Annotated in this window: 98 protein-coding genes and 1 riboswitch (2 of these 99 running past the window's edge); of the genes, 41 read left to right on the top strand and 57 right to left on the bottom strand. The window is 34.3% G+C overall.

Annotated features, from left to right (window positions below; translation table 11 throughout):
• Nucleotides 1-59, bottom strand: the 5' end (the start) of a protein-coding gene (locus J3U18_RS05245; protein WP_220225870.1) for a hypothetical protein. The gene continues 562 nt to the left of window position 1, outside the view; the window shows 59 of its 621 coding nt (coding positions 1-59); its start codon is at nt 57-59; the stop codon falls past the left edge of the window.
• A 227-nt stretch (nt 60-286) separates the two neighbouring features.
• Here J3U18_RS05245 and leuS point away from each other — a divergent pair, with 227 nt between their 5' ends.
• From leuS to infA, 5 genes are all read left to right on the top strand, one after another.
• Complete coding sequence (leuS, locus tag J3U18_RS05240) at nt 287-2,869, top strand: leucine--tRNA ligase (RefSeq protein ID WP_267353137.1); 2,583 nt, start codon at nt 287-289, stop codon at nt 2,867-2,869.
• A 36-nt stretch (nt 2,870-2,905) separates the two neighbouring features.
• Nucleotides 2,906-3,400: an LPS assembly lipoprotein LptE gene (gene lptE, locus J3U18_RS05235; protein ID WP_065562599.1), complete on the top strand. Its 495-nt coding sequence runs from the start codon at nt 2,906-2,908 to the stop codon at nt 3,398-3,400.
• A 2-nt stretch (nt 3,401-3,402) separates the two neighbouring features.
• Nucleotides 3,403-4,407 carry a DNA polymerase III subunit delta gene (gene holA / locus J3U18_RS05230; RefSeq protein ID WP_267353136.1) on the top strand — a complete coding sequence of 335 codons (1,005 nt, stop codon included), beginning with the start codon at nt 3,403-3,405 and terminating at the stop codon, nt 4,405-4,407.
• On the top strand, nt 4,401-5,051 hold the full coding sequence (gene nadD, locus J3U18_RS05225; protein WP_267353135.1) for a nicotinate-nucleotide adenylyltransferase: 651 nt from the start codon (nt 4,401-4,403) through the stop codon (nt 5,049-5,051). The genes holA and nadD overlap by 7 nt, the downstream gene beginning before the upstream one ends.
• Before the next feature lie 217 nt (nt 5,052-5,268).
• Nucleotides 5,269-5,487, top strand: a complete 219-nt coding sequence (gene infA / locus J3U18_RS05220; protein ID WP_034911311.1) for a translation initiation factor IF-1 — start codon at nt 5,269-5,271, stop codon at nt 5,485-5,487.
• A gap of 122 nt (nt 5,488-5,609) precedes the next feature.
• Here infA and J3U18_RS05215 read toward each other — a convergent pair whose 3' ends face one another.
• On the bottom strand, nt 5,610-7,073 hold the full coding sequence (locus tag J3U18_RS05215) for an amino acid permease (RefSeq protein WP_267353155.1): 1,464 nt from the start codon (nt 7,071-7,073) through the stop codon (nt 5,610-5,612).
• Nucleotides 7,074-7,249: 176 nt separating this feature from the next.
• On the bottom strand, nt 7,250-7,516 hold the full coding sequence (locus J3U18_RS05210; RefSeq protein WP_267353134.1) for a YkgJ family cysteine cluster protein: 267 nt from the start codon (nt 7,514-7,516) through the stop codon (nt 7,250-7,252).
• Nucleotides 7,517-7,619: 103 nt separating this feature from the next.
• Here J3U18_RS05210 and yeiP point away from each other — a divergent pair, with 103 nt between their 5' ends.
• The 4 genes from yeiP to J3U18_RS05190 all read left to right on the top strand — a co-directional run bounded on the left by yeiP (nt 7,620) and on the right by J3U18_RS05190 (nt 11,400).
• Nucleotides 7,620-8,192: an elongation factor P-like protein YeiP gene (yeiP, locus tag J3U18_RS05205; RefSeq protein ID WP_065562605.1), complete on the top strand. Its 573-nt coding sequence runs from the start codon at nt 7,620-7,622 to the stop codon at nt 8,190-8,192.
• A 14-nt stretch (nt 8,193-8,206) separates the two neighbouring features.
• Nucleotides 8,207-9,103, top strand: coding sequence for a tRNA 2-thiocytidine(32) synthetase TtcA (ttcA, locus tag J3U18_RS05200; protein ID WP_267353133.1), 897 nt, complete (start codon nt 8,207-8,209; stop codon nt 9,101-9,103).
• 229 nt (nt 9,104-9,332) lie between these two features.
• Complete coding sequence (locus J3U18_RS05195) at nt 9,333-10,160, top strand: MBL fold metallo-hydrolase (RefSeq protein WP_267353132.1); 828 nt, start codon at nt 9,333-9,335, stop codon at nt 10,158-10,160.
• A gap of 13 nt (nt 10,161-10,173) precedes the next feature.
• The gene (locus tag J3U18_RS05190; RefSeq protein ID WP_267353131.1) at nt 10,174-11,400 is read left to right on the top strand and encodes an MFS transporter; all 1,227 of its coding nucleotides are present in this window, start codon (nt 10,174-10,176) and stop codon (nt 11,398-11,400) included.
• A gap of 31 nt (nt 11,401-11,431) precedes the next feature.
• Here J3U18_RS05190 and J3U18_RS05185 read toward each other — a convergent pair whose 3' ends face one another.
• From J3U18_RS05185 to rplM, 8 genes are all read right to left on the bottom strand, one after another.
• Complete coding sequence (locus tag J3U18_RS05185) at nt 11,432-13,600, bottom strand: extracellular solute-binding protein (RefSeq protein ID WP_267353130.1); 2,169 nt, start codon at nt 13,598-13,600, stop codon at nt 11,432-11,434.
• Nucleotides 13,601-13,675: 75 nt separating this feature from the next.
• The gene (glnE, locus tag J3U18_RS05180; RefSeq protein ID WP_267353129.1) at nt 13,676-16,516 is read right to left on the bottom strand and encodes a bifunctional [glutamate--ammonia ligase]-adenylyl-L-tyrosine phosphorylase/[glutamate--ammonia-ligase] adenylyltransferase; all 2,841 of its coding nucleotides are present in this window, start codon (nt 16,514-16,516) and stop codon (nt 13,676-13,678) included.
• Between the two features lie 254 nt (nt 16,517-16,770).
• Nucleotides 16,771-19,227: an autotransporter outer membrane beta-barrel domain-containing protein gene (locus tag J3U18_RS05175; RefSeq protein ID WP_267353128.1), complete on the bottom strand. Its 2,457-nt coding sequence runs from the start codon at nt 19,225-19,227 to the stop codon at nt 16,771-16,773.
• Nucleotides 19,228-20,597: 1,370 nt separating this feature from the next.
• Nucleotides 20,598-21,515 (bottom strand): inorganic triphosphatase, encoded by a 918-nt coding sequence (locus J3U18_RS05170; protein ID WP_267353127.1) that lies wholly within the window; start codon nt 21,513-21,515, stop codon nt 20,598-20,600.
• A 371-nt stretch (nt 21,516-21,886) separates the two neighbouring features.
• Nucleotides 21,887-22,291 carry a ClpXP protease specificity-enhancing factor gene (locus tag J3U18_RS05165; protein WP_081299489.1) on the bottom strand — a complete coding sequence of 135 codons (405 nt, stop codon included), beginning with the start codon at nt 22,289-22,291 and terminating at the stop codon, nt 21,887-21,889.
• Between the two features lie 48 nt (nt 22,292-22,339).
• Nucleotides 22,340-22,972: a glutathione S-transferase N-terminal domain-containing protein gene (locus tag J3U18_RS05160; protein ID WP_065562614.1), complete on the bottom strand. Its 633-nt coding sequence runs from the start codon at nt 22,970-22,972 to the stop codon at nt 22,340-22,342.
• Between the two features lie 300 nt (nt 22,973-23,272).
• The gene (gene rpsI, locus J3U18_RS05155) at nt 23,273-23,665 is read right to left on the bottom strand and encodes a 30S ribosomal protein S9 (RefSeq protein WP_267353126.1); all 393 of its coding nucleotides are present in this window, start codon (nt 23,663-23,665) and stop codon (nt 23,273-23,275) included.
• Between the two features lie 11 nt (nt 23,666-23,676).
• Nucleotides 23,677-24,105 carry a 50S ribosomal protein L13 gene (gene rplM, locus J3U18_RS05150; protein WP_034901369.1) on the bottom strand — a complete coding sequence of 143 codons (429 nt, stop codon included), beginning with the start codon at nt 24,103-24,105 and terminating at the stop codon, nt 23,677-23,679.
• Nucleotides 24,106-24,380: 275 nt separating this feature from the next.
• Between rplM and J3U18_RS05145 the strand changes: the two genes are divergently transcribed.
• Nucleotides 24,381-25,001: a YrbL family protein gene (locus J3U18_RS05145; protein ID WP_267331660.1), complete on the top strand. Its 621-nt coding sequence runs from the start codon at nt 24,381-24,383 to the stop codon at nt 24,999-25,001.
• Here J3U18_RS05145 and pmrB read toward each other — a convergent pair.
• From pmrB to J3U18_RS05115, 6 genes are all read right to left on the bottom strand, one after another.
• Complete coding sequence (pmrB, locus tag J3U18_RS05140; protein WP_267353125.1) at nt 24,973-26,070, bottom strand: two-component system sensor histidine kinase PmrB; 1,098 nt, start codon at nt 26,068-26,070, stop codon at nt 24,973-24,975. The genes J3U18_RS05145 and pmrB overlap by 29 nt on opposite strands.
• A 33-nt stretch (nt 26,071-26,103) precedes the next feature.
• The gene (gene pmrA / locus J3U18_RS05135; protein WP_267353124.1) at nt 26,104-26,766 is read right to left on the bottom strand and encodes a two-component system response regulator PmrA; all 663 of its coding nucleotides are present in this window, start codon (nt 26,764-26,766) and stop codon (nt 26,104-26,106) included.
• A gap of 122 nt (nt 26,767-26,888) precedes the next feature.
• On the bottom strand, nt 26,889-27,413 hold the full coding sequence (locus tag J3U18_RS05130; protein WP_176701500.1) for a phosphatase PAP2 family protein: 525 nt from the start codon (nt 27,411-27,413) through the stop codon (nt 26,889-26,891).
• Between the two features lie 105 nt (nt 27,414-27,518).
• Complete coding sequence (locus J3U18_RS05125) at nt 27,519-28,211, bottom strand: amino acid ABC transporter permease (RefSeq protein ID WP_267353123.1); 693 nt, start codon at nt 28,209-28,211, stop codon at nt 27,519-27,521.
• 6 nt (nt 28,212-28,217) lie between these two features.
• Nucleotides 28,218-28,937, bottom strand: a complete 720-nt coding sequence (locus J3U18_RS05120) for an amino acid ABC transporter permease (RefSeq protein ID WP_267353122.1) — start codon at nt 28,935-28,937, stop codon at nt 28,218-28,220.
• A 3-nt stretch (nt 28,938-28,940) separates the two neighbouring features.
• Nucleotides 28,941-29,768, bottom strand: coding sequence for an ABC transporter substrate-binding protein (locus J3U18_RS05115; protein ID WP_267353121.1), 828 nt, complete (start codon nt 29,766-29,768; stop codon nt 28,941-28,943).
• A gap of 532 nt (nt 29,769-30,300) precedes the next feature.
• On the opposite strand from J3U18_RS05115, the gene J3U18_RS05110 reads away from it, so the two are divergent.
• Complete coding sequence (locus J3U18_RS05110; RefSeq protein ID WP_220225852.1) at nt 30,301-30,897, top strand: imm11 family protein; 597 nt, start codon at nt 30,301-30,303, stop codon at nt 30,895-30,897.
• 302 nt (nt 30,898-31,199) lie between these two features.
• A complete protein-coding gene (locus J3U18_RS05105) occupies nt 31,200-31,745 on the top strand; it encodes an imm11 family protein (RefSeq protein ID WP_220216831.1) in 546 nt (181 codons plus the stop codon).
• Nucleotides 31,746-32,123: 378 nt separating this feature from the next.
• Here J3U18_RS05105 and pbpC read toward each other — a convergent pair whose 3' ends face one another.
• The 8 genes from pbpC to coaA form a co-directional block, all read right to left on the bottom strand.
• Nucleotides 32,124-34,421 carry a penicillin-binding protein 1C gene (gene pbpC / locus J3U18_RS05100; RefSeq protein ID WP_416380379.1) on the bottom strand — a complete coding sequence of 766 codons (2,298 nt, stop codon included), beginning with the start codon at nt 34,419-34,421 and terminating at the stop codon, nt 32,124-32,126.
• An 89-nt stretch (nt 34,422-34,510) separates the two neighbouring features.
• Entirely contained in the window at nt 34,511-39,601 is a 5,091-nt protein-coding gene (locus J3U18_RS05095; protein ID WP_267353119.1) for an alpha-2-macroglobulin family protein, read from the bottom strand.
• 261 nt (nt 39,602-39,862) lie between these two features.
• Complete coding sequence (locus J3U18_RS05090; RefSeq protein ID WP_267353118.1) at nt 39,863-40,537, bottom strand: 7-cyano-7-deazaguanine/7-aminomethyl-7-deazaguanine transporter; 675 nt, start codon at nt 40,535-40,537, stop codon at nt 39,863-39,865.
• A gap of 117 nt (nt 40,538-40,654) precedes the next feature.
• Nucleotides 40,655-41,815 carry an acyltransferase family protein gene (locus J3U18_RS05085; RefSeq protein ID WP_267353117.1) on the bottom strand — a complete coding sequence of 387 codons (1,161 nt, stop codon included), beginning with the start codon at nt 41,813-41,815 and terminating at the stop codon, nt 40,655-40,657.
• A 21-nt stretch (nt 41,816-41,836) separates the two neighbouring features.
• Nucleotides 41,837-42,496 carry a 7-cyano-7-deazaguanine synthase QueC gene (queC, locus tag J3U18_RS05080; RefSeq protein WP_267353116.1) on the bottom strand — a complete coding sequence of 220 codons (660 nt, stop codon included), beginning with the start codon at nt 42,494-42,496 and terminating at the stop codon, nt 41,837-41,839.
• 27 nt (nt 42,497-42,523) lie between these two features.
• Nucleotides 42,524-42,997 carry a preQ(1) synthase gene (queF, locus tag J3U18_RS05075; protein WP_267353115.1) on the bottom strand — a complete coding sequence of 158 codons (474 nt, stop codon included), beginning with the start codon at nt 42,995-42,997 and terminating at the stop codon, nt 42,524-42,526.
• Nucleotides 42,998-43,001: 4 nt separating this feature from the next.
• Nucleotides 43,002-43,046, bottom strand: a riboswitch (PreQ1 riboswitch).
• A 146-nt stretch (nt 43,047-43,192) separates the two neighbouring features.
• Entirely contained in the window at nt 43,193-43,648 is a 456-nt protein-coding gene (locus J3U18_RS05070) for a DUF1090 family protein (RefSeq protein WP_065563119.1), read from the bottom strand.
• A 16-nt stretch (nt 43,649-43,664) separates the two neighbouring features.
• A complete protein-coding gene (coaA, locus tag J3U18_RS05065; protein WP_065563120.1) occupies nt 43,665-44,600 on the bottom strand; it encodes a type I pantothenate kinase in 936 nt (311 codons plus the stop codon).
• Between the two features lie 162 nt (nt 44,601-44,762).
• On the opposite strand from coaA, the gene yihI reads away from it, so the two are divergent.
• Together yihI and hemN are read left to right on the top strand one after the other, a co-directional pair.
• Nucleotides 44,763-45,227, top strand: a complete 465-nt coding sequence (gene yihI / locus J3U18_RS05060; RefSeq protein WP_065733847.1) for a Der GTPase-activating protein YihI — start codon at nt 44,763-44,765, stop codon at nt 45,225-45,227.
• Nucleotides 45,228-45,467: 240 nt separating this feature from the next.
• Complete coding sequence (gene hemN / locus J3U18_RS05055) at nt 45,468-46,838, top strand: oxygen-independent coproporphyrinogen III oxidase (RefSeq protein WP_416380386.1); 1,371 nt, start codon at nt 45,468-45,470, stop codon at nt 46,836-46,838.
• A 41-nt stretch (nt 46,839-46,879) separates the two neighbouring features.
• Here hemN and rsmC read toward each other — a convergent pair whose 3' ends face one another.
• Nucleotides 46,880-47,914, bottom strand: a complete 1,035-nt coding sequence (rsmC, locus tag J3U18_RS05050; RefSeq protein WP_416379886.1) for a 16S rRNA (guanine(1207)-N(2))-methyltransferase RsmC — start codon at nt 47,912-47,914, stop codon at nt 46,880-46,882.
• A 93-nt stretch (nt 47,915-48,007) separates the two neighbouring features.
• Here rsmC and J3U18_RS05045 point away from each other — a divergent pair, with 93 nt between their 5' ends.
• The 6 genes from J3U18_RS05045 to cyaY all read left to right on the top strand — a co-directional run bounded on the left by J3U18_RS05045 (nt 48,008) and on the right by cyaY (nt 51,244).
• Entirely contained in the window at nt 48,008-48,409 is a 402-nt protein-coding gene (locus tag J3U18_RS05045; RefSeq protein WP_267353113.1) for a DNA polymerase III subunit psi, read from the top strand.
• Nucleotides 48,384-48,839 (top strand): ribosomal protein S18-alanine N-acetyltransferase, encoded by a 456-nt coding sequence (gene rimI / locus J3U18_RS05040; protein WP_267353112.1) that lies wholly within the window; start codon nt 48,384-48,386, stop codon nt 48,837-48,839. The genes J3U18_RS05045 and rimI overlap by 26 nt, the downstream gene beginning before the upstream one ends.
• A 21-nt stretch (nt 48,840-48,860) precedes the next feature.
• Entirely contained in the window at nt 48,861-49,475 is a 615-nt protein-coding gene (locus tag J3U18_RS05035) for a thiamine diphosphokinase (protein WP_267353111.1), read from the top strand.
• A 79-nt stretch (nt 49,476-49,554) separates the two neighbouring features.
• The gene (locus tag J3U18_RS05030) at nt 49,555-50,325 is read left to right on the top strand and encodes a hypothetical protein (protein WP_267353110.1); all 771 of its coding nucleotides are present in this window, start codon (nt 49,555-49,557) and stop codon (nt 50,323-50,325) included.
• The gene (locus J3U18_RS05025; protein ID WP_065563126.1) at nt 50,326-50,844 is read left to right on the top strand and encodes a surface-adhesin E family protein; all 519 of its coding nucleotides are present in this window, start codon (nt 50,326-50,328) and stop codon (nt 50,842-50,844) included.
• A gap of 91 nt (nt 50,845-50,935) precedes the next feature.
• Nucleotides 50,936-51,244 (top strand): iron donor protein CyaY, encoded by a 309-nt coding sequence (cyaY, locus tag J3U18_RS05020; protein WP_065563127.1) that lies wholly within the window; start codon nt 50,936-50,938, stop codon nt 51,242-51,244.
• Nucleotides 51,245-51,304: 60 nt separating this feature from the next.
• Here cyaY and uvrD read toward each other — a convergent pair whose 3' ends face one another.
• The 12 genes from uvrD to J3U18_RS04965 form a co-directional block, all read right to left on the bottom strand.
• On the bottom strand, nt 51,305-53,533 hold the full coding sequence (gene uvrD / locus J3U18_RS05015) for a DNA helicase II (protein WP_065563128.1): 2,229 nt from the start codon (nt 53,531-53,533) through the stop codon (nt 51,305-51,307).
• 181 nt (nt 53,534-53,714) lie between these two features.
• Complete coding sequence (gene yigB, locus J3U18_RS05010) at nt 53,715-54,428, bottom strand: 5-amino-6-(5-phospho-D-ribitylamino)uracil phosphatase YigB (protein WP_267353109.1); 714 nt, start codon at nt 54,426-54,428, stop codon at nt 53,715-53,717.
• Nucleotides 54,428-55,351, bottom strand: coding sequence for a tyrosine recombinase XerC (gene xerC, locus J3U18_RS05005; RefSeq protein WP_267353108.1), 924 nt, complete (start codon nt 55,349-55,351; stop codon nt 54,428-54,430). The genes yigB and xerC overlap by 1 nt, the downstream gene beginning before the upstream one ends.
• Nucleotides 55,352-55,360: 9 nt before the next feature.
• Nucleotides 55,361-56,095 (bottom strand): DUF484 family protein, encoded by a 735-nt coding sequence (locus J3U18_RS05000; protein WP_267353107.1) that lies wholly within the window; start codon nt 56,093-56,095, stop codon nt 55,361-55,363.
• 48 nt (nt 56,096-56,143) lie between these two features.
• Nucleotides 56,144-56,968 (bottom strand): diaminopimelate epimerase, encoded by an 825-nt coding sequence (dapF, locus tag J3U18_RS04995; RefSeq protein WP_065563132.1) that lies wholly within the window; start codon nt 56,966-56,968, stop codon nt 56,144-56,146.
• A 106-nt stretch (nt 56,969-57,074) separates the two neighbouring features.
• Nucleotides 57,075-58,328 (bottom strand): diaminopimelate decarboxylase, encoded by a 1,254-nt coding sequence (gene lysA, locus J3U18_RS04990; protein WP_267331685.1) that lies wholly within the window; start codon nt 58,326-58,328, stop codon nt 57,075-57,077.
• A gap of 12 nt (nt 58,329-58,340) precedes the next feature.
• Complete coding sequence (lptM, locus tag J3U18_RS11900) at nt 58,341-58,472, bottom strand: LPS translocon maturation chaperone LptM (protein ID WP_370632603.1); 132 nt, start codon at nt 58,470-58,472, stop codon at nt 58,341-58,343.
• A gap of 258 nt (nt 58,473-58,730) precedes the next feature.
• Complete coding sequence (locus J3U18_RS04985) at nt 58,731-59,621, bottom strand: L-ribulose-5-phosphate 3-epimerase (protein ID WP_267353106.1); 891 nt, start codon at nt 59,619-59,621, stop codon at nt 58,731-58,733.
• Between the two features lie 65 nt (nt 59,622-59,686).
• Nucleotides 59,687-60,331 carry a 3-keto-L-gulonate-6-phosphate decarboxylase UlaD gene (locus J3U18_RS04980; RefSeq protein WP_065563135.1) on the bottom strand — a complete coding sequence of 215 codons (645 nt, stop codon included), beginning with the start codon at nt 60,329-60,331 and terminating at the stop codon, nt 59,687-59,689.
• A gap of 20 nt (nt 60,332-60,351) precedes the next feature.
• On the bottom strand, nt 60,352-61,044 hold the full coding sequence (locus J3U18_RS04975) for an L-ribulose-5-phosphate 4-epimerase (RefSeq protein WP_065563136.1): 693 nt from the start codon (nt 61,042-61,044) through the stop codon (nt 60,352-60,354).
• 3 nt (nt 61,045-61,047) lie between these two features.
• A complete protein-coding gene (locus J3U18_RS04970) occupies nt 61,048-61,521 on the bottom strand; it encodes a PTS sugar transporter subunit IIA (protein ID WP_065563137.1) in 474 nt (157 codons plus the stop codon).
• A gap of 35 nt (nt 61,522-61,556) precedes the next feature.
• Nucleotides 61,557-63,323, bottom strand: a complete 1,767-nt coding sequence (locus tag J3U18_RS04965) for a PTS ascorbate-specific subunit IIBC (protein ID WP_065733832.1) — start codon at nt 63,321-63,323, stop codon at nt 61,557-61,559.
• A gap of 440 nt (nt 63,324-63,763) precedes the next feature.
• Here J3U18_RS04965 and ulaR point away from each other — a divergent pair, with 440 nt between their 5' ends.
• Together ulaR and ulaG are read left to right on the top strand one after the other, a co-directional pair.
• Nucleotides 63,764-64,525: an HTH-type transcriptional regulator UlaR gene (gene ulaR / locus J3U18_RS04960; RefSeq protein ID WP_065563139.1), complete on the top strand. Its 762-nt coding sequence runs from the start codon at nt 63,764-63,766 to the stop codon at nt 64,523-64,525.
• 27 nt (nt 64,526-64,552) lie between these two features.
• Complete coding sequence (ulaG, locus tag J3U18_RS04955) at nt 64,553-65,620, top strand: L-ascorbate 6-phosphate lactonase (RefSeq protein ID WP_065733831.1); 1,068 nt, start codon at nt 64,553-64,555, stop codon at nt 65,618-65,620.
• Nucleotides 65,621-65,746: 126 nt separating this feature from the next.
• Here the strand turns inward: ulaG and recG are convergent, their stop codons facing one another.
• The 6 genes from recG to pmbA all read right to left on the bottom strand — a co-directional run bounded on the left by recG (nt 65,747) and on the right by pmbA (nt 74,783).
• Complete coding sequence (recG, locus tag J3U18_RS04950; RefSeq protein WP_267353105.1) at nt 65,747-67,840, bottom strand: ATP-dependent DNA helicase RecG; 2,094 nt, start codon at nt 67,838-67,840, stop codon at nt 65,747-65,749.
• Nucleotides 67,841-67,845: 5 nt separating this feature from the next.
• Nucleotides 67,846-69,954, bottom strand: coding sequence for a bifunctional GTP diphosphokinase/guanosine-3',5'-bis pyrophosphate 3'-pyrophosphohydrolase (spoT, locus tag J3U18_RS04945; protein WP_267353104.1), 2,109 nt, complete (start codon nt 69,952-69,954; stop codon nt 67,846-67,848).
• A gap of 19 nt (nt 69,955-69,973) precedes the next feature.
• Nucleotides 69,974-70,264 carry a DNA-directed RNA polymerase subunit omega gene (rpoZ, locus tag J3U18_RS04940; protein ID WP_065563143.1) on the bottom strand — a complete coding sequence of 97 codons (291 nt, stop codon included), beginning with the start codon at nt 70,262-70,264 and terminating at the stop codon, nt 69,974-69,976.
• A gap of 173 nt (nt 70,265-70,437) precedes the next feature.
• Nucleotides 70,438-71,652 carry a CinA family nicotinamide mononucleotide deamidase-related protein gene (locus J3U18_RS04935; RefSeq protein WP_267353103.1) on the bottom strand — a complete coding sequence of 405 codons (1,215 nt, stop codon included), beginning with the start codon at nt 71,650-71,652 and terminating at the stop codon, nt 70,438-70,440.
• A gap of 35 nt (nt 71,653-71,687) precedes the next feature.
• Complete coding sequence (locus tag J3U18_RS04930) at nt 71,688-73,424, bottom strand: SulP family inorganic anion transporter (protein ID WP_267330638.1); 1,737 nt, start codon at nt 73,422-73,424, stop codon at nt 71,688-71,690.
• A 6-nt stretch (nt 73,425-73,430) separates the two neighbouring features.
• Nucleotides 73,431-74,783 carry a metalloprotease PmbA gene (pmbA, locus tag J3U18_RS04925; RefSeq protein WP_267353102.1) on the bottom strand — a complete coding sequence of 451 codons (1,353 nt, stop codon included), beginning with the start codon at nt 74,781-74,783 and terminating at the stop codon, nt 73,431-73,433.
• Between the two features lie 77 nt (nt 74,784-74,860).
• Between pmbA and yjgA the strand changes: the two genes are divergently transcribed.
• From yjgA to J3U18_RS04910, 3 genes are all read left to right on the top strand, one after another.
• Nucleotides 74,861-75,397, top strand: coding sequence for a ribosome biogenesis factor YjgA (gene yjgA / locus J3U18_RS04920; protein ID WP_065563146.1), 537 nt, complete (start codon nt 74,861-74,863; stop codon nt 75,395-75,397).
• Between the two features lie 69 nt (nt 75,398-75,466).
• The gene (ppa, locus tag J3U18_RS04915) at nt 75,467-75,991 is read left to right on the top strand and encodes an inorganic diphosphatase (protein WP_065563147.1); all 525 of its coding nucleotides are present in this window, start codon (nt 75,467-75,469) and stop codon (nt 75,989-75,991) included.
• A 391-nt stretch (nt 75,992-76,382) separates the two neighbouring features.
• Nucleotides 76,383-76,592: a cold shock domain-containing protein gene (locus J3U18_RS04910; protein ID WP_025315032.1), complete on the top strand. Its 210-nt coding sequence runs from the start codon at nt 76,383-76,385 to the stop codon at nt 76,590-76,592.
• 133 nt (nt 76,593-76,725) lie between these two features.
• On the opposite strand, the gene gapA is transcribed toward J3U18_RS04910, so the two are convergent.
• Nucleotides 76,726-77,724 (bottom strand): glyceraldehyde-3-phosphate dehydrogenase, encoded by a 999-nt coding sequence (gapA, locus tag J3U18_RS04905; RefSeq protein ID WP_065563148.1) that lies wholly within the window; start codon nt 77,722-77,724, stop codon nt 76,726-76,728.
• Nucleotides 77,725-78,291: 567 nt separating this feature from the next.
• Between gapA and mutS the strand changes: the two genes are divergently transcribed.
• Nucleotides 78,292-80,844, top strand: coding sequence for a DNA mismatch repair protein MutS (gene mutS, locus J3U18_RS04900; RefSeq protein ID WP_267353101.1), 2,553 nt, complete (start codon nt 78,292-78,294; stop codon nt 80,842-80,844).
• A 59-nt stretch (nt 80,845-80,903) separates the two neighbouring features.
• On the opposite strand, the gene dld is transcribed toward mutS, so the two are convergent.
• The gene (gene dld, locus J3U18_RS04895) at nt 80,904-82,610 is read right to left on the bottom strand and encodes a D-lactate dehydrogenase (protein ID WP_267353100.1); all 1,707 of its coding nucleotides are present in this window, start codon (nt 82,608-82,610) and stop codon (nt 80,904-80,906) included.
• Nucleotides 82,611-83,397: 787 nt separating this feature from the next.
• Nucleotides 83,398-84,876: a glycine betaine/L-proline transporter ProP gene (gene proP / locus J3U18_RS04890; protein WP_267353099.1), complete on the bottom strand. Its 1,479-nt coding sequence runs from the start codon at nt 84,874-84,876 to the stop codon at nt 83,398-83,400.
• A 272-nt stretch (nt 84,877-85,148) separates the two neighbouring features.
• On the opposite strand from proP, the gene J3U18_RS04885 reads away from it, so the two are divergent.
• Complete coding sequence (locus J3U18_RS04885; RefSeq protein ID WP_267353098.1) at nt 85,149-85,997, top strand: neutral zinc metallopeptidase; 849 nt, start codon at nt 85,149-85,151, stop codon at nt 85,995-85,997.
• A gap of 24 nt (nt 85,998-86,021) precedes the next feature.
• Nucleotides 86,022-86,798 carry a 5'/3'-nucleotidase SurE gene (gene surE / locus J3U18_RS04880; RefSeq protein ID WP_267353097.1) on the top strand — a complete coding sequence of 259 codons (777 nt, stop codon included), beginning with the start codon at nt 86,022-86,024 and terminating at the stop codon, nt 86,796-86,798.
• Between the two features lie 54 nt (nt 86,799-86,852).
• Here the strand turns inward: surE and J3U18_RS04875 are convergent, their stop codons facing one another.
• From J3U18_RS04875 to J3U18_RS04865, 3 genes are all read right to left on the bottom strand, one after another.
• Nucleotides 86,853-88,034, bottom strand: a complete 1,182-nt coding sequence (locus J3U18_RS04875) for an MFS transporter (RefSeq protein WP_267353096.1) — start codon at nt 88,032-88,034, stop codon at nt 86,853-86,855.
• Nucleotides 88,035-88,347: 313 nt separating this feature from the next.
• Nucleotides 88,348-89,496: a hypothetical protein gene (locus J3U18_RS04870; RefSeq protein ID WP_267353095.1), complete on the bottom strand. Its 1,149-nt coding sequence runs from the start codon at nt 89,494-89,496 to the stop codon at nt 88,348-88,350.
• A gap of 1,046 nt (nt 89,497-90,542) precedes the next feature.
• A complete protein-coding gene (locus J3U18_RS04865; protein ID WP_267353094.1) occupies nt 90,543-91,913 on the bottom strand; it encodes a hypothetical protein in 1,371 nt (456 codons plus the stop codon).
• Between the two features lie 642 nt (nt 91,914-92,555).
• On the opposite strand from J3U18_RS04865, the gene J3U18_RS04860 reads away from it, so the two are divergent.
• Nucleotides 92,556-94,850 carry a zinc/cadmium/mercury/lead-transporting ATPase gene (locus J3U18_RS04860; RefSeq protein WP_267353093.1) on the top strand — a complete coding sequence of 765 codons (2,295 nt, stop codon included), beginning with the start codon at nt 92,556-92,558 and terminating at the stop codon, nt 94,848-94,850.
• A gap of 757 nt (nt 94,851-95,607) precedes the next feature.
• A complete protein-coding gene (locus tag J3U18_RS04855) occupies nt 95,608-95,949 on the top strand; it encodes a helix-turn-helix domain-containing protein (RefSeq protein ID WP_267353092.1) in 342 nt (113 codons plus the stop codon).
• 97 nt (nt 95,950-96,046) lie between these two features.
• On the opposite strand, the gene J3U18_RS04850 is transcribed toward J3U18_RS04855, so the two are convergent.
• The 4 genes from J3U18_RS04850 to J3U18_RS04835 all read right to left on the bottom strand — a co-directional run bounded on the left by J3U18_RS04850 (nt 96,047) and on the right by J3U18_RS04835 (nt 97,817).
• Nucleotides 96,047-96,523 (bottom strand): hypothetical protein, encoded by a 477-nt coding sequence (locus tag J3U18_RS04850; RefSeq protein ID WP_267353091.1) that lies wholly within the window; start codon nt 96,521-96,523, stop codon nt 96,047-96,049.
• A gap of 113 nt (nt 96,524-96,636) precedes the next feature.
• A complete protein-coding gene (locus tag J3U18_RS04845) occupies nt 96,637-97,047 on the bottom strand; it encodes a J517_1871 family lipoprotein (RefSeq protein ID WP_267337435.1) in 411 nt (136 codons plus the stop codon).
• A 100-nt stretch (nt 97,048-97,147) separates the two neighbouring features.
• Nucleotides 97,148-97,327: a hypothetical protein gene (locus tag J3U18_RS04840; RefSeq protein ID WP_267353090.1), complete on the bottom strand. Its 180-nt coding sequence runs from the start codon at nt 97,325-97,327 to the stop codon at nt 97,148-97,150.
• A 208-nt stretch (nt 97,328-97,535) separates the two neighbouring features.
• Entirely contained in the window at nt 97,536-97,817 is a 282-nt protein-coding gene (locus J3U18_RS04835; protein ID WP_267353089.1) for a hypothetical protein, read from the bottom strand.
• A 609-nt stretch (nt 97,818-98,426) separates the two neighbouring features.
• On the opposite strand from J3U18_RS04835, the gene J3U18_RS04830 reads away from it, so the two are divergent.
• Nucleotides 98,427-98,642, top strand: a complete 216-nt coding sequence (locus tag J3U18_RS04830) for an EexN family lipoprotein (protein WP_267353088.1) — start codon at nt 98,427-98,429, stop codon at nt 98,640-98,642.
• Between the two features lie 644 nt (nt 98,643-99,286).
• Here J3U18_RS04830 and birA read toward each other — a convergent pair.
• The 3 genes from birA to murB are packed head-to-tail and all read right to left on the bottom strand — an operon-like array spanning nt 99,287 to nt 102,420.
• Nucleotides 99,287-100,240, bottom strand: coding sequence for a bifunctional biotin--[acetyl-CoA-carboxylase] ligase/biotin operon repressor BirA (gene birA, locus J3U18_RS04825; RefSeq protein ID WP_267353087.1), 954 nt, complete (start codon nt 100,238-100,240; stop codon nt 99,287-99,289).
• A gap of 7 nt (nt 100,241-100,247) precedes the next feature.
• Nucleotides 100,248-101,360, bottom strand: coding sequence for an MFS transporter (locus tag J3U18_RS04820; RefSeq protein WP_065563160.1), 1,113 nt, complete (start codon nt 101,358-101,360; stop codon nt 100,248-100,250).
• 49 nt (nt 101,361-101,409) lie between these two features.
• Nucleotides 101,410-102,420, bottom strand: a complete 1,011-nt coding sequence (murB, locus tag J3U18_RS04815; protein WP_267353086.1) for a UDP-N-acetylmuramate dehydrogenase — start codon at nt 102,418-102,420, stop codon at nt 101,410-101,412.
• 481 nt (nt 102,421-102,901) lie between these two features.
• Here murB and J3U18_RS04810 point away from each other — a divergent pair, with 481 nt between their 5' ends.
• The 10 genes from J3U18_RS04810 to J3U18_RS04765 form a co-directional block, all read left to right on the top strand.
• The gene (locus J3U18_RS04810; protein ID WP_065563162.1) at nt 102,902-104,131 is read left to right on the top strand and encodes a phosphopentomutase; all 1,230 of its coding nucleotides are present in this window, start codon (nt 102,902-102,904) and stop codon (nt 104,129-104,131) included.
• Between the two features lie 43 nt (nt 104,132-104,174).
• A complete protein-coding gene (gene deoD, locus J3U18_RS04805) occupies nt 104,175-104,891 on the top strand; it encodes a purine-nucleoside phosphorylase (RefSeq protein ID WP_267353085.1) in 717 nt (238 codons plus the stop codon).
• Between the two features lie 189 nt (nt 104,892-105,080).
• A complete protein-coding gene (locus tag J3U18_RS04800) occupies nt 105,081-106,319 on the top strand; it encodes a nucleoside permease (protein WP_267353084.1) in 1,239 nt (412 codons plus the stop codon).
• A gap of 259 nt (nt 106,320-106,578) precedes the next feature.
• Nucleotides 106,579-107,742 (top strand): adenosine deaminase, encoded by a 1,164-nt coding sequence (gene add, locus J3U18_RS04795; RefSeq protein WP_267353083.1) that lies wholly within the window; start codon nt 106,579-106,581, stop codon nt 107,740-107,742.
• 26 nt (nt 107,743-107,768) lie between these two features.
• Nucleotides 107,769-109,730 carry a bifunctional 2',3'-cyclic-nucleotide 2'-phosphodiesterase/3'-nucleotidase gene (locus J3U18_RS04790; RefSeq protein WP_267353082.1) on the top strand — a complete coding sequence of 654 codons (1,962 nt, stop codon included), beginning with the start codon at nt 107,769-107,771 and terminating at the stop codon, nt 109,728-109,730.
• Between the two features lie 25 nt (nt 109,731-109,755).
• Complete coding sequence (locus J3U18_RS04785) at nt 109,756-110,157, top strand: cytidine deaminase (RefSeq protein WP_176713943.1); 402 nt, start codon at nt 109,756-109,758, stop codon at nt 110,155-110,157.
• Between the two features lie 156 nt (nt 110,158-110,313).
• The gene (locus J3U18_RS04780; protein WP_267353081.1) at nt 110,314-111,615 is read left to right on the top strand and encodes a pyrimidine-nucleoside phosphorylase; all 1,302 of its coding nucleotides are present in this window, start codon (nt 110,314-110,316) and stop codon (nt 111,613-111,615) included.
• Between the two features lie 25 nt (nt 111,616-111,640).
• A complete protein-coding gene (ushA, locus tag J3U18_RS04775; RefSeq protein WP_267353080.1) occupies nt 111,641-113,314 on the top strand; it encodes a bifunctional UDP-sugar hydrolase/5'-nucleotidase UshA in 1,674 nt (557 codons plus the stop codon).
• Nucleotides 113,315-113,426: 112 nt separating this feature from the next.
• Nucleotides 113,427-114,974 (top strand): YjjI family glycine radical enzyme, encoded by a 1,548-nt coding sequence (locus tag J3U18_RS04770; protein WP_416380378.1) that lies wholly within the window; start codon nt 113,427-113,429, stop codon nt 114,972-114,974.
• A protein-coding gene (locus J3U18_RS04765; protein ID WP_065563171.1) for a YjjW family glycine radical enzyme activase crosses the window boundary here: on the top strand, nt 114,949-115,343 show its 5' portion. 475 nt of this gene lie beyond the right edge of the window; only the first 395 of its 870 coding nucleotides appear in the window; it begins with the start codon at nt 114,949-114,951; the stop codon falls past the right edge of the window. Before J3U18_RS04770 ends, J3U18_RS04765 begins: the two co-directional genes overlap by 26 nt.

Raw genomic sequence — 115,343 nt, 5'->3', positions numbered from 1 at the left:
ATTAAACTTATAAATGAGCGACGAGTGAAACAACGAAATTCAAATGTACGATTTTCCATAAGCTATTCCTTATATTTTTTATAAATATATCTTAAGTTTTTTTAATATATTGAGAAGCAAAGATTTATTTCTTTTTATTTTGTTAAGTTTATTGATTTTAATTCATATAAATATTGGTATCAAATCATCCTCCTTGTTTCATATATCGTTTGTAAAACGTGCCAATAACCAATACAATTAGCAAATTATTTTTTATTAGCAATAATAGATAGGACATTAATTCGTCATGCAAGAACAATATCGCCCAGATGAAATTGAAGCCAAAGTACAAAAACATTGGCAAGAAGAGAAAACTTTCCACGTTACTGAAGATCCATCTAAAGAGAAGTATTACTGTTTGTCGATGCTTCCTTATCCTTCAGGTCGTTTGCATCTTGGTCATGTCCGTAATTATACAATCGGTGATACGATCTCACGTTATCAACGCTTAAACGGCAAGAATGTTTTACAGCCAATCGGTTGGGATGCATTTGGATTGCCAGCAGAAGGCGCAGCCGTTAAAAATAATACAGCACCAGCTAAATGGACTTATGAAAATATTGCTTATATGAAAAAGCAGTTGCAATTACTGGGTTTTGGTTATGATTGGGACCGCGAAGTTACGACTTGTCGTCCTGAGTATTACAAATGGGAGCAATGGTTTTTTACTAAATTATTTGAGAAAGGTTTAGTTTATAAAAAGACTTCAGCTGTTAACTGGTGCCCTAACGATCAAACTGTTCTAGCTAATGAGCAAGTAGTTGAAGGTTGTTGTTGGCGTTGTAATACTCCGGTTGAGCGTAAAGAGATTCCACAATGGTTTATTAAAATCACTGATTATGCTGATGAGTTATTGAATGATTTAGATAGGCTTGAGAGTTGGCCAGAACAAGTTAAGACCATGCAACGTAACTGGATTGGTCGTTCTGAAGGGGTGGAATTTGACTTTGCTGTTGAAAATTATAGCGATAAGTTACGCGTTTATACTACTCGCCCTGATACGTTAATGGGTGTGAGTTTTGTATCTGTGGCGGCTGAGCATCCTCTTGCTCAATTAGCTGCGCAAAACAATCCTAAAATTGCTGAGTTTATTGCTGAATGTAAAACCACGAAAACCGCTGAAGCTGATATGGCTACAATGGAAAAGAAAGGTATGGCGACTGGATTTTTTGCCATCCATCCATTAACCGGTAATAAGGTTCCAGTTTGGATCGCTAATTTTGTATTAATTGAATATGGTACTGGTGCTGTGATGGCTGTACCGGGTCACGATGAACGCGATTATGAATTTGCATCAAAATATAATTTACCAATTAAAGCAGTTATCTTGAATCAAGATGGGCAAGCTCCTGACCTTTCTGAACAAGCTTATACTGAGCACGGTAAATTATTTAATTCAGGTGAGTTTGATGGTCTTGATTTTGATCAAGCTTTCAATGCTATCGCTGATAAACTTATTGCGTTAGGCATTGGTAACCGTAAGGTGAATTACCGTTTACGCGATTGGGGTGTTTCTCGCCAACGTTATTGGGGAGCGCCGATTCCAATGGTAACGCTTGAAGATGGCACAACGATCCCAACACCTGAAGATCAACTTCCCGTCATTTTACCTGAAAATGTTGAAATGAATGGGATAACCAGTCCTATTAAAGCCGATCCCGAGTGGGCAAAAACAACTGTTAATGGTCAACCAGCCTTTCGAGAAACAGATACTTTTGATACCTTTATGGAGTCATCTTGGTATTATGCTCGCTATACTTGCCCGCATTATGACAAAGGTATTTTAGATGAAAACGCAGCTAATTATTGGTTACCTGTTGATCAGTATGTTGGTGGTATCGAACATGCGATTATGCATTTACTTTATTTCCGATTCTTCCATAAATTGATGCGTGATTTCGGTTTGGTTAAATCAGATGAGCCTGCTAAACGTTTACTTTGCCAAGGTATGGTTTTAGCTGATGCTTTTTATTATACCAGCCCAACTAACGAGCGTATTTGGGTTTCACCAACCGAGGTGACCATTGAACGTGATGATAAAGGCCGTATTGCTAAAGCAATAGATAGTAAAGGCAATGAACTTGTTCATGCTGGTATGACTAAGATGTCAAAATCGAAAAACAACGGTATTGATCCACAAGAGATGGTAGAGAAATACGGAGCTGATACTGTTCGTTTATTTATGATGTTCGCATCCCCAGCTGATATGACGCTTGAATGGCAAGAATCCGGTGTTGAGGGCGCTAATCGATTTATTAAACGTGTTTGGCGTTTAGTTTTTGAGCATTCTCAACTTGGTAAAACTGCTGCGCTCGATATCGCTAAATTGAATGCTGATCAGAAAGCTTTACGTCGTGAATTACATAAAACAATTGCTAAAGTGAGTGATGATATTGGTCGTCGTCAAACTTTCAATACAGCTATTGCTGCGGTGATGGAGTTTATGAATCGCTTACAAAAAGCACCACAAGGCACTGATCAAGATCGCGCATTGATGGATGAGTCTTTAAATGCAGTAGTTCGATTACTTTATCCTATGATGCCACACGCTTGTTTCGTTATGTGGCAAGCATTAGGTCATAGTGAAACAATTGATAATGCTTCATGGCCAGTTGCTGATGAGTCAGCTATGGTTGAAGACGAAAAATTAATTGTTGTGCAAATCAATGGTAAAGTGCGTGGTAAATTTACTGTACCTGCTGATGCTCAGCAAGATTATGTTGTAGAGCAAGCTAAACAAGAGCCAAATATTGAAAAATACTTAGCTGATGCCACAATTCGCAAAGTGATTTATGTACCAGGTAAATTATTGAATCTGGTTGTAAGTTAATATTGTTGGATAACTTGGATATAGGTGGTAATACCAATGAAAAAATATTTAGCTTTACTGATGTTATTGGCGATATCGCTAACGGGATGTGGATTTCATTTGCAGTATGAAACTGAAGTCCCTGCTCGATTTAAAACGCTTTCATATGTTAGTGGTGATCCTTATGGTCGTTTATCGAGAAATATTAAAGAGTTGCTACGCGATAATAAAGTAACTTTGGCTAATATTAATGATCCGGCCAATTACCCATCACTCAGAATAGTGGGTGATTCATTGAGTAAAAGCACCATATCCATTTATCAAGATGGTAAAGCAGCAGAATATCAATTAGTACTAACGATTCAAGCTCAAGTAGTAATTGCGGGTGAACAAATTCATCCAATTAATGTTCGTGTTTTCCGTACGTTCTTTGATAATCCTGCCGCAGCTCTTGCGAAAACAGTCGAGCAAAATCTAATTGAAGACGAAATGTATAAGCAGGCTGCAAAACAGATCATCCGTAAATTAAAATCGGTTGATACACCTAATTAACGATGAAAAAAATTAGTGCAGAAAAAATCATCCATCAGTTAGGATCACCCTATTATTTAATTTTAGGTAGTGATCCTTACTTGCAACATTATGCGCAAACTGAGTTACGTAAAGCTTTTAAACAAGCTGAATATGACGAGCAACTTTCTTTCACGATAAACGCTCAAACTGATTGGCCGGCAATGTATGATAGTTGTCAGGCGATGAATTTGTTTTCTAGTAAAACCTTGCTATGTTTAGACATTGGTGAAGGTGTGCTTAATGTTTCAGTTGCTACAAAATTAAATACGTTATGTGAAATGTTAACCCCTGATATCGGGTTGATAATCAGTTTAGTTAAGATTACCAAGACTCAAGAAAATTCAGCATGGTATAAGGCTTTGTCTGATAATTTAGTGGTTGTGAATTGTTCAACGCCAGAAGTAGCACAATTACCATCATGGATAAAAACCTATCTGCAACAAATGCAGATGACAATTGAGAAACCTGGTATTGAATTGCTTAGTTATTATTATGAAGGTAATTTGTTGGCTTTAACACAAATTATTGAGCAATTAAAGTTACTTTACCCAAATCAGACGATTACTTATGATCAAGTAGAATCAAATATTAATGATTCAGCAATATTCTCGCCTTTTCATTGGGTCGATGCGATGGTTTACAATAAATCTAAGCGGGCTATGCATGTGTTACACCAGCTTAAAATGAATGATTTTGAGCCATTGATATTATTGCGTATTATTCAACGTGAGTTGATTTTGTTGATCAATATAAAATTGGCTTTAGCAGAAAAATCTCCTCGACAAGTTTTTGATGAGTATCGAATCTGGCAAAATAAAAGAGCGATGTATAGTGCTTATTTAAATCGATTCGATATCAAGCATCTATTTGCTGTATTGGCCACTTTAACTGAAATCGAGATTAGCTTAAAACATAATAATGATTTACCTATTTGGGATGCTCTGTTGAATTTAACTATGCAGTTTATGGGATTAGATAATTGTTAACAGCACTCTTTGGTGGTACATTTGATCCAATCCATTATGGGCATTTGCGCCCTGCTTTAGCCTTAGCCAAAGAGGTTGGATTGAATAATATTAGTTTATTGCCAAATCGAATCCCTGCTCATAAACCACAGCCAGAAGCCACAGCAGAACAACGTTTAGCGATGTTAAAATTAGCAATATCTGATTATTCGCTTTTTTCCATCGATACACGAGAATTAGAACCACAGCTAATCAATCAACCCTCTTTTACTGTTGATACACTTAGGGCATGGCGTGATCAAAATGGTCCCCAATCAGGCTTGGCTTTTATTATAGGGCAAGACTCTTTGCTTAATTTACCCACTTGGAAAGAGTGGCAAAAGTTGCTCGATTATTGTCATTTGCTTATTTGTCAAAGGCCTGGTTATCCCCAAACCACCGATGATTTGCAATCATGGATTAATCAACATCAAACAAAAGATAGCCAAGCGTTACATCATTATCCAAACGGTTATATCTATTTTGCTAATACACCACTTGAATCGATTTCAGCGACAGAAATAAGGTTAAATATCGATAATCAACAATGCTGTGAAAAGTTGTTACCGAGCAAAGTTTGGCACTACATACATGAACATGGAATTTATAATTCAAAGAAAAGTTAGAAATGACTTTACATCTGTGAGTTTTTTCGGCATTATTTTGCCGCTATATTTAGATAATCTGATTATAGCTGTTCTGTGTCTATGCTCATATCAATGAATTTGCATACGCCAAAAATTGGTGATTTAGTAGATAAATTCGCTTTTCTAATTAGTTTTAAAGAAAATCGAAAAATTGATTTGAGTATATTTAATTTGTATTTAATATTAAGAGGCCCCAATGGCAAAAGAAGATAACATTGAAATGCAAGGTACTATCCTTGATACTCTTCCGAATACGATGTTCCGTGTTGAACTTGAAAACGGTCATATTGTTACTGCACATATTTCTGGAAAGATGAGAAAAAATTATATTCGTATTCTTACTGGCGATAAAGTAACAGTTGAAATGACACCATACGATCTTTCAAAAGCACGTATCATATTCCGTAGCCGCTAATACCGTTATCGCACTTGTTGTTTTTGTATTATTAACCAGTTTATTGGTTATTTTCTCTTTTTTAATACAATCCCGTCGACACATGTCGACGGAAGCACTTTTCTAATCTATATGTGACTTGATTAGTCTATTTGAGAAAAATCCATCTGATCGTATTTTATCCATTTTGTCTTTTTAACAATTTTATAACCAAAGTAGATTGAAAAAAATAGTGGAATACCGATGTAAGTTGCAATAACACCATTCCAATCAATGGTATCTTGTAGAAATGCTTTATAATTTTGACCTAGTGTAATAGCCAAACAAAGTACAAAAGCAAAAATAGGACCAAATGGAAAGCAGCTTGAACGATAAGGTAGTTTATTGAGATCTCGTCCTTGTAAAATGTAGCCTTTTCTAAAACGATAATGGCTAATTGCAATACCAAGCCATGCTATCAGTCCTGTCATACCAGACATATTAAGTAGCCAAAAATACACAACTTGATCTTTATATAACGAAGTTAAAAAACAAAGCATAGCCACTAATGTTGTCGCAAATAACGCCATATCAGGCACACCTGTTGAAGATAATCGACTGAAAATCTTGGGTGCTTTACCTTCTTTGGCTAACGCATATAGCATACGTGTTGAAGCATATAAACCAGAATTACCGGCAGAAAGAACTGATGTTAAAATTACCGCATTCATGATAGCTGCTGCGGATAATAGTCCTGCATGTTGAAAAACTAAGGTAAATGGGCTAACACTAATATCTGTTTCATCATTACGAAGTAAGCTTTTATCAGTGTATGGAATAATTAAACTAATTACAAAGATGGCAAAAATATAGAATAGTAGTATTCGCCAAAAAACTTGCTTCATTGCTTTTGGAATATTTTTTTCAGGATCTTTAGATTCTCCTGCCGCAATGCCAATTAATTCGGTACCTTGGAATGAGAATCCAACAACCATTGCGATACCAATCATCGATGAAAACCCACCAGCAAATGGTGCTTCCTTTATTTTCCAATTTTGCCAACCAGCATTTTCAACACCTTTTAAAATGCCAATTATCATCAATAAGCCAACAACAATAAATAAAATAACTGTGACCACTTTGATTAATGAAAACCAAAATTCTGCTTCACCAAATCCTTTTACAGAAATATAGTTCAAGCAGAAGATAATACTTAGGAACAATAAACTCCATAACCAACTATAGGCACCTGCATCAAACCAATAGGAAATAACCAATTGTGCTGCAACTAAGTCAACAGCAACAGTAATTGCCCAGTTATACCAATAGTTCCAACCAATGGCAAAACCAAAGGCTTCATCAATATAACGCGCTCCATAAGTTGCAAAGGTTCCCGAAACGGGAAGATAAGCAGCAAGCTCTCCAAGACTAGTCATTAAAAAATAAACCATTATCCCGATAATAGCATAAGAAAGTAATGCGCCGCCTGGACCTGCTTTTGCAACTGCTGCTCCAGAAGCAACAAACAACCCTGTACCAATTGAGCCACCAATAGCGATCATTGCTAAATGGCGAGCTTTCAAATCACGCTTTAATTTTTTCGTCATATCAATTTTCTTCTTGTTAATTAAATTTACTAATTATTTTAACTACACTTAACATGATGTAGCTTAGTAACTGATTTAAGCTAATTTATTTAAATATTTAACATTAGCTAATAAAGTGCCTGAAGTGTATCAAAAAAATTTATGTGCGAGATAAATAATTCTAATAATACAGCCGATATGTTAAATATTAGCAATAGTTAGTTGCTAGAAAGCTGTTCTAATTGAGTTAAATAATCTAGTGCCTGATTACGATTTGTTCCACACATTTCATAACATGGTCTTAGGTGACTACAAACTTGAGGTCTGGTTGATTTGCCAAATAATTTGCATAATAAATTTTCATCCAAATGAATACATGCAACACCTGCCGGTTTTCCCTTAGGCATACCAGGCATAGCAGATGAGATCAACGGTGCAATACAACATGCCCCACAGTTTCTTCGACATTGGAATGATTCTGTCATGAGATTAGATGAGATTGTTTTATAAATTTTATTGGTGACAATAGCAAGTTAAGGGTAAAATAGCGAACTAATTTTTAACTTTATTTAATATGAAGAATCTATTATGGCTAAAGCTAATGAAATTAAACGTGGTGATGCTGTCACCTATAACGGTAAGTTGTTACTTGTAAAAGAAATTGATGTACAAAGCCCTAGTGCTCGTGGCGCAAGTACACTTTATAAAATGCGTTTTACCGATGTTAAATCTGGAGGTAAAGTTGAAGAACGTTTTAAGGGTGATGATGTTTTAGACACTATCGAACTATTTCGACGTCCTGTAAGCTTTTCTTATATTGATGGGGATGAATATGTATTCATGGATAATGAAGACTATACCCCGTTTATTTTTAAGAAAGATCAAATTGAAGAAGAACTTCTTTTCATCCCAGAAGGCGGTATGGATGGAATTCAAGTTTTGATGGCTGAAAATGAAGTTGTCGCTCTAGAATTACCACAAACAGTTGAACTTGAAATTATTGAAACCTCGCCAAGTATAAAAGGTGCTTCGGCAAGCGCACGTACTAAACCTGCAACATTGTCTACTGGCCTTGTTATTCAAGTACCTGAATATATTGATAACCACGAAAAAGTTAAAATTCATATTGCTGAACGCCGATATATGAGCCGAGCGGAATAATCTATTAAATCGTGATGAATACATACAATCAAAATAAATTACATAAACGATTGCGTCGTCTCACTGGCGAGGCAATCGCTGATTTTAATATGATTGAAGAAGGCGATCGTATAATGGTCTGTCTATCTGGCGGTAAAGATAGTTATACATTGCTAGATATTTTAATTAATTTAAAAATCAGTGCACCAGTGCAATTTGAATTAGTTGCAGTCAATTTAGATCAAAAGCAGCCAGGATTTCCTGAACATGTTTTACCTGATTACCTCGAATCTTTAGGTATTGAGTATAAAATTGTTCAAGAAAATACTTATGGTATTGTTAAAGAAAAGATCCCTGAAGGCAAGACCACGTGTTCACTCTGTTCTAGGCTTCGACGAGGTATTTTATATCGCACAGCAACTGAGCTCGGTGCGACAAAAATTGCGCTTGGCCATCATCGTGATGATATTTTAGAAACATTATTTTTAAATATGTTTTATGGCGGAAAACTTAAAGCGATGCCTCCAAAATTAATGAATGATTCAGGTGAACATATTATTATTCGACCACTTGCGTACTGCAAAGAAAAGGATATTGCAAAATATGCTGAAATTAAGCAATTCCCTATCATTCCATGTAATCTTTGTGGTTCACAACCTAATTTACAACGTCAAGTGATCAAAGAGATGTTAAATGATTGGGATAAGAAGTTTCCTGGTCGTATAGAAACTATGTTCAGAGCCACGCAGAATATTACCCTTTCTCATTTATGTGATACCAATTTATATGATTTCAAAGGTATTAAGAAAGGTGATATTGATGTTAATGGTGGTGATTTAGCATTTGATCATGAAGAGTTACCAGCTATGGTCGGATTTGATACATCGGAACTAGATGATAAAAATCTGATTCTTTGGAAAGAGGCCAACTAAAAAACCCTTCAATTTAATTTCTTTTTTTATCGGCGATAATCTATATCGTCGATAATCCTTTCTGATATTAAAACAATAATCGATTGTATATAAACTTTGATCTAGCTCACGAATTGACAAAAAAAAATCCATTTTTATTGTGGTTCTAATGACATTAAAATAAAATTGAAACGTTCCAATTTTCATAAAATAACGATGTATGAAAAATAAATAAACATAGGAGAACAATGTGAAAATACATTTTTTGGGTACTGCTGCATCAGAAGGTATCCCAAATCCTTTTTGTAAATGTCAGATTTGTGAAAAATCTCGTATTCAGAAAGGTAAAAATATAAGAACTCGAAGTTCGATTCTTATTGATGATATTGTGCAAATCGATTTTGCTCCGGAATTTAGCTATCAAGCAATGAGAGAAAACATTGATGTGACTAAAATAAAGGACTTATTATTTACGCATACTCATCCTGACCATTTTAATGTGGGCGATCTATTTAGCCGTATGGTGGATTATGGTTTTAATATCGACCACCCTCTTTACGTTTATGGAAATGATATTGCCATAAATGGTTGTTTGAATGTAGTACCTGGTTATAGTTCTGAACGTTTTGTATTTAATTTATTAGTTCCATTTCAAACTGTTGTAACCTCAGCTGGTTATACCGTTACAGCTTTGTTAGCTAATCATGCTAAATGGGAATTTTGCTTCATTTACTTGATTGAGAAAGATGGGAAAACGTTTCTACACGGACATGACTCTGGCTATTTTCCTGAACTCACTTGGCAATGGCTAAAAGATAGTGGCAAAAAAATTGATATGGCTATTTTTGAGTGTACTTATGGATATAAACAAAATGATAAGACCAATAATCATATGAGTATTGAAACTGTTATCGCTACTCAAAAACGCATGTTGGATGATGGTATTTTTAGTTCAAACACTCAACTTATCACGTCTCACCACTCTCATAGCAGTGGTTTTATGCATGATGAATTAGTTGAAATATTCAAACCTTACAATATTGAAGTAGCCTATGATGGCTTGACGAAGACGATTTAATACGGAGCTTTATATGTTTAAAATACCACGTTTATTGGTAATGATGTTTTTACAATATTTTGTGCAAGGTGCATGGAATATGGTTATTGGGGCAGTACTTGCTGCTTATGGATTGAAAGAAATTGTTGGTTCGACTTATTCAGTTTTAGGAATCGCAACGATTATCTCTCCACTTTTCATTGGAATGATCGCTGATAGGTTCATTGCATCACAAAAAGTGATGGGCATATTACATATTCTCAATGCAGTTGTTTTATTTATCATTCCTAATTTTGTTGAAAGTGGCAATATTGCTGGCTTTTTAATCATGATTTTTATCGTTGGTTTATTATTTTATCCAACAACAGCATTAGCTAATAGCGTTAGTTTTAGGCATATAGATGGTGTACGCTGGTTCCCAATTATTCGTGTATTTGGCACCATTGGTTTTATGATTGTAGGATTAATTCTTGGTTATACTGGTTTTTCTAGCTCAATCAACTCATTTTTACTTGCTTCTGGTGCATCTGTGGTTTATGGGATTTATTGTTTTACTTTACCTAACACACCACCTACAAGTCGAAATAAGAAATTCTCAATCCGTGATGCAATGTGTTTAGATGCATTATCACTTTTCAAAGATAAGTATTTCACTATTTTTATGCTGTCTACTTTTATCTTAATGATAACTAAAACTGCATATAGTGCTTATTTACCGGTGTATTTACCTGTATTAGGTTTAGAGCCTGCCTCTATGATGCAAATTGCTATCGCTACAGAAGTGTTATTTATGTTCCTTCTATCTTTCTTATTAGGTCGTTTTGGTTTCAAAAAAATCATTTTATTCGGCGCAATTTGTTGGGTAATTCGTAGCATGATGTTATCACTGGCCGCAACATCAGAAGGTAATATGTTCTTCTATATTATTGGTACGCTATTGTTACAAGGTATTTGTTGGGACTTCTTCTTTACTGCTGGTGATATCTATGTTGATAAGAAAGCTGGTCCAGAAATTAAAGCGCAAGCTCAAGGGTTACGTTTTATTGTTTCTAATGGCTTTGGTGTATTTATGGCTGCATCAGTATGTGGCTTTATCAATAACCGCGTTGTTACAGAGAAGACATTACCTAATGCTGGTCCACAATGGCAAGAGTTCTGGATCTATCCTGCGGTAGTTGCTGCAATTGTTGCTGTAGGTTTCTGGTATTTCTTTAAAGATAAAGATGTCATCATGGCACCTAAAAAAGTAGAATCAGATTAATTTCTTACTCTTACTTTAATATGGCTAATAATTATTTATTAGCCATACTTTTTTCTATCTCACTATTAATCATCTCTATGATTTGTTTTGAACTATATTGGTTAGTTATCCACTGTGATAAATACTTTCCAATAATATTTTCAATCAGTCTTAAATTGATAGCACTACCTGTCATACTATTTTCTCGAATGCCATTGGCATATTGTTGTTGCGCCACTGGTAACCATGGATAACTATTTATAATTCGATGATTTTGGAAAATAGTGTTTTGTGCGGTTGCTCCACCAAGTAATGCTATTTGTTCGCTGATTTCGTTGGAGTAAAGCCAATTAAAAAAGGTTTTTACTTGTTCATTTTTTTGACTATATTTTGACATACCAAGGGAACCTCCACCAAATAGTGATTTTTTTCCCGGTACTTTAGCGTATCCAACCAAAGGCAATATATTACGATGATTAATATAGCCAAATAAATTCATATAAACAATTAACATAGCTAGCTTGCCTTGTTCAAATAAATTTACTGATTCTTGCCACCAAGCTGATTGTATATTTTTGGCAACGCTAATGTATGATTGCAAATGATTTAAAGTAGTTATAGCAATTGTGGTATTTAAACCAAATTTATTGCCATTAATTAGTTTTCCTCCTTGAGAATAATAGCGAACTAAAAATTCAGATGCGATAAGTTCATAATTACCGAGCGTAATACAACTACCGAACTCTACTGGCGATTCCGTATTTTGCTGTTGATTAAAAAAGGTCGCAATTTGATCGAACTCTTTGAAGTTTTTAGGGACATTAAGATGTTGTCGATATGCTTCAAAATAAGCACGCTTAATTAATGGATCAGTAAATAAGTCTTTGCGATAAAAGAGCATTTGAACACTAGGATCAAAAGGAATAGCATAAGCAGAATTATCTACATAGCTAAAGCGTTCTACAATTTCTTGTGGATATTTTGCAAACAGTTGATTCAAGTTAATATCTAATTCTGATAAAGGTTTGAATATCGATGGTGCAAACCAAGGTAATCCAGCCATATCAATTCGTATAATATCAATTTGCTGATGTTGTTCAAATTGATTAAGAATATGATATATTTCGTCGAAAGGTTTTATAATTAAATTTACATCAATACCGCTCGTCTTTTTGAAATGTGGTAATAGTTTTTTTACCGCCTGCGTTGATGGGCTGGGTAAGATTAAAAAGTTAATAGTTTCTGAAGATTTAGTTATATTTTCTGAATTCAAATCAGGCAATAATGAAAAACCTTTATTATCAAGATTGGTTGTGTTTTTGCCTTCTACTAGTTTGATAATTTGTTCACTTAATATGCCATAGTTCATATGGTATTGATAAATGTTATCTTCATAAAAAAAACTGTTATTGGTTAATGTATAAATGGGTGGGCAAGATTTTAAACTTCCAAAAAAATTAGCATTACGAATAAAATGTGCTCGCTCAATATCCATGGTAATTAGCGCATCATAATTAACCTGTTCATCTTCAAAAAAACTAAAAGCTAAATTGTAGGTACCATTAGAAGGTTTAGAAGCAATACTATTCAATGTCACATCATAATGATGCTTTTTGAACGTGTTTAGTAAACCTTTTTTGAAGTTTTTAGTATGAGTGTGATGCTCTGAATTACAAAATAAGCCAATCCTTCGATACGTTTTTTTGATTAATTCATTAGCAATATCCCGTCCAGCTTTCTCATAATCAAGGGATATGAATTGCAATGCTGAGATAGGCTTTCGATAGACAAAGATAATTCTTTCTTTTGGTAATTTAATTTTTTGATAATAGGAGTTAGCATCTGATAATGAACTAACAACGATAACTGCATGATCCCGTTTTACAGCTACCTTTTGGATTAATTGTAATTCCAGTTCTTTAGAATCATAAGTTAAATAAAGCGAAAGCTCATAACCAAGTCGGTTGGCTTGACTAAACAGACCATCATATAAATTAGTATATTGTTCGGAAGTGATATTTGGTAGTATAACCGAAATAGACTTATTTGAACCTTCTTTTAAAATTTTGGCAGATAAATTGATTTGATAACCTAATTGTTGAATCGCTTGTTCAACTAATTTGATTTTTTTTAAACTGACATTACCACGATCATTGAGTACATTTGAGACAGTACCATGAGATACACCAGCAAGTTTTGCTATGTCTTTGATCGTCGCCATTAGGTATTACACTCCATAAATTTTCACTTCAATCAAAACAACTTTATTAAACAATTATAAGTATATTAGAACTAATTAGTCTTTAAGCCATTTTAGCCAGCTTTGATTCACGATCTCTTTTTCTGATTTGAAACATGAGTCATCAACAATGCTCGGTAAGAGTTGCAACGATAATTGATGGATTTCATTTCGCATATCAATATAAGCTTTAGTGAGTTGCTGGGCTTCCAGGTTGTCCATAATTTGATAGTTAGCTGCAAGCTCTAAGATCCGTACGTTGTCACTCCATGTGGTCATTTTAGGATATTGATGTGCATAGTTTAGCACTAGATATTGAGATAAGAATTCAATGTCACCAATACCACCTGCATCTATTTTTAAATTAAATTGATGTGGCGCTGTTGTACTTAAATGTGCCCGCATCTTTTCACGCATCTCTCGAACTTCGGTTTTTAATTCTCTTTCTTCACGTTTTTTACATAAAACAGTATGCCTAATTTCGTTAAAGCGTTTAATAAGTTCAATCTCACCATAAACGGCTCTTGCTCTAACTAATGCTTGATGTTCCCAAGTCCATGCCTCATTCATTTGGTAGTCATAAAATGCACTTAAACTACAAGCTAATAGTCCTGCATCCCCTTGCGGACGTAAGCGAACATCAACTTCATAAAGAATACCAAAGCTAGTACGTACATTGAATAAATGAATTATTCGTTGTACCAGTCGTAAATAAAACTGGCGGCTATCAATTTGTTTATCACCATCCGTTATACTATCAACAGGGCAGTCATGAAGAAATACGAGATCTAAATCTGAACCATATCCTAATTCCCAACCACCTAATTTTCCATAAGCAATAATAACTAACCCTTTTTGATTATCAGTTAAATGTGCTGGCTTTCCATAACGAGCAATCATCTGATTCCACGCCATTTGAACAACAAAATCGAGAAGGGATTCTGCAACATATGTTAAATGATCACTTACTTTCATAGTATTTAATACATGTTCAACATCAGCAGCGGCTATATGTAGGAGTTGCATTTGTTTAAATTGTCTTAATGCCTCAAGTTGTTGTTCTTCATCATCAACCTGAATTCGAAGTAAGTATTGATAAAGTTCACTTTTATATTCATTAGGGGCAACAGTTTGATAAAGTGAGTGAATATCAATAAGCTCATCTAATAAGATTGGATAATGTGCAAGTTGCTCACTAATCATTGGTGAAGCACTACATAATCGAATTAGTTGTTTTAATGCCGTTGGGTATTCAAGCAGTAACTCTAAATAAGTTGTTCGGCTAACAATATTGACTAGTAACGGTAAAATTCGTGATAGTATTATTAATGCATGCTTATCATTACAAATTAATTCTAATAATTTTGGCATTAACTGATCAAGTATTTCACGCCCTCTAACACCAATGGTCCGTTTACTGATATCATCACGAAATTGACAAAGCATTTGATAAAGCTGTTTGGCATCATCAGGTGAATAGTTCAATAGTACTGAAGTAACATCATTTAATTGTAAATCAGGCACCCAAAGGTCATTATAGTGATCGTTGTTCGTATTTTGTGTTGATTCAGTTGATTCATCACCAATAAGTTGATTAAATATTTGCCGAGTAAATTGCATTCTTTTAGTAAGTTCAGATACAAATTCATTCCAGCTTCTAAAATTCATGCCTATTGCTATACGTATTTGGTCTAATTCATCTTCTGGTAGTGTTTGTGTTTGTTCATCATGTATAGCCTGTAATAGGTTCTCACAACGACGTAGGAAGAAGTAATTTTCACGTAGAGCATCTACTTCATTAGCATTAAGTAGTGATTCTTGTTCTATCACTTGTAAAGCAGTCAATAAGGAACGTGTTTGTAGGCCAATCACACGTCCACCACGTATAAGTTGAAATACTTGTACGATGAATTCTATTTCTCGAATACCACCTGCACCAAGTTTAATATTGTTGGTTAGACCTCGACGACGAACTTCACGTTCAATCATGCCTTTCATGTTTCGCAAAGATTGTAAGACACTAAAATCAATATAACGGCGGTATACAAATGGTTTTAACATTTGGTAAAGCTCTTTAGTGTATGGATCTTGTTGATCACCGAGTATTTTCGCTTTTACCATGGCGTAACGTTCCCAGTCTCTTCCTTGCTCTTGGTAGTAGTCTTCCATCGCTGAAAAACTTAAAACAAGTGGACCGCCATCACCTAGAGGACGTAAACGCATGTCAACTCGGTAGACAAAACCATCTTCAGTAATTTGATCTAAAGCTTTTATTAAACGCTGCCCTAAACGTGTGAAAAAGACCGCGTTATCTAATTCGCGACGACCACCTTGTGTTTGCCCATGTTCAGGATAAGTAAAAATAAGGTCAATATCAGATGAAAAGTTAAGTTCTCCTCCACCTAGTTTCCCCATGCCTAGGATAAGTAAAGGTTGCGCCTCTCCTTGCATATTAAAAGGGGTTCCCCACTCTTTACAACTAAGATCATAAAGCCAATCTCGTGCAGTGACAATAATCACCTCAGCTAGCTCAGTAAGTTGTAATAAAATTTGTTCATCGCTACTTGTTTGCGTTAATTGTGACCATTCAAGCCTTACTAAAATGTAGCGCCTAAATAATCTCAAAACTTTCATTAATGCCAATTCATCAAATGTCGATGCTAACTTTTCATTTAACCATTGTTGATAGTAACTTCTTTCATCAGCTTGAGGAGGATTATTAATAATGTCTGTCAACCAATCTGGAAACCGATAAAAAGCATCAACAATAAAATCACTTTGTACCAAAATATCAAGATTATTTTGTACCGCAATTGAATCACATTGTGATAATTGCGATGTAATTTTCTGTTTTTGCTCTGCAATTAATGGTGAAACTAGCGATATAGGCTGAGACATAATAAGCACTCACTTAAACTTGTTGATAAAATCACCTAATTAACTATTATAAATGACTTTTTAACTTCACATATCTTTTTATTAAACAAATTGTAAAAAAGAGTATTGATATCATTTCAATAGTAGATTAGCTGATAATTAATGAAAACGATTTGAAAGACGAGTTGAGACTTGTTTATTGAATAAAGTGACTACGCAGGGTAGTCACTTTAAGTTAATGTCTATTTTTTAAATTATTAGATAGTCTCTAATTATTAGAAACTATAACGGTAACCTAAGTTAACTTGTTTTTGGTCAAATTTATTACCGAATGAATAAACAACATCTGTATAAATATGGTGTTGTTTGTTAAACTGTACATCTACACCAATACCGTTATCCCACCAATTGCCACCGAAATCATATTTTTCTTTTGCAACATGGTTAAAGACATAAGATGTTTCACCATCAAACTCTTTCACATAACCAGTTTTTAGGTATACATCAACTATATTATCATCTTGGGTAAAGCTGTTGCCTAGGACAACACTTGCTCTACCGAGTAATGAATTATAACTGTCCAATTTAGTTCTTAATCCATTGGTTGCATTGATGACTGCACTTCCTTGATGAGAATAAGTTAATTGAGCTTGAGGTTCAAAATACCAACCTTGATTTGGTAATGAATTGAAATAGAATCGTTGACCTAATTCAGTCCCTATTGAAAAACCATTAGTATTACCATCACCTTTTACGAAATAACCCCCACCGGTACGAGTATTAAATTTATTCGACATTCTCATATATTTAATTAAACCGTCGATATAAAACCCTGATTGGTTTAGGTATGTGCCGTAAAGTGCTGCATAGTAGCCTTTAGTGTTTCCATCACCTACATGATGATCTATATTTCCTCGGCTTAAACCACCCATGATACCATAATAGATATCACCATTTGTATTTTCAACTTTTCGATCCACACCAAGTTGTAAGCCATAATAATCCATATCAAAATTCGATAAACGTTTATCGTTGAATGAACTTAATTTGCCACCATAAATACGACCCCAAACATCACCATCAGATGTTTCGCCTTGACGAAGTTTACCCATTCTTTGCATTAAAGTTTGTGTTTCAATGTAACTAATCAAGTAACTGGAGTTTAGAATATTTGCCGCATTTTGAGCTGTATTGGTTAAATTAGGCTTAGTTGGATTTACTGTTTTCTTTTGAGCTGATAATATCCAATCTTCTGAACCACTACTACGTTCATCAGTGACTTTAGTTAGAGTATTAAATTGGTATGCACCAATATCAACTGATGGTGAAGTCAAATTAAAATTAGCACCACCACCTTCAGTTTCAACTAAAGTAAGTTTTTCATTACCAGTAACTGCTGCTGAACCATTGTTGTCATCTCTAATTGAGATATTGTGATTACCAGTTGCTTGTGAAAAGCCAGTAATTTTGAGTAAATCATTAGCAAAACCACTACCGATGGAAGTGCGCAATTCAAATAGCCCATTTCCAGATAATGAATTTGTCGTTAAAGTCATGTTATTTGAACCATCAAGAATCGTATTTAATGTTGCATAATCATGACCAAAACTTACTTTGGCATAATTAGTTAACATAAGGGAATCAACAGATGAGCTATTGGTCATATTCCATTGGCTTTGACTACCATCTATCTTGACATTGATAGTACCTTTATTCGCAGATGAAGATGTATTATCAATTGAAGTTAATAATGTCGAGCCATCAGTTAAATCAAGATTAATCTGTCCTGAACTGGCTGCATAAATATCACCCTTAATATTCGATTTACCATTAACAGTTATTTCACCAGCAGTCGACTGTATTGCGTTATAATTGTTATAACTAGTTGAAACAATGTTATTAACATTTGAGCCACTATTAATGAATAATTTTCCTGCTTTTTGGTCCATGTAGACAGCGGTTCCATTAGCCGTTGTTACATCTAATCCATTATTAAATTTAATAACACTGTCTGCATTTGGGTTAGCACCAGCATATTCCTGGAACGCAACACCAGTCGAATTATTGCCACTCATATTAATCGTTACTTTTTCGTTAAAGTTTAGATTTATACCAAGTGAATCTGGTGCGTTATTCAGTAAGGATAAAATACCATAACTACCATTTCCTACTGACTGTATGTTAACTTCACCATTGAAGTTGCCTTCAGTTTTTGATGAATTTGAACCGTTATAAGCTCGAATTCCAATGAAACTGCCATTTGATGTACCAGTCCCTATTATAGTTACCTTTTTATCAAAATCAGCTTTCCCCGTATTAGCAAAATAAATACCGGTACCATCTTTAACATTTAGGCGAATGTCACTTAAAGCATTGACTTTCCCATTTGAAAGAACATGGATATTACTTATTTTATTATAATTACCTGTTGCATTAGTTTGAATTACAAATTCATCCATTCCGGTATCAATGGTTAAAGTTTTACCATTATATCCTGATTTAATACCGTAATCTTGATTGCCTGTAATGTTGATATGAGGCGCAGCAACACCTGTTATATTTTGAATAATAATATCTTCAGTTGAAGAAACAGCTATACCACTATTAGTATGAGTCCCAATATTAGATGCATCTATAATAGTTAAAGCACTTGCAAGATTAGGTGTAACCAAGCAAGTACCTAATATTAATTTGACCAAGAGATCAATTTTATTTAAATTACTTTTAAACACATAAACTCCATTTATTTGACATTTACCAACCATTATATTAGTTAATTCAAATCTTAACAAATCAAACAAAAGTTAACCTATTGTTGTAATTTATAAAATTCACCAAAAATGACAAAGTATCAAAAAAAATAGTTAATGTCTATATTGATTATTTAATGATTTAACTAAATGTTTTTTTATAATCTGAAAATAAAAAATTGTGAGCCTAAAATAAATTTCTATAAGATTTAGCTGTTTTTTAACATGAGATGGGAAGTTTTTTTATTTGAGTTTAAAAAACATACATATGAAGTAAGTTTTAAGATGATTATGTATTGGAAGCTAATTTATTTATTAGTTACTTTACCAATACATATATACCAACTTGTATTATTGTGTGATATTAATTTTATTATTTTTTGAACAAAATAACAGTTTGGTCATGATTTTAACCATTATAGAGCTTAGAATAAACACGATTCCTATTATGGCCCATGTATAACACAATGAAAAATTTTTGGATAATCTATAATATACTTTTAAATATTCATACAGAGAAATTGATACCCAAAAAATTATTATAACCAATATACAGTTGAAGATGAATATACTTATCGAACATAATATAAGCTTTTTTAAGTTTAAAACTTCTGTTACACCGGTAAAACATTTTCTTAACAAAAAATAGCCGATCAAATTAGTAATTAATAAAAATATAGTTAAACATATTATATTTAGAATAATACCTATGAAACTGAAATGTACACCATAAAATGAATTAATGGAAAAATATAGGGTGCTAAAATAACAATTATAAAGCAAAATAAATACACCAAGGTGTAACCGTTGACTCTCTGATTGAGTTGGTACGTCACAGTCATGTATAAATTTTTTATTTAACAATTTAATACTAAAATAAGTCCATAATGCTACAAAAATATAAATAGTTATTATCACAATAAAATTAATAATCTCATTGAATAGAGAATAATTGCTATCAAAGAAAAGGTAACTAATTTTAGATTGAACCCATGGATTAATACTGTTGTAAAGAAACCATCGCCCTGCAATATCCATTGATGTAATTAATATAGCAACAAGTAACGTATTAGTAATATTTCTCGAATTGACCTGATTAATTGAATATTTATAAAATAATACTATGGAAAATACAAATACAATAATTGAGTTTGGTATTTGGTAATAGAAGTTGATTAATACTTGCTTAGTTAAATTTTTAATAAGTTGATTACTTGTCATATTTGACAGTAAAAAATAATCATCAAATCCAGTAAAATAGACAACAATATATAAAATATTAAATAACCAATAAAATAAAACTAATAATAGTGGTAATTTAAAAAAAGTTCTTTCCAATTTCATTTTTATACCTATATTTTATTTATTTCTGAAATTAGCCTAAGTTTGAATTTTGTGTTTACCTCGCTATAAGCAAAATTTTTAATCGAGTTAATACGTTGCATTGCCATTTGCCACTGCTCAAATTCTAGCTTAATTTCAAAATTCTTATTTATTAATATTTCATTTATTTGAATAAGTAGCTGTTTATAATAAGTTAAATCATTATTTTCTAAAGCATATTCTTCATTTTGTTGCCAAAAGTTTAGTAGGCTTGGCAAATCCTGTTCAATTTGTGGAGAATAAACGCTAGGAGTAATAGGCACATTGAGAAATAAGCGATATCCTCGTGAAGCCTTACTCTGAGAAAACAGATGTAAGCTAAAGCGACTTAATTCAATCGCAAAGTTGATCAAATCTTGTTTATTACCCTGTTTTATCTCGAGCTCAACTTCTTGTATTGGTTTAGATTGTCTGTTTGAGGTAATGCTGCCTATATCTAAAGCAACTTCTATTTCACTATTGGCAAATGATATCAACCAAGTTTGACGTTTAAAATTAGTCGTAAAAATTGGATTTAACTGGATTAAACCATCAGGTAATGCCTCTTTGGGCAGCACACTTAAATCTAATTTGTCATTAGGTAAAGGCCGATTAATTTCAATTCGTTCGTGTAAGCCACTCACAGAATTACCCTTTGATTTCACGGTAATTTCATAACACTTATTTTGACCATCTTCAGTACTTCGAATACGCAAACCACAACCATTTTGTCTCAATAAATGATCTTCGGTATCATAATAAGTATTAGTTAATTTTAGTTGATTGGTTAAATTTTTTTGTGATGAAAATTCTGCTTCATCACAATAAACCCATTGATTTAAATAACTTTGTAAGTGTTCTATATCACTTTGATTGATTTGAAACTTTAATTCAATTTCGTTACTCATTTGTCTGTTTTCATTATTTATTTTGCCATATGATATACCGATTAGGCTAACAAATATAGGCTATCATCAACTATAATATGATTAAAGCTATAGCGACATTCAGGATGATAAATAAACAAGATAAAATAATTAATACTTTATAGGTAAAAGTGTATAGAAAAAGCAGTAGAAAAGTGGAATTATATAAATTAATTAACTAAACACTTTTTTATAAAACTTATTCTTAATTTTAAACATCACAAGATAACAATCTTGTTTAAATTGTGTGATTTAGGTTAGCTAGTTTTAGCATGGGTATTCCAATAGGTAGGAAAATATCCTATTTATTAGTTAAATTTCAAATAGGATAATAAAAAAATAATTAAGGATAGCTATTTAACAACCCTAAAAGGATTTGCAGGTTTAACATTTTCGGATTGCTTAGTTGCACTTTGTCTTAAGGCTTTGTAGTGTGGTTCATCTTCAAACCCCATCCCTACTCCGTTTTCACGAGCATAAATAGCTTCAATAGCAGCCATTGGCACAACAATATGTTGAGGAACACCAGAAAATCTAGCATTGAATTCGATTTGATCATTATTGGCCAAATACTGTCCTACTGATTGGGGTGCAATATTGAGTACTATCTGATTATCCTTCACAAACTCTTGTGGAACTAATACACCATCAATAGACGTATTCACCACAACATAAGGAGTTAAATCATTATCTAAAATCCAGTCATAAAATGCCCTAAATATATAAGGGCGTCGAGGAGTCATGTCATCAAGTTCCATAACGGCTACCTTGTTTAATTGCTAATCTGTCATTAGATAAAATAAATTTTAAGCTCTAATCTTTCTTTCATCTTCAGTTAAAGAATTTATAAAAGCAGGTCGTTCAAATACACGTGCCATATAAGAAAGATAGTTTTTCTCTGCAACTTTTGGCAATTCAATACCAATCAATGGTAAACGCCATAGTAAAGGAGCAAAATAGCAATCACACAAAGTAAAATCATCACTCATAAAGTAATCTTTTTCTTTGAACATGACAGAAATAGAAACTAAGTCATCAAGTAAGTTTTTACGTGCCTCTTTAGCTTTACTACTATCAGGATCTTTTAAGATCGTTTCGTAGGCGCTATACCATTCTTTTTTGATGCGATACATTGTTAAGCGGGAATTAGCTCTAACAATTGGGTATACCGGCATTAATGGTGGGTGAGGAAAACGTTCATCTAAATACTCTAATGCAATATGTGTTTCATAAAGAGTTAGATCACGATCGATTAAGGTAGGAATTGAACCATACGGATTAAGATCCAATAATTCTTGAGGTAAAGTATTTGATGTAACAAACTCGATCTCAGCTGTTACCCCTTTTTCTGCCAGCACAAAACGAATCTGATGGCCGTAAATGTCAGTTGTATCACAAAATAATGTCATCACAGAACGTTTATTAACAGCAACAACCATGTTCACTCCAAATATGCGAAATTTCAATTAAGTTTAAATATGCTTACTATTCTAGCAAATTGGATAACAAATTTGTTAAAAAAATATATTTTCTTTTTGTTTTTTCGGCGAATAATCATTTTTGAACGTAAATTAATTTCAATAAAGTAAGAGCAAGATAACAAAGATTATTATTATCCATTTGAATTAATTATAATTTAATAAAAATAGAATAAATATTATTACAGCTTGTTTAAAATTATATAGCGATAAAAAAACCCAGCATAGGCTGGGTTTCGAAACAAATTTGTAACGTTGCAATTAACGTTTGCTGAATTGTGGACGACGACGTGCTTTGCGTAGACCCACTTTTTTACGTTCAACTTGACGTGCATCACGAGTAACAAAGCCCGCTTGACGTAATGAAGAGCGTAAAGTTTCATCATATTCTATTAATGCACGAGTAATACCGTGACGAATCGCACCCGCTTGACCTGAAATACCACCACCTTTAACTGTGATGTAAAGATCAAGTTTGTCAGTCATTTCAACTAACTCTAAAGGTTGCATAACAACCATACGAGCAGTATCACGACCAAAGTATTGCTCTAATGAACGTTTGTTAATAATGATATTTCCACTACCTGGTTTAATAAACACGCGAGCAGCAGAACTTTTGCGGCGACCTGTACCGTAATATTGATTATCAGCCATCTTCTATCCCCTTAAATATCTAATACTTGCGGTTGTTGTGCCGCATGATTGTGCTCACTACCAGCATAAACTTTTAGTTTACGGTACATTGCACGGCCAAGAGGACCTTTCGGTAACATGCCTTTTACAGCAATTTCGATGACTTGTTCAGGATGACGTTCAATCATTTCTTTAAAAGTCGCTTCTTTAAGTCCACCGATGTAACCAGTATGACGATAATAGATTTTATCAGTGCGTTTTTTGCCTGTTACAGCAACTTTTTCTGCATTGATAACGATAATATAGTCACCTGTATCAACATGTGGTGTATATTCTGCTTTGTGTTTACCACGCAAACGGCTTGCGATTTCAGTAGCTAAACGACCTAACGTTTTACCTGCTGCATCTACAACATACCAGTCGCGTTTAACTGTTTCTGGTTTAGCTGAAAAAGTACTCATTTGTATTTATCCAAATTTTAATTAATCTCACGTTAATAAATCATTTGATTTATTTACACTTTTTGATTGCAACTATTAACTAACTAACCCCTTCGAGTCGTTATACTAATACTGACAACCGAAAACAGCGTTGGGAAAAACACTGTTGTAACGTGGGTGGCAATATTATACAGAAATATTAAAAAAGCGCTAGGATTTATGATAAAAAAAGCGTAGCGAGAAAAAACAGTAACTGCTACACTTTTAACTAATATTAAATAACACGATAAAAATTGATGGAAAACTTAATTCAACTTGCTGAAAAAGATTATATAAGTAAAGGTTTACACCGCAAATGCTATCATCACCCCGATGATCCTAATAAATGTATCAAAGTCAATTATAATGAAGGAGCAGAAGAGGAAACAAACCGTGAAATTGCCTATTATAAGCACCTTATAAATCGCAATATCTCATGGGATGTGCTAGCAAAATATTATGGTCCTGTAATGACTAATTTTGGTCAAGGTCATGTTTTTGAACTTATTCGTGACTATGATGGAAAAATTTCTATTCCATTAGAAAAATATCTGTTCGACGAACAAGCAACTAATCAAAATTATGATGCGTTAGTTGTATCACTCAAAGCATTAAAAACAGCCTTGCTGAAAGATAGAATCATTACTATGACAATCAAGAGTAAAAATATTTTATTTCAGCATTTGTCACCAGAGGAAAATCGCTTAATTATTATTGATAACATTGGTAATTCGACATTTATTCCTATCGCTAACTATGTAGGATTTTTTGCAAAAGCCAAAATTGAACGCACATGGCAACGATTTTTATTATCACTAATTCGAGAAAATAAGCATAATTCATTAATCACTAAGTTAATTGATGATGTGAATCATTAAGTCTGACTTCGGCAATCGTACCCTTTTGGTCTTGCCGATTTCTTAATGTAAATTGGCCATGATGTAATTTAGTAATACGATTAACTATACTCAAACCGAGCCCTATTCCATCATGTTTACGATCCATTCTGAAAAAAGCTTGGGTTAACTTTTCTGTTTTTGACTCATCAATACCTCTCCCTTCATCTTTAACGGCTATCACAATTTCTTCAGCATCTTTATAAAAACTAATAGTAATTTTACTTTCATTTGGACTATACCGATAACTGTTTTCAACCAAATTACGAATCAGTAAACGAATCAAAGTCGCATCACCATTAAAAATTATATTATTACCCGTAATTTCCCAATCAATACTTTGTTGTTTCTGTACTGTTAACTCTGTCAATTCATCAAAAAGGGGAATTTGAATATCATCTAGAAAATTAATTTTTTGATACTGACCTAGAGTAAATTTTTGACTTGCTCGAGCAAGCATCAACAGTTGTTCTACGGTATTTACTAAACGATCTATTCGTTCAATTAACTCATGGCAATCTATTTTATCTTTACTTTCTAATAATTCTAGATGTAATCGAATACCTGCTAAAGGTGTTCTCATCTCGTGAGCTACATCTGCTGTAAATAAACGTTCTTGAGATAATGTATTATTAAGCCTTTCAAATAAATTATTTAATACCGTAGTAATTGACTTAATTTCACGCATATTACTGATTGGTTTTATTGGCTTAAGATTATCTTCAGTTCTTTTATTTAAATCTTTTTCAAGTATCTCAAGGGGTTTAGTAATCCATTTAATCGCCTTATAGGCCAAAAATAAAGTTACAACCATCATGGAAAATGCTGAGCAAAATAATGCAAAAATTGCTTCTAATTCTTCATGTTCAACCACTTCATCTATTTTATTTTGACTTAACGTTAAGTTAACTAAAACATCAATTTGCTCTTTACTCTCATGCCATAACCAAAATACTGTAATAATTTGGCAAATTAGCATTATTGCACCCAAAGTAAAAAATAGATTCCAACGGATACTATGTCGAATATTATTCAAAGACTGTTCAATCATAAATTTGCCATTCAATTAATTTTAAAATAATAACTAATTATTAATATTGAGTTGATAGCCATACCCACGCACAGTCTTAATTAAATCTTTTCCTAATTTATTCCTTAAGGCGTGAATATAAACTTCAAGCACATTTGAACTTGGATCACTCTGCCAATCATATAGATCATTTTGTAATAAACTTCGATGCACTTTTTCACCGGCTTTCAACATCAATCTAGATAGTAAAATAAATTCTTTTGGCGTCAATATCACTTCTTGATTATTTAAAGTAACTTTTTGAAGTTTAATATCTATTGAAATAGGACCATAGTTAACAATATTATCGGCAGTTCCTTGATTTCGACGAATTAACGCTCTTATTCTGGCTAGCAATTCGGTTAAGGCGAAGGGTTTTATTAAATAATCATCTGCACCAAGATCTAAACCTTCAACTCTATCTTCGATAGTATCGCGAGCGGTTAAAATTAGTACAGGAATATCGATATTTTTTTTGCGCCATCGGGTGAGTAACTCTAAGCCATCACAATCAGGCAAACCTAAATCAAGAATAATTAAACTAAACTGTGCAAACTCAATAAGATCCTCAGCTTGCTTACCATTAGATGCGACTTCACAAACATAGCCATTAGACGTTATCGCGTCATATAAACCTTTTTGTAATAAACTATCATCTTCTACTATAAGAATTTTCATTATAGTGTTACCTAATTTTGATTTAAGAAATGTAACATTTACAACTATTATACGCTTTACTACTTATTTCCCAATGCTTTAAAAATTTAAGTTCATTTTGATAGTTATAATTTAGCGAATAATTATTTAAAACTTTTTGAGCGTATAAACCATATCTTTTTGACTAAATAAACAGAGATAAAACTTAACAACATACCCACCAGAATATCCAGTGGCCAATGAACACCTAAGTAGATTCGACTCCAACAAACAAGTAATGCAACAATCGTACATAGATAAGTTAATGCTTTAAATTGCTTTTTATAATTTAGATAAAGTGAGAAGCAAATAGTCCAAATAAAAACAGCGTGCTGACTAGGAAGAGAACTCGTTTTATCGTGATTCAAATAGTTCGTACCAATATTAAGAACAAATGGTCGTGGAGAATAAAATAGATGTCGAATAACAAAGGTTACAAACAAGGCTACAGCCAAACCTAAAGCAATTTTTATGATTAATTGTCTATAAACAGGTTTGAATAAAAAACATATTCCCAATATGACTATAGGAACAAAGATTAAATAATTTGCACAAAATATGGCAAAAAGAATAAATAATTTGGAGGCTTGTTCTTGAGCATTAATTAATAAAAAAAGATGAGTGTTCATATCAAGCAACATACAACGACCTATAAAAACAATATTTAGTTGTAATTTAATCAATAAAGCTTAAAAGAACCTTAAAAAGGATTTTGAACATTTAATAAATGATATTTATCGTTTATTTTTTCGAGTAATCAAATGGTATTTCGGCAATAAAGTGACGGTAAAATCAAGTGCAGCACAAATGATAAAATAAACAACAATCACAAACAAAAAGATTTCAGTAGGATAAACCATACTACGATTATTAATTTGGGTAGCAATGAATGTAAATTCCGCAACACCCACTATATAAGCTAAAGACGTATCTTTAATTAATGATACCCATTGATTAACAAATGAAGGCAGCATCATTTTTAATGCTTGAGGAAGAATAACAAAAATGATGACTTGTCTTTTATTTAAACCTAACGAAAAAGCCGCTTGCCACTGTTCTTTAGCAATAGCTACCATTCCCGCATACACAGAATGACCAATATATGCGCCACCAATTAAAGATAAAGCAAAAATAACTGTTGTAATAGCTGGCACATCAACATTCAATAGCACTGGCAACAAAAAATAAGTCCAAAATATCAGCATAATAACGGGAATCGCTCTTAAAAATCCTAATACTACAACTAAAAGTTGACGTAAAAATCCTTTGCAAACAGTTAGACCAATACCAGCGAAAATACCAAAAATAGACGAAAAGATAATAGCAGCTAAGCTCATCAAAAGAGTCAACACAATACCGCCTGGGAAATTACCCCACATTAGGTAATCTAAATTATTCCAAATTACTTCAAAACCTTTAAAATCCATAAAAAATTAGACCCTGTTTAATCGCTTTGATTGATAAATATTGCCTAGTGTCCCAACAATGACAATGGCTAAAATATATAAAAATGTTGCTATCGCAAAATCCTGAAATGTTTTCAGCGATTCGGTTTCAACTTGACGTGAAACATAAGATAGTTCCAACACGCCAATAGCCATCGTTAGAGAGGAATTCTTGATGATATTCATATATTGACCAATTAACGGAGGAAATGCGATACGAATGCTTTGAGGTAAAATAATAAACCGCATACTTTGCCAACGTGTAAGACCTAAAGCTAATGATGCTTGTTCTTGACCATTGCTTATTCCCAAAATTCCTGCTCGAAATTCTTCAGCAATAAAAGCGCTGGAGTAACATGTTAATCCAATTAAACCAATAATAAATTCAAAAGAAGGCATTTTTAAAGAGAAAAAAAACAGCTGGATTTGCGGTTCATCAAATAGCCACATTTTAAATTCTACTGGTAACAAATTACCTATACCAAAATACCAGAAAAAAAGCTGAGGTAACAATGGAGAATAACGAAAAATAGCGTTATAACTAATTACAACGCCTTTAATAATTTTGATATGACTTTGTTGAGCAATAACTAGCAAAAAACCAAATATTGTAGAGAGAATGATTGTTAAAACTGAAATAGCGATAGTGACTAAAAAACCATCCCACAACCACCATAAATAACGGAGTTCCAGTAATTGCTCATACATTATTTATTGACCTTTACCTATTTTGAAATCACCACGAGGCATGGCTGAATTTGTATCAGGTCCAAACCAACGGTTATAGATAGTTAACGCTTCACCATCATTTTCAAGCTTTAATAATATTTGGTCAACTTTTTCTTTCAAGCGGGTTTCCCCTTTTGGAATACCTACAGCTTGATATTCTTGAGTTATACTAAATGGAGATATTTCAAAAACAGCTCGTTGTTCTTCTGGAACATTAGCAAGTAAACCAATTAACTTTGCGTCATCTTGAGTAATAGCTTGTACAACACCATTGCGTAATGCTGCAAAAGCAAAAGGTGTATCATCATATGAGATTACTTTAGCATTTGGGTACTTCTCACGTAGAGTAATTTCCATCACTGTACCTTTATCGGCACCTATACGAAGATTTTTAAGATCTTCTGCTGTTTTTAGGAATCCTTTTTTAGCCACAAACTTCTGACCAGTAGCAAAATAAGGCAAACTAAAATCGACTGTTTTAGCTCGTTCATCAGTCACCGTAAAGTTTGCTACAATCAGATCTGCTTTTTGTGAGGTTAGCAAAGGAATACGGTTGGCTGGATTAGTTGGAACAAGTTCGACTTTTACATTCAATGCTTTAGCAATTTCATTGGCATAATCAACATCAAGCCCAGCAATTTTATTAGTTTTTTCATCAATAAATCCAAACGGAGGATTACTGTCAAATACCGCTATTTTGATCTGTCCGCGTTTTTCAATATCATCTAATCGATCGGCGTAGGCTGAACTCGCAACGAATATTGAGCTGATTAAGGCAACCACCGTCAGTGATTTAGTTAAAAATTTCATTGTTATTATCCTCCATTGGACTTTGTATAGGGGTTAAGTCTATCAATAAAATATTCGGAGTAATAAATAACAATTATTTAGGTGCTTATAACTTAAAGTTATATTTAAAATAACCTATAATTTATAAAGAGTATAGAATTGTAATATTAGCAATAAAATAACACGTGTTTTAGCATTTAATACCTTTACACATCATAAAATTAAGCTGAGTGTCTTTGCACTTTTGTGCCAGCTGGATTGTAGAAAGGTACCAGTCGAAGAATAATAAAAGGGATATACGTGTAAAATAGATAGTAAGCTAAAAATCATCTGAATTGATAAAAGCTCTCTCTTTACACTCACCACTAATGGATTTGATATTCAAAAAAATTAATAGGGTTATTGAGATCCAAATTCTCTGCCAACTAAAAGATTTAAAAGAAACTATTGAGTTAATTTAAAACTATAAAAAATATGATATTGATTGAAAATTAGAATAAATTCAACAATAATCAATAAAATCCAATAACATTAAATAAAATGAATAAGAAACATGAATAGTACAAATGACGAGTTTGAATATTATATTATTGATCGAGCAGGTGATAAAGCCTATCCTTTAATTGGTCCACAAGATGATTCCAGGCATACCATGATGTATCCGAGAACAAGAGAAAGAATTGAAAATCCCGAATTAACTCAATTTAGGTTTTGTGCCCCTATTCCTAGGAAACCTGTAATTGGCGATTATTTTGCAGAACCAAGTAGCATTGTTTCAAAAAAGATAGCCAATGTCTTAGATGCTATGCATATTGAGGGAATTCAGCTTATACCTGCCGAAATCGAGACCAATACTGGAGACATTTTAAAAGATTATTTTTATATACATATCTATAATTATCTAAAAGCTGTCGATAGAGAAAATTCTAAATGTAAAGTAGATCGTACAGATCCTAATTTGTTAAGCTGGATCGATCGGTTTGAATTAGATAAAGAAATTTTATCTGAAATACCTTTAGAAAAAAGATTAATTTTTAAATTATTTGAGTTTTGTACTATACACTTATATCATAAATCAATTGTCAATGCCATTATGTCAGTTAAACCTCAAGGCGTTTCATTTACCAAAGTTGAAAAATGGTGGTTTTGATCAGATTAATAATTCCTAATGCAATTTTCTTTCAGCAATAAAGATTAGACATATGTTTAAATGATATCTATATGAAAAAAACAGCGTTCATGAATATGGCAACAGGGAGCATACAGAAGGAAAGTAAGTCCAATCTTCTATCTATTTAGTTATTTAACGCATTAAAGAAGATAATAGATATATAAAATTTTTACAAAAATAAACTCTTCACACAACATGCATCATGCTACTATTTTAACCAAAAATCAGCAAAACTATTTTATCTCCAAACAAACTTACAACCTATTGAAGAGAAATAAAACATGGAAAATTATTATTTTATACAGAGAAAATCAGACCAAGCCTATCCATTGATTCGTATAACGGATCGTGATGATCGCTTAAACCCCACTTTAATAAATTTAGAATTTAATGGAACTATACCCTCTCAGCCCGTTATGTCTGATTTTTTGTCTGGTCCTGAGATTTTTATTACCGATAAAATAGCAAATGTGATTAAAAGCTTTAAGCCCAAAGGGATTAAAATTATTGACACTGAATTAACAACCCCACAAGGTAAAATCATTAAAGACTATTTTTGTCTACTTTCTGACAATATAATCGAGGCTTTAGATAAAGATAAATCCGATTATGAAAAGCCTAGAATGACATATTTTATAAAAAAACTCATTTTGGACAGAAAAATTTTAAGTGAAATTCCTTTGGAACAAAGATTAGTTTTTCTATTAAGAGAATCGCTTCATATCGTTTTTCATGAAACATTAGCCAAAGCTATCATGGCGGTAAACCCTACCGGTATGGAATTTATTAATATTGAAACCGATGGAAAACCGTTAGAAGTAAATTAATATTTTTGACCATGGCTATATTTAAACTAAGTATTTAAAACATCCTTCCTAGATTTGAAAAAAGTGGGGTAAAACCCCGCTTTTTATCTATTTAGTTATTCTAGCATACTGAAAAAAACAATTATCTACTTGAATTAATCCCAGAAAATATATTTAGAAGATGCATAATATTCTACTATTATAGTTAACAAACAGTGAAACGATTATATACTTTTGTTAAACCTATCTTTCAATCACATTGACGCTCACATATAGTGTAAATGCTAACTGTTTCTGCCACATTAGATATTTCTGTTAATCCCGATTAAAATAAACCTCAGATAACGATCCGTTACAAATTTAATGGGCAATAATTTAACCACTGAGTTTGTTACTTAATTAATCTGACATAAACTTTAATCGAAATATTTGTCCGCTTTCATCTAATAATAGCAAACGATGAACACCTTTTTTAGCAATAGTTAAGGCCACTTTTTCATTATCTTTGGAATTAGCAACTAAGTTTCCATCTAAAAACCACCATTTTTCCCCATATCCACCCTCTGGAGTTAAATCAACTGTGACTTGATGACTTCCTGGTAATGCTCTAATCAATTGTTTATCACGTAAACCTACAATATTGAGTGAAGCAAAAACATCTTGTCCCATTACAGGGCAACTTTTATCAATTGGTGGTAATAAAGTCCGCCTTTTCTCTTTTGTTAACAAAAAGTTTTCTAATGATACTGGCCATAGGGCAAGTTGTTTTTTTTGTGCTCCGGGGCAATCAGCAGCAACACGTTCACCTCGTTCATTAACCCAAATCGTTATCCAACCAGAACGATAGATATTATTTTTTAGTTCACCATAGGTACTTAATGTTGGCGGTGTCATATTGTTTAAAACCCATGCAGTCTTTTGACGGTGACAATTTACATCAGATTCTGGAAGAGGTTGCCCTAATGGCCAACAAATTTTCGTAGAAGATACTGATGCTGGTTTTTCATAAGTAGTAAGTGGACGATTTAAACGATTTTCTCTATTTAACAAAATAGAATTAACATGTTGTAAAATTGGCATTGCAGACATTGAACCATATTGCCCAACAACGGGAGTACCATCAGGACGCCCTACCCAAACGCCAATTAAATATCTTGGATTGATACCAACTGCCCAAGCATCCCGATAGCCATAACTGGTTCCTGTTTTATAAGCTAATAGATTACTATTAATTAACATTTGTCTTGTTATCCAAGCACTACCATCTGAAATAAAGGGTTTATTAATCAATGGCTCTTTTTGAGTAAAGCGCAATGGACTCACTTCGCCATGCCTAGCAAATGCACTATATGCACTAACAAGATTATCCATCCTTAATGAAGCGCCACCTAATATATAGGAGATATTAGGCTCGTTGCCTATCGAAGATAAAGGTAACCCAATACCAGCCAATTTACCTGCAAATCGTTTGGGGCCATATAACTCAATTAATTGAACCGCAGGTAAATTTAATGATTTACTTAATGCGTCAGATACACTAACCGGCCCATAGAAACCATCATCGAAATTGGTTGGACGATAATCGGTAGTAATACGAGGAACATCTTGCAATAGCGATTCAGAATGAATCATACCTTCATCAAGAGCAAGCGCATAAATAAAAGGTTTTAGTGTAGAGCCAGGAGAACGTAACGCACTAATCATATCAACTTGGCCAAAGCGTTCATTGTCATTAAAATCAGCTGAACCGACATAGCCTTTTACTGTCATATCAGTATGATCGACTACTAAAATAGCCAATGATGTTTTAGGCGGTAGTTGTTTCACACGATTGATGGCTAAATCTTCTAAATTATATTGAATTGAAACATCAATAGTGGAATGAATAATATCCTCATTAGGGTATTTATTTTTTAAACGATAAGCCAGTAAGGGAGCCACTTGTGGTGCTTTTCGTGGATATACCCAAACCTCATCGCGTCGAACGGTTTCGATTAAATCATTTGACCATACTTTATATTCTGCCAATCGGTCTAATACTTTATCACGAGCTTGTTTGGCTCTTTCAGGAAATCGGTCGGGTCGTAACCGGCTTGGAGCTTGAGGTAACACAGCTAATAATACTGCCTCACTTCTTGTTAACTCTTTAGGCTGTTTACCAAAATAAGACCAACTTGCCGCCCCAATACCTTCTATTGTGCCGCCATAGGGTGCGTGGTTAATATATAAAGTTAAGATCTCATCTTTACTATAATGTAATTCAAGCTGGAGGGTTCGAAAGATCTGTTTTAGCTTACCCGTTAGCGTTCGATCGTGTGGATATAATAATCTTGCCACTTGCATAGATATAGTACTACCACCGGAAACGATTTTATCATTTGATATATTTTGCCAAGCTGCACGAAATAAAGAAATCGGATTAATACCAATATGTTCATAAAAATAGCGATCTTCATAATTTAATAAAACTTCAAGATAATAGTCTGGCACTTCATCAAGACTGACCGAATAACGCCAAACACCATTTTGATCAGCAAATCGCCATAATGGAGTTTCATCTGCTGCAACAACGGTTTGGGTAGTTTTATTTTGTGAGATAGATAAAGGAAAAAGAGAGTCAGCAATAAAAAAACTACTGCTCAATAAAACTAATAATATCAAAAAAAATTTAAATATTTTATAAAAGCATTTTTTCATTATCTTTATTATGTGACCCAGCCAAATGTATTTATAAATAAAAATTCCGCCAAATATATTGGCGGAATAATTAGTATATTAATATCTAATTAATTTTCTTCCTGTCTAGGATTTGAAATAGTCATAAAATCAGGTGATTCTCCTATAGCAAAACGGTCTGGACGATACATAGATTCTACATAAGGATAAGGAATCATGTAATCGCCAGTAGTTACTGCTCTAACTAAATACACTAAACGTTTTCGATATTTATTATTGCGCCCCACATAATTATTAATATTAACAGCGGCAACATATCTATCATCTCTATATTCTTGATATTTAATATTACTAGCATCATCATCTCCCATTAATTTAGCTATACTAGGAATTGATGATAAATTCACACTACTATTAGAAAGGTTTTGATTTTCAAGCTCTAGACCAGCTGGTAAGAAATCAACAACCAACGCATCATGAACTTGTTCTTTAGCTATTACATCTAAAACCACAACCATCATAGAACCTACATCTAAATCTGCTGGTGATATTTTATTACCCTGCAAATCATAATACGTACGACTGATGTTAAAGAAACCATCAGCTGAGGTTGGCGCTGGAGGTGTTTTAGAATAACCTGTTACAGAGAACTTAACATATAGTGGCTCATCTGATTCTGAATTATCAATCGATAACCCTTGGGTTAATTTATCAAAATCATATGAATGTGAAAATACTGAATCAACTTCATTAACTTTTCCATTCACTGATACCTTAAATTTATTACCACTTTTATGCTGTTCTAATGACCAACCAGCAATAAACAATGAATTTAATTCTTGTGTTGAGAAATATCGTTTACTGTTTAATAAATCTGATAAATTATACAGATAAGTACCTTGTTTATTCTGAGCTATTTTGTTTTCTATTAATAAAGATAGAATTAATGCTTCATCACGTATTTCACTACCGTAATTACCAAACCAGTGATTATTGTATTGATACGAAGTGCTAAAAACTAAAGGTAATAATTTTTCATAAACATTTTGATTACCATTTAATTTAGCAGCAACCGCTAGTTGAGCTATAGGTAATGGCGAATAGATAAATGACTTATCATTACTTATCTTGTCTGATAAATAATTTATCTCGTTACGCATTGCTGAGGTAACTTTATTTTGTTTAGTTAAAACCATTAATGCATAGGCTTTAATTGACAACTTAGAAAACTCAAAACTACGTGAATCTCCATAATAATCAAGATTATTATATGCAGACGTATCATAGATATATTGACCTAGGCGTGTCATTGCTGAATCAAGCGCTTTATCACTAACTTGATAACCTCGTTCTTTAGCTTGCAACAAGAAATCTGTTGCATAAACTGTCAACCAATGCTCTTCTTCACTATGACTATTCCATAGCCCAAAGCTACCATTATTTCGTTGCATTGATAAGATACGTGAAATACCTAATTGCACTTTTTTACGACGCATCTCATCTGAATCAGTTTTAATACCTAGTTCTGCGAGTTGTTTACTATTGGCATATAATGATGGGAATAAACCACTCGTTGTTTGTTCCAAGCAACCGTAAGGATATGCAAATAAATCTTTGATATATTGAGCAATATTTAACGGCGGCTGATTAGAAATGACCAATTGCCCTTCAACAGTGTTATCAATTAATCCTGTTAATGCATCGTTTGGTAATTCCCAATTCTCATTGGCATCTAGTGCTAACACATAAGATCTGGTTGTTCCGGCATATGCAGGCCTTACTCCAATTGACCATGATCTTTCAATTTTAGTGTCAGAATTATCTTCAAGTAAAATACCTTTGACCGCTATTGTTACCGAACCAGTACCATAACCATAATCTGCAATAACAGGGATTTGAATGATATCTTTTTGTTTACTATCAAGTTTGACTGATATCGTTTTGGCTTCATTTTGATGAATCAAACCATTAGTCGATACTTCAACTTTCATATTTTGTGTTTTATCTGTCAAATTATGAAGATCTAACGCTAATACAGCGCGATCACCACCAGATAAGAATCGAGGAGTTGATAATTCAGCTATAACCGGAGCTGAAACTTTCATTTTTTTATCAGCTTTACCAAAACGATTATCATCCCATGCTTGAGCCATTATACGTAGCTCACCATTAAAATTAGGTAAAGGTAAATTAATAACACCTTCGCCATTGTCATCTAATTGAATGGTTTTGAGTTGTTGTGCAACAATTAGAACTTCATTTGACGGTTTTTTACCGCCAGCGCCCATCGCATCACCACCAAAGCTCATATTTACATTACGACCAGTAGCTTCAATTAAGCTGCCATAGACATCGTTAATATCTACATTAAAACGTTTACGTCCTAAAAACCAAGCATAAGGATCTGGTGTGACATAATCAGTGATATTTAAAACACCTGAATCAACAGCTGAAACCAATACAGTCACTTTTTTATCTTTTTGGACAGATGGCTTATCCATTTTAATTTTAATTGGCACAACAGTTTCAGGTTCTACTTGTACCGGTGTATCAATTGTCACATTTAATTGACGATTAGACGTATCAATTGGTAAATAAAGTAAACCAATTGCTCGTTTAACTGTTTGCACGGAAGCATCAGTCGAAGGGCGAATAATCATAGCACTAATATAGACATCATGTCGCCCCCATTTTTCAATAGGAATTTCGACATCTAAACCTTCTTCACCCACCGTAATTGCTTTTTTCCAAATGGTCCCATCATTGGTTTCGAGAGAAATATAACCAGAACCAGCTACAGGTGCTTGAACATTAACTTTAGCGACATCTCCAGGATTATAAGATGGTTTATCAATACTTAACTTAACTTGGTCTGGACGTACTGATTTAGTACCATGAGTATTATCTTCCCAATCATAACCAACCCAGAATCGGAGACTTGATACGACTTTACTGTTTGTATCTACCACTTCAATTCGGTAAGCACCATAATCAGTAGGTTGATAGGCTATTTTTGTGGTACTGCCTGCCTCAATAGATAACTGATCTTCAGAAACCACAAATTCCTTCGAGTTGGAACTTTGACGCCAACCGTCTTCCTCTGACCAAACCCAATAGTAATCATTACGCTCACGAACTAGTCTAGCTTTTAATGATTTTGTACCTAATTTTTCCCCATCCAAATCAACATAAGCGATTTCGAATTCAGCAGTACTATTTATGTCTACAGTTGGACGCTCAAAATAATTATCGCTATTCCAATCATAATATTCTGAGTTTTCAAATAATGCTCGGATTGCCGGCAATTTAGGTGCAGGCCAAATAGTTTGTGTTGCATAACGCGTAACTGGTCTACCACCAGAATCTAGCAAACTAGCTTGTAAAACGACTTTTAGAGGTGATGAGCTTCCTGACCAATAATTATTCTCAATATTAATTTCAGTTAAACCATCGCTATCTAACTTTAACTCTAAAGAATCAAGTTCGCGATATGGATTTTCTTCAGTAGCTGATCCAATTTTGAAGTCATCTAATCCTGCAATAGTATCAACTTTCTTTAAATAAAGATTAGCATCTAAGCGATTACCAGATGCTGGCGCACCATATAAATACCAACCTTTTATATCAAAAGAAACATCTTCACTCTTAAGAATTGGACCATCAGATGAACTATGTATTTCCATCGCCATACGTTCTGGCAAAAATTCTTCAACTTTAAAATTCCACTGGCGATAGTTATCATCACCTAAATTGAAACGAATTGACCAATTACCTGTTGCTGCATCAGCGGGGATAACAAATTGTTGTTGATATAAACCATTGGTATTCACACTGCTTTTTAGTTGATAAGTTTTGACAACTCGACCATTAGAAGAAAACACTTCAGCGACGATTGGTTGATCAGGTAATGGCTGTCCATCTGCATCACGTAATAGAGCATTAAAATAGACGGTTTCGTTCGGACGATAAAGGTCACGAGGGCCAAAAACAAATAATTGTTTTTGGTAGAAAGGTTTGCCCGATAAATTGAAATCAGTTAAATTAAGCGCAGCACGATTAACCATCAAAAATGACGTTTGCTCGCCATCGGTTGCAGTCAATACGCTATATGCCTTGTTGTTGCCATCGATTTCAACATAGCCATCTTTATCTGTCGTTGCCTTAATATTCTTACACTGCTTATTATTAGATTCGCATAATAATGTTAAATTAATATTAGCTAGTGGCTTACCGTTATCTAACGCATGAGTCGTTACCGCTAATTTACCATTATCATAACGATGATATGAAACCCCGATATTGCTTATTGAAAATATTGTTGCAGGATTTGATTCATTATAAGTACCCGCTTCATTCATTACCGCAATATAAACACCTTCTTGATTAAGTTCAGAAACTGTAGAAAGGTTAACGATAATGGTTTCTTGAGCATTCGGTCTAGGATTAAGATCAAATCTTGAAGAATAAACTAAATCAGTATATTCACTCATACTTTGCGAACGCCAAATTGACAACATATCAATAAAACCATAATTATCAAGTAAAATAGGTAATTTTTCTGGCTTAATTTTGAAAAAGTTTATATCAACTTTATCAACATTGAGCGTATTAATCGGCAATCCACTCATGGATTTACTTGGTAATAAAAATCCAGTACTAGCAAAACCAACCATAGGTTGGCGATCTTGGGTGGTTATTTGAGCTTCATAAACAGATGACAAATGGCTATCATTAATCGCTGATAACATCTTATCAATAGTTAAAACCAATTTACGATTTGGCTGAAGGTAGCGAAGTTTTAATTCAAGGCCATTATCAGACAACTCCCACGCGCCATCAACCACACCACTCTCTTTGTCAACCAATCTTAATAAATTTGAAAAATTCAATTTCGGATTGAGAGGAACGGAAAATGTCACGACTAATGTGCTTGAACCATCAATGATTAATTCTGAACTATCGAGAACTTTTAGATTTTTACCTTTATATTTTTCGATTAATTCAGGCGTTGGATTAAATGGGTTATGAGATTGCGAATTTGTACTCGAATCATGCGTTGTATTACTGGTATTACTGGTATTATTTGTAGTTAACTCGGTTTTATTATTACTTACTGAATCTGTCGATTTATCTTTTTGATTATCACAAGCGCATAACGTCAAAAACAAACCCAACACAGCTAAGTGTTTTATCAATCTCATTGTTTCACCTAATCCTTTCTATTCCTAATAAAAATACTACTTATTTTTTTGTTCATATTATGCACTTTCACAAAAACTTTAGCAAAGAATCTTTATTAAGATTTTTAATTTATTTTGAGATAATTAAATTTTTTAAATTGGTAAAAAAAAGTTGAGGAACGGGTTTTTTGAGAGGGGGGGTGGCATTTAGAACTTATCATAACGCTGATAAGCTCTAAATATTAACAATTATTCTGAATAATTAAGTAATTAATCAGGTTGTTATAGTGACTTTATAAGCAGTTTTTTTAAAATAAAATTCAAAATAATGCCATAAAGCGGTAAGAAGAATAATCCACAAATTAAAATTTTAAAACTATAGTCAATTGCGGCAATCTCGATCCAATGATTCGCCATAAATTCGTCGTTACTTTGATAAAAGGCAATAGCAAAAAAGACAATTGTATCAATACCATTACCTAACACCGCTGACGCCGAAGGCGCAACCCACCACGCTTTGTTTTTTCGTAAATAATTAAACACGGTAATATCCATCAGTTGCCCAACCAAATAAGCAGCAAAACTGGCTAATGCAATTCGAAAAACAAAACTGTTAAAATCACACAATGCTGAAAATCCCATCCAATGCCCTTCAAAAAATACAACCGAAATGGAATAAGAGAACAGTAAAGCAGGTATCATGACAACAAAGATAATTCTTCTGGCAAGGCTGGCACCAAATACCCGGATGGTTAAATCGGTGGTTAAAAAGATAAATGGAAAGGTAAATGCTCCCCATGTGGTATGAAAACCGAAGATATCAAACGGGATTTGTACTAGATAATTGCTTGATGCAATAACTAAAATATGAAAAAAAGAGAGCCAGCAAAGCGCCTTGCGCTGCTGAGCTGAATTAAATTTGTTCTGAAGTGTTTCAGAATGAATATTCAAATACATATTCGTTTCCTTTTTTAAATGGGGTGAGAGAACCCATAATCTTTAATGTAAAAATGATGTAATTAAGGTTAAAAATGTCGGATAACCCGAATTTAATTACATCGATATCTAATATTTTTAAATTGTTATAAAAAAATGCTTTTTATATAAAATAAAAGCAATCAACCAACAAATTACGACAATGAATAAGGCATAGATAAAAGAACTGGGGTAGTTTCCAAAATATTGCCCTAAAATCTTTGAATACAGAAATTGTCGCAAACTGAGTGAATCAGAATGATAAACCAGCGTCATTCTACGCGTTATAATCGAAATAATACCGGCGATAACAAAAATGAATAAAGAATTCATGCCAAAGGGGATAAAACAATGAACGGCGTTTTTGTATTTTTTGATATCAATCAACCAAATTAATAAGGCAAATAAGACACAACCTATAGCACAAGTCACCAATACAAATGACGGTGACCAGATTTTTTTATTAATTGGGCAAATAAAACTCAAAATAAACCCTATTATTGAAAAAATTATCCCGTATTTAATCAAGATTTTTATTTTGTCGACATTGACATTAGTCGCAAATATTTGTTTGGCGATACAAAAACCGATAAGGACTTGAGCAATGGCCGGAAAAGTACTTAATATCCCTTCCGGTTCAAAATACATACCATTATCCAGATACATACGCTCTTCACCCAAAATCATTCTATCGACTTTAGCAATAATGTTGTTATTTTTTTGCTCAAACCCGTCGCCCAAATATAAGATGAAAAAATAAAACAGTAATATTTGAACGATCAGAACAGGCAAATATTTTCTATCAAAACATAAAATAATAAGAGAAGAAAACAAATAACAGATCGCTAAACGTTGTAAAATGCCCATAATTCGGATTTGATCTATACAAGACAAAGATTCAACCATCCGCTCATGAAACGGCAGCCAATTAAAATACTTATACAAAGCAAGAAAACCCGAAAACCAAGCAATCAATAATCCAATAGCAAAAATAATCAGTGTTCTTTTCAAGATTTTAATTAACAGAATTTTATTAAGCTTAAAATCTAATTTATTTAAGGAAATATAAGTCGACACGCCCATAATAAACATAAATAAAGGAAAGATGAGATCGGCAAAAGTCAGCCCGTTCCATTTAGCATGCCTAAGTAAAGGATAAATAGCATTTGGCGACCCGGGATTATTCACTAAAATCATTCCTGCAATGGTCATTCCTCGCAATACATCCAATGAGACTAATCGTTGATGATTGTCAGACATGCATTTCCCCTTTAAATAATACTATTTAGAGCTATGGGTTAGATACTGATTTAACCCTTTTTCACGTAAGTCGCAACTAGGACATTTACCACATCCCCCCTCTACCCCATAATAACAAGTGTGAGTGTGTTGCCGGATATAATCAAGATAACCGAGTTTATCAGCCATTTCCCATGTTTGCGCTTTAGTCAGATACATTAATGGGGTGATGATGTTAAACGTGTAATCCAAGGCTAAATTCATCGAAACATTCATGGATTTAATAAAGATATCTCGACAATCCGGATAACCACTGAAATCGGTTTCACATACGCCAATAATGATATCTTTAATACTGTGCTGTTTGGCATAACACCCGGCTAACAATAAAAATAGCATATTACGCCCGTCAACAAAGGTATTCGGATAATTCCCTTCTTGAGCTGATTTAATTTCTTGCGAGTCATCAATCAAGGCATTATTAGTTGTTTGTTTGATCACTGAAGTGTCAATGACGGTTTGCTTTACACCAAGATCGTCAGCAATCCATTTGGCTTTTTCAAGCTCAATGGCATGTCGTTGACCATATTGAAAGCTGATTGTTTCAACGTTTTCACGCCCATAATCAGCAATCGCTTGCAGTAGGCAAGTGGTCGAATCTTGCCCACCAGAAAATATCACAAGTGCTTTACGATGTTGCATTAAAAATTTCCTGTTAGGATGATGAGATTAACGATTATCGACTTTTTCAGGATAAAGATCGTGATTAGCTAAACGATTAAGCGCAATTTGTTCCCAGTTAGTGCCGGGTTTACCGTAATTTGCATATGGATCGATAGAAATACCGCCACGAGGTAAAAATTTACCCCAGACTTCAATGTATTTTGGATCCATTAATTTAATCAGATCTTTCATAATGATATTAATGCAATCTTCATGATAATCACCATGATTACGAAAGCTAAATAAATAGAGTTTGAGCGATTTACTTTCCACCATCTTTATATTGGGGACATACGAAATATAAATCGTCGCAAAATCAGGTTGACCAGTGATAGGACAAAGGCTGGTAAATTCCGGGCAATTAAATTTAACAAAATAATCATTACCGGGGTGTTTATTATCAAAGGTTTCTAAAATATTTGGACAATAGTCAGTTGGATAGCGAACAGATTGGTCGCCAAGTAGTGTAATGTTGCTCATTAAATTTTCCTTAGTTTTTTAGCGTGGGAGGTTCACGAACCACGTAATAAGGCGCACACCTTACTCTTTTTAGGCAGAAAAGTCTAGTTTAAGCACATTATCTTTTATCAATAAAAAAGCACCATTAACGCTCGATTAATGGTGCTTATCTAACAAAAAAGTTGAGGAAGGCACTTTTTTGCGTTTAACTTTACTCTATTTGCTAGTCATTTGTTTGTAATAATCAGCAAGTTTATCTTTAGCATCAGATAACTCTTTTTCAGCATCATTTAATTTAGCTTTTAATGCATCAATTTTATCTTGATTTGCATTGAGTTTGTCTTTTGCATATTCTTTAGTCTTTTCTGCTAATTCTTTAGTTTTATCAGTAACATCTTTAGTTTTTTCAACCACTAATCTTTTATATTTTTCTTCTAATGTTTCATCTTTACAATTGGTATTAACTTCTTGAAGTGCTTTTTCAAGACCTGCAACTTCATTAGCATTATTAGCATTCTTAGCTTGATCTATTTTAGTTTGGATTGCTTGTTTTTTACCGTCACAATTTAACCCTTGGTATTCATCATTATTTGTTGCATAACTGTTTACTGAAAATGCAGTAACTAAAGTGATAATGCTTAACTTACTTAATAACCTAATTGCTGATTTCATATTGATTCCCCTAAGTTTATTTTCTTAATTGAACACAATCTACTTTATGATCTTTACCTTTGGTTAAAATCAAACTTGCTCGTTCCCGTGTTGGCAGGATATTTTCGATCAAATTCAATTCATTAATTTCTCGCCAAAGGCGGTTAGCAATATTCACAGCCTCTTCCTCGGGAAGCTTAGAATAGTGGTTAAAGTAAGAGTTAGGATCACTAAATGCCCCAGCTCTAAATTTTAAAAATCGATTCACATACCAATCGTGTAATAAGGGTAATTGTGCATCGACATATATTGAAAAGTCTACATAATCGGAAACAAACACCCGATTGTTAGCCTGTGTATAATTTATGGTGCCTTGTAAAACATTTAATCCTTCAAGAATTAAAATATCTGGACTGTCGATAGTAATCTGTTCGTCTTCAACAATATCGTAAACCAAATGAGAATAAACGGGTGCTTTAACTTCTGACTGACCTGACTTTACATCAGCAACGAAATTAATTAACTTTTTGATATCATAAGATTGAGGAAATCCTTTCTTATTCATGATACCACGTTCTTCAAGATAACGATTGGGATATAAAAAGCCATCGGTCGTTACTAACGCAACTTTGCGATGTTCCGGCCAACGAGTTAATAATGCTTGTAAGACACGAGCTGTGGTGCTTTTACCAACAGCAACACTACCAGCAATACCGATAACATAAGGTATTTTCTGACTTTTACCTAGAAACTTTGATAAGACTGCCTGACGGCTAAAACTATTGCTTATATAATAATTGAGTAATCGAGATAAAGGCAAGTAAATTTCACTTACTTCATCCATAGACAAATCTTCATTAATTCCTTGTAACGAGGTTAATTCTTCAGCAGTTAAAGTCATCGGTACCGCATTACGCAAGCCAGCCCACTCTTGTCGGGTAAATTGCATATAAGGGCTCAAATGATTTTTCATGTTTTATTTGCTCAATATTTAAAAATTATTTGGCTCAGATTATACTAAATCTATTTTTTTACAATCATAAATTCGCATTAACTTCTGCTCATAGCTATATTAATGACTTGCTGGTAAAATATGTTTAAGTAAATTTATAACAAGATATTAAATTGAGATTGTATGTTAAAAAATAAATCGAAAAAAACCCGTCAAGAGATTAATGAAGAGTCTCGAGAACTTAAGCGAAAACGTAAACATAAAGGTTTACCTAGTGGTTCTCGTTTTAACGGCAAACAAAACAATAAAAAAACGTCAAATATCATTAAAGATCCGCGAATTGGTAGTAAAAAACCAATTTCATTAGTGCAAACGGATGATCCAATTATAAAAGTTAATCAACCTAAAAAGGTCAAATTAACACCAGAACAAGAATTAGACCAGCTTGAAAATGATACTAAACTTGACCATTTACTTGATTTAGTTGAGCAAGGCAAAACATTGACTAATGAACAACAATCTTATCTTGATAATAAACTAGATCGCATTGATCAACTGATGAAACAATTAGGTTATGAAGATAATGATTTTGATGACGAGTTAGAAGAGCCTAAAGAAGATATTGTCAGCTTACTTAAACGTAATTAAGTTAGATTTATTTAATATGAACTAGAAATTTATAATTTCATTTTCCAAATAATGTCAATAAAGAGTCATTAACCATGCCAATATTTATTATGCTCGGTTTATATTTGGGATTATTTATCTGCACATTATTGTATTTGAAAAAAATCAATCGTATTAAAATTAAAACGCAAATTAAAAAGCGTAGTAAAGCAAAATGTGATGGAAACAACAATGTCAAAAGCAGGATTAAATAAACACAATATGATTCAATCTCAGCTATGGGACCAAGCATTAATAGAAAAGTATAACTATTCCGGCCCAAGATATACTTCATATCCAACTGCGCTTGAATTTAATGAGCAGTTCACTGAACAAAACTTTCTTTCAGCTGCCACACGTTATCCTGAACGTTCATTATCACTATATGTCCACATTCCGTTTTGCCATAAACTTTGTTACTTTTGCGGTTGTAATAAACTTATTACCCGGCAAACCCATAAAGTTACCCAGTATCTCGATATACTAGATATTGAAATTGCTAAACGGTCAGAGTTGTTTAAAAATCGTATTGTAAGCCAAATGCATTGGGGCGGAGGCACTCCTACTTTTTTGACTGATGATGAAATAACACGATTAATCACATCAATCAGGCAACACTTTAACTTTACTCAAGATGCTGAATTATCAATTGAAATAGACCCCAGAGAAATCAGTACACAAACAATCGATCATCTTTCTGAACTAGGCTTTAATCGGTTAAGTATGGGAATTCAAGATTTCAATCATGAAATTCAGAATCTAATCAACCGAGAACAAGATGAAAATTTAATCCGCTCATTGATTGCTCAAGCACGAAAAAATAATTTTCGATCAATTAGCCTCGATTTAATTTATGGATTACCCAAACAGACCGTTGAAAGTTTTACCGAAACTTTAAATAAAGTTATTGATATTTCACCCGATAGATTAAGCGTTTTTAATTATGCCCATTTACCTAGTCGTTTTGCTGCGCAACGTAAAATCAAAGATTATGATTTACCTAACGCTAATCAAAAATTAAAGATCTTACAAACTAGTATAGAAAAATTAACTCAAGCCGGTTATCAATTTATCGGTATGGATCATTTTGCCAAACCAACCGATGAGTTGGCTATTGCTCAAAAAGAAAATAAATTGCATCGTAACTTTCAAGGATACACAACTAAAGGAGATTCAGATCTATTGGGTCTTGGTGTGTCAGCAATTAGTATGTTGGGTGATAGTTATGCACAGAACCATAAAGATCTAAAAAATTATCAAACTTTAGTTAAACAACAAGGTAATGGTTTATGGAAAGGATTTACCTTAAATCAAGATGACAAAATAAGAAGAGACATCATTAAGCAACTTATTTGCCATTTTTACCTTGATAAAAAACAAATTGAACAACTTTATGCGATTAAATTTGATGACTATTTTAATGAAGATTTAAAACTATTAGCACCATTGGAACAAGATGGTTTAGTCTTAATTGGTAAAGATAGCATCGTTGTCCAACCTAAAGGGCTTTTGCTTATTCGAAATATTTGTATGTGTTTTGATATTTATATGCGACGATTGGTTCGACAACATCAATTTTCACGCGTGATCTAGTTCACTCTACTCACGCATGAATATTTGATTATCATTACTTATTAATGACTGGCTAAATAGACTTTAAATTTTGTTGTTTGGGCAATAATTTCAACACTTTTAAAGGTTTCATCCAAAATCGATTGATAAGGCAAAAATGAATTTGCCACAATACAAAGATAACCATTTAATTTTAAGTGTTTTTTAGCCTCTTTAATTAGTTTGTTCACTGCAGTATAACTTGTCTCTTTACCATCATGAAAAGGTGGATTAGAGATGATTAAGTGAAATTTATCGTTGATATCTGAAAATACATCACTAGCAATAACATTTGCAGAAAGATTATTACAAGCTAACGTAGCTTTGCTTGATTCTAACGCCATACTACTGACATCGGTTAATGTTAAACTTATATCTTGATATAATTTACCTAAAACTGTTGATAATATGCCTGAGCCACAACCTACATCTAGGATATTACCTTTGATAATATCACTCTGTTCCATCAATGCATTTAACAGAAGCTCACTACCCGCATCTAATCCTTTTTGGCTAAATACACCTGGTAAGCTTTTAATTTCGATATCTTGGTTTTCAATGGTTAAATGATAACTTAGCCACCACTCTTTTAGTTCAAAAGCTAAACGGCTATCAGCACGAAAATGATACAGACCACATCGCCTTGCACTATCTATTTTTTGTATAGAGCCAAAATCAGCCAATAATCCTTCAACACTTTTTACACCAGTCCGATTTTCACCAATAATAAAAATATCACTCTCTTTAGGCATATTATTTAATAAAAATGATAACTGAAATTGTGCTTCACTCTTAGTTTTAGGCCAATAATATATGAGTGTGTTAACATTGTTATAAAAAGACTCGTCAGGATAGAGCGAAAAATTGGTGCTTTCAGCTCGTTTCGAGTGTTTAAAATTTAAAAATGTGTGATACTGCGAGCAGTGAATCTTAACCAAATTAGCTGATATAACAGCTGGGTAATTATCTTGGATATCACCTGCAATAAGAATATTTTTATCATCAAAAAAGGATTGATGACGTTCAAGTACTTGGCTAGCAGGAGTAAATGCGGATATTGCCATAATGCCTCAATGAAAAACCTTTATAAATTGAAGCGAAGATTATACAATTAACTTTCTTTAATCCCTAATAAAAACAGTAATCCGACAATGACAGCAACTGATTGGTATCTAAAGCAATGTGATATTACCCAATATGTTTTACGCAATTCTGCCGTTTTTCAAGGTGAAGTTGCTACACATATCGACGATAAAATTCGTTTAATCGTCGTTGCTAAAAAGCAACCAACACAAAAAATTTATTATGATATTTTAAAAGCCATTGAGTTAACTGAAGAGCAAGTTTTATTTCTTACGCCTTCGCAATTAATAATACCGGCAGATGAAGTAAAAGTTGTAACTTGGTTTATTGACATAAAAAGCCATGAACAATGGCAAAATAAATTAACGATTAAAACCAGCGATTTAGTTTCGCTAGCCAAAGATCCACAACAAAAGCGACAGCTTTGGCTACAATTATGTGAATATGAAAACGATTTCCATCCTAAATGAAAATGATCTAGCAGAAGCCTATGAGTTAGAGCGATTATGCTACCCTATTCCTTGGTCTAAAGAGACTTTCTTTTCAAATCAAGGAGAACGTTATTTAAACCTTAAAATAACCGTTGATAATAAAATTGTAGGCTTTTGTATTTGCCAACAGGTAGCTGATGAAGCAAGTTTATTTAATATTGCCATACATCCTAAATACCGGAATCGAGGGTTAGCAAAAGCATTATTAAACCAGTTGATTGATGATTTAATGGCAATGCCAAATAAAATTTCGACAATATGGTTAGAAGTAAGAAAATCAAATGCGCCAGCACTTGAGTTATATCATTCAATAGGGTTCAATCAAATAACTATTAGAAAAAATTATTACCCAACCACCGATGGTAATAAAGAAGATGCAATTATTATGGCTTATACTTTAGCGTTATAAAATGTTTTAATGGGAGTAATAATGTTCACAGCACTGTTATTTGTAAATGGCGAACCACCTAAAAATTTACCTACCCACTTAGGTAATTATAATTATATCGCATGTACTGACGGTGCATATCATAGTTATCTATCTAAATCTTCAATTAAACCAGATTTTATAATCGGTGATTTAGATAGCATTAACTCCACAATGACAATTCCCGATAAAACCCAAATCATTCATACGCCAGATCAATCTAAAACTGACTTTGAAAAAGCGTTGTTGTTTTTGAATACTAAAGGAGTCACATCATTTACCATATATGGTGCATCAGGACGAGCCAGTGACCACTTTCTAGGTAACTTATCGGTTGCTATGCAATATCATCAACAATTAAAAATGCTGTTTTATGATGATTATTGTCACTTTTTCTTCGCAACTAATCATCAAATTATCCGTCATGTTAAATACCATATTATTTCATTAATGCCTCTATCCAAAGTTACAGGGTTAACTATAACCGGTTTTGAATACCCATTACATAATCAAACTTTATCTTTAGGTAGTTTTACTAGTCTACGTAATAAAGCTATTAATGACACTGTCAAAATTTCTTTTAATGCTGGTCATTTATTGATTTTTGTTCAAAATTAAAACTGTTTAGATTGACATCAACTTACATTGCTTTACAATATTGTGACGTTTTATTAGCGATTTTTTAAAGGAACAGCCCATGCTTTTCAAAAAACTTACTGTTATTGCTTGTTCTTCGCTCATGTCTTGCATGGCTTTTGCTCAAGACAATAAAGCAAGTGTAACAGATAAGATAGTCGATACTTTTCTTGCATGTGATAATCAATTTTTCCAAAATCTAGCTGAAAATAAAAAAACATTTAGCGAGTATGTTGATTTAACCACAAAAGATAACGTGACATTTATTCCTGTAGAATCAATTTATCAACAAGATAAAAATAAAGTTATTTTTAAAAAACCACTTAAATATCGTGGGTTAACTATTACGGGATATCAAGACATATATATTCCAACAAATTTATCTGGAAAATATTATTATTGGGGTTTTATTTTTGATAATAGCCAAGAAGAAATTATCAATGCATTAAAAAATATAAAATGGTCAAATTATAATGAAAATGTTTATATTGCTAATGCTAAAATTTATGATCGCAATGCTAAATCCCCTGAATGGGAAGATAACCTTTATGCAATTGATGGCGTAGTGCCAAGACTTGGGACAATTGAAAAATCTCTATACTTAGAGAACATAGACAACAACTATAATCGCGTTCTTTGCTCTATTCAGGGGGATTTAAAGAAAGATATTCTTTATAAAGATCGTCCAGATATAAAGCTATTTGATGAACAGATAAAAAAAGAACAGCAAGAAAAGATCGAAGCTTATAAATTAAAAAAAGAACAAGAAAAAAATAATGCAACACAAGAATCAAGTGAAGGCAAGAGCTCAAAAGAGGGAGATAACATTTAAATGAAAAAATTATGCTTAGTCTTAATTCTTTTTTCTTTTGCAACTATAAGCTATGCAACAGATGAAAAGCGGCCACTTACTGAAGAAGAGAAAGCTACTCAAGCAAAAGAAGTTAAGGAAATGTTGAGCAATCCTAAAATCGGTGAGCAATTTACACCTATTTCAAAAAATGATGAAGATAATAAGGTTGGTTACTCATTCCTTGATAAAAAATCGATAAAGTTACACCCGTTCAATCCTCGAATTCGTGTCTTTAAAGAAGTGATCAATTATACTCCTGCATTAGTACAAAACATAGATAATGTGAAAACACCCTATCGCACTATTGTCGTTAACTATTATGCTAATTGTGACAAAAAAGAAATTGCTAAAGGACAACTTGATTTAGTTGAAAAAAACTTCGCAGAGGGTAAATTAATTAATAATATCAATATTCCAAATCGTTGGATGCGAGCCGAAAAAAATGATGAAAATTATAAATTATTAATAATGGTTTGTTCATTACCTCTCAATCAGTAACACTGAATTTACCTTCGCCACCTAGCTGTGGCGGAGTCTCTCTATTTATGCTACTATTCCTATATTAATTGCTCAATATAATCACACCAATATGAACGTCACTCAATTTCATACTCTAACAGATCAACTTTTCAATCAAATTGAATCATACCTTGATGATTATGTTGATGAGCATGATATCGATTTAGATTACGAAACTAATGGTAATGTTATTAATATCAGCTTTCCAAATAACAGTAAAATTATCATTAATACACAAGAACCTTTATTTCAAGTTTGGTTAGCAACAAGAAAACAAGGCTATCACTTTGACTTTATTAACAACAAATGGATTTGTAATCGATCAGATCAAACATTTGAAGATATTTTCACCCAAGCTGTAGAAGAACAAGCTGAATAATTTTCATAAAAAAGGCGGTAAATTAATATTTAGCGCCAATTTTATTAAAATAGATGGCATTTATAATAATGTCAGATTTGCTAATTTTATTACTAACCATTTAATACCAACATCAACGAAAGCGATTTGAACTCGCCTATGATCACCTTCACCATCAAGATTGATAATTGAGCCCTCACCAAAACGGTTATGTTTAACCTTTCTACCTAATGTATAACCATCATCTTCCTTTTTCTTTTTAGAATAAGATTTTTTACGTTCTTGATAAAACTCATCATCTTTATTTTGGTAACCAGATCGCCCTCCAAATGAAGAGAAACTACCTTGGTAATAAGTTTCATTTAAGTTTTCAACTGGCAACTCATCTAAAAAACGCGAAGGTAAATTTCGTTCTTCTCGCCCATAGAGTCGTCTTTGTTCTGCCAATGAAAGTGTTAAGTTTTTTCTTGCTCGCGTTATACCAACATAAGCTAAACGTCTTTCTTCTTCCATTTTATCGACTTCTTGAATAGAACGTTGTGTAGGGAAGATACTCTCTTCCCAGCCTACAATAAAGACATTGTCAAATTCTAATCCTTTTGCTGAATGTAGCGTCATCAATTGGACAGAATCTTGGTTAGTACCCACATCACGGCTTTCAAGCGATGTAACCGATAAGAATGATTCTAAAATTGTTAAAGGTTTACCTGTTTCAGCATCTTCAATCACAGTATTTTGATTGACACGGTAAAATTGCTCAGCTGCAGAAACAAGTTCTTCAAGGTTTTCTAACCTTGCCTGACCTTTTATACCCGGCTCTTGTTCATACATTCGCAAGACACCTGATAATGTAATAATCTTCTCTAATTGTTTATAAAAAGGTAAGTCATTAACTTCAGCGTGAATCGATTGCATTAAATGGATAAATCGACTTATGTCTGTAAGTTGTCTATCAGAAAGTCCCTTCTTTTCAATTAACGTTAAGCAAGCATCCCATAACGACATAGCTTTATGTTTAGCAAAATGTCTAATTTTATCTAAAGTAACTTGGCCTATACCACGAGTTGGCGTATTTATAGTTGCTTCAAATGCCATATCATTGTTATGGTCATGTAATAGACGTAAATAAGCAAGAGCCAATTTAACCTCTTGCCTTTCATAGAATCTAATCGAACCATAAATTTGGAAAGGTATGCCATTTTGCATTAATGTATCTTCAAAAATCCGAGATTGAATATTATTACGATACAAAATCGCACAACTAGAGTAATTTTGACCTTGCTCATGGAATTTTTTTATTTGGCCAACAACAAATCTTGCCTCATCGGCATCATTAAAACCTCTGTAAAGCAAGATTTTTTCACCATCGCCACTATCGGTCCATAAATTTTTACCTAACCGATTCTTATTGTTAGCAATCAATTTATTTGCAGAATCTAAAATCAACCCTGTGGATCGATAATTTTGCTCTAAGCGAACAATTTCAGTGTCGGGGTAATCATTGATAAATAATTGAAGATTATCGGCATTAGCTCCACGCCAACTATAAATTGACTGGTCATCATCACCAACAATCATGATATTGGCTGTACTACCCGCTAATTTTTGTACAAATCGATATTGAATTCTATTAGTATCTTGAAACTCATCAATGAGAATATTTGAAAAACGATTACGGCAATAATCTAAAACATTCTCATCACTACAAAGTAATTCATAAGCTCTCAGAATTAACTCAGAAAAATCAACATAGCCAACTTTATCGCAAATTGCTTGATAATCACGATAGATTACTTGCCACATAACTTGTTTTGGATCTTCTGGTACCAAGTCTTTAGCGCGAAATCCTTTCTCTTTTTGCGCAGAAATATAATTAGCACACTCTTTTGCTGACCATTGCTTTTCATCTACTTGAAGTTCTCGGAAAATTCGCTTGATAAGTCGAATCTGATCTTCTGTATCAATAAGCTGAAAATTATCTGGAAGGTTAGCTTGTTGAGGAAACATGCGTAATAAGCGATGAGTCAAACCGTGGAAGGTACCTACCCACATTCCATTTAAATATCTTTCACCAACTAACGATTCAATTCGCTCTTGCATTTCAGCAGCAGCTTTATTGGTAAAAGTAACCGCAAAAATCGAACCGGACGAATAATTCTTCTCAACACAGAGCCAAGCAATTCGATGGACAAGTACACGAGTCTTACCACTTCCGGCACCAGCAAGTACAATAGTATATTGATTATCTGTAACTACTGCGGTTTGTTGTTCTGTGTTAAGATCTTCTAATAATGATTGCTTAATGTTCATTATGTGTTAATCCATTCCGATTACATAAACCACTATTAATTATTGATACATTGAATCTTTTTAAAATTGCCATTTTCTTTATAATATTTATTGGTGAGTCTATTAAAAAAATAAAGACAGGTAGTAAATGCAAACTTATTTACATCTAACTGTACTGTCTTTTTATACACATATGCGATAATTATAACAGATTATCTAATTCTATCAATCGGCTTATCTCAATATGAGGTAAGCACCTTGCATCAGTAAGATGATAAATATCTTGCTCAAAGATATTTATCCAACACGATAAATAACCATTATTGATGGCGCCATTAACATCAGTCTCTAAATTATCACCAACATGTAATATATATTTATTGGGTATGGATAATTTTTTTGCAGCCAAATCAAAAATTTCTGGAAATGGTTTTGAACGTCCATCCGGCCCACCGCGTAAAGAAAATTGGAAATAGTCTCCCAATCCGATTTTATTTACATCGACATTACCATTAGTAATTACAGCTAATGGATATTTTTTTGCTAGTTTAGTTAATAAAGTATGTGTTGATTGAGGAACAACCATCTTATGGCGCCAAACATTGAAACAATCTACCGCATCATCAATTATCTGAGAATGTTGAGATACTGGTATATTAGTTCTACTCAATAAAGATTTTATAGTGTCTATCCGCCAAACTATCACATCATGATAAACTTCCGGATTGATTGAGAGCACCAAACGTTTTTCTTGGAAATATAAATCTAATGTTAAATTTTGAAACTGTTCATATTTCTGTAATTTTTTTATCATTTCCTCTTCAGCTTTATCTACAATCATACTATTATCATATAGAGTATCATCTAGATCGAAAGTGATCGCTTTAATGCAGTCAATTGAACGATAAAAATGCATTACTTTTTCCCTCTTTTAGCTCGTGGATGAGCAGAATCATAAACTTCCGATAAATGTGAAAAATCCAAATGAGTATAAACTTGTGTAGTGGATAAATCAGCATGACCTAGTAATTCTTGTACTGCTCGCAAATCGCCACTCGATTCAAGCATATGCGTTGCAAATGAATGGCGTAGTTTATGTGGGTGAACATGTGAACTTAATCCTTGTTTGATACCCCATTGAGCAAATCGTTTCTCCACATTACGAGGAGAAATTCGTTTCCCCAATTTAGAAATAAATAGTGCATCATCCTGCGGTTTTAATTCATTTCGCATGGTTAACCAATATTCAATCCATTTTACAGATTCTCGCCCTAAAGGTAATTTCCGTTCCTTATTACCTTTTCCCATTACCCGGACTTCCCCTTCCCTTAAATTTAGCTCTCGACAGTTAATGTTAACTAATTCAGAAAGACGTAATCCAGAACCATACATAACTTCTAGCATAGCTCTATCGCGCACAGATAATGGATCGTTATATTCAATATCTAGTAATTGATTAACCTCATCAATATCGATATTTTTAGGAAGATGCTGACCTAATTTAGGATTAACTACACCTCGAGCAGGATTGACGGAAATCATTTCATTCTTCACCATCCAATCGAAAAAACTTCGCAGAGCAGACAGTCGTAAGGAGAGACTTCTTGCTTGTAAACCGGTTTGCCGACTTCTGCTAATTAATAATCGTACAGCTGACGAATCAATAGCTTGCCATTTTTCAATATCCAGATCCTTGGTTAAATCGATAATGGCATAAAGTTGACGGCGATAATTAACTTGTGTGTTTACGCTAAGTTGTTTTTCTGATTTTAGATAGTTTAAGAAATGCTTAACCGGCTCAGCTAATAAAGTGGAATAATTTGGATTAGTTTTAGCCATCATCGTTCCTTACTTTCTTCGCATAATCCATTTTTCAATCAAAATAGGTAATATCTCACTAACTTTCTCTAATAACAAAGTTCCTTGCCCAACTTGATAATGTTGTGGATCTGGGCTAGTAAACATCAAAAGACCGAGGTCCCCAAATTGACCCAATAATGATAATGCAACTGATCCGACATAACCATGCTGCGGTAATAAAAAATCTAATTCAGTTGTGTTTAATTGACCTAAATAAAATTGACTATACTGTAGATGACGAACACGAATAAAATCAAATTGTAATGAATTTAAGGCTAAATGATGATAGCTAGATGGCGCACTAAGTAACCATTTATCATCGAAAAGATATAAATAAGCACCATTGAGCCCTAAATCTTTAGCCCAATTTTTTAAAGATACAATTAATTCATCAATATCTTTTGCTTTAATTAAGTCGAATTGCAATTTCATTAACTGATTAAAAAGCAGCTCATTAGCACTAGCATGCTCCATTAGCATGGTAATTTCAGACTCTAACTGATTAATTTTATTACGCTGTCTAGCCATGTGCCATTCAGGTAACGAAATAATTCCGCGAACTGGATGTGGTACACGCATTCGTTCAATCTGAGCAGCATTACGAATAAAGAAATCAGGATTATCAATGATATACTGACTGACCATTTCATCATTCAATTTGACAAAGTTTTTTTGTCGACGATGAGGCTTATATTTAACTGTCTGTGTTTTTTTAATGACCATAATTTATTTCTATCGTACTCAGTATCAAATCCTAAATTACATCAGTTATTAAATTGAAATATAACCATCATATACATGTGTTGCTGGTCCAGTCATATAAAGGGGTTGCTGATTGCCTTTCCATTCGATAATTAATTTGCCACCTGGTAAATTAACATTTACTCGTGGATTTAAGAGTCCTTGATTAATACCAACTGCGACAGCCGCACAAGCACCAGTACCACAAGCCTGTGTTTCACCAACACCTCGTTCAAATACGCGCAAATTAATATTATTTCGATCGATAATATGCATAAAACCAATATTTGCTTTTTCAGGAAAACGTTCATGTTGCTCTAACAGTGGACCAAGCGTTGATACTTGAGCTGTTAATATATCGTCAACCTGAATAACACAATGCGGATTACCCATTGAAGCAACGCCACACAGAACTGTTTGTTCTTGTGCACGAATAATATAAGTTTTTTCTTCTTTAATGGCTTTGAAAGGAATTTTACTCGGCTCAAAAATAGGGGTTCCCATATTAACACGTACGGTTTCATCATCATTAACCGTCAATACAATATTACCTTTCATAGTACTTACTTTTAAAACACGTTTTTTCGTCAACCCTTTCAAACGAACAAAACGAGCAAAACAACGTGCACCATTACCACATTGTTCCACTTCTGAACCATCTGCATTAAATATGCGATAGTGGAAATCGCTTTCTGGCGAATAAGGTGGTTCAACAACAAGTAACTGATCAAAGCCAATACCGGTATAGCGATCTGACATGCGCTTAATCAATTCGCTCGAAAGATGAACATTTTGCGTTAGTGCATCAATAACCATAAAATCATTACCTAATCCATGCATTTTAGAAAAGTTCATCTTTGCTTACCTTTTTTTAATTACCTATTACGCTAATTAAGTTTAATTAATAAAGCGCTTTATTTGCCAAGCGAATGAGTCCATCGCATCACACACTCTTAAAAGATTATAATACTAATTCACCACGCCATAAATCATCAAACGTCTCACGTTTTCGAATTAACTTATGTTGTTTTCCTCCTTCAAGCAAAACTTCAGCTGGACGTGGGTGACTATTATAATTTGACGCCATACTAAAACCATAGGCACCAGCACTACAAATAACCAATAGATCACTTTGTTCAACGGACAACTCTCGTTGATAAGCTAACACATCGCTAGATTCGCAGATTGGTCCAACGATATTGTAACATTCTTTTTTATCAGAACTTTTGGGTTCTCTGACTGGTAAAACTCGCATCCAAGCTTTATAAAGAGCTGGTCGAATTAAATCATTCATTCCCGCATCAACAATAGCAAAATGGTTACCATCTTGATGTTTAGTGTATTCAACTTTAGTAATTAATAAACCAGCATTAGCCACAATTGAGCGGCCTGGTTCAAAAATAATTTCAAGATCAGCATAATTGGTTAATTTCGCAAGTAACTCTGAAACAAGTGTAGATGCAGAAATAGGTGTTTCATTATCATAACAGACCCCTAATCCACCACCTAAATCAATATGTTCAAGGTGAATATTTTCTGCTTTGAGTTTATCAACCAATATTAAAATCCTATCAGCAGCATCTAAAAATGGCGATAATTCTGTTAATTGAGAACCAATATGGCAATCAATACCAACTATCTTAATATGATTTAAACTAGCCGCTTTGCGGTATACATCAAGGGCTAATTGATAACTTATGCCGAATTTATTTTCACGCAATCCTGTTGAGATATAGGGATGGGTTTTGGCATCCACATCAGGATTAATTCTTAATGAAATTGTTGCAATTTTACCTAATTGTTGAGCAATTTCGTTGATACGATATAATTCCGCCTCCGACTCAACGTTGAAACATTTAATACCAACTTCAAGCGCACGTTTGATTTCTTCAATAGATTTTGCGACACCAGAAAAAACTATCTTTCTAGGTTCGGCACCTGCTTTTAGCACCCTTTCTAATTCACCCTGCGAGACAATATCAAAACCGGCACCAAGTTTAGCCAACAAATTTAAAACCGATAAATTACTGTTAGCCTTAACTGCATAACAAATTAGATGTTTCTTATCTTGAAGAATTTGCTGATAAGCAAGAAATTGTTTTGTCATATGAGCAGCAGAATAGACATATAACGGAGTTCCATATTGCTTTGCTAGATCAGAGATAGCGACTTCATCTGCCAATAACTGACCATTACAATAATGTAAAAATTTCATTGAATTATTCCTTTAAGCTATGTTACTCACATCATTAGATTGAACAAATGTGCTTGACTGCTCATTAGGATAATATAATGGGCCTTTTAAACCGCAACCAACTAATGTCAAGATGGCTAATAATATGGAGAATAATTTGATCATTGATTTCATATAATATTCGCAATTCTTTCATTTTGTTATAATGGCCATTATATTACACGATAGGCCAATTAGTGGAAAGAATAAATAAAAATCTCTTAATATTAATATGTTGCTATAAAAGAGTTTAATAATGATCTTAAGGTTAAAAATAACATGTCATTCTGATGCGTTCTGATGACTATTTTTTTAATTCGACTGAATAGATAAAGCCCAAATAAGACATTAATTGAGCTTTATATCATTTTTATTACATGTAAATTAGGAGAATAGTGCATATCCTGCTTTGGATGCCATAGCATTTAGGCTTTGTTGAGCAGTAATAATATTTTGCTTCCAATTATCATCTTTAGCCCACATTTCAATCACAAAAGGAGCACAATAATCCATTAATTTTAATGTATTAAAAATGGCCGGAAAATCAACTTCGCCTTCACCAATAACTAAATCTCGAAATTGCCCAGAATAATTAGATTTAACTTTTTTGGTATCTTTGAGATGAATTTGCACAATGTGATCACGACTTAATAAAAGTTCGGTGCACACATCGTAATTCCAACCAGAAATATTACCAACATCCGGATAAGCCATAAAGTATGAAGACGGTATTTCCCTTTTCAGAATCTCGAATTTACTTAGTGAATTAAGATAGTCAGTATCCATTATTTCTACAGCTAACATAATACCTGCTTTTTCTGCTTGTTTGGCACTCCACTTCATACCTTCAATAAAGCGTTGATGGGTTTGATTACTTGCTGGTTCATAATAGACATCATATCCTGCAAGCTGAATGACTCTGACACCTAATTTATAAGCAAGTACTATTGCCTTGTTCATTATGTTTTTTGCTTGTGCGCGAATATGTTCATCATTGGAACCGAATGGATATTTTCGATGAGCACTTAAACAAATAGAGTGCAATGCTATGCCAATTTGTTCTGACAAATGACGTAATGAATAAATTTCATCATCAGACCAATCCAGCCTTGCTCGACGTTCGTCTGACTCATCAATGGATAATTCAATAAAATCGAATCCTAATGCTTTTGCTTCATTAAATTTTTGTTGCCACGTTAAATCATTTGGTAATGCTTTTTCATAAATACCAATACGAGGCGTGTTTTTTTTGATATTTATTGCTCTTTTTGTCATAATCTAAACCTAATAAAAATGGAACAATATGCATTGCAGTTGAATTGACAACTGCAATATACCAATTACCAATATTTAGCTATCTGCTCTCTTAAAGCTTGTGCAGTTTGTTGACCATTTTGGTTAGCAAGAGCACGACCAGCAATAAAGGCTTTCGTTTTGATTCCTGCAAAAAGATGAATATCTTCAGGTACAATACCGCCCGTGATAGAGAGCTCAAGGCCTAAGTCGGAAAGTTGACGCATTTTAACTAAGTCTTCTTCACCCCATCCAAATCCAGCTAATTCTGCATCACGAGAACGATGATAAATAGCTTGCTTTATACCTAACTTTCGCCAGGCTTTGGCATCATCTAGAGTCCAATGACCATATAACTCTATTTGAATTTCTCCATTAAATTCATCAGCAACTTTTTTACAGGCTTCAATAGTTGCAATATGTGCAGCCGCTGAAACAGTTAACCAATTAGCACCTGCAGAAAAAGCCATTTTGGCTAAAATCGCGCCACCGTCGGTAGTTTTTAAATCACAAACCAAGATATGGTTAGGGTATTTTTCTCTTAACGTTTTAACGCCACCAATACCTGCACCAAAAGCAAGAATTGTTCCCACTTCGATAATATCCACAAAACCAGCAACATTTTTTGCAACTTCTAAAGCTGGTTGTAATTCTGTTTGATCTAATGCGATTTGTAGTTTAGGTTTTGTCATTTTATTTGCCCTCTTGCATTCTATTTTTGACCATAATAAGCATTCGCACCATGTTTACGAAAATAGTGCTTATCCGATAAAGCTTGTTGAATTTTTATTGTTTGATTAAGTTGACGTGTAGAAATAGCCATCATTGCGACTTCTTCCAATACGACTGCATTATGCACAGCATCTAAAGCATTTTTACCCCAACAAAATGGAGCATGACCAGAAATAACTGCACCCGGCATCGCTTTAGGATCGAGCCCGCGTCGTTTAAACTCTTCAATAATCACAAGTCCGGTATTTTTTTCATAATCATTTGCTATTTCGCTATCGGTTAATCGACGCGTACATGGCACATCACCATAAAAATAGTCAGCATGGGTTGTTCCTAAGGCAGGTACATCGAGCTCTGCTTGTGCCCAAATAGTCGCATAACGAGAATGCGTATGAACAATACCACCAATATCTTTAAATGCTTTATAAAGCTCAAGATGAGTAGCGGTATCACTTGATGGATTTAGATGACCTTCGATAATGTCACCATTTAGTGCAACCACTACAATATCATCAACTTTCATCTTGTCATACTCGACACCTGATGGCTTAATAGCAATAACACCTTTATCACGATCAATCTCGGACACATTGCCCCATGTAAATGTCACCAAATGATATTGAGGCAATGTTAAATTAGCTGCTAATACTCTTTCTTTTAATGCTTGATACATAAATTAGCCTCCATTTAATGCCTTATCGATGACCGCATAAACATCTTCTTTGTTTTTGCAAGCTCTTAACTTATCAAGATTGACTCCAGTTTCACTGGTTTCATCATCTAACACCTGGGTAACCTCCATTAATCCTTCCATGTGTTGATCTGATGTACTTCCTGCTAAAGTAACAAGCACATCAACAGGTTCTTCTTCGCCATCGAAATAAACTGGTTGATTAAGGGTTACTAAAGCAAAAGCAGTACGATTGACTCCATCTTCTGGTCTGGCATGAGGCATGGCAAAATTAGGTGCAATAATAATATAAGGCCCCATTGTTTTAACGCAGTGGATAATTGCGTCATAATAAGAAGGTTTAATTGCATTTGAAGCGACTAACATATCGGTACCTAATTTGACAGCTTCTTGCCAATTAGCAGCATTTGCTTTTAATAATATTGAATTATTTTCAATTAATGATTCTTTCAAAGCCATCGTTGTACTCCTTTCTTCTCTTTATATTTAATCGATTATTGAGCAAGTACTTTTTTAATAATCTCAATAAGCTCATCACCGAATGTGTTTGGATTAAGCATATTTTGTACACCTAAAGCATGTTGTCCTTCATTAACTTCGATTTCGTGAATCAAGTGTTTTGATGCAACAATAATGTCAACATTGGGTAAACGTGATTTGTAATCAGTTACCGCGCATGAATCCATCACATTTGCAATACCTTTCTTATCTAGATAATTAGCTATTTTCATTTTCATCATCATTGAAGAACCTTGCCCACTTCCACATACCGCAAGGATACGTATCGGACGACCTTCAGCCACGGCTACTTCATCCATTTTATCTACCACGGCTTCATTAACATCTTGTTGATTATCGTTAAATTCTGGATGATCTTTTTGCATTGCTTCTTCTTGTTTAAGCTGTTTTGCAGCAAAAAACATATAAACTAAAGCTAATGCAATTAATAAATAGATAAATAAATGAGAAAATGATAAGCCTTGTAAAATTGGTGGGAATAAAATTGCCCAATCAGCCATACCCATCCAAGCGTCAATAGGAGTACCATTTTGAGCAAAAATGTGAATGACCCAAGCTGAACCAAATACTTCAATCATGCCCATAACAAAACAGAGTTTCATCACCGCCTTCCAACCACCAAAATGGTTTGCAAAAACACCAATTGTCGCATTAGAGAAGAACATTGGAATAAAACCAGGAATAATCATAATCGGTGATTTGAAAATAAGTAATAAAGCAATCGCTAAAAATTGTCCTAATGCACCCCAAATAAAACCAAATACCATAGCATTAGGTGAGAATGCATAAATCGCAGCACAATCTATTGCTAATACTGCATTAGGGATCAATTTTTCCGAAATACCTTTAAATGCCTCAGATAATTCAGCTACAAACATTCTTACCCCACCAACGATAACTTGTATGGCAACAGCAAATTTCAATCCTGTTTCAAGAATATAAATAGTCCAATGAGTAGAGCCAGCCATAGTTTGCAAATTATCCAAACCAAAAGAAAGCAAAATAATGCCAAAAAAGAATGTCATAACAATTGCTGTAGCAGCGATACTGTCATGAAAGATATGTAACCATTTAGGTAATTTAAGGTTATCAACAGAATTGGCTTTATCGCCTAATTTTGGTGCCAATTTAACAGCAATCCAAGAACCAAGTTGTTGCTGGTGTCCAATTGAAAAACCAGCACCACCAGTCACCGCTTCGGTAGGCTTAAACATCATATTGGAAAATATTCCCCAATATAACGCTGTAATGATAGCTGAATAGATTATTGTTTCCCACATGCCATAACCGAAAAGGAAATAGAATAAAGTAATCAACCCTACTTGTTGGAACATGATATGGCCTGTTAACATTATGGTACGAATACCGGTAATACGACGAAAAATGACTAAAACAATATTAATTGCTAGTGCTAATAAAACCGCATATCCTACCCAAGAATACTGATCACCCATACCGTTTTCAACAGCAACCATTGATGCATAAGTGTCAATGATAGATCCTTTAATACCATGATATTCAGCTAATTTGGCAATAACCGGCTTAAAGGTCGAAACTAACACATTTGAACCCACTTGTAACAACATAAACCCAACAATGGTTTTAATTGTTCCTTTTAAAATTGTGGTTATGTCTTTGCGTAAAAGACAATACCCAAGCATTGTCACCAAGCCTAGTAACAAAGGTGCTTTCGTCATGACTTGACTATAAAAAATATAGAAAATGTTATAGATTACTTCCATATGCCCCTCTCATTGGTTATTGGACACTGTTTGCATTACAAATCCTTATTAACTTTTCAATGCAGGATAATTAACGCTATCCAGATGCCACTTATATGGTTGTTTAGTGTGAGGTTAGTTTTTTTCTTAAAACTTAACTCAGTTAATCAATCGTGATTCATTAACTGATATTTATCTTCCATAATCACAATTAATCATTCAATGATTATTTGTGATTATTTTGATGTAGATCACTTTTCTATAACAATCAACTGTAAAACTGTGATGGATATCACATTATCGCTAAAAAAAACACCATGCAAATCAAATTATAGCTATATTAATCAATGCATTAAATTATTTTATCTTTAATGAGACATGATCAGCAATTGACAATAAATCCAATGATAATTATTATCACAAATAATCAAATTAGCTCATGATGTTATAAGAGGTTATCAATGAATGAAATTGTGCGACACAACGAAATTGTTGCTTTAGTCAATGAAAAAGGTGAGTTAAAAGTCACCGAATTAATTGAAATTTTCTCCATTTCTCCGGCTACAGCTAGAAGAGATATAACTAAACTTGCTTTAGATGGGCGAGTGCGAAAAGTACGTAATGGTATTTTACGGTTAGAAGAACAAAAACCTATATGGGCACCAATAGATATCAATAATACCGATCACTATCATGAAAAAGCACGCATCGCGATACGTGCAGCTAAACTATGCGAAAGTGATGAAAACGTTGTGATTAATTGCGGTTCAACAGCATTTTTATTAGGGCGTGAATTGTGTGGTAAAAATGTCTCAATTATTACCAATTACTTTCCATTAGCCTGTTATTTAATTGAACACGATCATGAAAACGTCATCATTATGGGAGGGTTATATAACAAAACACAAAATATCATACTCAACCCTATTGCCAGCTTTACTGATTCTTATGCAGCAAAATGGATGTTTACTAGTGGCAAAACATTAACACCAACTGGTCTTTATAAAAATGAGATCTTAGGTGCAGTTGCAGAACAACAAATTTTAGAAAAAGCTGAAAAATTAGTTGTGGTGGTAGATAGCTCCAAAATCGATACTAAAGCCAACTCCGGCATGCTTTTTTGTCCTGTAAATAAAATCGATATTTTAATTACAGGTAAACAAGCGAATAAAGAGGTAATCGATTGCATAAAAGAGCAAGGCGTAGAAGTAATATTAGTTTAACTATTAAATGAAGAAAAGGAACATAGTATGAGTAAAGTGAATGAAATTACCCGTGACTCTTGGATTTTAAACACTTTTCCTGAGTGGGGAACTTGGCTTAATGAAGAGATAGAAAATACGGAAGTTAAACCTAATACGTTTACCATGTGGTGGCTTGCTTGTACGGGAATTTGGTTGAAATCAGCTGGGAACACCAATATTTCTGTCGATTTCTGGTGTGGTACAGGTAAAAAAACCCACGCCAATCCTTTAATGAACAAACAACACCAGATGATGCGCATGGGAGGTGTACGTGAATTACAACCTAATTTAAGAACCAGCCCATTTGTTTTAGATCCATTTGCTATTAAACAAATTGATGCCGTCATGGCAACACATGATCATGCGGACCATATTGATGTCAATGTTGCAGCTGCAGTTATTCAAAATTGCTCACCAGAAGTAAAATTTATTGGTCCTAAAGCTTGTGTCGAATTGTGGAAAAGTTGGGGTGTACCGGAAGAACGCTGTATTGTTGCCAAAGTAGGTGAAACCTTACATGTTGGTGATATTACGATTCATGTTTTAGATTCATTTGATAGAACATCACTTGTAACTTTACCTAAAGGTGTTTCATCAACAGATAAATCCATTTTAGATGGGATGAATGATCGTGCAGTCAATTATTTATTCGAAACAACCGGTGGTTCACTCTACCATTCAGGGGATTCTCACTATTCAAACTATTACGCAAAACACGGTAATGATTATAAAATTGATGTTGCTCTTTTATCTTATGGCGAAAATCCACGTGGTGTAACCGATAAAATGACTTCGTCAGATATTTTACGCGCAGCAGAATCTCTCAACACTAAAGTGGTCATTCCATTCCACCATGATATTTGGTCTAATTTCCAAAGTGATCCTCGTGAAATAGAAGTATTATGGGATATGAAAAAAGACCGCCTAGAATATCAATTTAGACCATTTTTCTGGCAAGTTGGTGGTAAATATACATATCCTACTGATAAAAATAAAATGCATTATCAGCACTATCGAGGATTCAGAGATATCTTTACCGATGAGCCGGAATTACCATACCGTTCATTCTTATAAATAAAATTAACACTAATATTTATGGACTTATAGATATCGCTATAAGTCCTTTTTTATGAATAACGCTTTGCTTTTATTGAATATTATATGGAAAAAGCTATTACAGTTCTCAACTACTATCATAATTTAAGCATTAATGTACTTTTCTCGATCAGGTAGCCAACATTCAATTAGCTGATTAGCACTTTCGGGATAATTCTTCTGTAAATAATAAGAGGCTTTTTGCACTTCATTAATTAGATGTTGATCACGGATTAAATCAACTACTTTGAAGTTAGCTACCCCTATTTGCCTTGTACCTAGAATTTCGCCACTACCACGAATCTCTAAATCTTTTTGGGCAATAACAAAACCGTCATTACTTTCTCGCATCACCTTCATACGTGCTTGAGCTATTTTACTTAAAGGTGCTTGATACATAAGAACACAATGAGATATTGCAGTACCTCTCCCTACTCGCCCACGTAATTGGTGCAGTTGTGCTAAGCCTAAACGTTCAGCATTTTCAATAATCATCAAGCTAGCATTAGGCACATCGACACCGACTTCAATAACCGTTGTGGCAACTAATAATTGAATTTTACCGTCTTTAAAATCCTGCATGACAGATTGTTTTTGATCTGATTTCATTTTGCCATGCACTAAAGCAATAATAAGATGCGGTAAGCGTTCTTGTAATTCTGCAACTAACATTTCTGCAGCTTGAGCATCAAGCGTTTCAGATTCTTCAACTAAAGTACAAACCCAATAGACTTGGCGATTATCAATGCAAGCTTGATTGACACGTTCAATAATTTCATCACGACGAGAATTTGGTATCACTATCGTCGATATTGGCGTTCGTCCTGGAGGTAATTCATCTATGATTGATACATCTAAATCTGCATAAACTGTCATCGCTAGGGTTCTTGGAATTGGCGTTGCTGTCATTATTAATTGATGAGGATGACACTCATCTTTAATACCTTTTTCCCAAAGACTTAATCGCTGGTTTACACCAAAGCGATGTTGTTCATCAATAATCACCAATCCTAATTGAAAAAACTTAACTTTCTCAACAAATACGGCATGAGTACCAATTAACATTGAAATTTCGCCTAATTCAATATCATCATATCGTCGTTTTTTATTTTTTGCGGTTAATCGCCCAGCTAACAACTCAACCTTTATTCCTAGTGGCTCAAACCATCGACAAAAATTATGAAAATGTTGTTCGGCTAATATTTCGGTCGGCGCCATTAAAACAACTTGCTTATTATTTTCAATAGCATTTAGAGCGGCTAAAGCTGCCACTAACGTTTTACCTGAGCCCACATCTCCCTGAACTAATCGCATCATTGGAACTGACTTAGCCATATCTTGATAAATATTCTGTACGACTCTTTTTTGCGCATTTGTCGGTTCAAATGGCAAAGAAGCAAGGAAAGGCTGAGAATAACGCTTATTACTATGCATTGGATAAGAATGTTGTTTTTGATTATCAACCTTAATAAACAACATACTTAAATGATAAGCAAGCAACTCTTCAAAAACAAAACGCTTTATTGCTGGATGTTCTCCATCAATAAGCTGATCTACATTCGTTGTTAATGATGGATTATGAATAATATCTAATGATTCAACAACAGATAAATAACCATTGCTTATTGAAACCGGTAAGATTTCAGCTGGTGGGTTTCGTTTTAACAATATTAATGCCGATTGTATTGCTTTACGGATGACATTCTGAGTTAACCCATAGGTGGTTGAATAAATCGGCGTAAATCGCTCTTCGTTTGGTTCAGAAAAACTAGGCGACTCCTCTTTTTTTGATTGAATATTAAATTGTGGGTGAATCATTTCTGGATAATGGCTCCCCCTCTTTATTTCTCCGTAAGCCCTCACCCATTTACCGGATGCCATGGCAGTCTTCATACCCATGTTGAAATTGAGAAAACGTAAAATAGCGATACCAGAGTCATCCTGAATATAGCAGAGCAACATTTTACGTTTAGTTGTAATTATTTCACTTTTGATAATTTGACCTAAAATTGTGGTCGTTTCACCAATTGCAACATCACTAATTGCTGAAGATGTCGAACGATCTTCATAACGTAAAGGAAAATGTAATAAGAGATCTTGAACAGATTTAATACCAAGTGCAAAGAATTTTTTTTCTAAACTAGGCCCAATACCAGCTAATTTTGCAAGCGGTATTCGGTTTAGCAAACGATCAACCATAATAACTAATTAATATTACGTGTCACACTCACTACATCTTGTTGTAGTGATAATTTTCGGATTAAATCATTAAGTTGTTGAGTATTCTTAACTTCAATTTGCAAAATAATTGTATAGATTTGCCTATCTTTTTCTTCCGTGTTTAACCATTGAATATGTGCTTTCTCATCATTAATGATAGAAAGAATATGGCCTAAAGAACCCTGATTATTAATAATATCTACCCAAATTTCAGCTACAAAAAACTGCTCAATATCTGGTGCCCATTTAAGCGAAATATATTTATCGGGATTATTCTGATAACCACTAACATTGCGACAAGATTCATGATGCACAGTTAAACCTTTTTCAGGGCTAACATGACCGACAATAGGATCATTAGGAATAGGATGACAACATTTTGAAAAAGTAACTAATACCCCTTCACTTCCTGTTATAACTAATGTTTTATTTTCTTCAGATTGATTAAATAAAAGCGCTTTATGTTCAAGACCTTTGACAATAAAATGGCTCATAATATTGCCTAACCCTATTTCAGCTAATACATCCTCAAACGAAGTCAACTTAGTCAAACTAACAATACGATCTTTCTGCTTATCAGTTAGCGAGTCAATTCCACCCGATTTAATGAGTGCTAAATTAAGCAATTTACGACCTAATAAAATAGCATCTTCGCGCTTCAAGGTTTTCAATGCTTGTCGAATGCGAGATCTTGCTTTAGCACTAACCACAAAATTAAGCCAACTTGCATTAGGACGACTTTCTGGAGACGTAATAATTTCAACAGTTTGACCATTGCTTAAAGGTTGAGAAAGCGGGTAAGGCTTACGATCAACTAAAGCCCCAATACACTGGAAACCAATATCAGAATGCACAGCATATGCTAAATCAACTGCTGTTGAACCTTCAGGTAATTGAACAATTCGACCTTTGGGTGTAAAAACATAAATTTCTTTTGGAAAAAGGTCAGATTTAACATTTTCAATAAACTCAAATGAATTACCAACACTTTGCTGAAGTTCCAACAAGCTCTGCATCCAACGCTGGGCTTTAATCTGAGTAGTAGTGTTATTTAACTCATCATTTTCATTATAAATCCAATGCGCAGCCACACCCATTTCTGCCATTTGATCCATATCTTCGGTTCGAATTTGCACTTCCACAGGCGTACCATGTGGGCCAATCAATGATGAATGCAACGATTGATAACCATTCGCTTTAGGAATAGCAATATAATCTTTAAAACGATTAAGTCGAGGTTTATATAAGTTATGGACTAAACCAAGTGCACGATAACAAGTATCAACATCATCAACTACAATTCGGAAAACATAAATATCCATAATTGAGTGGAAATGCTGTTCACGAAGTTGCATCTTTTGATAAATAGCATAAATGTTCTTTTCAAGCGCTTCCACTTGGGCATTGATATTCGCTTCAGCTAAACGCCCTTTAATTTCTGATAGAATTTGCTGAATAAGCTCTTTTCTGGTGCCACGAGCAATTTTAACGACTTTTTCAAGAACTTTAGCCCGATTAGGATGCATCGCCGTAAAACCAAGTATTTCAAGCTCAGTTTTAATATGATGAATACCTAAACGATGAGCCAAAGGAGCATAAATCTCTAATGTTTCTTTAGCAATACGTCGACGTTTATCCGGTCTTAATGCCCCAAGAGTACGCATATTATGCGTTCTATCAGCTAACTTAATTAGAATCACTCGGACATCTTCGGTCATGGCTAAAACCATTTTGCGAAAATTTTCAGCTTGAGCTTCTTGTCGGTTTCTAAATTTTAACTTATCAAGTTTCGAGACACCTTCAACTAACATTGCTACATGTTTGCCAAATTTTTGTGTTATATCTTGAAAGGTGACTTGGGTATCTTCGATGGTGTCATGCAAAAGTGCAGCGATGATGGTCTCATAATCCAGCCGCATATCGGCTAAAATGGTTGCTACAGCAACCGGATGAGTAATATAGGGCTCACCGCTACAACGGAATTGTCCTTCATGCGCTTGTTTAGCAAAAAAGTAGGCATTTTGAATTAATTCAACTTGTTTAGCTGGAAGATAAAATGCAACAACCTCTTTTAAGCTTTCAAAATATTGCATGGACAATTCTCAGCAATGTTTATTCGTATGAGGGAGTATTTTCTAAAAGTACCGTTTCATGAAGAGCATTACGCACTTCTGATTCTTCATCTTGACGAGCTTGGAATTCAGCAGTATCAAGAATTTGTTTATTTACAAGCCCATCTTCAATTTCGCGTAAAGCAACTACAGTTTCTTTATCGTTTTCTTCTGGAATTAGTGGCGTTTTGTTTTCAACTTGTAATTGCCGAGCACGTCTTGCTGCAACTAAAACGAGATCAAAGCGATTACCAATTTTTTCTACTGCATCTTGGACAGTTACACGAGCCATTTTTACCTCTAATATATTAACTTATATGCTTCAATTGAAAGATCCGCTATTCTACTTAATTTTGTAGGGAATTGTCCATAACTAATATTACTAACAAATGAAAAACCCCTGTAAAATCGTTCTAAAAGCGGAAGCAATATTATAAAACTATTTGTTAAAACTATACGATAAAACTATACCAATAACTCTAACCAGACGTTAGGCCCAATGATAGGCAGATTTAAAAGATAACGACGCAAACCATCTAAAGCAATCGCAGATAAAATTTGTTGTTGAATCTTATTATTTTGAACTCTACCAGTATACTTCAATTTAAAATGCAATTCTTGATTTTTAGTGACAATAACTAAAGTAAATTCCGTATTCTTTTCTTGAAAATTGACTACCCCTAGCGCAATATCGGCTTTTTGATTTTGCAATACTTGTGAAAAGTAATTAAGTGGTTCTTCCATCACAAAAGGTACCACTTCTGATTTCACCACGGGGGCATTGGCTTCTAATAGGTGATAACCAATTACTCCAGCTGATTGTTGTTCAATGACCACAATAGATTGATTCGTTTCATTTAACAATCTTGATACAACCTGAGCTAAACCTGATATACCTTGATTAACACCTTCACAAAGTAAATTATCTGCAACAATAGACTTTATTTTGTGCCATGCGCTATCCATTTCACTTTTTTTACTTTCTGGCCCAGTTAATTTCAATTCAATAATAGGCATTGCTGCACGATAACCAACTGTAATAAAATCAGGAATATCTAATGAAGTCTCGATCTCCATTCCTAAATCACTTTCTGTTCGTCCCATGGTGGTTAATCGATAACAGAGTTTACGTTCGGTTATAGGATAGATCATCTTAATGTCAGGCAAAATTGAAGTTCTAATCATTTCTTTAAATTCAGAAGGAACGCCTGGCGTAAAGAATAATAGACAATTATTTATCACCATCTTAAAGCCACATGCCGTTCCGATTGGATTATCAATTAACGTTGCACTTTGAGGTAACATTGCTTGTTTGATATTGCTTGATGGCATTTTTCTACCGCGATTCAGGAAGTAGCGTTCAAGTACTTTAAGCCACTCATCGTGTAAAACCAAAGACTCATTATTAGCCTGTGCAGCTGCTTGTGCACTTAGATCATCACTTGTTGGTCCTAACCCTCCATTCACAATTAAAATATCATTGTGTAAGCTACGCTCTTGCAGAGTATCAACCAATGTCAATAAATCATCCCCTACTGTATGGCGCGAAGTGATAGAAATGCCTTCTTCAAATAAAAAATCAGATAACCAAGCTGCATTAGTATCAACAATTTGACCATATAAAACCTCATCTCCAGTACTAAGCATCTCAATTTTGAGTGGATCTTTTATCTGATTCATAATTATCCCTAGCTAATTAAAAAATGATAAAAAATTTAATTATTTATATCCTCGTCGTTTTTGCTTTCCATATGTTCTTTACTCTGAACTGACCTTACAGCAAAATAAAGATCATAAGCAAACTCAATATAATCAGTATCTAATTTAATATTCATCTGCTTAAACCAATTCTTCAATGTTTTACGTCGGCCAGATAAAATTAGTACCACATTTCTAACCTTCAATGATTTAACCAACTCGTCAATACCGGTCAAAACACTAACATCTTTATAGGTAAAGCAAGGAATAGCATCAACAATCACATAATTAATTGTCTCAGGAGATTCATCTATATAATTAATAATCCTACGTTTAAAGTATGCAATATTGAAATAAGTTAATGGAGAATTAAAGCGATAAATCATAGTGTTACTTAATGGACTAACATCCGAACCAATTGAATGAATTCGTCCACTTTCATCAACACCTAATAATTGATCATTCGGCCTAAACACACGACGCAAAAATAAAAACAGCCCTAATAAAACGGCCAACGCCATACCGGGAATAATACCAATAACTAATACCGAAATTAACGTAGTTAAGCTTAAATAAAACGCATCACGATCGAATTTAAAAAATCGGATAATAGTTTGAAAATTGATAAGAGATAAAGAAGAATATATTAAAATCACCGCCAACACACAAGTTGGAATATATTGTAGTGGTGACAAAAAGAACAATACGACAAAGCCAATCAAAACAGCCGCAATAATTGATACTAATTGCGTTTTACCACCATTGGCATCATTAACCGCGGTACGTGATGAGGTACCGCTGACTACAAAGCCTTGCGATAAACCTGCAACAATATTAGCCATACCTAATGCTTTAAATTCAACATCGGCATTAGTCTCATAATTATTTTTAGAGGCAAAGCTTCGTACCGTAATCATCATACTTACAAAACAAATAACGGCGATATTGAGCGAAGGAACGACTAAATTACGCATCAAGCCCTTATCAAAATCAATCCATGACTCAGCAGGAATAAAATCACTCGTTACTCCACCAATGATTCGAACATTATAATGTTCAAAATTAAACAGCCAAGAGAGAAACGTCATAATAATTACAGCAAACAAAGGGGCTGGATAACGTGGCTTGAATTTTTTCAATACAACCAGAATCGCAAGTGTACAAAAAGATATAAATGCCGTTAACACATGAATTTCAGATATTTTAAAAGGTAGATAAGCAATGCGTTCAATCAAATAAGAATAATCATACTTAAAGCCAAACATCTTAGCTAACTGATCGACCATAATAGTAATTGAAATCCCATTAAGTAGGCCAATCAAAATTGGCTGACTTAATAAATCCGCCAAAGCACCTAAATGGAGTTTACCGGCAATCAAGCACCAAATACCGATCATAATGGTCAACAGCACCACCAATTGCCAACGTAAAACAGGATCATTAGCTGCTAAAGGAAATACCACAGCAGCAACCACAGCACAGGTAGCTGTATCGGGACCGACAATCAATTGCCTGGATGAACCAAAAAGCGCATAGACAATAAGCGGCAAGATAGTTGAATATAATCCCGCAATCGCACCGACGCCTGTAAGCTCTGCATAAGCGATAGAAACAGGCAAAGAAACTGCTGCCACTGATAATCCCGCTTTAATATCAAAACTAAGATATTCGCGCTTATATCGCAATAAACTCATCAGGCCTGGCATCCAAAAAATAATTTTTTGGAATAATGCGCTACTGGTAAACTTTCCCATGTTTGATTATTTCCCTGCTACACTCATATTTTCTACTAATATTGATCCAGTTTGAATATTACTTCTTGTCTCAATATCACTGCCTATTGCCACAATATTTTGGTAAATATCCTTAAGGTTACCCGCGACGGTAATTTCATTGATTGGATACTGTATTTTACCATTTTCCACCCAAAAACCAGAGGCGCCACGCGAATAATCACCCGTAACATTATTAACACCTTGTCCCATTAATGACGTAATAACAACACCTTTATCTAATTTTCTTAACATTGTATCAAAATCAGCATCAGTTTGACTTGGTGAAACTAACCAATTATGTATACCACCAGCATGTCCTGTCGATTTTAGCCCTAATTTTCTGGCTGAATAGTTACTTAACAAATAAGTTTGTAAAATACCGTCTTCAATGATATTGCGCTTAACTGTTTTGGTTCCTTCACTATCAAAAGGTGATGAACCAACTCCTTTTAAAATATAAGGATCTTCTAAAATTGTCAGCCAAGAAGGAAAAATCGCATTACCCACACTATCTAATAAAAAAGAGGATTTTCGGTAAATAGCACCACCACTAATGGCTCCAACTAAATGGCGAATCAACCCAACAGCAACTTCTGCACAAAAAAGAACTGGAACTTGCATAGTCTTTATTTGTTTAGCACCTAAATGAGCAACCGCCTTTTCAGCAGCATGATTACCAACCCAATCAGGTGATTTTAATTGGTTAGCAACACGGGAGGACGTATATTCATAATTACGCTCCATTTGCCCATTTTGTTCAGCAATAACAGAGCAAGAAAGTGAATGCGAACTTGCACAGTAACCTTGTAACATCCCTAAACTATTACCATAAACATAAACACCATAACGACTATTAAAATAACCACCGTCACAGCTTATTAAAGAAGACCTTGCCAACACACTTAGTTCAGCCTGTTTTGCCTGTTCAATTGCATTATCAACATTCAAATCACTTGGATAAAACAGATCTAAATCTGGCGCATCAAAAGCCATTAAATCGGGATCGCCAAGACCAGAACAAGGATCTGCTGACGTATATTGCATAATATTAATAGCCATATCCACAGTTTGACTGATTGCCTGTGGCGACAAATCACTGGTTGACGCACTACCCTTACGCTGATGTTGATAAACAGTAATACCTAACGCACCATCACTATTAAACTCAACATTCTCAGCCTCACCATCTCGTGTACTAACACTAATACCTGTTGATTGATTAATCGATACCTCAACCGCATCAACTCGAGCTTTTGCCTGGTTAATAGCATCGGCAACAATTGCTGACAAATGTTGCTTTTGGCTTAACGCGTCTTTTTTAATTTGTTCAATACTCATTTTATTATTTTCTACAATTCTGCTAGTGATACGTTATAATATGCCAGAATTCAATTTTAGTTAACAAAAGAAATAGCATGAATAACAATCAAGAGCCAAATTTAGAACCTGACTTCAACATTGATCCTCAAGACGATGACATTATTTACGTCAGTAAAAGTGAAATCAAACGTGATGCTGAAGCACTTAAAAAGTTAGGTGTCGAACTTGTCAACTTAAGCAAAAATGAAATTGCTAAAATTCCCCTTGATGAAGATCTACTTTATGCGATTGAATTAGCGCAAAAAATAAAAAAAGAAGGCTATCGAAGGCAAATCCAATACATTGGTAAACTGCTTCGAAGTCGTGATATTGAACCTATAACATTAGCTTTGGATAAACTTAAAAATCGCCATAACCAACAAGTCGCCCTATTTCATCGATTAGAAAAATTGCGTGACGAACTTATAGAAACGGGTGATGCAGAATCAATAATGGGGCTTTTCCCTTCCGCAGATAGACAGCAACTACGCACACTAGCGCGTTTAGCCAAAAAAGAACTCTCTGCAAACAAAACCCCAAAAACAGCCAGACAAATTTTTCAATATCTAAAAGATTTGAGCGAAACAGAGTAAATTTTTATAATGTTCGCTTTATATTTATCATTAAACACAATTAACAAATAAAAGATAGAGGACACAAAAATGGGACTATTAAATGTACCAGCAGGTAAAGAATTACCAGACGACATCTATGTTGTAATCGAAATCCCAGCGAATGCTGACCCAATTAAATATGAAGTTGATAAAGACACTGGTGCAGTATTTGTCGATCGTTTTATGGCAACAGCAATGTTCTATCCATGTAACTATGGTTATATCAACCACACTTTATCACTAGATGGAGATCCTGTTGACGTATTAGTCCCAACACCATACCCATTACAACCAGGTTCAGTAATTCGTTGCCGTCCAGTTGGTGTATTAAAAATGACTGATGAGGCGGGTTCTGATGCTAAATTAGTTGCAGTACCACACACTAAACTTTCAAAAGAATACGATCATATTAAAGATGTAGATGACTTACCTGAATTATTAAAATCTCAAATCAAACACTTCTTTGAACAATACAAAGCCCTTGAAAAAGGTAAATGGGTAAAAGTTGAAGGTTGGGATAACGCAGAAGCAGCTCGAAAAGAAATTATCGAATCATTTGAACGTGCAAAATAAACCCTTCTTTACAAAAAAGTAATCGCTTTACCGAGTCATAAAGAAAAATTTTTATGACTCGCATTTTTAGACTTTTTTTGACTTTCGAAATAACTTCAAGTAGTTATAATATCAGTAATTTGCTATAGATCAAAAAACGATCAATTATCAAAAAATCATATAAAAAACTTCATCCTAAGATGAAAAAAATGTCATGAAACTCTTGCTTTCGATTATGATTTATGAGGTAATAGTCGTGGGTGAACAAAAGAAGCATTTTTATGGAAACGATTAACTTTTTAATTTAGTGGTAAACTGGTTAGATTAGTTTTTGAGTTGATGTAAACAATGTTTTGTTAAGCCTAAACAGCCGATAAGGCAAATTATTAATTATTGTTAGGATGTCTAGTAAATGAATAAAAAAACAGGCCAAGTAAAATGGTTCAATGAAAGTAAAGGTTTTGGTTTTATTACCCCAGCCGATGGAAGCAAAGATGTATTTGTACACTTCTCTGCAATCTCAGGCGACGGCTTTAAAACCTTAGCTGAAGGACAACAAGTCGAATTTGCGATCCAAGATAGCCCACGTGGACCAGCAGCGGCTGAAGTTGTTGTTATCTAATTAAATTTTAATTAAATAATAAAAGTAAAACGCCTATTTTTTCAAATAGGCGTTTTTTATGCTTACGAATAATCATTCTTAGCAGAAATAAAAAAGCGACTCAAGGTCGCTTTTTTATCAATTACAATGCTTCTTATTTTTTAGAAACAACTGCGATTAAGTCTAATACTTTGTTTGAATAACCAACTTCATTATCGTACCAAGATACTAATTTAACAAAGTTATCGCTTAATTGGATACCTGCTTTAGCATCAAATACAGAAGTACAAACTTCACCTAAGAAATCTGTAGACACAACGTCATCTTCAGTATAACCAAGAACGCCTTTCATAGGACCTTCAGCTGCTGCTTTGATAACTTTACAGATATCTTCGTATTTAGCTGGTTTAGCTAAACGTGCAGTTAAGTCAACAACAGAAACGTCTGGAGTTGGAACGCGGAAAGCCATACCAGTTAATTTACCATTTAATTCAGGGATAACTTTACCTACAGCTTTAGCAGCACCAGTTGATGAAGGGATGATGTTTTGAGCAGCACCACGACCACCACGCCAGTCTTTATGAGAAGGACCATCAACAGTTTTTTGAGTTGCTGTAGTTGCGTGAACTGTAGTCATTAACGCTTCAACGATACCGAAGTTATCATTAACTACTTTAGCTAAAGGCGCTAAACAGTTAGTAGTACAAGATGCGTTAGAAACGATATCTTGACCAGCATAATCTTTATCATTAACACCCATTACAAACATTGGTGTGCTATCTTTTGAAGGACCAGTTAAAACAACTTTTTTAGCACCAGCTTGGATATGTTTACGAGCAGTTTCATCAGTTAAGAATAAACCAGTTGCTTCAGCTACAACATCAACACCTACTTCATTCCATTTTAAGTTCGCAGGATCTCTTTCAGCAGTAACGCGGATTGTTTTACCATTAACGATTAATTTACCGTCTTTAACTTCAACAGTACCGTCAAAACGACCGTGAGTTGAATCATATTTAAGCATATAAGCCATATAATCAACGTCTAATAAATCGTTGATTGCAACAATTTCGATGTCAGAACGTTTTTGTGCAGCACGGAAAACAATACGACCGATACGGCCAAAACCATTAATACCTACTTTGATTGTCATAACAATTACCTTCTTTATTTGTGTTAAATGATAAAATAATTGGCAATAAACTACCAAATTTTTGAGGTTTATTCAAGCTGAATTAAAATAATTGGTAAGAATAAATTTAACAGAAAACCATCTTAATTATCATCCGATGATAGCCAGCCTAAATAGGCATATTATAAATCAAAAAACTAATTTTATTTTCAATATAAACTTATTTTAAATCAAGGATGATAATGCAATAACACTCATTTTATTGATAATGACTTAAACTCACTTCAACCTCAAAAGTGATAATATCGATTGACTTAAAAAGTTGATAGATGAAATATAATCATCGCTTTAAACTCTACATTATTCATTGTTTTTATTATTTACAAACAATCAGCTCATTTTCATTACATCATATAAAATGATACAATCACCCAAAAATATACAATATCGAATAAAATAATAAGTTGAACCAATTTTTAGCATTTTAAAAACAGGGTTACTTAAAGAGCAAAATCGAAGATTGTACAAAATACAAGCAAGGTTAGAGATAATAATCGCCAGAGTTTTAGATAAAAAAGAATTAATAATATGACCGAATACGACAACCTCACCGACCACACACCAATGATGCGACAATACCTAAAATTGAAAGCTGAAAATCCGGATATTTTACTGTTTTATCGAATGGGTGATTTTTATGAGATGTTTTATGATGATGCCAAACGTGGTTCGCAACTCTTAGATATATCGCTGACTAAACGAGGCTCATCAAATGGACAGCCAATTCCTATGGCTGGCGTGCCTTATCATGCAGTTGAAAGCTACTTAGCTAAACTTATATCGCTAGGCGAATCAGTAGCAATTTGTGAGCAAATAGGTGATCCTGCAACCAGCAAAGGACCCGTTGAACGTAAAATTGTTCGAATTGTTACACCAGGCACAGTGAGTGATGAATCACTATTAGAAGATCGTAAAGACAACTTACTCGCGTGCATATGGCAACAAAAAGAGCACTTTGGTTACGCCACTTTAGACATAAGTTCAGGCCGTTTTTTTGTATTTGAATGCGATAATCCAGAAGCTATCCAAGCAGAATTACAGCGAACTAACCCAGTTGAGTTACTCTACCCAGAAGATTTTCAATCAATGAACCTAATTGAAAATCGTCACGGATTAAGACGGCGACCAATTTGGGACTTCGATCTCGAAACCGCCAAACAACAACTCAATTTACAATTTGGAACGAATGATTTAATTGGATATGGGGTAGAAGAGTGCCATTATGCATTATGTGCAGCAGGCTGTTTATTACAATACGTAAAAGATACCCAACGCACAGCCATGCCACATATTCGCTCAATAGTTAAAGAATCGCCAGTTGATTTTGTCGTGCTCGATGCATCCACTCGCAGAAACTTAGAAATTACCGAAAACCTATCAGGTGGAACAGAACATACTGTAGCTGATATCTTAGATAAAACCCAAACTGCAATGGGTAGTCGAATGCTTAAACGCTGGCTGCATTCGCCAATCCGTAATCTAGCAATATTACAAAACCGACAGCTAGCAATTCAAGAACTGCAAAACCATATCACCGACCTACAACCGCTATTAAAACAGATTGGTGATCTTGAACGAATTTTAGCAAGATTAGCATTGAGAAGTGCTCGCCCGCGAGATTTCGCTCGCCTACGCGATGCCTATAACCTATTGCCAACGCTTCAACAACAGCTATCCGAATTCAACGCGCCATCACTAATTGCATTACGCGCCAAAATTAACCAGTTTGACCAAATTGCTGATATCTTAAATCGTGCAATAGTCGAAGCCCCACCCGTTATTATTCGAGACGGAGGCGTAATTGCTGCTGGTTATCATCAAGAATTAGATGAACTACGCAATTTAGCAGATGGTGCAACTAACTACTTAGAACAACTTGAAATTCGAGAACGTGAAACCTTAGGAATTGACACCTTAAAAGTAGGCTTTAATGCCGTACATGGTTACTACATCCAAATTAGCCGAGGTCAAAGCCACCTAGCGCCAATACACTACACACGAAGACAAACACTTAAAAATGTTGAACGCTACATCATTCCTGAGTTAAAAGAGTACGAAGATAAAGTCTTAACGTCTAAAGGTCGTGCATTAGCACTAGAGAAACAGCTTTATGAACAGCTGTTCGACCTACTTATGCCAGAATTAGCTAACATGCAAACCAGCGCTGATGCGATTGCCGAGCTTGATGTACTAACTAATCTTGCTGAACGATCCCTAACGCTCAACTACCGATGCCCAACATTAACCAACAAACCGGGTATTGAAATCAAAGATGGGCGGCACGTTGTGATCGAGCAAGTATTACAAAAGCCATTTATCGCCAACTCACTCTCACTATCATCAGATAGAAGAATGCTAATTATCACTGGCCCTAATATGGGCGGAAAAAGCACCTACATGCGCCAAGCAGCGTTGATCGTCTTACTTGCTTACATTGGTAGCTTTGTCCCAGCTTCGAAAGCAATAATAGGCCCTGTTGATCGTATCTTTACCCGTATTGGCGCATCTGACGATTTAGCATCTGGGCGTTCGACATTTATGGTTGAAATGACCGAAACCGCCAACATTATGCATAACGCTACACAAAATAGCTTAGTTTTAATGGACGAAATTGGCCGAGGAACATCAACCTATGATGGTCTCTCATTAGCTTGGGCGTGTGCTGAAAATTTGGCTAACGAAATCAAAGCAATGACACTATTTGCAACCCACTATTTTGAACTAACGCAACTACCTCAACAGATACAAGGTGTCTACAACATCCATTTTGACGCGATTGAACACGACCATACTGTCGCTTTCATTCATGAAGTATCCGAAGGTGCAGCGAGCAAAAGTTTTGGTATAGCTGTGGCAGGATTAGCCGGTGTGCCTAAAACGATATTAAAACGAGCCAAACAGAAGCTAAAAGAGCTAGAAGTTCTCTCAACAGCTGACAGCCATATTGAAAGCTCACAACTGACCTTGATCAGTGATACTGAACCATCAGAAGTCGAGCTAGCTCTACAACAGCTCGATCCAGATGCATTAACGCCAAAACAAGCGTTAGAAGCAATCTATCAACTAAAAAAATTACTCTAAATAAAAAAACCGCCATTAATTCAATAATGGCGGTTTTAATGTTCAGTTTAGTTTCTAAATCATTTCCAAAATTTCTTTTTAGATGTTTTACCAATACCCGGATTAAAGCTGTTAGTTGGATCTAACTCGTGATAGAAATTTTTCAAATCAGAATTAGCATGATACAAATGACCAACATTATGTTCGGCCGGATATTGTGCTCCACGCTGATCGAGTATCGCCAACATCTCCTCTTTCATCTTAGTACAGTCAGTCCCTTTTTTAGCCAAATAGTCTTGATGGAACACTGAACAGAAAAAGTGGCCATAATAAAGCTTATGAATAAAATGCTGACTAATACTTTCTGGTAACGTTTCGAACCACTCCTTATCATTACGACGCAAAGCAATATCTAGAGCGACCAAATCCTCGACAGTCTTAGTATGAACATTACGATAAACCGTAGCAGCACCCGCTGTTGCAAAGCGGTGTAACATAGCAGCCTCAGCTTCCTTATCATTACAACGGAAATAACTACCACTACGTTTCTCACTATTTGCAAAATACGCCTTCAAATATTCCTCAGCTTCGGCAATGCTGTCATCAGACATTTTCAAAATGAGATGATGCTCATAGCGATCACGATAATCACGCATCGATTTTGGCAAATGCTTAGGTAACAACTTACACACATTCACCGCAAACCAATCAGAAAAACTGTTAGGGAAGAAAGGAATTTTTCTCACAATACGATCGACAACATTCTTAAATGCATACAAACGAGGGATCGTATCGGTACCCAATTTCTGAATAGCTAAAAATAGATGTTTGCCATATACCGCTGCAATATCAAACGCGTCACGATGAATATATTCACCTGAAATTGGCAGATGCTTAAAAGTACCTAAAATATGACGACGAATATCATCCAGCTCGCTGGTATCATTAGTTCCAATATAAAATACCGCGGTCTTTTCTTCTAAAGGAAAAGTATCTAACCGCACCGCAAAAACCATCAATCGACCAGCACTACCTGACGCTTCATAATGACGACTTGGATCGGCATTATATCGAGCAGGTGTATCAGCATCGATTTGTCGAACATGATCACAATAATGGTGATCATGGCCTAAACCTGCATTAGGGTTAACATCGTTATCGGTATAAGCACGTTTTTGTAAATTTTCTAAAATTGCTTCTGGTGTATCACCTAATTCAATCCCTAAATGATTGACTAAATGTAGCTGACCTTGCTCATCCAACTGGGCAAATACCGCCATTTGAGTATAAGCAGGACCACGTTGAATCAAAGCACCGCCAGAATTGTTGCAAACGCCACCTAAAACCGAAGCACCTATACAAGACGAACCAATCACAGAATGAGGACCACGGTGATATTTTTTTAACTCTTTTTCTAAATGGAATAACGTACTACCCGGTAAACAGACCACCTGATCACCATTTTCAATCACTTGAATCCCATCTAATCGTCGAGTACTGACAATAACTATTGGCCGGTCATAATCATTACCATCAGGAGTAGAACCACCAGTCAACCCCGTATTGGCAGACTGTGTAATGACAATCACATCCGCCTCAACACAAGCCTTTAAAACTTCCCACTGTTCTAAAAGCGTGCCTGGAATAACAACAGCTAATGCATCACCTACACCAAAACGCGCACCTTGACGATAAGGTAAAGTCCGATTTGGATCAGTTAAGGTATATTTATCACCAACAATATTTTTTAATTTTGCAACCAGATCTGATGTACTATTTGCAACCATATTATGTTCCCTTCCTTGAATTATTATAAGTAAACTCAACCAATTTTGGATATATTATAACCAATATAATCTATTGAAAAGAGGGTATAAAACTTTATAGCGCAAAATATCAAAACTGACACAAAAAGCTAAAAATAATCAAAAAAAGCAAAAATATAATTGACCTATTTTGCTGACGAAGAAGTTACTGTTTTTATATTAAAATTTAACTAAACGCTTAGGAAAAGACGATGAATAGGCAGTTAAAATAGACTTGTTTAGTATAAAAAATTATATCAAATAACCACAGATTGATATTAGAAAAGATATAAAAATGAGCGATTTCAATATTCCAAAAACCCCACTCCTCAACTTTTTTTTCTAAAAAAATCCTTTATCCGATAAAAACAATTCCACATAAAACTAAATTTGCGACATTTACTCTTTTTTAATTTTTTAAATTCTTGTACAGACTTAATTAATGGAACATCGGTTTTGAATATTTTTTTCGGCGTCTTTCGTTTTTGACTTTCTCTTTTTTTTAAATAGGCATCAAAAGTATTGAGTATATTAATCATTATAAAAAACAATAGGAAGATTAATTCCACAATCCTTAAATAAATAAATTGCTCAAAAGTGACTTTAAACATTCCTTTGCCGTTACTAAGTAAAAAAACTGATCCAGTATAAAATATAATTTTATATTAAACAATTTTAGCCAATAATGAGTAAAACATTGGGCACTTAATAGTTTTAATCCCCTTTCCTCAACTTTTATAAACTAATTTTAGGCAATGGAAAAAGTTAACTAATCCAATTTAGGATGTTGATCGACAAGTTCTTGTCGCTTATTTTGTAGCGCCTCGATCTGCTCATCAATATCTTCAACTTCCTCTTCAATCGAATCAAAATGTTCAGATAGAAGTGATTGCGCTTCGTCTCGATTGGCGGCGGTTGGATTAGTGCCGTGTAAAGGTTTATTTGCTGTTTCATGCATAGCAAGCCCAGTAATCACACCAATGAATCCTGCTAACATTAAATTGTAAGCGGGCATATATAAATTACCAGTTGACTCAACAAGCCAAGCCACAAATGTTGGCGTTACCCCGGCAATAATAATTGCAACATTGAAAATGCTTGCAATAGCGCTATAGCGAATATTAGTTGGAAACATTGCTGGTAATATTGAGGTAATAATCCCAGTAAAACAGTTGATAAACATGGCCAAAATAAATACGCCTAAAAAAACCAAAGGTATTTGCTGGCTATTAATTAACATAAATGCAGGATAAGATAATAGCAATAAACCAATACTTCCAATTAAAATGAAAGGTCTACGACCCACCTTGTCACTTAATAACCCGATAATAGGTTGAATAATTAACATACCGACCATAATCGCAATAATAATAAGCAAACCTTGTTCAGTATCATAATTCAAATTATGTGCTAAATAGCTCGGCATATACGTTAGCAACAGATAAAACGAGACATTTGTTACAATAACCAACCCCGCACAAATTAAAATATGCTGCCAATATTTACCGACAACTTTTTTTAGTGTTGATTCAGCCTTATCTTGCGACTCTCTGGCTTCAAGGTGTTGTTGGAAAGTTGGCGTCTCTTCCGAAATATGATGTAGGATAAAGCTAATGATCCCAAGCGGTAAGGCTATTAAAAACGGAATTCGCCAGCCCCAACTAAATAGCGCCGATTGACTGAGTAACATTGATAAAAACACCACTAGCCCTGCACCAATTATAAAACCCACCATTGAACCAAAATCAAGCCACCCACCAATAAAACCACGTTTACGATCGGGCGAATATTCGGCAACTACCGTTGCTGAGCCAGAGTATTCCCCACCAATTGAAAACCCTTGGGCTAATTTAACAATCAACAGCAACACAGGCGAAGTGATACCAATCGTATCATAAGTTGGAATCAACCCAATACAAAATGTGCTTAACGACATTATCACTAAAGTGATAGATAGCACTTTTTGGCGACCAATATTGTCACCAATTAAACCAAAAATAATCCCACCTAAAGGGCGAACAAAAAAAGGAATAGAAAAAGTCGATAACGCAGCAATAATCTGCACGCTAGGTGAAACATGAGGAAAAAACACCTGCCCAATAATATACGCCACAAAACTGTATACCCCAAAATCATACCACTCAATAGCATTACTAAATGCCGATGCCCAAGTGGCTTTTTTTAGCTGATTGTCATTAATAATAGGGATATCATCAATATCCAAAGGTTTATTATTCGATTGCGCCATGAAGTACCGCCTTTAAAATTCATTAATATAAAAATAAATAACCGGCTACCATGCCAAAGATAAACTAAATCAAATTATGTGAGTCAGATGAGATTTTAAATTTAATCACACCAATTTTACTTATTCAATTGATGCGATATAGGTAAGAATTATATACCTAAAAAAAGCAAAAATAACCCATTTATCACATCCTCTTTTTATGATGAGTAGTGCTAGTAACCTCATCTATTATCCTTTAGAATGATGTTACCAAAACTGATGAGGTATTCCCTATGAGATGGAGAGGCCAAAGAGAGAGTGATAACATTGAAGATCGCCGCTCACAATCAGGAAGTGATATTGGGACACGCATCCCAATTGGAGGTAAAGGTAAAATTGTTTTATTTGTTGTTGTATTAGTGGCAGGCTACTATGGCGTTGATTTAACTGGTTTGCTCGACAGCAATGTGATTGATTTGGATGATTCCACATCAACAAGCCAGATTGACAACACCCCTATTAACGACGCAGATAAATTTACTTCAGTAATATTAGCAAGTACCGAAGATTTCTGGCGCGAACAATTCCAAAAATTAGGCAAAACCTATATTCCCCCTAAACTTGTACTCTATAACGGAGCAACTCAAACCATGTGTGGCACCGGGCAAGCCATGATGGGACCATTCTATTGCAATCTCGATAAAACGGTTTATCTTGACTTATCATTTTATCAAGAGATGAAAAGACGCCTAGGTGGCGGAGGTGACTTTGCACAAGGTTATGTGATTGCACACGAAGTTGGGCACCATGTACAAAATTTACTTGGCACATTTAATAAAGTTGAACAATTATCGCAAAATCAATCTACACTAATCCGTAACCAATTGTCGGTCAAACTTGAATTACAAGCTGACTGTTATGCGGGATTATGGGGCAATGGCGTGAAAAATATTTTAGACGCGGGTGATATTGAGCAAGCCCTCAATACTGTGCAAGCAATTGGCGATGATCGCCTACAACAAAATAATGGTTATATTGTTCCTGATAGCTTTACTCATGGTACATCAAAACAACGCTATACATGGTTTAAACGTGGTTATGACAGTGGGTCGATGGATCAGTGCAATACATTTATTCAATAAGGAAATATAAGAAAAGGAACCAATATGTCAAAAAAATTAGTCAACCGAGTACTTTTAGTCAATGATGATGGCATTGATGCCCCTGGAATTCAGATTTTAAAAAGCGTGGCTGAAAACATAGCAAACGAAGTTTGGATTGTCGCACCTGTTGTTGATCAAAGTGGCGTTTCTTGTTCAGTTAGTTTAAAGTCGCCATTTCGCGTTCAAAAACGTAGCAATACAGAATACGCAGTCTACGGCACCCCTGCTGACTGCTCACTATTTGCCATAAAATCACTAATGGCTAATCAATTACCCGATCTCGTGCTGTCAGGAATTAATAATGGATCTAATTTGGGATTTGAAACAATATTATCGGGCACAGTGGGAGCAGCAATGATGGCAATGACGCTAGGCGTGCCAGCCATGGCGCTAAGTCAAGTCAGCAGTGAAGATAACACACCAACCAATTGGCACTGTTCAACTCATCTTGCTGAATCGATAATCAGACAACTCTACCCCCTTTCAGATAAGACTTGCTTCAATATCAACTTCCCTAATTGCCAAGCCGATCAAATAAAAGGGATAAAAATCACAAAACAGGGCGAGCCGGATGTAAGCCAATTTGTTATTGCAGAAACTCAAGATCCAGAAGGTCATGACTACTTTTGGTTTAGAGCTAAACGTAACCAAAGTGTAAAGGTTGATATCGACAAAGAGCTTGATGCAGCTAATGATGGTTATATTGCTATTACACCGTTAAATTATGAACGTACTAATTACGCGTTATATCAACAAATAAAAGCAACGTTTAAAGTATAAAACTTAGATATTGTCTATACGTCTTCCTAAATCACTCAGGAAGACGTAAATAAATTATTTCTTCACTAAAGCACAGAATAAAAACGAAATCGTCACCATCACTAAACCAATCCAATAAATCACTTCATGCCCGTAAGCTTGTGAAACAAAACCTTGAATGATACCAGCTAAAATGACACTGCAAATAATACCATTATTAAATAGCGTTGAAGCCACGCCCATACGAGTTGGTAGCAAATCTTGGAAATAGATAATACCAATGTTAGCAACAATCCCAATAAACAGCCCATTAAAAAGTTGCAACACATATAACATGGTTGAATCTTTAAACAGAATCATCCCAATATAAAATAAAATTCCGCAAATTATAGCGATAAAAAATAGATTTCGCTTACCTAACACGGGGACCAAATAACCCGCAATAATCATAATAGGAATTTCAATCCCTGCCGCTAACCCCATCAACCCACCAGGTAATGAATCAGATAAGTGCAGAACCGTTTCTACATAAATCGGCATATCGATGATATACATCATATTAGCGGTCCACATAAAAATGGTAGAAATTAGCAAACACATGACATTACGATTAGTAAAAATTGATTGGTTTGCCACCGCTAACTCATTAGCAGTAAACGAACTGATAACCTTTTTTTCAATGGGTGGTAAATAGATTGCTACCACAATCATCGAAATAATAAACATCGACATTGCACACAAATACATGATGGTAAAACCGTACTTGATCGCCAAAGCAAAAGATAATGGGGGGCCAATCACCCACGCTAATGACAACTGTGCACGAATCAGAGAATTAAAGGCAACCGCATTACGTCCACTCTTTTCTGCATACTCACGCGCCATAGCAAAAATCTGTGGCATCGCGGCAGACGCTAACGCAGAAAAAAATACGCCCAAAGTAATTAAGACATAATAGTTGCGTGAAAAGGCAAAAGTCAGACTATTTGCCAACCCCATCAAACAACAAAAAATAACAATCTTACGCCTATCACCCTTATTGTCTGAATACTTAGCTAACAGATAACTACCAATAATACTGGCTAACGCATTAATCGAATAAAACGCCCCCACTAAGCGAGGGTCAGCGCCAACTTCAAACGATAAAAAACGACTTAAAGTAGGTGATTGCAAAGCACCCGCCACCCCAATAATAAAGGTCGCCACTAAAAAAGCACCAAAAACAACACCCGATTTTCGAAGGAATGAAGAAGTCATAAAAGCCGATTTACCATGAAATTAAGTGCATCAATTATACCCCTAAAATTAGTGGGAATATAGGCGTATTTAAATAAAGGCTTTTTAAACAATCCATCAACATTAATACTATAAATGTAATAATAAATGGTAGATTTAAGGCTTAAAAAACCCCGCTCCTCAACTTTTTTTAAAACGTCTAGAATTTAATCCACATATCAAGTAATTCAAGCATCTCTACAAAATCGCATTTCATCGTTGACTCTTCAAGTAAGCTATACTTTTTAACACTATAGTTCCTAGCACTTATTCCCTCGTTCAAAAAATAAAAAGGCTAAGGCCAGACACAAACCATCAGACCTGTAAAGTAATTCGATGAAAATAGAGAAGCACCTACCGAGCCATTTCTTGGATTAACAGTATATTTACGGCTTTTTCCCGGTAACATATGCCCTTTTTCCTCACTAGTCCAATAGTCATCGAATCCAAAATTAGCTTTAGAATATAGGCCCATTGTGCCCCACTCACTAAAGAATCCTGCGCCAATTATACGCTGAAAGTAATTATTCGGTGATGAAGGTATTGCGCCGACTGCTCTTTTACACTCACTATTAACATTTAACCCATTACAAGAGGCATTAGTTAAATCTTTAACCTTGGCTAAACGTAAACCTTGGTCACTACAGACAGATAATGCTTTATTATAACTATAATGTCTATTATCGGTATAAAACCACTGCTTTAACACAAAACCATACTTAACAATTTCATTACCACGACCGTCACGACCAACTAATTCAAAAGTCTGGGGTAAAGATGGTCTAAATAGACTATTTAAACCGTAACGTGTTAATGTAACTCGAACACCTGTTCTTGATGAATTTGTCATAGTAGCAGTGATGCCTTCATGTGAAACAGGAGCCCAAGATAAAGCCTCATTACTACCAGCAATGTCTAAGTCAAAATACAAATCGTTAGCGCCAGTAGTTGGAAAATTTAAACCATAAGATGACGGATTAGTTGATTGAGTTATAAAGCCCTTATTTTCATTCCAAATAGAAGCAGGACCACGGACTTCATTAGAATAATCACGTTCATTAATTAAAAAATACTTTAAATTAGGTCTAGCAAAACAAACCACAGCCCTTGCTTGTGGATTGATATAATAAGTAACATTACTTGCGCTGAAAATACGACTACTTGGAACGCCATAACGAGTACTCAATGTACCGTCAGTGCTGGTTAATTTAACCTGATAAGGCGCCTTACAAATATCTGGAACAGTATGACGTGTGACGGGCTGATTATATTTATCAACGATAGATAAACTTAAACTACCAGTAGCGGTAACGTCAGTATCTCCATCATCATCTCCCCAATAATTATAAGGCGGACCGATTAGAGAATTTAAAGCAACTGAATTAGTATAAGCTGGAACCAACATACCAATATCAGCAAAACTTTGACCTGCAACAGGCAACACGATTGGCGTTGTAAAAGAAGTATTAGTTGAAGGCGTGTATTTAACACCATTAGATAACGTAATCCCAAGCAGAGCATTAGTATCAACAGCACGAGTACGACCACCATCAAAGGTTAAATAAGGTGCGCTACCTTGAATCGGATTTTTTGTAGTCTGTGAAGTTAATGCGAGACTAGAAAAAGGATGTAAAATAACCGAACCTAAAAAAAACCACCAAGATAATTTAAAAAAATAAGAGGATCGAAAAGCGGATCGCGCGATAATTCGCAGAATTCCACATAATTGCGTGGAAAAATAAATCTCGGTGTAAAATGAACGTTGGAAGCTGAAATTAGACGAATTTAAATTAGAGGTTGGCCAAGTTGCCTGTTGCCTGTTGCCTGTTGGAAATTATAAAACATTTTCGACAATCCTGTCAAGTAATTTTCTGATTTATTTGGAATTTTATACTTAATACTCAATTTCTGGTCACTTAACTAAAACCGTGTAAAAAGTATAGTGATTGGAAAAACACGATGCAACACTTTTTTTTCACTCAATTACGTTAATTTTCGTAAAGAGGATCTGAAAAGGATCTAAAAAATAACCGGTTATATGCTGTTTTAATTGAATATATCATCATTACAATTTTTTAAAATTAAGCTTATTGATCCTTGAAAATTTTATTCAAGAGCTTTGAATAAGAAATTTAGTAATTTTGATATTCTAATAATTTTTTTAATAAAATTTAGAACCTCAAAAACCCCGCTCCTCAACTTTTTTTGATGTAAAAACGGTTACTGAAAAACGCCACAGTTTAAAGCGGAATTATTTACTTGAGGCAACATTGCAAAGCAGAATTTAGAACCCCAAAAACCCCTTTTCTTAACTTTTTTTAAGATAAAATACCTAAAAAAATAAACCCGCCGAAGCGGGTAATTGAAGCGTCGCTAAGCCACAAAATCGCTTTTTTATAGCTCAGCAACATTGAGAGTCAGCTTACTTTTAATAACTTAATATTATCTTTCCCCACCCTACCCTAAAAATTAAGATCGAAGAAATAAATACTAAGGATAGGTACAAAGACCGAGCGCTAAGAAGTAGTTATGATGCGGACGACCGTCGAATGCGTCCACGACAAACGCGTCGCCATTAGTAGCGATGATGTCACTAGTCCATACCGAATCGAAGTTGAATCCAACGCCAGAATAATCGTTCATAAAACCCCACTCAGTAATAAAGCCAGAACCTATATGACGCATGTAATGTGCACCTGATGAGGAAGGGGTGGCGCTGACATAATAGTTACAAAAAGGGTCGGATTGCTTATTAGGACAAGATGAATTGGTTAAATCCTTTACCTTAGGAAGGCGATAACCTAGACTATTACACCAAGATAAAATATTAGAATATGGTTTAAAGTGAAAATACTCAGAACCTCCTTTGACGAACCATTGCTTTAATCTAAAACCATATTTAACGGCAGGGTTACCTTGACCGTCACGACCGACCAACTCGAATGTCTGAGGCAAAGAAGGTGTAGAAATACGATCAGGATTGTCTGAATTAATATGGGATGAAGTAGCGAAAGGACCAGTTAAAGTAACGCGTACGCTTGTAGCTGTAGAATTAGACATTGTAGCAGTAATACCACCATGAGATACCGGAGACCAAGACAAAGGTTGACTACTACCAGTAATGAGTAAATCAAAGTACAATCCATGAAGACCTGTAGTAGGAAAGTTTTGACCGTAAGAGGATGGGTCTGTTTTTTGAGTAAGAAAACCATTAGCAGGGTCCCATATCGAAGCAGGACCAGCATAATCATAAGATGGGTAAATAAAATCATCACCAATCTTGCCATACATTAAACTAGGCCGAGCAAAACAAACCACAGGCGTAACTTTAGGAATAACGTAATAAGTCACACTACTTTCACTGAAATCCCTACGATTAGGAAACCCGTAACGAGTAGCTAATGTGCCGTTAGTACTGGATAACGTAACCTTATAAGGAGAATTACAAGTCGTTAACACAGAATTACGTGATACAGCTTGATTATTTTTATCAACAATAGATAAATTTAAACTACCTGTAGCAGTAACATCAAAATCACCATCATCATCCCCCCAATAATTATTAGGAGGACCAATAAGAGCGCTTAAAGTGACTGAATTAGTATCAGTAGGGATCAACATATCTATATCAGCAAAACTCTCACCGGCAGTAGGCAACTCAATTGGTCTTGAAGAAGATGAAGTATTGTTTGAAGGTGTGTATTTTGAGCCATTAGATAAAGTAATCCCAAGCAAGCCGCTTGTGGTTATTAAACGTGTGCGTCCTTCGTCTAAGGTAAAATACGGCGCACTACCCTCAATCGGATTTTTTGCAGTCTGTGAAGTTAATGCATAACTCGAAAAAGAAAGAAAAATCGCCACGAAAAAAACAATCTGCTGGGGTAATTGGGGAAAATGGAAGGATCTAAAAAATGATCCGGAAAACGATCGTACGAAAATTCGCAGAATTTCACTTGATTGCGTGGAAAAATAAGTTTTAGTGAAAAATTTAAACTGGGTGCTGAACTTAGACGAATTTAAAAGATAGGTTGGCCAGGTTGCCTGTTGCCTGTTGCCTGTTGAAAATTATAATGCATTTTAGACTACCCCGTCAAGTAATTTTTTGATTAATTTGCAATTTTATACTTTTTTGTCAAATTTTAGCCTATTAACTAAAACCGTGTAAAAAGTATAGTGATTGGAAAAACACGATGCAACACTTTTTTTCACTCAATTATGTTAACTTTCGTAAAGACGATCTAAAAAAGATCTAAATAATAATTCACTATACGCTGTTTTAATTGAATATATTAAAATTACAAATCTTTAAAAATGTAATTAATGATCCTATTAATTTATTCTAATTTTTGAAATTAGCGATTTTGATCATTTAATAATGTTTAAACTTAATTTATGACCTCAAAAACTCCACTCCTCAACTTTTTTTAGAAAAGTGGGTTAAAAATATTTCTTTTTGTTTTTTTGAGCGTACAATAAAAATCATCCACGAATAGAGGTAACGTTATGTTATATAATAACAAATCTACGCAATCCCATCACGATAATCACGACCATTGTCATGGAGATTGTCATAATATTGCACATAATCATATGCATGATTCTCATAACGAAAGTCCAACAGTATCTTGTGATGGACATAACCATGGACATGAGATTGAAGATCCTCCCGAAGAGCCTGAGCGGAGTTGCCAAGGCGTTAAATTAACTTGGAAAATTCAAGGTATGGATTGCGCACATTGCGCAAGTAAAATCGAAAACGGTGTTAAAACACTGCCCAATATTAATCAAACCAAAATTATTTTTTCAACTGAAAAGTTAATCGTTTTTGTTCCAAAACATGATGATGCGGTAATAAAGATGATTGAAGATAAAGTCGTAGAATTAGGTTATACCCCGATTTTTGAGGCGTCACCTAACCAATCCCATCACCACGAGCATTCACATAATTTTGATAAAAAAGCATTTATTCCCTTAGCCGTTTTAGGTACTTTAATTGTAGTAAGTTATCTTATTTTGTTGGTGAATCAGACTGCTGGCGAATATGCCTTTATTGTGACGGCTATTGTTGGAATTATCCCAATTTTGAAGGAGGCGATTGTTTTAACCCGTAGTGGCACTCCATTTGCAATTGAGTCGTTAATGAGTATATCCGCTCTTGGTGCGCTGTTTATTGGAGCAGCGGAAGAAGCTACCATGGTGATCTTTTTATTTATGATCGGTGAGATGCTCGAGGGCTTTGCAACGAGTAAGGCGAAGAAGGGAATTTCGTCACTAGTAGAGTTGATGCCTGATGAAACGGTGATTATTATCGATGGTAAAAGAAAAACAGTTGCCAGCCATACGTTAAAACCTAATGATATTATCGAAATTTCATCTGGTGGACGATTACCTGCTGATGTTATTTTGGTTAGCGAACAAGCCAGCATTGATGAGAGCGCATTAACAGGTGAGTCGATTCCAGTTAATTATTTAAGTGGTAATAAAATTTTAGCTGGGTCATTAGTGGTGGATAATACTATTCAACTCAAGGTGATTTCGGAATCAGGACAAAATGCCGTTGATCGTATTTTGCAATTGATTGAAGATGCCGAAGATCGTAAAGCACCTATTGAGCGTTTTATCGATAAGTTTAGCCGATATTATACGCCAGCAATTACGCTATTTGCGTTTTTAGTGGTGGTAATTCCACCATTGTTGACGGGTGCCGATTGGTATACTTGGATTTATCGAGGATTGACGTTGTTGTTAATTGGTTGTCCTTGTGCATTAGTGATATCTACACCCGCTGTTATTACCTCGGCTTTATCAAGCGCAGCTAAACATGGGGTACTGATTAAGGGCGGTGCAGCACTTGAACATATTGGTTCAATTAAGATGGTGGCATTTGATAAGACTGGAACATTAACTGAAGGTAAGCCACAGGTAACTGATGTCATTAATCTTCATTGTTCTAGCGAGGAGTTATTAGCGATTGTTGCCTCGATTGAAAGCGGATCACACCATCCTTTAGCTAAGGCTTTAGTTGATTATGTTAAGCAAAAACAGATCCATTTTGAGGAAGCTCAAAATCGTAAGGCGATTGCTGGCGTTGGGATTCAAGGTGAATTAGATCAGCAAATTTATTTTATTGTCTCTCCTAATAAAATTGAAACCGTATCAACGGCTATAAGTGCTAAAGATGCTGAAACTATCACTCAACTCGAAAATGGTGGTAAGACCGTTGTGGTGGTTACAACCCATCAGCAGTTGTTGGGGATTATTGCTTTGCAAGATGTGCTACGAAGTGATGCTGTAGCTGCTATAACTGAGCTTAAGCAACTTGGTTTACAAACATTGATGTTAACCGGCGACAATCAACGTGCAGCAAAAGCAATTGCAGGGCAATTAGGCATAGATTATCGTGCTGAGTTGTTGCCAGCAGATAAGCTAGCAGAAATCGAAAAAATAGGTCAACATACGTCTATTGCGATGATTGGTGATGGAATTAATGATTCCCCTGCTATGAAGGCTGCAACTGTCGGTATTGCTATGGGTACTGGTACGGATGTTGCACTTGAAACAGCCGATGCCGCTTTAACCAAAAATAGTTTATTAAGTTTACCTAAATTAATTCGTTTAACTCGCTTCGCTAATTGTAATATCAAACAAAATATTACAATTGCCTTAGGAATTAAGTTGGTATTTTTAATTACTAGTTTATTTGGTATTACTGGGCTTTGGCTTGCAGTATTAGCCGATTCGGGTACCACAGCGATTGTTACAGCCAATGCTTTAAGATTGCTTAAGGTTAAAAAATAAGGGTGAACAGCTAATTTTAACTGTTTCCTAAAGGATAAGTTTCCGAACTTTTTATAATGGCGTAATCTATCTTTTATTCTTAAACCTTTTAAAGAAGGGATGCTTTACGCAATCCCTTCTGGTAAATCCTTATTTAAATGGAACGCTTTGAAGTTAACCACTGCGATTCATATACAAACCGTTTATCAATATATTGGCAGATTTTCACAATTATCAAAATAGTAAAAAAACTGACTCACCCGCTTTTTATTTTTCTATCTCGATTTCCCTCTATCCTCATCCTTTTTTGTTTATATGCAAAACGTTTATCGCTACTTATAGAGAATACTCGTCTAGTTTTTTGCTTGCTCTATCGATGCTTTGCACCTCAATTTTTAGTTTTAGCGATGTAATTTCTTCCGCCATAATTTCTCAAGATATCAAATTTTCTTGAATGAGAGAAACAAAAAAATAAATCTTATATTTTAATTAAAAATACTTATAAGTCTTATATTATACTTATATTAAAATTGATTAGAAAAGCAAAATGAATAAAATTGCTTTTCAAATCAAGACATTGAAGCAGTTACGGAAAATACCTAACAACAATCTAATTCATAATAAGATTAATGATTTAGCTGATATGCCAAATTGTATTAATGTAAAAGCATTGACTGGCCATGAATATCAATACAGGTTAAGAGTTGGTAATTATCGAGTGTTTTTAATTTTAATGGCTAGATTTATATTGTTTCTATTGAAGAGGTGAAAAAACGAGATGACCGAACTTACTAATATACAATTTATTAATAATGAACAAGGGCAACCGCAATTTGTGGTTTTACCATACAATCAATATTTAGAGTTATCTAAATCCAAGACAATTGATATTGAATCTGGTGTACCAAGCGAGGTTGTGAACATGGTTTTTGATAATAACTATTCGCCTGCTCAGGCGTGGCGTGAATATTTGAATTTATCTCAAGTTGAAGTGGCAAATAGAATCGGTATTAGCCAGCCAGCATATTCTCAATATGAAAAAAGCCAAAAATTGAGAAAAACAACACGGATTAAAATTGCTGAAGCGCTACATATTAAGCCTGAACTTTTAGATTTTTAACTCTTCGCTAATAACTTGATAATATGACAAAATTTGTTAACAGAGAACAAAAATCCGCTCTAGGCGGGTTGTATAATAAATACAAGTTAATTATTTTTTAATTTGAGCATTCTTTTTCTAACCTTTCGTAAGCTTTCTTATAGCCAGCTAAAGGAAATTTTAAATCCACTGTAGATTTAGACCCAACTCTAATAATAAACTTTGTAGCCCCCTGAATTTCTTTATTTAAAAACTCTTTTTGATTAGTAATTAATAGGCTACTTTTTTTCTCCCATTCCATTTCTACTGGAGTATTTTTATCAACTCTGAAAATAACTTTAATTAGCCCATCCTCATAATCTTCCAAACTATTATGAATGGAGAATGGAACAATAAAGACTGAATCACAACTAACTGTAAAAAAAGCGCTACTTATTGAATCGCTGTTTGATACATAAACTGACTTCATTGACACTGTTTTTTTATCTGTAATTGAATCAGTAACGATATTAACTCGCCAATCTTTGTAAGTAATTTCATTGGTAAAAGCACTAAATGAAAAAAGCAACAAAATGGTGATGAATAATCTTTTCATACATTCTCCTGTAAATAATTTAGGTCAATAGTACGAAATTCATGAAATTTGCACAATAAAAAACCGCTATAAAAGCGGTCTTATTTATAAAATTTATTATTTTATTGAGTAAATTATTTTACGTTTGCAGTACAGTACGATGATGATTTTATATAATTATCGTCGCGGTAAAACGTATATTTTTTACCCATGTAGTAATTAGCGGTAACGTTGATTTCACTAGAATTAAATTTATCAACATCAAGCTTTTCACCACTTTGAACAATCAATGATTTTCCATCATAAATCAACTTATATAAAACATCTTTCCCATTCCATGAATAACAAAACAAGCCTGTCCCGTCTGGATTTATTTTAATCGTGGTTAAGTATGGTCCCATTCCTGCAACCCATACCCCAACCATTTTATTATCGACATTTTGTGGGCTTGAACGTAAATAATCATCAGCGTTCACATCCCCTAACGTTTTACATCCAGCTAAAGCAAAACAAATTAAAAATAAACTCAATACAATTTTTTTCATACCATTCTCCTTAAATTTTAGGTAATGGTATGTTATTTAAAGGGTTTGGGCAATAAAAAAACCGCCAGGGCAGGTTGTTAATTTTTAATAATTTATTTAATTAAACTTTGTTATTGCTATTATTCATTTTATTAATAACAGCACTCAGACTCATCCCCATCATTCGTTTAATTGCTACATTGGGTTCTGCATCAATCAACTTTTGGATTTTTTCCAAAATATCAGCATCCCAGGGTTGTTTCTGAATTAAATCATGCATCATCTGTAGATTATTGTTCATCATGTTTTATCCCAAAACCAGTTGAATTTTCTAAACCATTTATGCATTGGTGAACTGAACAACTTTAATATAAAGTTGTTGGGATTATATCTGTATTTCCATTCTGATCTATAAATAATCTAAATACTTTTCTTTCGCCATTCTTAAACGCAAATTCACGTTCACGTCTTGGAGGGTTAAATCCACACAATCCCTTTCCTTGAATCGATCAACCAATTATTATATTACCACTTGGTGCATACAGTGAAACACGTTCTTTAGTTTCTAGCCTTGCTGCCTCTTCCCCATTAATAAATACGTTTATGTAACAACCACTACCAACCAAGCCTTTATCTCTTATCAATATTAAATTAGCATAATTACTAACTTCGTTCTGAAATTTAAACACTCTCTCTTTCGGGACGTCCTTTACTTCATTTAATGAAATTGGAGTTGTTGAGCACCCTGAAATCGAAAAACCAATAAACATTAAAATTAATAACTTTTTCATACCATTCTCCTTAATTTTTAAGTATGGTATGAAATATTATCTATAAAATCAATTTTGCCAATTTTAAATTCAATTTGTTTATTCTATAATCAAAGTACATAAGAAAATATATTCATTCGAGCGCTCAAAAGTGAATAAAAAAAACAACGAACTTATAATTAAAAACACGCCAGATTACTATATTGCTAGAGAACAAGTTTATGGTGAAATAATATCCAAACCAATTAGAAAAAAATAAGAGAAATCGCTTATGAAGTTAGAGAACATATAAAGGATAATGAAACTCAACAAGCAAGTATTGTAAAACTGATTGATGAGCATAAAAAAACCACCCTTAGGTGTCTTTTTGATTTATTCATTAATTTCAGCGCTTCCCCTTCCATGATTTGTAGTTCATTAAAAACTCGCTCATTTTCATAGATATTACAGATAATCAAAAAGCGAATGATGAAAATAAATATGAAGAATTAGAATATATTGAAAAAAATAAACGAGCAAAGTTGCATTTAAAAATAATATCTGATTTACTTCGTTTAGCTGTAAATGAATTTTTAGTAAAACTACTATAAAAATTAATCTAATATTAACCAATTATTGCAAGGATTTTATATGAAAAAGATATTAATATTAATTACTGCTTTGTTTTTATCTGGATGTAATGAAAAGACCTATACTGTAGAAGATTTTAAAAATGATAAAGAACTACTAGATAAATATCGTAAAAAATGTGAGAACGGTGAAATTGATGGTGATAGCTTAAATTGTCAAAACTCTCACAAAGCAGTGGTCTCAAAAAATAGAGTTGGTAACGCAAGCTGGAATTAATAGCTTTATAAGCTACTCATGTTGGCTTTAAATTTCAATCCGTGATAAGCTTATAGTATTAATTTTATTATTAATCATAAGCTTACCATCTTGCCTTATAATCTTAACTTCTTTTTCGGCTTTATTTTAATTTAAACAATTGATTAATCTACTTCGAACAATTCTCTTTTTGCTATCCTTGCTATCAATTAATTTAGCAAATGCTGTTTGCTTACCGTTTATTTGAAATTGATAATTGGGTTCTTTCACAATATCACTTTGTTTCTCTGTTGCAATTGAGAATGTAGCTTAAATAATTGTAAATATTAGATTAATTGCAAACTGCGACTTAACTTTTTAGCAATCTGTAACCTACCAATACGCTGGTTTAACCCTATGCATATAGGGAACACCTTAATTATAACCTATTGTTTATTAATTAAAATACCAAAATGAAAAATTCCACCAATTTTTTGGGTGCTTTTTTAAACAGCTGGTTTAAGACGAGATTATCAATATAATTTGAAATTTATTAAATGGTTAAGTCAAGATAAAAAGGGATTTAGAGCTGCATCATTTTTTGCCGCTTACCTATGTACCGATTTATTTCCGATCATAAGATATACTTTTCAGTAATTCATGTTAATCAATTACCGGTAGATATTTCACTCATCACTGCGTAATGAGATTTCACCACCAATAAATGCGTTCGTTTTGCCATTTTGTTCTAAGAGTAACGCACCCTGTTCATTGATACCTTTGGCTACGCCACGGATCACATCGTCACCAATTAATAATTTAACAGGACGCCCTACAAAATTGTCGAGCCGTTGCCAATCGTTAAGAAACGGTGTTAGTCCATGTTGTTCGAAGTCTCGAAGTTTTACTTTTAGATTTTTCGCGACTTTTGCTACTAATAAATTGCGATCAACTTTACCTAAATTAGCCCACTTTTGGTTGACGATAGTTGTATCGGGATTATTCATCATTAGGTTGACTCCAACACCAATAACAACATGTGCACAGTCTCCCGTTTTGCCTGCAAGTTCAACTAATATGCCTGCAAGTTTTTGGTCATTAAGATAGAGATCATTTGGCCATTTTACTTTAATATCTTGCCCCGAGATTTCTCGTAACGTATCGGCTATCACAACACCAACGACTAAGCTTAGCCCCATGGCTGCTGCGATGCCCTGTTCAAGTCGCCAATACATTGAGAAATAGAGATTACTGCCAAATGGTGCAAACCATTGTCGCCCACGCCTGCCTCGTGCTTTTGATTGAAACTCGGCAACACAGCTGTCGCCAGTTTGTAATTTCTCAATATTATCTAATAAATATTGGTTGGTTGATTCAATAATAGGCAGTACTTCCACATGACTATCAGCACCATAGTCGTTGTCGATTTTAACTTTATCAAGTAGATCTATTGGTGATGCTAAGCAGTAACCTTTACCTTGCACGGATGATAAGGTGATCCCCCATTCCCGTAGCACTTTGATATATTTGTTGATGCCAGCTCGCGTTATTCCAAATTGGTTGGCAAGTTCTTCACCAGAGTAAAACTGCCCATCAGCTAATATATTGATTAATTTCAATGGATTTTGGTTACTGCGCATTAAACCCTCACTTTTTGAGTGATAATAAAACAATAAAGTAAAGCGAAATTATAGCAAAACTAATAAATAAATAGGTATTGTTAAATGTGTCCATTATAAAGGCAATTACCGCTGGCGCAACTAGGCTACCAAGTGTATTGGTTAATAACATAGCTTGATTCATTGATACAATTTCTTGTTTGCGAACACACGAGCAAGCCCACGCCATTGAGATTGGGTAGATAGTGTAAATGGTCGCACCAAGTAAAATGATGGCTAATACGCCATAGAGGTTAAATATCAGTAAACAACAAGCTATCATCATTAAGATTGATTCAACCAACAAAACAATACGACGACCAAACCTATCTGCGCACCAGTTGGCAGGCATTTGCGCGATTACCCCAGAAAGTATTAGTAAAACCATCCAATTTGCGACTTGGTTATCTGTATAACCTAGATGTGAGTAGTATGCTGGCATTAGAGAGTATAGCGATCCAATTAACATACCAGCAATCGCACAACCAATTAAACCAACTCGAGAAGGTTTATACAATATCATGGGGATGATGTTGAAACTGCTTTTTTTCTTTTTAGGTAATTTGTAATGGGTTAGTAATATAAATAAGATGGCTAACCCCATTAGCACTGCTATTACTAGACCAAAATAGAGTACGTTTTGCGGAAAGTATTGGAGCAATGCTTGCCCTAAAACAGTACCTAAGTAGTAGGTGGTTAGATAAACCGCCAGCATTTTACCGCGAGTACGAACAGTACCCGTAACTAAGATACAGCTTTCAATAACCACCCAAGTAACTGCACAGGCTATTCCAATAAAAAATCGCCATATCGCCCAACTATAGAAATCCATTGAAAAGCTTAATCCAATAGTTGCAATCGCAAAGATAATACAACTATAGGTGTAAGTGAATCTGGCGTTAAATCGGCTAATAAACCAATTTGCCATAATCGTTCCCACTAAGTTACCTGTAAAGTAGCTTGAGCCGACTAAACCTATTTGTCCTAGTGAAAAATGTTCACGTACTAGCCAAAGTGGCACTTGGGTATTAAGTGCCGATAAGGCGATGGTTACAAATAATAAACTTGTTAATAAAATAGGAAATGAATACGAATGTTTCATAATTTTGTTGTATATAAGCTGTTTTATTGTCTAATAAACGTTATTTACGTTATAGAAATTTATCCACGTCAATCTCACCAGTTGCGCCCATAAATCGAATTTCAGGCGAAAGGTGCACCGAGAACTTTTGTAATACTGCATTTATGATATAACGCGCTAACGCAACGACATCTTGCGCTGTCGCATTATCTTTATTGACTAATACAAGAGCTTGTTGTTGATGCACTGCTGCACCACCAATTTGATAGCCTTTTAGACCACACTGATCAATTAACCAGCCAGCAGCTAATTTTATTTGATCATTTGTTTGTGGATATATTGGCATTGTTGGATATTTTTCAAGTAGTTTATCAGCAAATTTTTTGTCTACTACTGGGTTTTTAAAAAAGCTTCCACCATTTCCTAATACATTAGGATCAGGCAGTTTGCTACAACGGATTTCGCACACTTTGTCGAAGATCATTTTTGGGGTGACACTTTCTGGATCAAAATTCCTTAATTCACCATAAGTTAACACCGGGCTCCATTGTTTTGGTAATGTGATGCCAACATATACAACCGCATAACCATTAGCATATTTTTGTTTGAAGATGCTTTCACGATAGCCATATTGGCCGTCAGTTACGCGAATAATTTTACCCGTTGCAAATTCAAGTAATTCGACATAATCGGCTACTTTTTGAAATTCAATGCCATAAGCGCCAATATTTTGAATTGGTGCAGATCCTACACATCCTGGTATTAGAGCTAAGTTTTCAAGACCAGGAATGTTTTGATTAATGGTGTTAGCAACTAGATCATGCCAATATTCACCCGCACCCACTTTTAAATGCCAGTGTGTTGGGGTTTCGGTTATAGTTAATCCTTTAATTCGATTAACAATGATTGTACCAGCAAAATTTTCAGTAAATAGTGTATTACTACCTTGTCCAATAATCATAATTGGTTGACTATCGGTATTAGTTTTCCAAACTTGCATTAGCTGTTCCACAGTTTCGACTGTTTCTACTTGGTTGGCATATACATCTAAAGCAAATGTGTTAGGAATTTTTTGGTTCATTAATGACTACCTTTTATTAGAAATACTTTTAAATTCAATTAAATTAGTTTTATTCGGCATTTTTTATGCCTTTTTTATTTAAAAGTATCAAATCAATGCCTTTATCTATTTTGATAAAGCAATTTATTCTATTGTGTCGATTGTTTATTTATTTGCTATATTATCACAACGCAAAACGATCTTTTATGCATTAAAATTTTTTTTAATGATCTTAACTACTTTTAGCTTGATATATGTGTCAAAAAATTAGACAAATAGTCTACAAATTGGACACTTTCCCTTTTTTGTTTTTTTTTATCATGTATTATAGCTACCCTAACGATCTTTTTTATAAATTTAGTTAAAATCTATTTTACTCAACCTTGTGGTAGACGTTATTATTAATGAAATTTAAAAAATAAGTTATCGATCACGGTTTTATATAACTTTATGTTTTAAGATTGTTACAATATTTAGTGGTAGTTGTGATTTAGAGGAAATTATGAAAAGAGTTTTTATTATGATCCTCGATTCCTTTGGGATCGGCGGTGCTGAAGATGCAAAAAAATATGGTGATGAAGGTTCTGATACCTTAGGCCATATTGCCGAAGCTTGTGCTTCAGGTAATGCAGATCATGGTCGTCAAGGCCCTTTAAAATTACCTAATTTAGGAAAGTTAGGTTTGATAGAAGCCGCTTATGAATCAACTGGTTCATACCCTAAAGGAATGGCTACCGAAGGTGAAGTTATTGGTGCTTATGGCTTTGCCAGTGAGATTTCGTCGGGTAAAGATACGCCTTCAGGTCACTGGGAAATCGCGGGTGTTCCCGTTCTGTTTGATTGGGGCTATTTTACCAATACTACCAATAGTTTTCCTAAAGAATTATTAGATAATATTGTTAAACGTGCTAACTTGCCTGGTTATCTTGGTGATTGTCATTCATCAGGTACAGTGATTCTTGATGAGCTTGGGCTTGAGCATATGGCTTCTGGTAAACCTATTTTTTATACCTCTGCTGATTCTGTTTTTCAAATTGCCTGCCATGAAGAGACTTTCGGTCTTGATAAACTTTATGAGGTTTGTGAGATAGCTCGTGATGAGCTTAATAAAGGCGATTATAATATCGGCCGCGTTATTGCTCGTCCATTTTTAGGTAATAAGCCAGGTGAATTTGTGCGTACTGGTAATCGTCATGATTTAGCCGTTGAACCACCAGCTCCAACAATGATTAAAAAGCTGGTTGAAGAAAAACAAGGTACTGTTGTATCAATCGGTAAAATTGCCGATATTTATGCCGAAGTAGGTATCACTAAGAAAGTTAAAGCTACAGGTATTGAGGCTTTATTCAATGCTACGCTAGAAGAAATCAAACAAGCGAAAGATAACACGATTGTGTTTACCAATTTCGTTGATTTTGACTCATCTTATGGTCATCGACGTGATGTTGCAGGCTACGCTGCGGCTTTAGAATATTTTGATCGCCGTTTACCTGAGATGTTAGCCCTTATTGAACCAGGCGATCTTTTAATTATTAGTGCCGATCATGGTTGTGATCCAACGTGGCCTGGTACGGATCATACTCGTGAGCATATTCCAGTTTTAGTTTATGGTGATAGTGTTCCAGCTGGATCATTAGGTCATCGTGAAACATTTGCTGATATTGGACAAAGTGTTGCTGATTATTTTGATTTGTCACCAATGGATTATGGCAAGTCATTTATTCGTAAATAGCAATTGTTTAGGACGTTTTTTAGTAATAAATCAGGAGAGTTAAATGCCTACCCCTCATATCAACGCCGCCGATGGTGCTTTTGCTCAAACGGTATTAATGCCCGGCGATCCATTACGAGCTAAGTTTATTGCCGAAACTTTTTTAGATAATGCTAAAGAAGTAACGAATATCAGAGGAATGCTCGGTTTTACTGGTCAGTATAAAGGTAAACAAGTTTCTGTTATGGGGCATGGAATGGGTATCCCATCTTGTTCTATTTATACAACCGAATTGATTAAGTTTTATGGTGTTAAAAACATTATTCGTATCGGTTCGTGTGGTGCAATTAGTCCAAATGTTAATCTTGGTGATGTTGTTATTGGTATGGGCGCTTGTACGGATTCTAAAGTGAATCGTTTGCGTTTTAAAGATCATGATTTTGCTGCCATCGCTGACTTTGGTCTTGTTTGTAATGCAGTTAATGCAGCTAAAGATTTAAATGTTAATGTGAAGGTTGGTAATATTTTCTCAGCTGATCTGTTTTATAGCGTTGAGCCTGATCTTTTCGATATCATGGAAAAATACAATATTTTAGGTGTCGAAATGGAAGCTGCTGGTATTTATGGTGTGGCGGCTGAATATGGCGCAAAAGCGTTGGCGATTTGTACGGTATCAGATCATATTCGAAAAGGCGAAGCGATGTCTTCCGAAGAACGCCAGCTAGGCTTCAAAGAGATGATTACTGTTGCGTTAGAGTCGGTATTACTCAATTCAGATTAAATTAATGGCAGAATTTCTGCCATTTTTTTTGTTTAAGAAATAAAAGTTTTACATTGACTGTCATTAATCAATTTTATCAGTAAATGTGTTTAACGTTATAACTAACGCATCGATAGTAATAACAATTTTTATTTATTCATTAATTTTATCTAATAGGTTAGAAGAGAACTCATTTAATAAGGAAACGAAATGAATATTAAGTTCAAACTTAAAGTTATATTTTTCTTGCAATTTTTTATCTGGGGTAGCTGGCTTATAACTTTAGGCTCTTACATGATGGAGACCTTGCATTTTACTGGAACAACAGTAGGTACAGTTTATGGTACTATGGGCATAGCATCCTTATTTATGCCTGGTCTGCTTGGTGTTGTTGCAGATAGATGGATTCCTGCTAATCGCTTATTCATGCTTTGCCACTTATTTGGAGCAATAACCCTTTTTATTGCCGCTTCAGTCACAACACCATTTATGATGGTCGTGGTAATTTTAATTCATTGTTTAGCATTTATGCCAACTATCGCGATTTCTAACTCAATTTCTTATTCTTGTTTAGAATCAGAAGGTCTTGATGTTATATCGCAATTCCCTAGTATAAGAATTTTTGGTACTATCGGCTTCATTGTTGCTATGTGGCTTGTTAGTTTCTTAAAAGTTGGATTAAGTAATGTACAGCTCTATATTGCAGCTGGCGGTTCGATTTTACTCAGCCTATATTCATTAACATTGCCATTAATTGTCATTGCTAAAGATGAGTCAAAAAGAAAGTCACTTGTAAGTTCTTTAGGTTTAGACGCATTTGTATTATTCAAACAACCTAGAATTGCTATCTTTTTTGTCTTTGCAGTCTTCCTTGGTGGTATTTTACAAATTACCAATACTTTTGGTAATCCGTTCTTACTTTCATTTAAAAGTATTCCGGAATATGCTGATAGTTTAGTTGTGCAATATCCGTCAGTATTGCTATCTATTTCACAAATGTCAGAAGTTGTATTTATTTTATTTGTACCATTTTTTATGAAAAGATTTGGTATCAAGTATGTTATGTTAATCAGTATGTTGGCATGGGTTGCTCGGTTTGGATTATTTGCTTTTGGCGATCCATCACCTGTAGGTTTCACGTTACTTCTTCTGTCAATGATTGTTTATGGTTGTGCATTTGATTTCTATAATATTTCGGGTTCTATGTACGTTGATAAAACAGTTTCACCAGATATCCGTAATAGTGCACAAGGTTTATTTATGATTATGACCAATGGTTTTGGGGCTTATTTAGGTTCAACTATCAGTGGTATTGTTGTGGATCTTTACACTGTAAATGGTGTCATTGACTGGCGTACAATTTGGTTAATTTTTGCAGGATATTCTTTATTACTTGCTATTATTTTTGTCTTTATTTTCAAGAATGATACTCTTGATAACAGAAATTAATACCAAACTCATGGCAAGGTCAACATTAAATAGATAGACTAAATTAACCAATTTGACCACATCAATAGACAGGCATCTAATTTGTTGCCTGTCTATTGTTGCCACTTGATTTCAAAGAAGTTGATAAGTCACACAAAATGTATGGAAAATAATTGTCTTATCAAGGTAGAATAAAATGCTTGTAAAAGTTGTATCACTTTAGTCTGATGAATAATTTACAAGTGCCCTATAAGCATATACTTAAACAGATTAGAACTAGATGAATAAGCAAATAATCCCAAAAGTTATACTTCATGAGCATGTGGAAGGTAGTATTACACCATTTATGGCAAAAAAACTAGCCGATAAGAATCATCTGACTTTTCCTGATTCATTGTGCTATCGACCCGGTGAATATGATGCAACCGATTATAAAAATGGTCGATATAATTATGATGAATCCGATTTTGTTTCATTTATCCAAACTTATGATACTGTCTCTAATTTTGTTAAACATCCCGACGATTATTACCTAATTACTTACGATTTTTTAAGCAGAAATGCCAAGCAAGGGTTAATCTATTGCGAGCTATTTTTGTCTCCCTATCATATTTGTGCCATGGAAAGCGAAGGTAAAATAGTTTGGGATCAAGAAAGATTTAAACAAACGCTTAATCAAATGGATAAAGCGATTATTGATGTTCAAAAAGAACATAATATTACTGTAAGATACCATGTGATTGGCGTGCGCCATCTGGGTGCCGATGTGGTATACGATACACTGCAATTTATTGAGAATAACCCCCACCCATTTATTACCGGATTTAATATCGCAGGTAATGAAAAAGCAGGTCATTTTGATGATTTTGAAAAAGCCCATCAACTTGCTTCTAAATTAAATTTAAAAAAATCTTATCATGCTGGTGAAATTGATTCTGCTGAAAGTATTATCCAAGCGCTTAAACATGGCGCGAATCGTATTGGACATGGTATCGCCGCCATTGAAGATGATAAGTTGATTGAGAATTTAATTGATAACAAGATCACTTTAGAAATAGCGCTTACTAGTAATCGTATTTTAGTCAATAAGTTAAATGGTGATATTCTTAATCACCCAATTCGACAACTTTATGATAGAGGGGTCAGAATAACGCTTAATACCGATGACGCAGGCATATTTGGCACCGATATAGAGAAAGAATATAAGCTCGCTGAGCATTTTTTTCATTTTTCTCGATTGGAACTGTTTGATATTACACTTTGTGGAATTGATGCTGCATTTATTGAACCAACCGAAAAATCACGTTTGTTTAATGACGTTTTAGCCTTTTTTACGATTAATGATAAGCAATGTCTACAACAGGCAATCAACGATCAGCAGTATCACCCTGCTATTATTGAACGATTTAAGAATTATCTCGTTTTATTATATGTTAATGATTAACAACATCAGAGAAATAGGAGATTGATATGAATAAAACCCGATTAATCCTACTAACCCTATTAATATCTGGTTCACTTCAAGCAGCAACAGTAGATTTAAGAATTATCGAAACTACCGATTTGCACGGTAATATGATGAATTATGACTATTTCAAAGATCAGTACATTGATACTTTTGGTTTAGCTAAAACAGCCAATTTAATTCATCAAGCACGAAAAGAGGTAAAAAACAGTGTTTTAGTTGATAACGGCGATTTGATTCAAGGCAGTCCAATGGCTGATTATGCTTTGAATAAAGGTCTAAACAAAGGTGAGACTCATCCTGTTTATAAAGCACTTAATACGCTAGATTATGTAGTTGGTAACATCGGTAATCATGAGTTCAATTTTGGTTTAGATTTTTTACAAAAAAGTCTAGCTGGTGCTAATTTTCCTTATGTTAATGCTAATGTTTTTGATGCGAAAACAAATAAACCTTACTTTAGGCAATATATTATTTTAGATAAACCGGTCGTTGATAGAGAAGGTAAACAACACACTATTAAAATCGGTTATATTGGTTTTGTGCCACCACAAATTATGCAGTGGGATAAACTTAATTTGGAAGGTAAGGTAATTGTTAAAGATATCACTGAAACCGCGAAACAATTAGTGCCTGAAATGAAAAAGCAAGGTGCAAATATCATTGTTGCAATTCCGCATTCAGGTGTTTCTGCCGAACCGTATAAGGCTTTAGCTGAAAATTCAGTCTATTATTTAAGCCAAGTTGAAGGTATTAATGCAATTATGTTTGGTCATTCTCATGGGGTCTTTCCTAGCGAGGATTTTAAATCATTGCCTAATACTGATATTAGTACCGGAAATATCAATCATGTGCCCGCGGTAATGCCTGGACAATGGGGAAGTCATTTAGGTGTAGTCGATTTAGTTATTGAAGGTGATAAAGCTAATTGGAAAGTCATTTCTGGTAAATCAGAAGCTCGCCCGATCTTTGATATTAAAAATAAAAAAGCATTAGTTGAATCAGATAAAAATATTACGAATGCGTTAAGAGACGACCATGAAGGTACCCGTGAATTTGTTGGTAAACCAATTGGCAAGGTTTCAACCGATATCAATAGTTATTTAGCATTAGTCGAAGATACTTCTGCTTTGCAAATTATTAGTGATGCGCAAATTGATTATGTGAAACAGTTTGTTCAAGGTGATCCAGATCTGGATGGATTACCCATTTTATCGGCAATTGCGCCATTTAAAGCTGGTGGTCGTAAAAACGATCCTTCAGCTTATGTTGATGTTAAAAAAGGTGATTTAACTTTTAGAAATGCAGCTGATATCTATCTTTATCCTAATATTTTATCTGCAGTAAAAATAACGGGTAAAGATGTTAAAGAGTGGTTGGAATGCTCAGCAGGCGTTTATAATCAAATTGATATCAATTCGCCACAACCACAATATTTGATTAATTGGAATAAATTTAGAACTTATAATTTTGATACCATTGATGGTGTGAGTTATCAAATTGATATTACTAAACCTGCACGTTATGATGGTAATTGTCAGTTAATTAATCCTGATTCAGAACGTATCGTAAACTTAACTTATCAACAAAAACCTATTGCTTCCAATCAAGCATTTTTAATTGCCACCAATAACTATCGTGCATATACCGGAACATACCCTGGTACTGGTGGTAAAAATGTTAAATTTAATTCTCCGGATGATTTAAGGGTCATTCTTTCAGCCTATATTACTAATCACACTAAAAAACAAGGTGAAGTGAATGTGAAGGTTGATAATAACTGGCGAATTGCACCAATTACCAGCAAAATTAATTTGGATATTCGCTTTGAATCTTCCCCAACTGAAGAAGCCAAAGCTTATATTGAAAAACATTCATTGTACCCAATTAAGTTTATTGAAAAAGATAATTTAGGCTTTGGTGTATATCAACTTAATTTACAAGCACCAACAAAATCGCAAAACTAAAAATCTATTGATGATAACAAGGATTATGAATATGAAGATTGAAAAACTAATTGAACTAGCTAAAACAGCACGCTCAAAAGCTTATGTACCCTATTCTAAATTTCAAGTAGGTGCAGTATTAATTACCGAAGATGACGAAGCTATTTTAGGATGCAATATTGAAAATGCCTCATATGGCCTAGCCAACTGTGCTGAACGAACTGCGATTTTTAAGGCGGTATCAGAAGGTAAAACAAAATTTAAAAAATTAGTTGTAATTGGCGATACTGATGGACCAATTTCACCTTGTGGAGCTTGTCGCCAAGTCATTAGTGAATTTTGCGCCAAAGATATGCCAGTTATTTTGACAAATATGCATGGTAAAATCCAAGAAACCACTGTCGGTGAATTGTTGCCTTGGTCTTTTTCACCTAGTGATTTAGATTAGTATTATTTCTGAATAAGAAAATTTTAACTATCAAAAAAATTGATAGAAAATAATAAAAGAGAGTGATGAAGCTAAGATCAGAATTATCATCAATCCATATAATGGATGAAAAAATATAATCCTAATTTGATTTATTGATATTAAGAGAGAAGTGTAATGAGATTTGTAGATATTATTGAAAAAAAACGTGATGGGCATGCCTTAACTACCGAAGAAATTCAATTTTTTATTACCAATTATACTAATGGTAAGATTCCTGACTACCAAGTAAGTGCTTTACTTATGGCTATTTATTATCAAGGTATGACTTCGAAAGAATGTGCTGATTTAACTAGTGCTATGATGTATTCCGGTGATACTGTTGATCTATCATCAATTAAAGGTATTAAAGTAGATAAACATTCAACCGGAGGTGTGGGTGATACAACCACTTTAGTATTAGCACCATTAGTTGCTGCTTTAGATATTCCTGTTGCCAAGATGTCAGGTCGAGGATTAGGCCATACTGGTGGAACAACCGATAAATTTGAAACTATTCCCGGCTTTAAAATCGAATTAGGTAAGCAAGAGTTTATCGATCAGGTTAACCAAAAAGGTGTTGCGGTTATTGGTCAATCAGGTAACTTAACCCCAGCGGATAAAAAACTTTATTCATTACGTGATGTAACCGGTACGGTTAACTCTATTCCGCTGATTGCCAGTTCAATCATGAGTAAAAAACTGGCTGCGGGTGCTGATGCTATTGTGTTGGATGTCAAAACCGGTGACGGTGCTTTAATGAAAACGATGGAAGACTCTGAGAAATTAGCACATGAAATGGTTAATATTGGTAATCAAATTGGCCGTAGAACCATGGCGATTATCTCAGATATGTCTCAACCTTTAGGTTATGCTATTGGTAATGCCTTAGAAGTTAAAGAGGCCATTGATACATTAAATGGTCATGGTCCTGCTGATTTAACTGAGTTAGTTTTAACGCTTGGTAGTCAAATGGTTGTATTAGCCAATAAAGCTAAGACATTAGAGGAAGCAAGAGAAAAACTTCAAGAAGTCATTAAAAATGGTAAAGCGATAGAGAAATTTAAAACGTTAATTGAAGCTCAAGGTGGAGATAGCTCTGTTGTTGATCATCCTGAAAAATTAGCCAACGCCCCTTACCAAATCGATCTACCTGCACAAAAATCAGGTTATGTATCACGCATTATTGCCGACCAAATTGGTATTGCGGCGATGCAATTAGGCGCTGGACGTGCAACTAAAGAAGATGTGATTGATCCAGCTGTTGGTATTGTTTTACATAAAAAAGTGGGTGATAAAGTTGAAGTGGGTGAACCATTATTAACTATTCATTCTAGTAGCGATAAGATTGATGCAATTAAACAAAAATTGTATGACAATATTACTATCAGTGATAGTGCTAAACAACCACAATTGATTTTCAAAGTAATTACGGAATAGCTCTAATAAGGATTTGGGAGATGCCATGTATTGTTTTAAATTTAAACTGTCACTAGTTATTATTTTAGGTCTGTTCTCAGTTAATTCATTCGCAGCAGTTGCAACCAAGCAATCTACTGCTCCTACTTGGGAAAAAGATAAGCCCTATTCTTTTACTATTTTGCATACTAATGACCATCATGGCCATTTTTGGCAAAATGACATTGGTGAATATGGTTTAGCTGCTCAAAAAACTGTAGTTGACCAAATTAGAAAAGAAGTATCCGAAAAAGGTGGGAAATTACTTCTGCTATCTGGCGGTGACATTAATACAGGCATTCCTGAATCCGATGTTTTACAAGCTAAACCTGATTTTATGGGTATGAACAGTATTGGTTATGATGCAATGGCTGTTGGTAACCATGAATTTGATCATCCTTTAGCAGTTATTCGTGAACAACAAAAATGGGCTCACTTTCCATTTTTATCAGCAAATACTTACTTCAAAAATACTGATAATCGCGTTTTCGATGCTTATAAAATGTTTGATTTAAATGGCATTAGAGTTGCGGTATTTGGTTTAACTACTGATGATACAATTTTCCTTGCTTCACCTAAAAATACTGACGGTGTTGAGTTTCGCAAAACCTTGCCTGAAGCAGAGAAGGTGATAAGTCAAATTAAAAATAATGAGCGCCCAGATATGATTATTGCGGTTACTCATATGGGACATTATGAAAATGGTGAACATGGTTCAATGGCACTGGGTGATGTTGAGTTAGCACGGGGATTGAAACCAGGTGATTTAAATATGATTGTAGGTGGTCACTCTCAAAACCCTGTATGTATGGCTAGCCCTAACAAACGTATTACTGAGTATGTTCCTGGCACACCATGTGCACCCGATCAACAAAATGGAACTTGGATTGTTCAAGCTCATGAATGGGGTAAATATGTTGGTCGTGCCGACTTTGTCTTTTTAAACGGTAAAATAACACTGGAAAATTATCAGTTAATTCCTATCAACTTGAAAAAAGAAGTCGACAATGGCAACGATACTAAACGTCTTGAATACTACACTAGTGAAATTGAACAAGATAAAAAATTGTTAGAAACACTTAAACCTTATCAAGATCAAGGTAAACAGCAATTACTCACTAAAACAGGTGAATTAATCGGTCGTTTAGAAGGTGATCGTAGTGTAGTAAGATATCAACAAAGCAATATGGGACAGCTGTTACTCAGTGCCTTTATTGAAAAAACGAATGCTGATGTTGGCATTATGGCTGGCGGTATGATTCGTGATTCACTTATTGAAGGAAATATTACTTATCGTGATATTTTGAAAGTTGAGCCTTTTGGTAATACAGTTGTTTACTTTGAGTTAACCGGCCGTGAATTGGTGGAATATCTTAAAGTTGCATTAAGTAAAAAACAAGGTTCTGGTGGTTATACTCACTTAAAAAATATCACGCTAGCTGGCAATACGATTAGCGATATTAAAATTAATAATGAGCCAATTGATTTGCAAAAATCTTATCGTATTACCACGTTAGATTATTTAGCGGCTGGTGGAGATGGTTATCCTGTTACCAACACTTCACCAACTTATGTCGATACAGGTTACCGAGACGCAGATGTGATAAGAGAATATATTGAAGCGCACTCACCAATTAATGCGGCAGATTATGAGCCGGTTAATTTCATTTTGGAAAAATAACGGCTTTAAAAAAGAAATATAGAATATAAATGGCACGGGTAAAATTGGTATTATAAATTAGCCATTAAATTTAATTTTTTGCTTTCAACATATAGGTAATATAGAGGTATTTATGAACATGACAGAATTTCAAAAAAATTGTTACGATATTGTGACCGATCCCAACCTGTCACCTAAACAAAAAGCGAACCTTCTTGCTTTAGCAGCGGAAAATAATTTACCTTATGTTGATTTGGATAGTGAAACTAAGCAAGCTTTAGATGAGCGTGTAATTTGTGACATGTACGAAGGTCATGCACCGTATAAACCTCGTTATGTGTTACCAGATTATGCAAAATTCCTTAAACAAGGATCTGAGTATTTAGAGCTTGAGCCTGCAAAAAATTTTGATGATGCCATAAATATGCTGACAATTGCTTATCATCATGTTCCTTCGGTCACTGGTATGCCCGTTTATTTAGGTTGTTTGGATAAAGTGTTACTACCTTATGTTGGCAATTTAACAGAAGAAGAGCTTTATCAGCGATTAAAACGTTTTTGGATTATGCTTGATCGCAATCTTCCTGATGCATTTATGCACGCCAATATTGGTCCAACTGACAATGTGATCTGTCGCGTAATTTTACGTGTTGATCGTGAACTCAAACAAGTTGCGCCTAATTTAACGTTTATTTATGATGAAGATATCACCCCAGAATCTTTACTAAATACAGCAATTGAGAATATCTGCCAAACAGCAAAACCACATATCGCTAATAATATGATGATCAAAAAAGATTTTGATGATAAAGGCTATGGTGTTGTAAGTTGTTATAACTCTCTCCCTGTTGCGGGTGGTGGTAGCACTTTATCAAGAATCAATTTAAAAGAAGTCGCATTAAAAAGTAACAGTATTACCGACTTTTTACAAAATACCCTGCCTTATTATTGCCAATTGCAATTGAACTTAATCAAAGCGAGATCGGAATTTCTTTATGAAAAATCGAATTTCTTTCAAAATAGTTTTTTAGTCAAAGAAGGACTAATTGACGCAACTCGATTTGCACCAATGTTTGGTATTTATGCGATGGCTGAAGCGGTTAATATTCTACAAGAAAAATCTAACTTATCTGGTCGCTATGGTGTTGATGAAGATGCTAATGAACTAGCTACCACCATTTCTGAGCAATTAGCCGACTTTATTGATAATCATAAAATTAAACATGCATGGCAAGGTAAAGCGATGTTACATGCGCAGTCAGGTATCAGTACAGACCGCGGTGCAACACCTGGTTTACGTATCCCTTATGGACATGAACCAGATCCTGTTACCCATATTATGGCATTATTTAAACACCATAAATATTATACATCTGGCATTAGTGATATTTTAACTATTGATGAAACGATTAAAAATAATCCATTAGCCTTAGTACAAATTTGTAAAGCAGCATTTAAATTTGGTTTCCGTGAATTTACGGCTAATATCAGTGGTAATGATCTGGTGCGTGTAACTGGTTATATGGTGAGATTATCAGATATCAAAAAATATAAAGAAGAAGGTTCGCGGATTAATACCACATTTTTAGGTAGTGAAGCAGCCGAAGATACAGTGAACAATAGTTACTTATGCAGGACCCCTAGGGTAATAAGCCATGAACAAGTCATGGGCAATCGTTAATAAAATTTTACCCTTTTCTTGTGTTGATGGACCGGGAAACCGGTTAGTCATCTTTTTACAAGGCTGCAATTTTAAATGTTTAAATTGCCACAATCCTTATACCATTTCACGGTGTAAGGAGTGTGGTGAATGTGTTGCTTCCTGCCCCCATCAAGCATTATCATTTATCAACAACAAAGTCATTTGGCAAAGTTCAACTTGCCAGCAATGTGATACTTGTATAAACACTTGTAACTATCAGTCAACACCGATGACTTATCGATACAGTATTGAAGATATTTTAAAACTTATCCGAAAATATCTACCTTTTTTAAACGGAATAACCTTAAGCGGTGGTGAGGCAACACTGCAACTAGCGTTTATTGAGCA

Source organism: Gilliamella sp. B3482 (assembly GCF_026536805.1).
GTDB classification, from domain to species: domain Bacteria; phylum Pseudomonadota; class Gammaproteobacteria; order Enterobacterales; family Orbaceae; genus Gilliamella; species Gilliamella apicola_E.
This window is presented reverse-complemented; position numbering and strand designations above follow the sequence as displayed.

Bases quoted from the DNA above. Each gene is read 5' to 3' on its own strand.
- rpsI (WP_267353126.1), bottom strand. From the start codon at position 23,665: ATGGCTGATAATCAATATTACGGTACAGGTCGCCGCAAAAGTTCTGCT.
- J3U18_RS05030 (WP_267353110.1), top strand. From the start codon at position 49,555: ATGCTTTTCAAAAAACTTACTGTTATTGCTTGTTCTTCGCTCATGTCT.
- J3U18_RS04970 (WP_065563137.1), bottom strand. From the start codon at position 61,521: ATGGCTTTGAAAGAATCATTAATTGAAAATAATTCAATATTATTAAAA.
- J3U18_RS04975 (WP_065563136.1), bottom strand. From the start codon at position 61,044: ATGTATCAAGCATTAAAAGAAAGAGTATTAGCAGCTAATTTAACATTG.
- lptE (WP_065562599.1), top strand. From the start codon at position 2,906: ATGAAAAAATATTTAGCTTTACTGATGTTATTGGCGATATCGCTAACG.
- J3U18_RS04980 (WP_065563135.1), bottom strand. From the start codon at position 60,331: ATGACAAAACCTAAACTACAAATCGCATTAGATCAAACAGAATTACAA.
- J3U18_RS05130 (WP_176701500.1), bottom strand. From the start codon at position 27,413: ATGAACACTCATCTTTTTTTATTAATTAATGCTCAAGAACAAGCCTCC.
- ushA (WP_267353080.1), top strand. From the start codon at position 111,641: ATGTATTGTTTTAAATTTAAACTGTCACTAGTTATTATTTTAGGTCTG.
- yigB (WP_267353109.1), bottom strand. From the start codon at position 54,428: ATGCATTTTTATCGTTCAATTGACTGCATTAAAGCGATCACTTTCGAT.
- J3U18_RS05000 (WP_267353107.1), bottom strand. From the start codon at position 56,095: ATGGTCATTAAAAAAACACAGACAGTTAAATATAAGCCTCATCGTCGA.
- pbpC (WP_416380379.1), bottom strand. From the start codon at position 34,421: ATGAAAAAATGCTTTTATAAAATATTTAAATTTTTTTTGATATTATTA.
- J3U18_RS05105 (WP_220216831.1), top strand. From the start codon at position 31,200: ATGGAAAATTATTATTTTATACAGAGAAAATCAGACCAAGCCTATCCA.
- J3U18_RS05095 (WP_267353119.1), bottom strand. From the start codon at position 39,601: ATGAGATTGATAAAACACTTAGCTGTGTTGGGTTTGTTTTTGACGTTA.
- J3U18_RS04875 (WP_267353096.1), bottom strand. From the start codon at position 88,034: ATGACTTCTTCATTCCTTCGAAAATCGGGTGTTGTTTTTGGTGCTTTT.
- J3U18_RS04930 (WP_267330638.1), bottom strand. From the start codon at position 73,424: ATGGGAAAGTTTACCAGTAGCGCATTATTCCAAAAAATTATTTTTTGG.
- J3U18_RS04800 (WP_267353084.1), top strand. From the start codon at position 105,081: ATGAATATTAAGTTCAAACTTAAAGTTATATTTTTCTTGCAATTTTTT.
- J3U18_RS04840 (WP_267353090.1), bottom strand. From the start codon at position 97,327: ATGAACAATAATCTACAGATGATGCATGATTTAATTCAGAAACAACCC.
- yjgA (WP_065563146.1), top strand. From the start codon at position 74,861: ATGAATAACAATCAAGAGCCAAATTTAGAACCTGACTTCAACATTGAT.
- recG (WP_267353105.1), bottom strand. From the start codon at position 67,840: ATGGTTGATCGTTTGCTAAACCGAATACCGCTTGCAAAATTAGCTGGT.
- infA (WP_034911311.1), top strand. From the start codon at position 5,269: ATGGCAAAAGAAGATAACATTGAAATGCAAGGTACTATCCTTGATACT.
- J3U18_RS05170 (WP_267353127.1), bottom strand. From the start codon at position 21,515: ATGAGTAACGAAATTGAATTAAAGTTTCAAATCAATCAAAGTGATATA.
- J3U18_RS05025 (WP_065563126.1), top strand. From the start codon at position 50,326: ATGAAAAAATTATGCTTAGTCTTAATTCTTTTTTCTTTTGCAACTATA.
- J3U18_RS05120 (WP_267353122.1), bottom strand. From the start codon at position 28,937: ATGTATGAGCAATTACTGGAACTCCGTTATTTATGGTGGTTGTGGGAT.
- J3U18_RS04835 (WP_267353089.1), bottom strand. From the start codon at position 97,817: ATGAAAAAGTTATTAATTTTAATGTTTATTGGTTTTTCGATTTCAGGG.
- hemN (WP_416380386.1), top strand. From the start codon at position 45,468: ATGATTCAATCTCAGCTATGGGACCAAGCATTAATAGAAAAGTATAAC.
- J3U18_RS04780 (WP_267353081.1), top strand. From the start codon at position 110,314: ATGAGATTTGTAGATATTATTGAAAAAAAACGTGATGGGCATGCCTTA.
- lptM (WP_370632603.1), bottom strand. From the start codon at position 58,472: ATGATCAAATTATTCTCCATATTATTAGCCATCTTGACATTAGTTGGT.
- J3U18_RS05145 (WP_267331660.1), top strand. From the start codon at position 24,381: ATGGAAAACTTAATTCAACTTGCTGAAAAAGATTATATAAGTAAAGGT.
- leuS (WP_267353137.1), top strand. From the start codon at position 287: ATGCAAGAACAATATCGCCCAGATGAAATTGAAGCCAAAGTACAAAAA.
- proP (WP_267353099.1), bottom strand. From the start codon at position 84,876: ATGGCGCAATCGAATAATAAACCTTTGGATATTGATGATATCCCTATT.
- J3U18_RS05045 (WP_267353113.1), top strand. From the start codon at position 48,008: ATGACAGCAACTGATTGGTATCTAAAGCAATGTGATATTACCCAATAT.
- J3U18_RS05115 (WP_267353121.1), bottom strand. From the start codon at position 29,768: ATGAAATTTTTAACTAAATCACTGACGGTGGTTGCCTTAATCAGCTCA.
- mutS (WP_267353101.1), top strand. From the start codon at position 78,292: ATGACCGAATACGACAACCTCACCGACCACACACCAATGATGCGACAA.
- J3U18_RS04770 (WP_416380378.1), top strand. From the start codon at position 113,427: ATGAACATGACAGAATTTCAAAAAAATTGTTACGATATTGTGACCGAT.
- ulaG (WP_065733831.1), top strand. From the start codon at position 64,553: ATGAGTAAAGTGAATGAAATTACCCGTGACTCTTGGATTTTAAACACT.
- deoD (WP_267353085.1), top strand. From the start codon at position 104,175: ATGCCTACCCCTCATATCAACGCCGCCGATGGTGCTTTTGCTCAAACG.
- pmbA (WP_267353102.1), bottom strand. From the start codon at position 74,783: ATGAGTATTGAACAAATTAAAAAAGACGCGTTAAGCCAAAAGCAACAT.
- J3U18_RS04820 (WP_065563160.1), bottom strand. From the start codon at position 101,360: ATGAAACATTCGTATTCATTTCCTATTTTATTAACAAGTTTATTATTT.
- ulaR (WP_065563139.1), top strand. From the start codon at position 63,764: ATGAATGAAATTGTGCGACACAACGAAATTGTTGCTTTAGTCAATGAA.
- pmrB (WP_267353125.1), bottom strand. From the start codon at position 26,070: ATGATTGAACAGTCTTTGAATAATATTCGACATAGTATCCGTTGGAAT.
- J3U18_RS05185 (WP_267353130.1), bottom strand. From the start codon at position 13,600: ATGGCGACGATCAAAGACATAGCAAAACTTGCTGGTGTATCTCATGGT.
- J3U18_RS05165 (WP_081299489.1), bottom strand. From the start codon at position 22,291: ATGGAACTTGATGACATGACTCCTCGACGCCCTTATATATTTAGGGCA.
- uvrD (WP_065563128.1), bottom strand. From the start codon at position 53,533: ATGAACATTAAGCAATCATTATTAGAAGATCTTAACACAGAACAACAA.
- cyaY (WP_065563127.1), top strand. From the start codon at position 50,936: ATGAACGTCACTCAATTTCATACTCTAACAGATCAACTTTTCAATCAA.
- J3U18_RS04860 (WP_267353093.1), top strand. From the start codon at position 92,556: ATGTTATATAATAACAAATCTACGCAATCCCATCACGATAATCACGAC.
- J3U18_RS04790 (WP_267353082.1), top strand. From the start codon at position 107,769: ATGAATAAAACCCGATTAATCCTACTAACCCTATTAATATCTGGTTCA.
- dapF (WP_065563132.1), bottom strand. From the start codon at position 56,968: ATGAACTTTTCTAAAATGCATGGATTAGGTAATGATTTTATGGTTATT.
- add (WP_267353083.1), top strand. From the start codon at position 106,579: ATGAATAAGCAAATAATCCCAAAAGTTATACTTCATGAGCATGTGGAA.
- queF (WP_267353115.1), bottom strand. From the start codon at position 42,997: ATGAGCAACATTACACTACTTGGCGACCAATCTGTTCGCTATCCAACT.
- J3U18_RS04935 (WP_267353103.1), bottom strand. From the start codon at position 71,652: ATGAATCAGATAAAAGATCCACTCAAAATTGAGATGCTTAGTACTGGA.
- J3U18_RS05160 (WP_065562614.1), bottom strand. From the start codon at position 22,972: ATGGTTGTTGCTGTTAATAAACGTTCTGTGATGACATTATTTTGTGAT.
- yihI (WP_065733847.1), top strand. From the start codon at position 44,763: ATGTTAAAAAATAAATCGAAAAAAACCCGTCAAGAGATTAATGAAGAG.
- gapA (WP_065563148.1), bottom strand. From the start codon at position 77,724: ATGACAATCAAAGTAGGTATTAATGGTTTTGGCCGTATCGGTCGTATT.
- xerC (WP_267353108.1), bottom strand. From the start codon at position 55,351: ATGGCTAAAACTAATCCAAATTATTCCACTTTATTAGCTGAGCCGGTT.
- coaA (WP_065563120.1), bottom strand. From the start codon at position 44,600: ATGAAAAATCATTTGAGCCCTTATATGCAATTTACCCGACAAGAGTGG.
- J3U18_RS04885 (WP_267353098.1), top strand. From the start codon at position 85,149: ATGAGATGGAGAGGCCAAAGAGAGAGTGATAACATTGAAGATCGCCGC.
- glnE (WP_267353129.1), bottom strand. From the start codon at position 16,516: ATGTCTCAGCCTATATCGCTAGTTTCACCATTAATTGCAGAGCAAAAA.
- lysA (WP_267331685.1), bottom strand. From the start codon at position 58,328: ATGAAATTTTTACATTATTGTAATGGTCAGTTATTGGCAGATGAAGTC.
- queC (WP_267353116.1), bottom strand. From the start codon at position 42,496: ATGCAACATCGTAAAGCACTTGTGATATTTTCTGGTGGGCAAGATTCG.
- J3U18_RS05035 (WP_267353111.1), top strand. From the start codon at position 48,861: ATGTTCACAGCACTGTTATTTGTAAATGGCGAACCACCTAAAAATTTA.
- pmrA (WP_267353124.1), bottom strand. From the start codon at position 26,766: ATGAAAATTCTTATAGTAGAAGATGATAGTTTATTACAAAAAGGTTTA.
- J3U18_RS04910 (WP_025315032.1), top strand. From the start codon at position 76,383: ATGAATAAAAAAACAGGCCAAGTAAAATGGTTCAATGAAAGTAAAGGT.
- dld (WP_267353100.1), bottom strand. From the start codon at position 82,610: ATGGTTGCAAATAGTACATCAGATCTGGTTGCAAAATTAAAAAATATT.
- J3U18_RS04845 (WP_267337435.1), bottom strand. From the start codon at position 97,047: ATGAAAAAAATTGTATTGAGTTTATTTTTAATTTGTTTTGCTTTAGCT.
- rplM (WP_034901369.1), bottom strand. From the start codon at position 24,105: ATGAGTACTTTTTCAGCTAAACCAGAAACAGTTAAACGCGACTGGTAT.
- J3U18_RS05210 (WP_267353134.1), bottom strand. From the start codon at position 7,516: ATGACAGAATCATTCCAATGTCGAAGAAACTGTGGGGCATGTTGTATT.
- J3U18_RS05190 (WP_267353131.1), top strand. From the start codon at position 10,174: ATGTTTAAAATACCACGTTTATTGGTAATGATGTTTTTACAATATTTT.
- J3U18_RS05090 (WP_267353118.1), bottom strand. From the start codon at position 40,537: ATGTATTTGAATATTCATTCTGAAACACTTCAGAACAAATTTAATTCA.
- J3U18_RS04855 (WP_267353092.1), top strand. From the start codon at position 95,608: ATGACCGAACTTACTAATATACAATTTATTAATAATGAACAAGGGCAA.
- J3U18_RS05070 (WP_065563119.1), bottom strand. From the start codon at position 43,648: ATGAAATCAGCAATTAGGTTATTAAGTAAGTTAAGCATTATCACTTTA.
- ttcA (WP_267353133.1), top strand. From the start codon at position 8,207: ATGAATACATACAATCAAAATAAATTACATAAACGATTGCGTCGTCTC.
- rpoZ (WP_065563143.1), bottom strand. From the start codon at position 70,264: ATGGCTCGTGTAACTGTCCAAGATGCAGTAGAAAAAATTGGTAATCGC.
- J3U18_RS04785 (WP_176713943.1), top strand. From the start codon at position 109,756: ATGAATATGAAGATTGAAAAACTAATTGAACTAGCTAAAACAGCACGC.
- J3U18_RS04850 (WP_267353091.1), bottom strand. From the start codon at position 96,523: ATGAAAAGATTATTCATCACCATTTTGTTGCTTTTTTCATTTAGTGCT.
- yeiP (WP_065562605.1), top strand. From the start codon at position 7,620: ATGGCTAAAGCTAATGAAATTAAACGTGGTGATGCTGTCACCTATAAC.
- J3U18_RS05125 (WP_267353123.1), bottom strand. From the start codon at position 28,211: ATGGATTTTAAAGGTTTTGAAGTAATTTGGAATAATTTAGATTACCTA.
- birA (WP_267353087.1), bottom strand. From the start codon at position 100,240: ATGCGCAGTAACCAAAATCCATTGAAATTAATCAATATATTAGCTGAT.
- surE (WP_267353097.1), top strand. From the start codon at position 86,022: ATGTCAAAAAAATTAGTCAACCGAGTACTTTTAGTCAATGATGATGGC.
- J3U18_RS04985 (WP_267353106.1), bottom strand. From the start codon at position 59,621: ATGACAAAAAGAGCAATAAATATCAAAAAAAACACGCCTCGTATTGGT.
- ppa (WP_065563147.1), top strand. From the start codon at position 75,467: ATGGGACTATTAAATGTACCAGCAGGTAAAGAATTACCAGACGACATC.
- spoT (WP_267353104.1), bottom strand. From the start codon at position 69,954: ATGCAATATTTTGAAAGCTTAAAAGAGGTTGTTGCATTTTATCTTCCA.
- J3U18_RS04810 (WP_065563162.1), top strand. From the start codon at position 102,902: ATGAAAAGAGTTTTTATTATGATCCTCGATTCCTTTGGGATCGGCGGT.
- J3U18_RS04965 (WP_065733832.1), bottom strand. From the start codon at position 63,323: ATGGAAGTAATCTATAACATTTTCTATATTTTTTATAGTCAAGTCATG.
- J3U18_RS05110 (WP_220225852.1), top strand. From the start codon at position 30,301: ATGAATAGTACAAATGACGAGTTTGAATATTATATTATTGATCGAGCA.
- J3U18_RS05085 (WP_267353117.1), bottom strand. From the start codon at position 41,815: ATGTCTGACAATCATCAACGATTAGTCTCATTGGATGTATTGCGAGGA.
- holA (WP_267353136.1), top strand. From the start codon at position 3,403: ATGAAAAAAATTAGTGCAGAAAAAATCATCCATCAGTTAGGATCACCC.
- rimI (WP_267353112.1), top strand. From the start codon at position 48,384: ATGAAAACGATTTCCATCCTAAATGAAAATGATCTAGCAGAAGCCTAT.
- J3U18_RS04830 (WP_267353088.1), top strand. From the start codon at position 98,427: ATGAAAAAGATATTAATATTAATTACTGCTTTGTTTTTATCTGGATGT.
- murB (WP_267353086.1), bottom strand. From the start codon at position 102,420: ATGAACCAAAAAATTCCTAACACATTTGCTTTAGATGTATATGCCAAC.